Source organism: Kitasatospora sp. NPDC057936 (genome assembly GCF_042887525.1).
Taxonomy (GTDB): Bacteria; Actinomycetota; Actinomycetes; order Streptomycetales; family Streptomycetaceae; genus Kitasatospora.
The window spans coordinates 1-113,206 of the sequence record NZ_JBHVPD010000006.1; the positions used below are offsets into that span (position 1 = coordinate 1).

At 73.3% G+C, this 113,206-nt stretch carries 97 protein-coding genes, 1 pseudogene and 1 riboswitch; of the genes and pseudogenes, 50 read left to right on the forward strand and 48 right to left on the reverse strand.

The genetic code is table 11. The features are described from left to right. Positions 1–368: 368 nt before the first annotated feature. Together ACFVU9_RS04905 and ACFVU9_RS04910 are read right to left on the reverse strand one after the other, a co-directional pair. A complete protein-coding gene (locus ACFVU9_RS04905) occupies positions 369–1,487 on the reverse strand; it encodes a fatty acid desaturase family protein (RefSeq protein WP_380437290.1) in 1,119 nt (372 codons plus the stop codon). 7 nt (positions 1,488–1,494) lie between these two features. Further along, entirely contained in the window at positions 1,495–2,559 is a 1,065-nt protein-coding gene (locus ACFVU9_RS04910; RefSeq protein ID WP_387589971.1) for a ferredoxin reductase, read from the reverse strand. 87 nt (positions 2,560–2,646) lie between these two features. On the opposite strand from ACFVU9_RS04910, the gene ACFVU9_RS04915 reads away from it, so the two are divergent. Further along, a complete protein-coding gene (locus ACFVU9_RS04915; protein ID WP_380437286.1) occupies positions 2,647–3,786 on the forward strand; it encodes a PucR family transcriptional regulator in 1,140 nt (379 codons plus the stop codon). A 294-nt stretch (positions 3,787–4,080) separates the two neighbouring features. Here the strand turns inward: ACFVU9_RS04915 and ACFVU9_RS04920 are convergent. From ACFVU9_RS04920 to ACFVU9_RS04940, 5 genes and pseudogenes are all read right to left on the reverse strand, one after another. After that, a pseudogene (locus ACFVU9_RS04920) lies at positions 4,081–4,410 on the reverse strand (ArsR/SmtB family transcription factor); the annotation flags it as partial. Next, positions 4,407–4,907 carry an SRPBCC family protein gene (locus ACFVU9_RS04925; protein ID WP_387589974.1) on the reverse strand — a complete coding sequence of 167 codons (501 nt, stop codon included), beginning with the start codon at positions 4,905–4,907 and terminating at the stop codon, positions 4,407–4,409. The pseudogene ACFVU9_RS04920 and the gene ACFVU9_RS04925, both read right to left, overlap by 4 nt. 64 nt (positions 4,908–4,971) lie before the next feature. Continuing rightward, entirely contained in the window at positions 4,972–5,721 is a 750-nt protein-coding gene (locus ACFVU9_RS04930) for a hypothetical protein (RefSeq protein WP_387589977.1), read from the reverse strand. After that, positions 5,718–6,530 (reverse strand): hypothetical protein, encoded by an 813-nt coding sequence (locus tag ACFVU9_RS04935; protein ID WP_387589980.1) that lies wholly within the window; start codon positions 6,528–6,530, stop codon positions 5,718–5,720. Before ACFVU9_RS04935 ends, ACFVU9_RS04930 begins: the two co-directional genes overlap by 4 nt. A 23-nt stretch (positions 6,531–6,553) precedes the next feature. After that, positions 6,554–7,528: an ATP-binding cassette domain-containing protein gene (locus tag ACFVU9_RS04940; protein ID WP_387589983.1), complete on the reverse strand. Its 975-nt coding sequence runs from the start codon at positions 7,526–7,528 to the stop codon at positions 6,554–6,556. A gap of 197 nt (positions 7,529–7,725) precedes the next feature. On the opposite strand from ACFVU9_RS04940, the gene ACFVU9_RS04945 reads away from it, so the two are divergent. Next, a complete protein-coding gene (locus ACFVU9_RS04945) occupies positions 7,726–9,024 on the forward strand; it encodes a sensor histidine kinase (protein WP_387589986.1) in 1,299 nt (432 codons plus the stop codon). Then, on the forward strand, positions 9,024–9,737 hold the full coding sequence (locus tag ACFVU9_RS04950; RefSeq protein WP_380490094.1) for a response regulator: 714 nt from the start codon (positions 9,024–9,026) through the stop codon (positions 9,735–9,737). Before ACFVU9_RS04945 ends, ACFVU9_RS04950 begins: the two co-directional genes overlap by 1 nt. 94 nt (positions 9,738–9,831) lie before the next feature. Here the strand turns inward: ACFVU9_RS04950 and ACFVU9_RS04955 are convergent, their stop codons facing one another. The 3 genes from ACFVU9_RS04955 to modA form a co-directional block, all read right to left on the reverse strand. Beyond that, entirely contained in the window at positions 9,832–10,932 is a 1,101-nt protein-coding gene (locus ACFVU9_RS04955; RefSeq protein WP_380499920.1) for an ABC transporter ATP-binding protein, read from the reverse strand. Between the two features lie 126 nt (positions 10,933–11,058). Next, entirely contained in the window at positions 11,059–11,931 is an 873-nt protein-coding gene (locus tag ACFVU9_RS04960) for an ABC transporter permease (protein WP_387590243.1), read from the reverse strand. A gap of 74 nt (positions 11,932–12,005) precedes the next feature. Beyond that, positions 12,006–12,869, reverse strand: coding sequence for a molybdate ABC transporter substrate-binding protein (modA, locus tag ACFVU9_RS04965; protein ID WP_387589989.1), 864 nt, complete (start codon positions 12,867–12,869; stop codon positions 12,006–12,008). A gap of 440 nt (positions 12,870–13,309) precedes the next feature. On the opposite strand from modA, the gene ACFVU9_RS04970 reads away from it, so the two are divergent. The 3 genes from ACFVU9_RS04970 to ACFVU9_RS04980 all read left to right on the forward strand — a co-directional run bounded on the left by ACFVU9_RS04970 (position 13,310) and on the right by ACFVU9_RS04980 (position 17,138). Continuing rightward, a complete protein-coding gene (locus ACFVU9_RS04970) occupies positions 13,310–14,377 on the forward strand; it encodes an RNA ligase (ATP) (protein ID WP_387589992.1) in 1,068 nt (355 codons plus the stop codon). 205 nt (positions 14,378–14,582) lie between these two features. Next, the gene (locus ACFVU9_RS04975; protein ID WP_380437266.1) at positions 14,583–15,968 is read left to right on the forward strand and encodes a cytochrome P450; all 1,386 of its coding nucleotides are present in this window, start codon (positions 14,583–14,585) and stop codon (positions 15,966–15,968) included. Between the two features lie 345 nt (positions 15,969–16,313). Then, positions 16,314–17,138: an MHYT domain-containing protein gene (locus ACFVU9_RS04980; RefSeq protein ID WP_387589995.1), complete on the forward strand. Its 825-nt coding sequence runs from the start codon at positions 16,314–16,316 to the stop codon at positions 17,136–17,138. A gap of 87 nt (positions 17,139–17,225) precedes the next feature. Here ACFVU9_RS04980 and ACFVU9_RS04985 read toward each other — a convergent pair whose 3' ends face one another. Next, on the reverse strand, positions 17,226–17,594 hold the full coding sequence (locus ACFVU9_RS04985; RefSeq protein WP_387589998.1) for a hypothetical protein: 369 nt from the start codon (positions 17,592–17,594) through the stop codon (positions 17,226–17,228). A 256-nt stretch (positions 17,595–17,850) separates the two neighbouring features. Between ACFVU9_RS04985 and ACFVU9_RS04990 the strand changes: the two genes are divergently transcribed. Together ACFVU9_RS04990 and ACFVU9_RS04995 are read left to right on the forward strand one after the other, a co-directional pair. Then, the gene (locus tag ACFVU9_RS04990; RefSeq protein ID WP_387590001.1) at positions 17,851–18,540 is read left to right on the forward strand and encodes an RNA polymerase sigma factor; all 690 of its coding nucleotides are present in this window, start codon (positions 17,851–17,853) and stop codon (positions 18,538–18,540) included. A gap of 5 nt (positions 18,541–18,545) precedes the next feature. Then, positions 18,546–19,502 carry a hypothetical protein gene (locus ACFVU9_RS04995; RefSeq protein ID WP_387590004.1) on the forward strand — a complete coding sequence of 319 codons (957 nt, stop codon included), beginning with the start codon at positions 18,546–18,548 and terminating at the stop codon, positions 19,500–19,502. A gap of 239 nt (positions 19,503–19,741) precedes the next feature. On the opposite strand, the gene ACFVU9_RS05000 is transcribed toward ACFVU9_RS04995, so the two are convergent. Continuing rightward, positions 19,742–21,205: a cation:dicarboxylate symporter family transporter gene (locus ACFVU9_RS05000; RefSeq protein ID WP_387590246.1), complete on the reverse strand. Its 1,464-nt coding sequence runs from the start codon at positions 21,203–21,205 to the stop codon at positions 19,742–19,744. 199 nt (positions 21,206–21,404) lie between these two features. On the opposite strand from ACFVU9_RS05000, the gene ACFVU9_RS05005 reads away from it, so the two are divergent. The 6 genes from ACFVU9_RS05005 to ACFVU9_RS05030 all read left to right on the forward strand — a co-directional run bounded on the left by ACFVU9_RS05005 (position 21,405) and on the right by ACFVU9_RS05030 (position 30,036). Next, on the forward strand, positions 21,405–23,222 hold the full coding sequence (locus ACFVU9_RS05005) for an ATP-binding protein (RefSeq protein WP_387590007.1): 1,818 nt from the start codon (positions 21,405–21,407) through the stop codon (positions 23,220–23,222). 59 nt (positions 23,223–23,281) lie between these two features. Continuing rightward, entirely contained in the window at positions 23,282–23,995 is a 714-nt protein-coding gene (locus tag ACFVU9_RS05010) for a response regulator (RefSeq protein ID WP_380490092.1), read from the forward strand. Between the two features lie 252 nt (positions 23,996–24,247). Continuing rightward, entirely contained in the window at positions 24,248–25,735 is a 1,488-nt protein-coding gene (locus ACFVU9_RS05015) for a diaminobutyrate--2-oxoglutarate transaminase family protein (protein ID WP_387590010.1), read from the forward strand. Positions 25,736–25,881: 146 nt separating this feature from the next. Continuing rightward, entirely contained in the window at positions 25,882–27,345 is a 1,464-nt protein-coding gene (locus ACFVU9_RS05020; RefSeq protein ID WP_380437349.1) for a pyridoxal phosphate-dependent decarboxylase family protein, read from the forward strand. Positions 27,346–27,859: 514 nt separating this feature from the next. Next, a complete protein-coding gene (locus tag ACFVU9_RS05025) occupies positions 27,860–28,738 on the forward strand; it encodes a tRNA-dependent cyclodipeptide synthase (RefSeq protein WP_387590012.1) in 879 nt (292 codons plus the stop codon). 44 nt (positions 28,739–28,782) lie between these two features. After that, complete coding sequence (locus tag ACFVU9_RS05030) at positions 28,783–30,036, forward strand: cytochrome P450 (protein ID WP_387590015.1); 1,254 nt, start codon at positions 28,783–28,785, stop codon at positions 30,034–30,036. Positions 30,037–30,168: 132 nt separating this feature from the next. On the opposite strand, the gene ACFVU9_RS05035 is transcribed toward ACFVU9_RS05030, so the two are convergent. The 10 genes from ACFVU9_RS05035 to ACFVU9_RS05080 form a co-directional block, all read right to left on the reverse strand. After that, a complete protein-coding gene (locus ACFVU9_RS05035) occupies positions 30,169–30,966 on the reverse strand; it encodes an inositol monophosphatase family protein (RefSeq protein ID WP_380437347.1) in 798 nt (265 codons plus the stop codon). A gap of 205 nt (positions 30,967–31,171) precedes the next feature. Beyond that, positions 31,172–32,374 (reverse strand): type III PLP-dependent enzyme, encoded by a 1,203-nt coding sequence (locus ACFVU9_RS05040; RefSeq protein ID WP_387590018.1) that lies wholly within the window; start codon positions 32,372–32,374, stop codon positions 31,172–31,174. Further along, positions 32,371–34,077 carry an IucA/IucC family protein gene (locus tag ACFVU9_RS05045; RefSeq protein ID WP_387590021.1) on the reverse strand — a complete coding sequence of 569 codons (1,707 nt, stop codon included), beginning with the start codon at positions 34,075–34,077 and terminating at the stop codon, positions 32,371–32,373. Before ACFVU9_RS05045 ends, ACFVU9_RS05040 begins: the two co-directional genes overlap by 4 nt. Further along, entirely contained in the window at positions 34,074–35,321 is a 1,248-nt protein-coding gene (locus ACFVU9_RS05050; RefSeq protein ID WP_387590023.1) for an MFS transporter, read from the reverse strand. The genes ACFVU9_RS05045 and ACFVU9_RS05050 overlap by 4 nt, the downstream gene beginning before the upstream one ends. Continuing rightward, positions 35,318–37,033 (reverse strand): IucA/IucC family protein, encoded by a 1,716-nt coding sequence (locus ACFVU9_RS05055; RefSeq protein ID WP_387590026.1) that lies wholly within the window; start codon positions 37,031–37,033, stop codon positions 35,318–35,320. The genes ACFVU9_RS05050 and ACFVU9_RS05055 overlap by 4 nt, the downstream gene beginning before the upstream one ends. Then, the gene (locus ACFVU9_RS05060) at positions 37,030–38,238 is read right to left on the reverse strand and encodes an acetyl-CoA carboxylase biotin carboxylase subunit family protein (protein ID WP_380437241.1); all 1,209 of its coding nucleotides are present in this window, start codon (positions 38,236–38,238) and stop codon (positions 37,030–37,032) included. Before ACFVU9_RS05060 ends, ACFVU9_RS05055 begins: the two co-directional genes overlap by 4 nt. A gap of 273 nt (positions 38,239–38,511) precedes the next feature. Beyond that, on the reverse strand, positions 38,512–39,510 hold the full coding sequence (locus ACFVU9_RS05065) for an ABC transporter substrate-binding protein (protein WP_387590029.1): 999 nt from the start codon (positions 39,508–39,510) through the stop codon (positions 38,512–38,514). An 85-nt stretch (positions 39,511–39,595) separates the two neighbouring features. Then, positions 39,596–40,579, reverse strand: coding sequence for an ABC transporter ATP-binding protein (locus tag ACFVU9_RS05070; protein WP_387590032.1), 984 nt, complete (start codon positions 40,577–40,579; stop codon positions 39,596–39,598). Beyond that, entirely contained in the window at positions 40,579–41,616 is a 1,038-nt protein-coding gene (locus ACFVU9_RS05075; RefSeq protein WP_380489589.1) for a FecCD family ABC transporter permease, read from the reverse strand. Before ACFVU9_RS05075 ends, ACFVU9_RS05070 begins: the two co-directional genes overlap by 1 nt. Next, complete coding sequence (locus tag ACFVU9_RS05080; protein ID WP_380437345.1) at positions 41,613–42,578, reverse strand: FecCD family ABC transporter permease; 966 nt, start codon at positions 42,576–42,578, stop codon at positions 41,613–41,615. Before ACFVU9_RS05080 ends, ACFVU9_RS05075 begins: the two co-directional genes overlap by 4 nt. A 264-nt stretch (positions 42,579–42,842) precedes the next feature. Between ACFVU9_RS05080 and ACFVU9_RS05085 the strand changes: the two genes are divergently transcribed. Next, positions 42,843–43,757, forward strand: coding sequence for an iron-sulfur protein (locus ACFVU9_RS05085; protein ID WP_387590035.1), 915 nt, complete (start codon positions 42,843–42,845; stop codon positions 43,755–43,757). 105 nt (positions 43,758–43,862) lie between these two features. Further along, positions 43,863–44,267, forward strand: a complete 405-nt coding sequence (locus ACFVU9_RS05090; RefSeq protein WP_387590038.1) for a VOC family protein — start codon at positions 43,863–43,865, stop codon at positions 44,265–44,267. Here ACFVU9_RS05090 and ACFVU9_RS05095 read toward each other — a convergent pair. Further along, a complete protein-coding gene (locus ACFVU9_RS05095) occupies positions 44,228–44,617 on the reverse strand; it encodes a DUF6191 domain-containing protein (RefSeq protein WP_387590040.1) in 390 nt (129 codons plus the stop codon). The genes ACFVU9_RS05090 and ACFVU9_RS05095 overlap by 40 nt on opposite strands. A gap of 243 nt (positions 44,618–44,860) precedes the next feature. On the opposite strand from ACFVU9_RS05095, the gene ACFVU9_RS05100 reads away from it, so the two are divergent. After that, complete coding sequence (locus ACFVU9_RS05100; protein WP_380499893.1) at positions 44,861–45,619, forward strand: dienelactone hydrolase family protein; 759 nt, start codon at positions 44,861–44,863, stop codon at positions 45,617–45,619. A 120-nt stretch (positions 45,620–45,739) separates the two neighbouring features. On the opposite strand, the gene ACFVU9_RS05105 is transcribed toward ACFVU9_RS05100, so the two are convergent. Next, complete coding sequence (locus ACFVU9_RS05105) at positions 45,740–46,159, reverse strand: hypothetical protein (RefSeq protein WP_387590043.1); 420 nt, start codon at positions 46,157–46,159, stop codon at positions 45,740–45,742. Between the two features lie 439 nt (positions 46,160–46,598). Between ACFVU9_RS05105 and ACFVU9_RS05110 the strand changes: the two genes are divergently transcribed. The 4 genes from ACFVU9_RS05110 (at position 46,599) to ACFVU9_RS05125 (ending at position 52,720) form a co-directional block, all read left to right on the forward strand. Next, complete coding sequence (locus ACFVU9_RS05110; protein ID WP_380499999.1) at positions 46,599–47,492, forward strand: alpha/beta fold hydrolase; 894 nt, start codon at positions 46,599–46,601, stop codon at positions 47,490–47,492. A gap of 298 nt (positions 47,493–47,790) precedes the next feature. Next, positions 47,791–49,995 (forward strand): serine/threonine protein kinase, encoded by a 2,205-nt coding sequence (locus ACFVU9_RS05115; RefSeq protein WP_387590047.1) that lies wholly within the window; start codon positions 47,791–47,793, stop codon positions 49,993–49,995. Between the two features lie 79 nt (positions 49,996–50,074). Continuing rightward, positions 50,075–50,452 carry a hypothetical protein gene (locus ACFVU9_RS05120; RefSeq protein ID WP_387590049.1) on the forward strand — a complete coding sequence of 126 codons (378 nt, stop codon included), beginning with the start codon at positions 50,075–50,077 and terminating at the stop codon, positions 50,450–50,452. A 627-nt stretch (positions 50,453–51,079) separates the two neighbouring features. Continuing rightward, positions 51,080–52,720, forward strand: a complete 1,641-nt coding sequence (locus ACFVU9_RS05125; RefSeq protein ID WP_380437216.1) for a M4 family metallopeptidase — start codon at positions 51,080–51,082, stop codon at positions 52,718–52,720. 193 nt (positions 52,721–52,913) lie between these two features. On the opposite strand, the gene ACFVU9_RS05130 is transcribed toward ACFVU9_RS05125, so the two are convergent. The 3 genes from ACFVU9_RS05130 to ACFVU9_RS05140 form a co-directional block, all read right to left on the reverse strand. Then, positions 52,914–54,185, reverse strand: a complete 1,272-nt coding sequence (locus ACFVU9_RS05130; protein ID WP_387590052.1) for an MFS transporter — start codon at positions 54,183–54,185, stop codon at positions 52,914–52,916. Between the two features lie 318 nt (positions 54,186–54,503). Beyond that, positions 54,504–55,466 carry an ABC transporter substrate-binding protein gene (locus ACFVU9_RS05135; protein ID WP_387590055.1) on the reverse strand — a complete coding sequence of 321 codons (963 nt, stop codon included), beginning with the start codon at positions 55,464–55,466 and terminating at the stop codon, positions 54,504–54,506. 71 nt (positions 55,467–55,537) lie between these two features. Continuing rightward, on the reverse strand, positions 55,538–56,422 hold the full coding sequence (locus tag ACFVU9_RS05140) for a MerR family transcriptional regulator (protein WP_387590058.1): 885 nt from the start codon (positions 56,420–56,422) through the stop codon (positions 55,538–55,540). Between the two features lie 189 nt (positions 56,423–56,611). On the opposite strand from ACFVU9_RS05140, the gene ACFVU9_RS05145 reads away from it, so the two are divergent. From ACFVU9_RS05145 to ACFVU9_RS05155, 3 genes are read left to right on the forward strand one after another with little or no spacing between them, the layout of a single operon-like run. Continuing rightward, positions 56,612–58,306, forward strand: a complete 1,695-nt coding sequence (locus tag ACFVU9_RS05145; RefSeq protein WP_380499885.1) for a flavin-containing monooxygenase — start codon at positions 56,612–56,614, stop codon at positions 58,304–58,306. Further along, positions 58,303–59,313: an alpha/beta fold hydrolase gene (locus ACFVU9_RS05150; protein WP_387590061.1), complete on the forward strand. Its 1,011-nt coding sequence runs from the start codon at positions 58,303–58,305 to the stop codon at positions 59,311–59,313. Before ACFVU9_RS05145 ends, ACFVU9_RS05150 begins: the two co-directional genes overlap by 4 nt. Next, positions 59,310–60,221, forward strand: a complete 912-nt coding sequence (locus tag ACFVU9_RS05155) for an SDR family oxidoreductase (RefSeq protein ID WP_387590064.1) — start codon at positions 59,310–59,312, stop codon at positions 60,219–60,221. Before ACFVU9_RS05150 ends, ACFVU9_RS05155 begins: the two co-directional genes overlap by 4 nt. Before the next feature lie 127 nt (positions 60,222–60,348). Here ACFVU9_RS05155 and ACFVU9_RS05160 read toward each other — a convergent pair whose 3' ends face one another. Further along, a complete protein-coding gene (locus ACFVU9_RS05160) occupies positions 60,349–61,698 on the reverse strand; it encodes a PLP-dependent aminotransferase family protein (RefSeq protein ID WP_380499882.1) in 1,350 nt (449 codons plus the stop codon). Between the two features lie 103 nt (positions 61,699–61,801). Between ACFVU9_RS05160 and ACFVU9_RS05165 the strand changes: the two genes are divergently transcribed. Beyond that, positions 61,802–62,464 (forward strand): LysE family translocator, encoded by a 663-nt coding sequence (locus ACFVU9_RS05165; RefSeq protein ID WP_387590067.1) that lies wholly within the window; start codon positions 61,802–61,804, stop codon positions 62,462–62,464. Positions 62,465–62,544: 80 nt separating this feature from the next. Here ACFVU9_RS05165 and ACFVU9_RS05170 read toward each other — a convergent pair whose 3' ends face one another. From ACFVU9_RS05170 to ACFVU9_RS05185, 4 genes are all read right to left on the reverse strand, one after another. Beyond that, complete coding sequence (locus tag ACFVU9_RS05170; RefSeq protein WP_387590070.1) at positions 62,545–63,609, reverse strand: serine hydrolase domain-containing protein; 1,065 nt, start codon at positions 63,607–63,609, stop codon at positions 62,545–62,547. Then, the gene (locus ACFVU9_RS05175; protein WP_387590073.1) at positions 63,606–64,541 is read right to left on the reverse strand and encodes a DUF6895 family protein; all 936 of its coding nucleotides are present in this window, start codon (positions 64,539–64,541) and stop codon (positions 63,606–63,608) included. The genes ACFVU9_RS05170 and ACFVU9_RS05175 overlap by 4 nt, the downstream gene beginning before the upstream one ends. Next, positions 64,538–65,482, reverse strand: coding sequence for a hypothetical protein (locus tag ACFVU9_RS05180; protein ID WP_387590075.1), 945 nt, complete (start codon positions 65,480–65,482; stop codon positions 64,538–64,540). The genes ACFVU9_RS05175 and ACFVU9_RS05180 overlap by 4 nt, the downstream gene beginning before the upstream one ends. 193 nt (positions 65,483–65,675) lie before the next feature. Then, complete coding sequence (locus tag ACFVU9_RS05185; protein WP_380437191.1) at positions 65,676–65,885, reverse strand: hypothetical protein; 210 nt, start codon at positions 65,883–65,885, stop codon at positions 65,676–65,678. Positions 65,886–66,040: 155 nt separating this feature from the next. On the opposite strand from ACFVU9_RS05185, the gene ACFVU9_RS05190 reads away from it, so the two are divergent. After that, positions 66,041–66,814, forward strand: a complete 774-nt coding sequence (locus ACFVU9_RS05190) for an SDR family NAD(P)-dependent oxidoreductase (RefSeq protein WP_387590078.1) — start codon at positions 66,041–66,043, stop codon at positions 66,812–66,814. A 263-nt stretch (positions 66,815–67,077) separates the two neighbouring features. After that, positions 67,078–68,916, forward strand: a complete 1,839-nt coding sequence (locus tag ACFVU9_RS05195; RefSeq protein WP_387590081.1) for an ABC transporter ATP-binding protein — start codon at positions 67,078–67,080, stop codon at positions 68,914–68,916. 99 nt (positions 68,917–69,015) lie between these two features. On the opposite strand, the gene ACFVU9_RS05200 is transcribed toward ACFVU9_RS05195, so the two are convergent. Beyond that, the gene (locus ACFVU9_RS05200; RefSeq protein WP_359957613.1) at positions 69,016–69,684 is read right to left on the reverse strand and encodes a lysophospholipid acyltransferase family protein; all 669 of its coding nucleotides are present in this window, start codon (positions 69,682–69,684) and stop codon (positions 69,016–69,018) included. Between the two features lie 188 nt (positions 69,685–69,872). On the opposite strand from ACFVU9_RS05200, the gene ACFVU9_RS05205 reads away from it, so the two are divergent. Further along, positions 69,873–70,085, forward strand: coding sequence for an EF-hand domain-containing protein (locus ACFVU9_RS05205; RefSeq protein ID WP_359957616.1), 213 nt, complete (start codon positions 69,873–69,875; stop codon positions 70,083–70,085). Between the two features lie 131 nt (positions 70,086–70,216). On the opposite strand, the gene ACFVU9_RS05210 is transcribed toward ACFVU9_RS05205, so the two are convergent. Further along, entirely contained in the window at positions 70,217–72,415 is a 2,199-nt protein-coding gene (locus ACFVU9_RS05210) for a CDP-glycerol glycerophosphotransferase family protein (RefSeq protein ID WP_387590085.1), read from the reverse strand. Between the two features lie 905 nt (positions 72,416–73,320). Here ACFVU9_RS05210 and ACFVU9_RS05215 point away from each other — a divergent pair. Both ACFVU9_RS05215 and ACFVU9_RS05220 read left to right on the forward strand, forming a co-directional pair. Next, a complete protein-coding gene (locus tag ACFVU9_RS05215; RefSeq protein WP_359957622.1) occupies positions 73,321–73,587 on the forward strand; it encodes a hypothetical protein in 267 nt (88 codons plus the stop codon). Positions 73,588–73,812: 225 nt separating this feature from the next. Next, the gene (locus ACFVU9_RS05220) at positions 73,813–74,262 is read left to right on the forward strand and encodes a YjbQ family protein (protein WP_387590088.1); all 450 of its coding nucleotides are present in this window, start codon (positions 73,813–73,815) and stop codon (positions 74,260–74,262) included. 7 nt (positions 74,263–74,269) lie between these two features. Here ACFVU9_RS05220 and ACFVU9_RS05225 read toward each other — a convergent pair whose 3' ends face one another. Then, a complete protein-coding gene (locus tag ACFVU9_RS05225; RefSeq protein ID WP_380437181.1) occupies positions 74,270–74,815 on the reverse strand; it encodes a DUF1990 family protein in 546 nt (181 codons plus the stop codon). Positions 74,816–75,034: 219 nt separating this feature from the next. On the opposite strand from ACFVU9_RS05225, the gene ACFVU9_RS05230 reads away from it, so the two are divergent. After that, on the forward strand, positions 75,035–75,253 hold the full coding sequence (locus ACFVU9_RS05230) for a hypothetical protein (RefSeq protein ID WP_387590091.1): 219 nt from the start codon (positions 75,035–75,037) through the stop codon (positions 75,251–75,253). 22 nt (positions 75,254–75,275) lie between these two features. Here ACFVU9_RS05230 and ACFVU9_RS05235 read toward each other — a convergent pair whose 3' ends face one another. Together ACFVU9_RS05235 and ACFVU9_RS05240 are read right to left on the reverse strand one after the other, a co-directional pair. Further along, entirely contained in the window at positions 75,276–78,320 is a 3,045-nt protein-coding gene (locus ACFVU9_RS05235; RefSeq protein WP_387590094.1) for an AAA family ATPase, read from the reverse strand. After that, complete coding sequence (locus tag ACFVU9_RS05240; protein ID WP_387590097.1) at positions 78,317–79,486, reverse strand: exonuclease SbcCD subunit D; 1,170 nt, start codon at positions 79,484–79,486, stop codon at positions 78,317–78,319. Before ACFVU9_RS05240 ends, ACFVU9_RS05235 begins: the two co-directional genes overlap by 4 nt. A gap of 528 nt (positions 79,487–80,014) precedes the next feature. Here ACFVU9_RS05240 and ACFVU9_RS05245 point away from each other — a divergent pair. The 3 genes from ACFVU9_RS05245 to ACFVU9_RS05255 all read left to right on the forward strand — a co-directional run bounded on the left by ACFVU9_RS05245 (position 80,015) and on the right by ACFVU9_RS05255 (position 83,012). Beyond that, a complete protein-coding gene (locus ACFVU9_RS05245) occupies positions 80,015–81,004 on the forward strand; it encodes a hypothetical protein (RefSeq protein WP_380437172.1) in 990 nt (329 codons plus the stop codon). A 208-nt stretch (positions 81,005–81,212) separates the two neighbouring features. Next, a complete protein-coding gene (locus tag ACFVU9_RS05250; RefSeq protein WP_380437170.1) occupies positions 81,213–81,833 on the forward strand; it encodes a hypothetical protein in 621 nt (206 codons plus the stop codon). Between the two features lie 402 nt (positions 81,834–82,235). Then, entirely contained in the window at positions 82,236–83,012 is a 777-nt protein-coding gene (locus tag ACFVU9_RS05255) for an SGNH/GDSL hydrolase family protein (protein WP_387590251.1), read from the forward strand. 160 nt (positions 83,013–83,172) lie between these two features. Here ACFVU9_RS05255 and ACFVU9_RS05260 read toward each other — a convergent pair whose 3' ends face one another. From ACFVU9_RS05260 to ACFVU9_RS05270, 3 genes are all read right to left on the reverse strand, one after another. Next, complete coding sequence (locus ACFVU9_RS05260; protein WP_387590101.1) at positions 83,173–84,033, reverse strand: nitroreductase/quinone reductase family protein; 861 nt, start codon at positions 84,031–84,033, stop codon at positions 83,173–83,175. Positions 84,034–84,369: 336 nt separating this feature from the next. Beyond that, positions 84,370–85,548 carry a polysaccharide deacetylase family protein gene (locus tag ACFVU9_RS05265; protein WP_387590104.1) on the reverse strand — a complete coding sequence of 393 codons (1,179 nt, stop codon included), beginning with the start codon at positions 85,546–85,548 and terminating at the stop codon, positions 84,370–84,372. A gap of 304 nt (positions 85,549–85,852) precedes the next feature. Next, entirely contained in the window at positions 85,853–87,679 is a 1,827-nt protein-coding gene (locus ACFVU9_RS05270; protein ID WP_387590107.1) for an AMP-dependent synthetase/ligase, read from the reverse strand. 430 nt (positions 87,680–88,109) lie between these two features. On the opposite strand from ACFVU9_RS05270, the gene ACFVU9_RS05275 reads away from it, so the two are divergent. The 6 genes from ACFVU9_RS05275 to ACFVU9_RS05300 all read left to right on the forward strand — a co-directional run bounded on the left by ACFVU9_RS05275 (position 88,110) and on the right by ACFVU9_RS05300 (position 94,630). Continuing rightward, positions 88,110–91,226, forward strand: coding sequence for a nitrate- and nitrite sensing domain-containing protein (locus ACFVU9_RS05275; RefSeq protein ID WP_387590110.1), 3,117 nt, complete (start codon positions 88,110–88,112; stop codon positions 91,224–91,226). Further along, positions 91,223–91,645, forward strand: a complete 423-nt coding sequence (locus tag ACFVU9_RS05280; RefSeq protein WP_380437774.1) for a roadblock/LC7 domain-containing protein — start codon at positions 91,223–91,225, stop codon at positions 91,643–91,645. The genes ACFVU9_RS05275 and ACFVU9_RS05280 overlap by 4 nt, the downstream gene beginning before the upstream one ends. Positions 91,646–91,653: 8 nt before the next feature. Further along, a complete protein-coding gene (locus ACFVU9_RS05285) occupies positions 91,654–92,223 on the forward strand; it encodes a DUF742 domain-containing protein (RefSeq protein WP_380499858.1) in 570 nt (189 codons plus the stop codon). Between the two features lie 124 nt (positions 92,224–92,347). Continuing rightward, positions 92,348–92,890, forward strand: coding sequence for an ATP/GTP-binding protein (locus ACFVU9_RS05290; protein WP_380499997.1), 543 nt, complete (start codon positions 92,348–92,350; stop codon positions 92,888–92,890). Between the two features lie 318 nt (positions 92,891–93,208). Next, the gene (locus tag ACFVU9_RS05295; protein WP_387590114.1) at positions 93,209–93,331 is read left to right on the forward strand and encodes a hypothetical protein; all 123 of its coding nucleotides are present in this window, start codon (positions 93,209–93,211) and stop codon (positions 93,329–93,331) included. Between the two features lie 558 nt (positions 93,332–93,889). Beyond that, the gene (locus tag ACFVU9_RS05300; protein WP_387590117.1) at positions 93,890–94,630 is read left to right on the forward strand and encodes a winged helix-turn-helix domain-containing protein; all 741 of its coding nucleotides are present in this window, start codon (positions 93,890–93,892) and stop codon (positions 94,628–94,630) included. A gap of 124 nt (positions 94,631–94,754) precedes the next feature. Here the strand turns inward: ACFVU9_RS05300 and ACFVU9_RS05305 are convergent, their stop codons facing one another. Beyond that, positions 94,755–95,744: an aldo/keto reductase gene (locus ACFVU9_RS05305; RefSeq protein WP_387590120.1), complete on the reverse strand. Its 990-nt coding sequence runs from the start codon at positions 95,742–95,744 to the stop codon at positions 94,755–94,757. A 394-nt stretch (positions 95,745–96,138) separates the two neighbouring features. Between ACFVU9_RS05305 and ACFVU9_RS05310 the strand changes: the two genes are divergently transcribed. From ACFVU9_RS05310 to ACFVU9_RS05330, 5 genes are all read left to right on the forward strand, one after another. Next, positions 96,139–96,714, forward strand: coding sequence for a TetR/AcrR family transcriptional regulator (locus tag ACFVU9_RS05310; RefSeq protein WP_380437780.1), 576 nt, complete (start codon positions 96,139–96,141; stop codon positions 96,712–96,714). Positions 96,715–96,787: 73 nt separating this feature from the next. After that, complete coding sequence (locus tag ACFVU9_RS05315; RefSeq protein ID WP_387590123.1) at positions 96,788–97,387, forward strand: DUF4865 family protein; 600 nt, start codon at positions 96,788–96,790, stop codon at positions 97,385–97,387. 16 nt (positions 97,388–97,403) lie between these two features. Then, on the forward strand, positions 97,404–97,997 hold the full coding sequence (locus ACFVU9_RS05320) for a carboxymuconolactone decarboxylase family protein (RefSeq protein ID WP_387590126.1): 594 nt from the start codon (positions 97,404–97,406) through the stop codon (positions 97,995–97,997). Then, positions 97,994–98,914 (forward strand): phosphotriesterase, encoded by a 921-nt coding sequence (locus tag ACFVU9_RS05325; RefSeq protein ID WP_387590129.1) that lies wholly within the window; start codon positions 97,994–97,996, stop codon positions 98,912–98,914. The genes ACFVU9_RS05320 and ACFVU9_RS05325 overlap by 4 nt, the downstream gene beginning before the upstream one ends. Positions 98,915–99,073: 159 nt before the next feature. Then, the gene (locus tag ACFVU9_RS05330) at positions 99,074–99,733 is read left to right on the forward strand and encodes a Pr6Pr family membrane protein (RefSeq protein WP_387590132.1); all 660 of its coding nucleotides are present in this window, start codon (positions 99,074–99,076) and stop codon (positions 99,731–99,733) included. Between the two features lie 158 nt (positions 99,734–99,891). On the opposite strand, the gene ACFVU9_RS05335 is transcribed toward ACFVU9_RS05330, so the two are convergent. Further along, positions 99,892–100,656, reverse strand: a complete 765-nt coding sequence (locus tag ACFVU9_RS05335) for an SDR family NAD(P)-dependent oxidoreductase (protein WP_387590135.1) — start codon at positions 100,654–100,656, stop codon at positions 99,892–99,894. A 138-nt stretch (positions 100,657–100,794) separates the two neighbouring features. Here ACFVU9_RS05335 and ACFVU9_RS05340 point away from each other — a divergent pair, with 138 nt between their 5' ends. After that, positions 100,795–101,415, forward strand: coding sequence for a TetR family transcriptional regulator (locus tag ACFVU9_RS05340; protein ID WP_380499849.1), 621 nt, complete (start codon positions 100,795–100,797; stop codon positions 101,413–101,415). 12 nt (positions 101,416–101,427) lie between these two features. Here ACFVU9_RS05340 and ACFVU9_RS05345 read toward each other — a convergent pair whose 3' ends face one another. After that, a complete protein-coding gene (locus ACFVU9_RS05345; protein WP_387590138.1) occupies positions 101,428–101,865 on the reverse strand; it encodes a TIGR03618 family F420-dependent PPOX class oxidoreductase in 438 nt (145 codons plus the stop codon). A gap of 230 nt (positions 101,866–102,095) precedes the next feature. Here ACFVU9_RS05345 and ACFVU9_RS05350 point away from each other — a divergent pair, with 230 nt between their 5' ends. Further along, positions 102,096–103,265 (forward strand): alpha/beta hydrolase, encoded by a 1,170-nt coding sequence (locus tag ACFVU9_RS05350; RefSeq protein WP_387590141.1) that lies wholly within the window; start codon positions 102,096–102,098, stop codon positions 103,263–103,265. A gap of 119 nt (positions 103,266–103,384) precedes the next feature. Here ACFVU9_RS05350 and ACFVU9_RS05355 read toward each other — a convergent pair whose 3' ends face one another. Next, positions 103,385–103,714: a MoaF N-terminal domain-containing protein gene (locus tag ACFVU9_RS05355; protein WP_380437798.1), complete on the reverse strand. Its 330-nt coding sequence runs from the start codon at positions 103,712–103,714 to the stop codon at positions 103,385–103,387. 491 nt (positions 103,715–104,205) lie between these two features. Continuing rightward, a riboswitch (cyclic di-AMP (ydaO/yuaA leader) is annotated at positions 104,206–104,378 on the forward strand. 1 nt (position 104,379) lies between these two features. On the opposite strand from ACFVU9_RS05355, the gene ACFVU9_RS05360 reads away from it, so the two are divergent. Further along, positions 104,380–105,675 carry a hypothetical protein gene (locus ACFVU9_RS05360; RefSeq protein WP_380499847.1) on the forward strand — a complete coding sequence of 432 codons (1,296 nt, stop codon included), beginning with the start codon at positions 104,380–104,382 and terminating at the stop codon, positions 105,673–105,675. A 22-nt stretch (positions 105,676–105,697) separates the two neighbouring features. Here the strand turns inward: ACFVU9_RS05360 and ACFVU9_RS05365 are convergent, their stop codons facing one another. Beyond that, a complete protein-coding gene (locus tag ACFVU9_RS05365; RefSeq protein WP_387590146.1) occupies positions 105,698–106,282 on the reverse strand; it encodes a hypothetical protein in 585 nt (194 codons plus the stop codon). A gap of 184 nt (positions 106,283–106,466) precedes the next feature. After that, positions 106,467–107,264, reverse strand: a complete 798-nt coding sequence (locus ACFVU9_RS05370; protein ID WP_380437804.1) for an IclR family transcriptional regulator — start codon at positions 107,262–107,264, stop codon at positions 106,467–106,469. A gap of 203 nt (positions 107,265–107,467) precedes the next feature. Here ACFVU9_RS05370 and aceB point away from each other — a divergent pair, with 203 nt between their 5' ends. Then, a complete protein-coding gene (gene aceB / locus ACFVU9_RS05375) occupies positions 107,468–109,117 on the forward strand; it encodes a malate synthase A (RefSeq protein ID WP_387590149.1) in 1,650 nt (549 codons plus the stop codon). Positions 109,118–109,292: 175 nt separating this feature from the next. Continuing rightward, positions 109,293–109,694, forward strand: a complete 402-nt coding sequence (locus tag ACFVU9_RS05380; protein WP_380437808.1) for a gamma-glutamylcyclotransferase — start codon at positions 109,293–109,295, stop codon at positions 109,692–109,694. Between the two features lie 314 nt (positions 109,695–110,008). On the opposite strand, the gene ACFVU9_RS05385 is transcribed toward ACFVU9_RS05380, so the two are convergent. After that, complete coding sequence (locus ACFVU9_RS05385; protein ID WP_380437810.1) at positions 110,009–111,394, reverse strand: 8-oxoguanine deaminase; 1,386 nt, start codon at positions 111,392–111,394, stop codon at positions 110,009–110,011. A gap of 117 nt (positions 111,395–111,511) precedes the next feature. Then, positions 111,512–112,972: a nucleobase:cation symporter-2 family protein gene (locus tag ACFVU9_RS05390; protein WP_380499844.1), complete on the reverse strand. Its 1,461-nt coding sequence runs from the start codon at positions 112,970–112,972 to the stop codon at positions 111,512–111,514. Between the last annotated feature and the right edge of the window lie 234 nt (positions 112,973–113,206).

Here is a 113,206-nt window from a genome sequence, read left to right on the forward strand (position 1 = left end):
CGGTCCCACTCGTCCTTGCTCAGATCTCCCCGCCCCATGACCAGTACAACGAGCCGATCATGCGACGGTCACAAGATCCGCCGTACAGAACCTAGAGGAGTGCATGACCCCGGCACGGGGAGATCGCCCCCGGCAGCTGCACGGTGATCGCGGAGCACCCGGCGCTGCGCTGAGCCCGAGAACCGGATGCCGCCGGAGCGTCGACGGTGCCCCGGAGCGGAGCCGGCGCCCGGCCTCCTCGGTCCTGCCTGGCCGGGCCGGGTCGACGCCGTGTCGGGCTGCCGTCCCGGCCGCCGTGGTCCGCGGGCCGTCGAGCGCGGCGAGGGCTCCCGCGCGGATGTCGTCACCGGGAGGACCAGTACCGGGCGTCAGGCCGCGATGAGCTCCTTCTCGCGGGCCGGTGTCTCGGCCTTGGGCTTCCTGTTCGGCAGCGAGAGCCGGAAGACCTTGCGCCACGCGGAGAACACCTGCTTGGGCAGCGGCCCGGTGACGTACTCCAGCTCGTACTTCTCGAACAGCGCGCGCACCTTCACCGCGACTTCGGCGTACCGGTTGCTCGGCAGGTCCGGGAACAGGTGATGCTCGATCTGGTGGGACAGGTTGCCCGTCATGAAGTGCATGGCCCTGCTGCCGCTGATGTTCGCCGAGCCCATCATCTGGCGCAGGTACCACTGGCCGCGCGTTTCGCCCTTGACCGACCGGCGCTCGAAGACCTGTACGCCCTCGGGGAAGTGCCCGCACATGATCACCGAGTGGGTCCAGATGTTGCGGACCAGGTTCGCGGTGAACGTGGCGGCGAGCGTGGTGAGGAACGACGGGCCCGACAGCAGCGGGTGGATCACGTAGTCCTTGAGCACCTGCTTGCGGATCTTGCGGCCCACGGCCTTCGCCCGCGCGCGGAACTCCGGGTTCCCGCGGCGGCGCTTGTGCAGGTTCTTGCCGAGTTCGAGGTCGTATGCCGCGATGCCGTACTCGAAGAAGCAGGCGTTGACGAAGTTCCACAGCGGCTGGCCGAGGTGGAGGGGGTGCCACTTCTGGTCCTCGTCGACGCGCATGATGCCGTAGCCGAGGTCGTTGTCCTTGCCGATCACGTTGGTGTACGTGTGGTGCAGCTCGTTGTGCGAGTGCTTCCACTGCTCGGCCGGCGAGACGTGGTCCCACTCCCAGGTGGTGGAGTGGATCTTCGGGTCCCGCATCCAGTCCCACTGGCCGTGCAGGACGTTGTGGCCGATCTCCATGTTGTCCATGATCTTCGCCACGGACAGGCCGGCGGTGCCGAGCAGCCACGCGGGCGGGAAGATCGAGAACAGCAGCACGCCCCTGCTGGCCAGCTCGAGCTTGCGCTGCGCCGAGATGACCTTGCGGATGTAGGCGGCGTCCTTCTCACCGCGGTCGGCGATCACCGCGTCGCGGATCGCGTCCAGCTCGCGGCCGAGCTCCTCGATCTGCTCCGCGGTCAGGTGGGCGGTGGGGTCGATTGCGGTCAAGGTGCCTCTACCGTTCGATGTCGCAGGGGCCCGCCGCGGCGGACACGCAGGTCTGGATGAGGACGCCCGGCTCGGCCTCGGTGATCTCGCCGGTGCGCAGGTCGCGGACGGCGCCCGCCTTGAGCGGCGTGACGCAGCCGAAGCAGATGCCCATGCGGCACCCGGAGGGCATGAGCACGCCGGCTTCCTCGCCGATGTCCAGCAACGGCGTGGCGCCGTCCGCGTCGACGGTCTTGCCCGTGGTGCTGAACGTGACCTCGCCGCCGCCCTCGCCGTCGTCGCCGGCGACGATGCGGGGGCGGAACCGTTCGGTGTGCAGGTGCTCTCGGACGCCGTGTTCGGTCCAGTGCTCCTCTGCGGCGTCGAGCAGGCCCGCGGGCCCACAGGCCCAGGTCTCGCGCTCGGCCCAGTCGGGCACGAGTTCGCCGAGGCGGGCGACGTCGAGCCTGCCGCCCGTGGAGGTGTGCACCTCGGTGAGGCGCAGCTTCTTGTCCGCGACCAGGCCGTGCAGTTCGTCGCGGAAGATCACGTCTTGCGGCCGGGGCGCGCAGTGGACCATGACGACGTCGTCGAACTCGATGTCGCGCAGCATGCCCATCACGGGCGTGATGCCGCTGCCGGCCGTCAGGTAGAGCACCTTGGCGGGCTTGGCGCGCGGCAGCACGAAGTCACCGGTCGGCTGGTCGAGCTGGACCAGCGTGCCCGGTGTCGCCCTGCGGACGAGGTGGTTGCTGACCTTGCCGTCCGGGATCGCCTTCACGGTGATCGTGATGCGGCCGTCCCGGCGGTCCGTCGGTGAGGTGATGGAGTAGGAACGCCACAGGCGCCTCCCGTCGACGTCGACCCCGATCCGTACGTACTGACCGGCAGTGTGCCCGCGCCAGCCCCGTCCCGGCCTGATCACGACGGTCGCAGCGTCACTCGTCTCGGGGTGCACGGCCTCGATGCGCCCACGCAGGTCGGCGCCCGCACGCAGCGGGCTGACCAGGTCGAGGTAGTCCGACGGCAGCAGCGGCGTCGTGACCATCTCCAGCAGTTTCCACGCCCTGCTGCGGAGCGCTGCACTCGTCATGACTCCAGCTTGCTGCGCCTCGAGGCGTAAAGTCCTGACCGTAGGACGTAAATCCGATCGGCTGAGTTGTTCGCAGGGAACAAGAACATGAGCCAAGCAATCCGGAGGGCCGGCGAGCTGGTCCTGGACGAGACGACGGTCACCGCGCTTCGGGCCGCGCTGACGGCCACCGCCGACGAGGTCGTCGAGGCGATCATCGACGAGGTCCCTCCCTACGCCAACGCGCTTTCGGGCCGCATGGGCGGCACCATCCGCCGAGCCGTCCGCACCGCCCTGGGGCACTACCTGGACCTCGCGAGCGGGAACGCCACGGGTGGCGACGCCGGTGACGCGGCCTACGAGCTGGGCCGCGGCGAGGTGCGGGACGGCCGTTCGATGGACGCCCTGCTCAGCGCCTACCGCGTCGGCGCCCGTGTGGCCTGGCGATGCCTGGCAGCGGGTGCCGTGCCCGCGGGTCTGCCCGCCGCCGAGGTCGCCAAGTTCGCCGAACTGACCTTCGCCTACATCGACGAGCTCTCCGCCGCGAGCGCCGCGGGCCATGCCGACGAGCTGGCCGCCCGTGGCAGGGCCCAGGAGCGCCACCTGGAACACCTGGCCCGCGACCTCCTCGCCGGCGCGAGTCCGGACGTGCTGCTGGCCTCCGTTCAACGGGCCGGGTGGCAGCCCCCGGTTACGCTGACCGCGGTCCTGCTGCCCGCCGCCCAGGCCCGGCCCGCCTACCGCGTGCTCGACCCGAGCACCCTCGTCCTCGACGATCTGCCGGACGCCACCGGTGTGCTGCTCGTCCCCGACGCCGACCGGCCACACCTCCTGCGGCAGCTGACCGACCGCACCGCCGTGGTCGGCCCGGCACGGCCATGGATTCGTGCATCCGCCTCGTACGCGCGAGCCGTCCGTGCGCGCTCCCTCTCCTCTGAGATTCGCGACACCGAGGACCACCTGCCCGAGCTGGTGCTGAGCGCGGACGCGGACGCGTTCGCAGACCTGCGTACCCGAGCCCTCGCGCCGTTGCGGACCCTGCCTGTCGCGACCGCACGGCGGCTGGAGGAGACGTTGCGGGCGTGGCTGCTGCACCAGGGCAGGCGGGACGAGGTGGCGGCGGCGTTGTTCGTCCATCCTCAGACGGTCCGGTACCGGATGTCGCAGCTGCGGGAGCTGTTTCCGGATCTCGCCTCGCCCGACCGGGTCCTTGAACTGACCCTGGCGGTCGGTCTTCGGGGCGGCTGACGCGTACTTCGACCGCCCACGACTGTGTCTGGCCGCCTTGCCCGAGCGGCGAACGGTCGTCGGGTGACGGCGAACAGGTAACAGCGAACAGATAACAGATTTCAAAATCTGAAATCTGTTATCTGTTCGCTGTTTGTCGTCACCCGACGGCGGTCACTCCGCCGCCCTCGCCCCCTCCGCCGCCCTCGCCCCGTCCGCCGCCCTCGCCCCCTCCGCCGCCCTCGCCCCCTCCGCCGCCCTCGCCCCCTCCGCCGCCCTCGCCCCGTCCGCCGCCCTCGCCCCCTCCGCCGCCGTCGCTCCCTCCGCGAGGTGCTTGATGGCCAGGAGGCGCCGGTCCCAGGCGTCGGCCAGGTCGGCCATCCAGCGGGCGGTGGCCGTGAGGGTGTCGGGGGCCGGCCGGTAGCGGACTTCGCGTCCGGCGCGATGGGCGGTGACGAGGCCCGCCCGGTCGAGGACGGCGAGGTGCTTGACGATCGCCTGCCGGGTGACGGGGAGTCCGTCGGCGAGCTCGGTGGCGGTCGCCGTGCCCCGGGCGGCCAGGGCGTCGAGGACGTGCCGCCTGGTCGGCTCGGCGAGCGCGGCCAGTACCGCCGCGACCGGATCGCTTCCGTGCTCCGGTGTCACGCGGGCAACTTCGCGACATGGAGGACGAGTTCGGGAAGCTTCCGATCCCATCCGGCGCTGTTCTGCTCGTGACGGGACAGGACGGCTTCGGCGGGCAGGGCGAGGGTGGCGAAGCCGCTCTCGACCATCCGCAGTCGGGTGCCGCCGGGAACGGTTGTGAGGGTGAACCGGACCAGCGTGGAGTTGTCGGCGGCGGGCTCCTCCCCGGCCGCGCCCTGCGACCAGCGGTAGGAGAACACCGCGGGCCGCTCCACCTGTTCGATCCGGGCGGGCAGCGTGCCGTGGACCCCGTGGTCGAAGACCATGCGCCCGCCCGGCCGCAGGTCGATCTCGGCCGGGGCGCCGCTGCCGAACCAGCGGCCCAGGAACTCGGCCCGGGTGAGGATCTGCCAGACCCGCTCGCGGGGTGCCGCGATGACGATCTCGCGTTCGATGCTGTCGGCGGCCGTGCCGTCGGTGACCGTGCTGTCGCTGACCATGCCGTGGATCTCCCCCATCCGGTGCCGTTGTGTGCAAGTCCAGCGTTGCACGTCGATCCGCCGACGTGCAACCCGAAAGTTGCTAGTGGCCCGACGCCTCGTACCGCCGCATCGCCCGCAGTCCGCCGTAGGCCGCGGCGGCCGTCCACGCGGTCATGATCAGCAGGCCCGTCCAGTGGCCGTAGTGGATGCCCGGCTCGGTCCGGGTGCGCATCGCGTACAGGCCCGCGCGGTCGGGGAGGAACTGGCCGGCCTCGCGGACGCCGGGGATGGCCGCCAGCCACGTCGTGCCGAGGAAGACCATCGGCGGGATCAGGCCGAGGGCGGCGCTGAGGTTTCCGAGCATCGCCGTCAGTCCGAGGCAGAAGGTGACCAGCAGCGGGTGGTAGGCCACGCCGGCCAGGAAGCTGCGGGCGAGGCCCGGGGTGGAGAGGTCGAGGCCGGTGGTCGCGGCGGTCGCGGCGAACGAGCCTGCGGTGGAGGCCAGTCCGAGCAACAGGCCGAGCCAGGCGCCCACGGCGAGCTTCGCGCCGTACAGGCGTCCGCGCGACGGGACGGCGGCCAGGGAGGTGCCGATTATGCGGGTGTTGAACTCCTGGCCGATCAGCAGGACGCCGAGGCAGGCCACGCCCACGTGGCCGAACAGCAGCCCGTAGTGGATCGTCGCGGCCGGGTCCTTGCCGGGCGGTGCAGGGTCCCGTCCGGACGCGGCGCCGACGGCGGCGGTGATGCCGACGGTCAGCGCCAGGGTGACCAGCGGTGCCGCCCATTGGGACGGCAGCGTGGTGAACTTGATCCGTTCGGCTCGCAGTGCGTTGTGCATGGTGGTCATGACGGTCCTTGGTTTCCAGAGCAGTTGGCGCGCTCGTGGTCGGCGCTCTGTGGTCCGTGGGCGGTGGCCCGTGGTCGGGCGGCGCGGCGTCGCAGGGCGTGCAGGCCCGCGTACGCGGCGGCGCCCGCCCAGAGCGCCGCGATCAGCAGGCCGGTCCAGTGTCCGTAGGCGACCTGCGGGTCGTCGGTGTAGTGCAGCGCGTACTGGCCGGCGCGATCGGGCAGGAACTGCACCGCCCGGTCTGCTCCCGGGATGCCGCCGAGGAGCGGCGAGAGCAGGAAGACGGTCGGGGCCAGCAGGCCCATGGCGGCGGTGAGGTTGCCGAGCAGGGAGGTCACCCCGAGGCAGAACACTGTCAGGAGTGCGGGGTAGAGCACACCGGCGGTGGCGCTGCGCACCAGAGCCGGCCCGGTCCACTCGCCGGGGACGGTGGTGGCGTACCCGGCGAACGCGCCCGCCGTCCCGACCATGCCGACGACGAGGGCGGCCGCGGCTGCGAGGGTGAGCTTCGCGCCGTACAGGTGTCCGCGTGACGGGATGGCGGTCAGGGAGGTGCCGATCATGCGGGTGTTGAACTCCAGGCCGATCAGCAGGACGCCGAAGCAAACCACCGATAACTGGCCGAAGTTGAGGCCGTAGTAGACGCCGGAGCAGGGGTCGTCGGTGAGGTGGGGCTCCGTGTCGCCGAGCGCGGCGCCGACCGCAGTGGTGATGCCGGGGGTCAGGAGGAGCGCGAGCAGGGGCGGGATCCAGAGCGATGGCAGGGTGGTGAACTTGATGCGTTCGGCGCGAAGGGCGTGTCGAAACACGCTTCCAGCGTTGGTGGTTGAGCTCATGTTGCGGCCGCCGAGCTGGCGCGGTACTCGACGCTCTCTGTCGTCATCCGCATGAACGCCTCTTCCAGGGAGTCCTGTTGGAGGGCGATCTCGTACAGGACCACACCGTGCTCGGCGGCGAGTGCGGCGATCCGTTCCGGTTCCGCCCCGCTCACCTCCCAGGCTCCGTCGTCCACTTGGGTCGCCGCGATGCCGTCCGCGGCCAGCCGGTCCGCGGTCAGTCGGTGCGCGTCGTCGTCGCCGAACAGTGCGGCGAGCTTCGTCGCATCGACGGCGCGGACGCGCACCCGGGGGCGGCCGTGGCGCTCGATGAACTCGGCCGTCGGGGCGTCCCCGAGCAGGCGACCGCGGCCGATCACCACCAAGTGGTCGGCGGTGAGCGCCATTTCGGACATCAGGTGGGAGGACACCAGCACCGCCCGCCCCTCGGCGGCGAGCTCGCGCAGCAGGGTGCGGATCCAGCGGATGCCCTCGGGGTCGAGGCCGTTCACCGGCTCGTCCAGCATCAGGACGGGCGGGTCGCCGAGCAGGGCCGCGGCCACCCCGAGGCGCTGGCGCATGCCGAGTGAGAAGCCGCGGATCCGGCGGGTGGCGGCGTCGGCCAGTCCGGACTGCGCGAGCACCTCGTCCACCCTCTGCTCCGGAAGGCCGTTGCTCGCGGCGAGCCAGCGCAGGTGGCCGCGTGCGGTCCGTCCACCGTGCAGTGCGTGGGCGTCGAGCAGGGCTCCCACCCGCCGCAGGGGGTAAGCCAGTTCGGCGTACGGGCGGCCTCCGGCCGGGCCGCCGCCGCCGATCAGCGCGCGGCCGGCGGTCGGGCGCTCCAGGCCAAGGACCAGGCGCATCGTCGTGCTCTTCCCGGCGCCGTTCGGGCCGAGGAAGCCGGTGACGACGCCGGGCCGGACAATGAAGGACAGGTCGTCGACGACCCGCCTGCCCTCGTACTCCTTCGTGAGGCCCTGGATCTCGATCACGGCCGCGCGCTCCTTCCTGCCGTACCTCTTTGTTCCTCTCGCCGGGCCCGAAGGCGTTCCGGCCGGGCGCCCGTGCCGGTCCTCCGGCGGGTGGCTCCATTGGACCGGGGCGGGCCGGTCCGGCGGATCCCGCCGCGGAGGGGATGCGCCTCCCTCTCGGGAGGGAGCCGGTCGTGCACCGGCGAGGGACGCCAAGGGTGGTGCTGACCTGGCAGGATGACGCAATGCCGAGGTTCATAGCGCCGCTGCTCGCGGGCGCCACGTACGCGCGCTGGCTGCATCTGCTGATCGGGTGGGTCTTCGCGGGCGTCGTCCTGATGATCTATCCCGGGACGTACCGGAAGGGCCTCGCCGAGATCCTGGCGCAGAGTGTCGCAGTGGACGCCGTCCTGCTGGCGCTCGTCGCGCTGGTGCCCGCGATGCGCCGTGCGGAGGGCGTCCAGGCGCGGCTGCTGCTGGTGCCGGACCGCGAGGAGGACATCGCCGCCGAACCGTCCCGCACCTGGGCCGACCGGCGGCGCACGGCCGCCTGGCTGATCGGGCGCGTCGCGCTCGGAACGGTGACGGGGTTCGCGTCGGTGGCCGTGCTCACCGCCGTCTATGCGCTACTGACCGGATCCGACACGGCCTTCGCCGGGCTCCGACTTCCCGACGCACTGGGGTGGTTCTGGCGACCGCTGGCGGCACCGGTGCTGCTCTTCGGCTACGGCTGGCTGGTTGTCTGGGCCGGGCGGCTTCAACTGGCGATGGCCATAGGGCTGCTGAGCCCATCACCGGCGGAGCGCCTTGCGGAGGCCGAACTACGGGCCGAACGCCTATTGGAACGCAACCGGTTGGCCCGCGAGCTGCACGACTCCATCGGCCACGCCCTGACGGTGACGGTGCTTCAGGCCGGTGCCGCGCGCGAGCTCGGAGATCCGGCGTTCGCCGCCAAGGCGCTCGTAGTCATCGAGGAGACCGGCCGCAGGGCCATGGACGACCTCGAACGGACGCTCGTCTTGCTGCGCGAGGCTCCGGACGGAACGGCCGCCGAGAATCCGGGCGTTGAGCACCTTTCTTCCCTCTTCGACACCGCGCGGGCGGCGGGGAACCCGGTCGACGCGTCGATCGACGTGCCCGCCGGCGTCCTGCCCGGGGTGCTGTCCCGCGAGTCCTACCGGATTGTCCAGGAAGGGCTGACCAACGCCCTCAAGTACGCGCCGGGCGAGCCGGTCAGCGTCCGGATCGCCGTCCGGGACGGGCGGTTGGAGCTGCGCTGCGCCAACCTGTTGCGCAACGACTCACGCGCGCGCGGCGGTTCATCGGCTCGGGGTGCCGCGCCGGGCGGCCGCGGTGGGAAGGGGCTGCGCGGGATCCGCGAACGGGCCATCCTGCTCGGGGGCGAGGCCACGGCGGGGACTGCGGGGACAGCGGGGGCAGCGGGGCGGAGCGGGGGCGGCGCCGGCCCTGGTGAATGGGTGCTCGCCGTCCGGCTGCCCCTACGCTTGGGATCGTGATGATCAACAACGGGCGCACCGCCGGGACCGTCGACATCGTGCTCGCCGACGATGAGGAGCTCGTCCGGGCCGGCCTGCGGGCCGTCCTGGAAGCACAGGGCGACCTGCGGGTGGTCGGCGAGGCGGCCGACGGCGCCGAGGCAGTGGCACTCGCCCGCGCGCTGCGCCCGGACGTCGTGCTGATGGACGTCCGGATGCCCGTCCTGGACGGCCTGGCCGCGACCCGCGAACTCGTCCGGCCCCGGGCGGCGGCGCACCCGGATGGTCCGGGGGCCCCGGAGGAGCGGCTGCCGAGGATCCTCGTCGTCACCACCTTCGAGAACGACGACTACGTCTACCAGGCCCTGCGCGCGGGCGCGGACGGCTTCCTGCTGAAGCGCTCCCGCCCGGCCGAGATCGTCCACGCCGTGCGGCTGGTGGTGGCCGGGGAGTCGCTGCTCTTCCCGGCCTCGATCCGCCGCCTCGCCGCCGGCCACGGCAACCCGGCGGCCCGCGCCGCGTTGGCGAGGGCGGCCCTGACCGAGCGCGAGGCGGAGGTGCTGCGGCTGGTCGCCCGGGGGCTCAGCAACGGCGAGATCGCCGACCGGCTCTTCGTCGGCGTGCAGACGGTCAAGACGCACGTCAGCAGCGTCCTCGCGAAGCTCGGCGCGCGCGACCGCACGCAGGCGGTCATCGCGGCGTACGAATCAGGGTTCGTCGAGCCGGCGGAGTAGCAGCCTCGGAGTCCAAATCTCGGAGGACAAGTCTCGGAATAGGCGTCTCGGGGCGGGGGTAGGGGCAGGGGGCGGCGCGGCGCGGGCCCCTGCCTCAGGCCGGGTAGGCGTGCGTCTGGGTGGCCTTGACCGACGCCCACACCGTGGTGCCGGGCGCCAGGTCGAGCTCCGCGACCGCGGCCGGGGTGAGGTCCGCCGCCATCGGCAGCTCGCCGGTCAGGTCCGCGCGGACCTGGTCGCCGTGCAGGTCCAGCCCGACGACCTTGGCCTCCCACACGTTGCGCGCGCTGGAGTCGGGCCGCTCCCGGTGCAGCGTCACCGCGGACGGCGGGAACGCGACGAACGCCGGACCGGACAGCTCCTCGGTGGTGGCCAGCACCGTGCCGTCCGCCAGCTCGACCCGCCGGCCGTCCGCCCGTCCCTGGTACAGGTTGAGGCCGACCAGGCGGGCGATGTAGTCGGTGCGCGGCCGCCGGGCGATCTCCGCCGGGGTACCGGACTGCACCTCCTGGCCCCCCTCGATCACCACCAGCCTGTCCGCCAGCACCATGGCGTCCAGCGGGTCGTGCGTCACCAGCACCGCGACCGCCTCGAACTCGGCCAGGTGGCGCCGGAGTTGGGAGCGGACGTCGAGACGGGTGCGGGCGTCCAGGGCGGCCAGGGGCTCGTCCAGCAGGAGCAGCCGCGGGCGCACCGCAAGCGCCCGGGCGAGGGCCACGCGCTGCGCCTGCCCGCCGGAGAGGCCGCCGGGACGGGAGGCGGACTGGTCCGCCAGGCCCATCCGCTCCAGCCAGACGGCCGCCTCGGCGCGGGCCTCGCGCTTGGGACGGCCCTGGCAGCGCGGGCCGAAGGCGACGTTGTCGAGCGCGCTGAGGTGCGGGAAGAGCAGGTAGTCCTGGAACACCACACCGACCGGGCGCTCCTCGGCGGGGGTGTGGACGTGCCGCGCGGGGTCCGCCAGCAGGGCGCCGTCCAGGCGCAGGTGGCCGCCGGTGAGCGGGAGCAGCCCGGCGAGGGCACGCAGGGCGGTGGACTTGCCGGCGCCGTTCGGGCCGAGCAGGGCGATCACCTCGCCGGGCGCGGCGCTAAGTGCCAGGTCGAGCGTGAACGCGGCCCGTTCGATCCGCAGCCGGGCGTCGAGGGCGGGCGCTGGACGTCCGGGCGCGGGACTCCCGGACGCTGGACTTCCGGGCACGGGGCTTTCGGTGGCCGGGTTTCCTGAGGCCGGGTTCGGCTGAGCGGGGTTCACGGGTCCTGGGTTCATCCGGGCGGCGTCCATGGGGCGGGGGAGCGGGAAGGGGCGGAAGCGGTCATGGGGTGGTCACGGCGTGGTGGACATCCACCGGTCGCGCAGACCGACCAGGACGGCGACGGACACCGCGAGCAGCACCAGGGACAGCGCGATCGCCGCCTCCGGGTCGGACTCCATGGCGAGGTAGACGGCCAGCGGCATGGTCTGGGTCTTCCCGGGGAAGTTGCCCGCGAACGTGATCGTCGCGCCGAACTCGCCGAGCGCCCGGGCCCACGCGAGCACGGCCCCGGCGGCGATGCCGGGCGCGATCAGCGGCAGCGTGACACGGCGGAAGGCCGTCAGCCGGGACGCGCCCAGGGTCGCCGCGGCCTCCTCGTAACGGGGGTCGGCGGCGCGCAGCGCGCCCTCGACGCTGATCACCAGGAACGGCATCGCGACGAACGCCTCGGCGATCACCACACCGGTGGTGGTGAACGGCAGGGTGATGCCGAACGCCGAGTCCAGCCACGAGCCGACGATCCCGCGCCGCCCGAGGACCAGCAGCAGCGCCACGCCGCCGACCACCGGCGGCAGCACCAGCGGCAGCGTGACCAGCGCCCGGATGACCCGTCGGCCGGGCAGCTCCGTGCGGGCGAGCAGCCACGCCAACGGGACGCCGAGGACCAGCGACACCGTGGTGGCGAGCGTCGCGCAGATGAGGGACAGCCGCAGGGCGTCCCAGACGGCGGTGCTGGTCAGCTCCTCGGAGAGGGCGCTCCACGGGGCGCGGACCAGCAGGCCGACGAGCGGGAGGATCAGGAACGCCAGCCCGACCAGCGCCGGGAGCAGCAGCGTGGCCGGGACGCGCGGCGCGTGCCGGCGTCGGCGCGGTGTCTTCCTGGCACGGGACGGCGTAGCGGGTGTACCGGGCGTGCTGCCGGGCGTGCCGGTTGTGCCGGCCAGGCCGGCGGCTGGGCGGGCGCCGGCCGGGGTGTCCCCGTGGCCGGTGCCCGCCCCGGTGCCGTTGTCTCGGCCGCTCACGGTGCCTGGAAGCCCGCCGCGGTCAGGACCTGCTTGGCCTCGGGCGACTGCACGTAGGCGACGAACGCGGCGGCGCCGTCCTTGTTCGGGGCCTTGGCCAGCGTGGCGATCGGGTAGTCGTTCACGGCCTTGGCGGCCTCGGGGAAGTCCACGCCGTCGATCTTGCCGGCGTCGGCCTTCACGTCGGTCTGGTAGACGAGGGAGGCGTCGACCTCGCCGAGCTCGACCTTCGTGAGCGCGCCCTTGACGTCCTGTTCGAGGGTGACGGGGGTCAGGTTGACGCCGGCGGCCTGCAGCGCCGTCAGGGCGGCGGCGCCGCACGGCACCTCCTTGGCGCACAGCGCGACCTTCACGCCGGAGGCGGTGAGGTCCTTCAGCCCGGTGATGTGCTTGGGGTTGCCCTTGGGCACGGCGATGGTGAGCGTGTTCTTGACGAAGGTGGCCGGCGTGCCGCTCGCACCGCCCGCGTCCGTCACGGTCTTCATGGTGGCCGGGCTGGCGGCGGCGAACACGTCGGCCGGGGCACCGGAGTTGATGCTGGCGGCGAGGCTGGAGCTGCCGCCGAAGTTGAACGTGACCTTGGCGCCCGGGTTCGCGGCCTCGAACTTCTTGCCGAGCTCGGTGAAGGTCTCCTTGAGCGAGGCGGCGGCGAAGACGGTGATGTCGCCGGTGGCCTTCGGGACCGAGCCCGCGCTCGCCGTGCCGTCGGCCGCCGCCGAGCCCGCGGAGGCCGCCGGGGTCGTCGCGCCGGCCGAGGACTTGCCGCCGTCGCTGCCACACGCGGTGACCCCGAGGCTGAGGACGAGGGCCGCGGCGGCGGCGACGGCGAGTCTGCGGGTGGTGGTCGTGCGGGAGCCCATCGGTGCTTCCCTTCCTCGGCGCGCGCCGGAAGGGGCGCGGGGATGAGCCGCAGGTGCGGCCGTTACGGTGATCATAGTGCCGCAGATGCGAGCGGAAAATCGTCTGTCGCATTGCACAGGCGGGGCGTGGCGAGGGTGTCTTCCCAACTGTGGGAAGGCTCAAACGTGCACGGACGGTGGTGTCGGGGTGGCCCTGGGGCGGTCCTGGGGCGCCCTGGGGGTGCGGCCGCGGATCGGGCGCTGCCGGAGAGCAGTAGGGGACGGCGCACGGCGGAAGGCATGAGGTGGAAGGCATGCGGCGGAAGGTGCACGGCAGAAGGCCCACGGCAGGGGCGCGCTGAAATTCCGTCGCGCCCGGTGGTCCGAGCCGACAGAGTGGTGGCGGTCCGCGCCCGGCCACCCGGCCGGGTGCACCGAGAACCACGGGGAGGAGCCCGTCCATGTCCACGCTGCGCGTCACCGCCGAGAAGCTGGTCGTCCTGGAACACCCGAATGCCGACGCCCTGGAGCTCGCGCAGGTCGGGCTCTACCGGGCGGTGGTCGCGAAGGGCGTGTACCGGACCGGCGACTACGCCGTCTACATCCCCGAACAGTCCGTGCTCCCCGAGGAACTGATCGCGGAACTAGGCCTGACCGGCAAACTGGCCGGCAGTAAGGCGGACCGCGTGAGGGCCGTCCGGCTGCGCGGCGAACTGTCGCAGGGCATCGTCTGCCGCCCCGCCTCGCTCGCCGGCACCGACCTGGCCGCCGCGGCGGAGCACGGCGAGGACTTCGCCGAGGCCCTCGGGATCGTCAAGTGGCAGCCGCCGATCCCCACGTCGATGAACGGAGACGTCGTCCGCGCGCCCGACCTCCTGCCCTGGGTGGACATCGAGAACCTCAAGCGCTACCCGGACGTCTTCGAGCCCGGCGAGCCCGTCGTGCTCACCGAGAAGCTGCACGGCAGCTGCTGCCTCGTCACCTACACCGCCGCCACCGGCGAGGTGCACGTGTCGTCCAAGGGCATCGGCGCGCAGGGGCTCGCCCTGGCCGAGGACGAGCGCAACCTCTACTGGCGCGCCGTGCGCGCCCACGGCATACCGGACGTGGCCGCCCGACTGGCCGAGCGGCTCGGCGCCGAGCGCGTCGGCATCTTCGGCGAGGTCTTCGGGGTCGGCGTCCAGGACCTGACGTACGGCGCCGCCGGCCGGAGCGAGCTGCCCGGCTACGCCGCGTTCGACGTCTCCGCCGTGGTCGACGGGCAACTGCGCTGGCTGTCCGCGGCCGACCTGCTCGACGGCCGGCTGCCGCTGGTGCCCGAGCTGTGGCGCGGACCGTTCGACCCCGACACGGTGCTGGAGCTCGCGCAGGGCAAGGAGACCGTCTCCGGGCGCGAACTGCACATGCGCGAAGGCGTGGTGATCCGGCCGGTGACCGAGCGCTGGAGCCCGCTGCTCGGGAGCCGGGCGATCGCCAAGGTGGTCGGCGACGCCTACCTGACCCGCAAGGGCGGCACCGAGTACGAGTAGGGGCAGCGGCGGTCTCGGCGGACAGTCTTGCTCGGCGGGTGCGGGTGCGGGTGCGGGTGCGGGTGCCGGTGCGGGGCGAGCGCGGGGGCGAGCGCGTTCGGTACGACCGGGCGCGTTCGATAGGGCGTCCGCCCTCCCCGCGCACCCTTCCGCCGGTGATTACCGGTCAGTTAGGTTGTTGGGGCGCCGTGGAGAAGGAGACCCGATGACGATCGCCGCCGCCCCCGCACCTGCCGTCCCGACCCGCTCGATACCCGGACCGCCCGGCCTGCCCCTCATCGGCTCCGGACTCGACATCGGCCGCCGCCCGCTGCGCACCCTGCGCGACGCCCGGCGCGACTACGGCGACCTGGTCCGCTTCCACGTCGGGCCGATCGGCCTCGGCACGGACCTCTACGCGGTGTTCTCCCCCGAGGGCGCCCAGCAGGTGCTCGGCGGCGAGGCCGCCAACTTCCGCAAGGAGAATGCCTTCTACGACGAGCTGCGGACCAGCGTCGGCAACGGCCTGCTCACCAGCCAGGACGACGACTACCAGCGCCAGCGCCGGCTCATCCAGCCGCTGTTCACCCGTCGCCGGGTGGACGGCTACGCGGACGCGATCGCGCTGGAGTCCCGGGCCCTCACGGCGCGCTGGCACGCGGTGCCGGACGGCGTCGTGGACGCGGCGGACGAGATGTCGCGGTTCGCGCTGCGCACGGTGTCGCGGATCCTGTTCGGCGCGGACGTGGAGGAGGCGGTGGCGGTCGTGCACCGCAGCTTCCCGATCCTCGGCGCCTACGTCCAGGACCGGGGCGTCGCCCCGATCCGCCTGCCGCGCCACTGGCCGACCCCGGGCAACCGGCGGGGCGTCGGGGCGCAGCGGGACCTGTACGCGGTCTGCGACCGGATCATCGCCGACCGGGCGGTGCGCGGTGCCGACCCCGACGCGGACGACCTGCTGACGCTGCTGGAGCAGGCGCGCGGCGAGGACGGCGAGCAGCTGGACCGGGACGAACTCCGGGACCAGGTCCTGGTGTTCCTGCTCGCCGGGCACGAGACGACGGCGACCTCGCTCGCCTTCGCCCTGCACTTGCTCGCCGGGCACCCGGAGCAGCGGCGGCTCGCGCAGGAGGAGGCGGAGAAGGTACTCGGCGGTCGGGCGCCGACTGCCGCGGACCTGGAGGAACTGCCGTACATCACGCGGGTGTTGAAGGAGGCGATGCGCCTCTACCCGGCGGCTTCGCTGATCGGGCGGCGCTCGGTGGAGGAGACGGTCATCGGCGGGCACGTCCTGCCGGGAGGCTCGCAGGTGCTCGTGGTGCCGTGGGTCACCCACCGGCACCCCGACCACTGGGAGGAGCCGGACCGCTTCGACCCGGACCGCTTCCTGCCGGAGCGGGAGAAGGGGCGGCACCGGTACGCGTGGTTCCCGTTCGGGGGCGGTCCGCGGGCGTGCATCGGGCAGCACTTCTCGATGCTGGAGGCGGTGCTGGCGTTGGGCGTGCTGCTGCGGGACTTCGATCTGGAGGTGGTCGACCACCGGGTGGCGCTCGCCCAGGGGATCACGTTGCGGACGGCGAGCCCGATGAGGATCCGGGTGACGCCGCGGTGATCGGGTGAGGGGTGGCAGGGGCCAAGGGGGCGGGGGCCGGCGAACAGATGACAGATAACAGATTTCAACATCTGTCATCTGTTATCTGAAACCTGTTCGCCGTTCGCGGACCGCCATTCTCCGCCCGCTGTTCGCCGCTCGCGCGCCCGCCGGTCCGCCGGGCTGTCCGGGCCCAATCGTCCCGGGGCGCAGAACCGACCCATTCGAGCACACGGTTCCCGCCCCGCGGGCAGCTTTTCGGATCTTCCGCTGGCCAGTGCCGGTCCTCGGTAGCGTCCCACGCATCCCGGACCGGGGTCGCATGAGCGTCCGGCATATGACGGGGACGGGTCGACCGGAGGTCCCATGGGAAGCGTCAACCACCTCGGCTCCGGCTGGCTGACACCCACGCTCTCGTACGTCCTGGCCTGCGCGGGCGCCGCGCTCGGCCTGCGCTGCACCCTGCGCGGCCTCGCCGCGACCGGCGTCGCCCGCAGGAACCGGCTCCTGACGGCCGCCGCCGCGATCGGCTCGGGCATCTGGGCGATGCACTTCGTCGCCATGTCGGGCTTCGCCGTCGTGGGCACCGAGTTGCGCTACGACGTCCCGCTGACCGTCCTGAGTCTGTTGGTCGCGGTGCTGGTCACCGGGCTGGGCCTGGCCGTCGTCGCCTACCGCGGCCCCCGCGGGCCCGCCCTCCTGGTCGGCGGCCTCATCACCGGCCTCGGCGTCGCCGCGATGCACTACCTCGGCATGGCCGCCGTGCGGATGCGCGCCGGCCTGCGCTACGACTCCGGGACGGTCGCGCTGTCGGTCCTGGTCGCGGTCGGCGCCGCCACCGCCGCGCTCTGGGCCGCCGTCACCATCCGCAACGGCTTCGCGGCGGCCGCCGCCTCGCTGGTCATGGGGCTCGCGGTGAGCTGCATGCACTACACGGGCATGGCCGCCGTCCACGTTCACCCCGAGCCCACCCGGACCGGCCCCGGCGGCGCGAGCCCCATGGAGTTCATCTTCCCGCTCGCCGTCGGTCTCGGCTCCTTCCTCTTCCTCGCCGCGGCCTTCGTCGCGCTCTCCCCACCCGCGCAGGACCGGGCCGGCCGTCGCACGGCGGGCGAACTCGCCATCGAGGAGTTCCCGGCGCCTGCCGCGCCCGCGTCCGCGGACCCCGGCCGGCACGACCGGGCGGCCTGAGGGTGCCCGCGTACGGACGCGGCAGGTGTGCGGGCCGGGTGCCGCCCGGTCGGTGCGGCACCCACGGTCGGACCCGCGTTTCGGGGATCAGCCCCGGCTCTGGAACAGCACGCGGGTCCAGGTCGAGTTCGGGCAGTTGCCCCACACGTCCCACGCTTGCGGCCGCGCGCCGATCCACAGGCCGGTGCTGGACGTGCCGTTGGCGCAGTAGGTGATGGTCCGCAGCTCGCCCGAGTAGATGTCGCACTTCCCCTCCCAGCGCCAGCCGTAGTTGGCCGTGATGACGCAGTGGTAGGAGGCGGTGGCGGCGTCGGCGGCGGAGTTCGGGCCGGCGGTGATGGTCTGGTCGGCCGCGGGGTCGGCGGCGGCGGGCAGGGTGGTCGTCCCGAGGATGCCGAGGGCGGCGGTGGCCGCGGCCCCGACCGTGGTGATCTTCCTGGCGATGCGACCCGGCATGGTGGTTCTCCTCGCTCGGTCGTTCGAATCGGGCGGAGTGTCCAGGCCGTCCGGAGCACGGGAGTGTCGGCGGGAGCCGGTTCGAGCCGGTGTTCTGTGGCGAATTCCCGTTCTCCGTACGGACGATGACGCGTTGCACACGATTGAGCGCGTACAGTGAGACGACGAACTATGATGTGAGCTGAGTCACATGTGTGCGCCTGGTTGGGGCGGGCTCCAGCTGGGTGTTCGGGTGCCGATTTCCGGGGAGAGCGGCATGGCGGAATTGACCGATCGATGTGCCGGCGGACGTGATCCGGTCGGCGAACCGACCGATTTCAACCGGGTGTTCACGGAAATGCTGCCGAGGCTCCACCAGGCGGCCGCCTCGCTCACCGGGAGCCCGTTCGCGGCGGGTGACATCGTCCACGACGCGTACCTGCGGATCGCCCGGCGCCCGGAGCGGTTCCTCGGCCATCCGCAGCCGTACGCCTACGTGTTCACGACGATGGCGAACATCCTGCGCGACCAGTGGCGGCGGGAGCGGCGCCGCGTCACGGTGCCCGAACCGGCGGAGCGGGAGCGGGAGCGCGTGGCGGCCGATCCGTCGGGTGGCGGGATGGCCGAGCTCCAGGCGCGGTGGGAGGTGGTCCGGCTGCTGCGCTGCCTGACGGCCAAGCAGGCCAGGGCGGTGGTCCTGGTGGACCTCGACGGCTACAGCGTCGACGAGGCCGCGGAGCTCCTCGGCCTCCACCGCAGCACGCTGGCGGTCACCCGGCGCCGCGCCCACGTGCGCCTGCGCGCCGTCGTCGAGCGCGAGCGGGCGGCGGCGGGCGAGCGCGGCCACAGGGGCGTCGGCCGGGGCGGGGAGGCTGGTGAGGCCGGCTGCGGGGGCGGTGTGCGTGGTGCTCCGACGCACCGAACTGACGGCAAGTCAGCTGATGTGACGTCCCGGCCCGTACGCTGAAAATCGTGATCACGTACGAGGACCGCCGTATGCGCGCCCTGGCCGACGAGGGCCGCTGGCCCGAACTGCTGGCCGCCTACCGGCGGGCCCGAGCGGCTGCGGTGGCACGCTGCGGCGAGCTCTTCGGGGCGGAGGAGGCCGCGCCGCTGGGCCATCTGATCGCGTACGCGGCACCGCCGGAGGTGGCCGTGCGGCTGTTCGACCGGGACGGTGGGCCGGGTGCCGTCGCCGGGCCGGGCGACCACGACGCGGGACCGCTCTGGGAGGTGCTGGCGACCCGGCACTCGTGGCTGAGGCTGGCGCCGCTGCTCGTCCCGGCGCGCGTGCGGCGGCTCGTCGCGCACACGCGGGTGCTGATCGGCGAGGACCTGTCCTACGGCGCCGAGCCCGACCCGGAGGGCGTGCCCATGGTGCTGGAGCCGTGGGAGGCGGCGGGGTGGGGCGAGGGGGTGCGGGTCCGCGACTACCTGCCCCGAGGGGGTGCGCGCAGCGCGGTGCTGACGCTGCCGGCCAGCCGGGAGGGCCTCGGGCCCGTGGCGCTGTCCGACCCGGGGCGGCGACTGCGCGGGCAGCGGGCCACCCGGGTGCTCGCCGAACTGGTGGACTGGGCGGAGGTGGCCTGTGTGCGCGGCCCGGCGCCGCAGGCGGCCGCCCATCTGGCCCGCAGTGGGCTGGTGACCGGCGGGTACCTGCCCTTCGCGCTCGCCGTGCCCGCGCTGGTGCAGGCGGGGGCGGTCGATCCGGCGCGGGGCACGGCGCACGGGCGGCTCGCGCTGTGGCGGGCGCTGGGGGCGATGGCGGGGGCGGACGGCCCGGACCGGGGCGAGGTGAACGCGCTGGTGGCCCGGATGCGGTGCTTCACGTGGTGCGAGCCGGCGGACGGTCTGCGGCACCTGCACCTGGTCCTGGAGGATCCGGCGTGCGGGCTCGCGTGGGCGGTCAGCGGGTCCGAGGAGTTGTGACGGCGGGATTCGCGGTGGGCGTGGCGGGCGCGGTGGCCGGCGGCCGACAGCGGACGGCGAAGGGTGAACGGCGAACATCGGACGGCGAACAGATAACAGCTGACAGATAACAGATGTTGAAATCTGTTATCTGTCAGCTGTCGGTTGCCGCCGTTCAGCCCTCGGCGGCATCCCCGGCCCGGCGCCGTTCCGGGGGTTGATCAAGCGGCGCCGGGCCGGGGGTGTCAGGGGTGAGGCCGTCAGGCGGCCGCCGGGGCGGCGCTCGCCGCCGGCGCGCCCTCGGGCGCCGGAGCGGGGCTCACGGCCGTCGGCGCCGCGTCCTGGCCGCCGTGCGTGTCGATGAGCGTCCGCTCGTCGAACGGCAGCTCGCCCGCGAGCACCCGGCGCGCTCGCTCCGCGTCGAGCTCGCCCGTCCAGCGTCCGATCAGGACGGTGGCGACCGCGTTGCCCGCGAAGTTGGTCAGCGCCCGGGCCTCCGACATGAACCGGTCGATGCCGACGATCAGCCCGACCCCGTCCACCAGCGCGGGCTTGTGCGACTGCAGTCCGCCGGCCAGCGTGGCGAGCCCGGCGCCGGTGACCCCGGCCGCGCCCTTGCTGGCGATCACCATGAAGACCAGCAGCGACAGCTGCTCGCCGATCGACATCGGCTTGTCCATCGCCTCGGAGATGAAGATCGACGCCATGGTGAGGTAGATCGCGGTGCCGTCGAGGTTGAAGCTGTAGCCGGTCGGCACGGTGATGCCGACGACCGGACGGCTGACGCCCAGGTGCTCCATCTTGGCGATGAGGCGCGGCAGCGCGCTCTCGGACGAGGACGTGGAGAGGATCAGCAGGAACTCGCGGCCGAGGTAGCGCAGGAGCGCGAACACGTTGACCCCGGCGACCAGTCGCAGCAGCGCGCCGAGCACCACCACGACGAACAGGGCGCAGGTGACGTAGAAGCCGATCATGATGACGGCGAGGCTCTTGAGCGCCGCCGTGCCGGTCGCCCCGACCACGCCCGCCATGGCGCCGAACGCGCCGATCGGCGCGACCCACATGATCATCGCCATGACCCGGAACACCAGCCGCTGGACGTGCTCGACGCCGCGGAGCACCGGGGCGCCGGCGTGCCCCATCGCCTGAAGGGCGAAGCCGACGAGCAGCGCGACCAGCAGGGTCTGCAGCACCTTGCCCTCGGTGAGGGCCGAGACCAGGGTGTTCGGGATCATGCCGAGCAGGAAGTCGGAGGTGGACTGCGCGCCGCCGGCCGCCGCCTGCGCGTGGCCCGACTTGGCCAGCGCGGCGGTCAGGTGCAGGCCGCTGCCGGGCTCCAGGAGGTTGCCGACCACGAGCCCGATCGCGAGGGCGACCGTCGACATGGCGAGGAAGTAGCCGATGGCCAGTCCGCCGACCTTGCCGACCTTGGCGGCCTTGGTGACCGAGCCGATGCCGAGCACGATCGTGCAGAAGATGACCGGGCTGATCATCATCTTGATCAGGTTGACGAAGCCCGTCCCGATCGGCTTCAGCTCGACCGCGAACCCCGGGGCGGTCAGGCCGACCACCACGCCGGCGATCACGGCGGCGATGACGGCGAGGTAGAGGTAGTGGGTGCGGTCCCGCTTCGCGGCGGGAGGCTGCGCGGCCCCCTCCGGTGCGCGGCGCCCGTCCGGCTCCTCCTCGCGTCTGCCCCCCGAAGGCTTTGCGGCTCCAGCGATCGACATCTGCGGCTCCTTCGCCCTGCAGTCCTGGCGGCCCCGGGTGGTGGGCCGCTCCGACTATCAGGCCCGGGAGTGATGGAGGTCACGTTTGCGTTCATAGAGTTCGCAAAGGCGCATCAGCACCCGCACCCGCACCCGTCCCGTCGCGGAGCGCGCGCCCCCGGGGTCCGCGGAGCCGTGGTGCACACTGGCAGGCATGTCCGTGCGCACCCCCACCGCCACCGCGCCGCGCCGGCTGCTCCGCGACCCGCGCCGCCTGGTCCGCAGCCTGGCCGGACAGCTGTTCGCCGTCCAGGTCGTCATCGTGGCCGCCGTGGTGGCGGGCGGTGCCGTGCTCGCGTACCTGTTCACCGCCGACCGCACCGAGGAGGCGGCCCGCCGCGAGGTGACCGCCGTCGCCCACGCGGTCGCCGACTCGCCGACCGTCCGCGCCGCCGTCGCCGGGCCCGACCCGACCGCCGTCCTCCAGCCGTACGCCGAGCAGGTCCGCGTCGACGCCGGGGTCTCGTTCATCACCGTCATGAACACCGACGGCGTGCGCTGGACCCACCCCCTGCCGGAGCAGATCGGCAAGCGCTTCCTCGGTCACATCGACTGGGCGCTCGCCGGGCAGACCCGCAGCGAGACGTACACCGGCACGCTCGGCCCGTCGGTACGGGTGGTCACGCCGGTCCTGGACGAGCAGCACCGGGTGATCGCGCTCGTGAGCGTGGGCATCACGTTGGAGAGCATCTCCGAGCAGCTGACCGGCCCGCTGCTGGCGCTGGTCGGGGTGGCGGTGGCCGCGCTCGCGGTCGGCGGGGCCGGGACGTACCTCGCCAACTCCCGTCTGCGCAGGCACACCCACGGCATGGGCCCGGCCGAACTCAGCCACCTCTACGAGTACCACCAGGCGACCCTGCACTCGGTGCGCGAGGGCCTGGTCCTGCTCGACCGCGCCCACCGGGTGGTGCTGTGCAACGATGCCGCCCGCGAACTCCTGGGCCTGGAAGGGACGGTGGAGGGGCGGCCGGTCGCCGGGCTCGGCCTGCCGGAGGCGCTCGTCGCGGCCGTGCTGGGCGACGGGCCGGTCCGCGACGAGGTGCACCTGACCGCCGAACGGGTCGTCGTCCTCAACACCTCCACCATCGGCACCGGCCTCGGCCGTGTGGTCACCCTCCGCGACCACACCGAACTTCAGTCGCTCAGCGGCGAGTTGGACTCCGTGCGCGGCTTCACCGAGGCGCTCGGCGCACAGGCCCACGAGGCCGCCAACCGGCTGCACGCCGTCGTCTCGCTGATCGAACTCGGGCGCCACGAACAGGCGGTGGAGTTCGCGACCGCCGAACTCGCCCTCGCCCAGCAGCTCACCGACCGGGTCGTCGCCGCCGTCAGCGAGCCCGTCCTGGCCGCGCTGCTGCTCGGCAAGGCCGCCCAGGCGGCCGAGCGCGGCGTGGAGCTGACCCTCGCCGAGGACAGCCGCATCGACGACGGCGTCCTGCCGCCCGGTCTCTCCGCCCGCGACCTCATCACCGTCCTCGGCAACCTGATCGACAACGCCGTGGACGCCGCGATCGCCGGCGTCGCCGACAGCCCCGTCCCGCCGGAGGTCACCGTGACGGCGCGGATCGACGACGCGGACGACCACCTGGTGCTGCGCGTCGCCGACACCGGGGCGGGCATCGACCCGGCGGCCGTCGAGGACGTGTTCCGGCGCGGCTGGAGCACCAAGCAAGACGGCCGCGGTCACGGCCTCGGACTGGCCCTCGTCGCGCAGGCCGCGCGGCGCAACGGCGGCACCGTCGAGGTCGGCCGCGAGCGCGGTGCGGTGCTCACCGTCCGGCTGCCCCTCGCGGGGAAGGCCGGCGAAGCGGGGTCGGCAGGCGGCGCAGGGTTGGCGAGTGGCGCAGGGGCGGCAGGCGGCGTAGGGGCGGCAGTCGGCGCAGGGATGGTCGGAGGCGCGGGGACGGTCGGAGGCGCGGGGAAGACCACCGTCGCGGGAAAGGCGGAGAGAGCGGCGGAGGTGGTCTCGTGACCGCGGGCTTCGGGCCGCCGGACGCCTCCGGGGCCGCCGCCCCGGCCCGGGCCCCCGGCATCCCGGTGCTGATCGTCGAGGACGACCCCGTCGCCGCCGCCGCGCACACCCTCTACGTCGAGCGCGAGCCCGGCTTCCGCGCCGTCGGCACGGTCCACAGCTGCGCCGACGCGCTGCGCTTCCTGGAGCGCGCCCGCGCCGCCGGGACCCCCGTCGGCCTCACCCTGCTCGACCTCTACCTGCCGGACGGCCACGGCCTCCAGCTCTGCCGCACGCTGCGCGCCGCCGGCCACACCACCGACATCATCGCGGTGACCTCGGCCCGCGACCTCGCCATGGTCCGGCAGGCGGTCTCGGCGGGGGTCGTCCAGTACCTGCTGAAACCGTTCAGCGCCGCCGCCCTGCACGACCGCCTCGAACGCTACGCCCGCTACCGGGACAGCCTCGGCCGCACCGGCGAGGCGACCGGCCAGGACGAGGTCGACCAGGCGCTCGCCCTGCTCCGGACGCCCGAGCGGACCGCCCTGCCCAAGGGCCTCAGCGCGCCGACCCTCGACACCGTCGCGGGCGTGCTGCGCGAGGCCGCGACCGGGCTGTCGGCCGCCGCCGCGGGCGCCGCCGCCGGGGTCTCGCGGATCACCGCGCGCCGGTACCTCGAACACCTCGTCGACATCGGGCTCGCCGTGCGCGAGCCGCAGTACGGGAGCGTCGGGCGGCCGGAGCTCTGCTACCGCTGGAAGGCGGGGGACGGGTCGGCCGGGCGCCGCGCGTGACGCCCCGGAGGACCTGGCGTGCGGGGAGCCCCCGAGAGCCGGCCGGGAGTCGGCGGCGCAACGCCCCGGAAAAGAAAGCGGCGCAACGCCCCGGAAAAAGAAATCCGCCGTGCGGCCGTGACCGCTCGCCCGGGCACTCGTTGGGGAGGGCGGGGAGGTTCACCCGGTTGGGTGGTTCCGGGCACCCCGGGGCGTCCGGCCAGGTCAGGGGCGATAAAGTTAGGCTTACCTAACTTCTCCTGGGGGTATGTCTTGTCGCTCGCCGCCATTCCCGCCCAGGCGCCCGGCGAGGCCGTCCTGCGCCGCCAGCGCGTCCGCGAGTCCTCCGCCCGGACGTACGCCCGCTCGTTCCCGATCGTCCCCGTCCGGGCGAACGGCATGACCGTCGAGGGCGCGGACGGGCGGCGCTACCTCGACTGCCTCTCCGGTGCCGGGACGCTCGCCCTCGGGCACAACCACCCGGTGGTGCTGGAGGCGATCCGCCGCACCCTCGACAGCGGCGCGCCGCTGCACCTGCTCGACCTCGCCACCGCCGAGAAGGACGACTTCACCACGGCCCTGTTCGAGAGCCTGCCCCCGGAGTTCGCCGCCCGCGCCCGGGTGCACTTCTGCGGTCCGGCCGGGACGGACGCCGTCGAGGCCGCGCTCAAGCTGATGCAGACCGCCACCGGCCGCTCCGGCGCCCTCGCCTTCACCGGCGCCTACCACGGCATGACCGCCGGCGCCCTCGCCCTCACCGGCAACACCGCCGTCAAGGAGCCCCTGCCGAGCGGCGGGGACGTCGTCCGGCTGCCCTACCCGTACGGCTACCGCTGCCCGTTCGGTGTCGGCGGCGAGGCGGGCGCCGACCTCTCCGCCACCTACGTCGAACGGCTGCTGGACGACCCGTCCGGCGGCGTCACCACCCCCGCCGCCATGGTCCTGGAAGCCGTCCAGGGCGAGGGCGGCGTCGTGCCCGCCCCCGACGGCTGGCTGCGCGCGATGCGCCGCATCACCGCCGAGCGCGGCATCCCGCTGATCGTCGACGAGGTGCAGACCGGCGTCGGCCGTACCGGGCGGATGTGGGCCGTGGAGCACAGCGGCGTCGTCCCGGACGCCATGGTGCTCTCCAAGGCCATCGGTGGCAGCCTCCCGCTCGCCGTCGTCGTCTACCGCGAGGACTACGACGGCTGGCGGCCCGGCGCCCACACCGGCACCTTCCGCGGCAACACCCTCGCCATGGCCGCCGGTGCCGCCACCCTGCGGTACGTCGCCGCCCACGGCCTCGCCGAGCGCGCCGCCGTCGTCGGCGACCGACTGACGTCGCGGCTGCGCGACCTCGCCACCGAACTGCCCGCCATCGGCGACGTCCGCGGGCGCGGCCTGATGCTCGGCGTCGAACTCGTCGACGCCGCGGCCGAGCCCGACTCGTGCGGCGCGCGCCCGGCCGACCCGGCGTTCGCCGTCCGGGTCCGCGAGGCCTGCCTGGAACGCGGCCTGATCGTCGAACTCGGCGGGCGCCACGACGCCGTCCTGCGGCTGCTCCCGCCGCTCACCATCACGGACGAACAGGCTGCCGCCGTGTTCGACCGGCTCGCCGACGCGATCGCCTCGGTGAGTTCGGTGAGTTCGACGCCCTCGTCCGCTGCGGCGGGATCGGCGGGATCGGCCGGTGTGAGCGGGTCGGCGGGATCGCCGGCGTCGGGCCGGGACGATGCGGTGGCGGCCCGGGGCGCCGAGAGCGTACGGGAGGGCAGGTGACCGGCGCGGGGGCCGGCTCCGGGCCCGCGCACGACCGGGAACCGGGGGACGAGAGCGGGTACGAGCCCGAGCGCGGGCTCGGGTCTCGGCGCGACGACGACTCCGGCCGCGAGCCCGACCACGAACTCCCCGACGCGGCCTCCCCGTTGGACGCCCTCGCGGGCGGCGCCGGCGGACCGGGCGCGCTCGGCCCCCTGCTCGCCACCGTTCTCGACGCCCTCGACGCCGGCACCGGCCTGCGCGCCGGCCCGCTCCCCGCCGGAAGCCCCGCCGAGCTCACCGCCCTCGTCGCCGACGGCCTCTCCGGCGCCCACGGCCGCGGCGCCCTCGCCCGCCTCACCGAACTCCTCGCCTACGGCGCCGCCGACCCGGCCGACCCCGCCTGCGCCGCCCACCTGCACTGCCCGCCACTCGCCGTCGCGGCCGCCGCCGACCTCGCCGTCAGCGCCCTCAACCCCTCCCAGGACTCCTGGGACCAGGCCCCCGCCGCCACCGCCGTCGAAACCGCGATCCTCGCCGAACTCGCCGCCCTCGTCGGCTACGACCCCGCCCGCGCCGCGGGCGTCCTCACCTCCGGCGGCACCGAGTCCAACCTCATGGGCCTCATGCTGGCCCGCGACCAACGCCTCGACGGCATCGTCGAGTTGGACGGCATCCCGGCCGGCGCCAGCCCGCGCATCATCGCCTCCCAGGCCGCCCACTTCTCCGTCCAACGCGCCGCCGCCCTGCTCGGCCTCGGTGAGCGGTCCGTCGTCGCCGTCCCCGTCGACCGCCAACTTCGCATGGAGCCCGAAGCGCTGGAACGCGCCCTGGCCGAGACCGCCTGGGCCGGACACACCCCGATCGCCGTCGTCGCGACCGCCGGCACCACCGACACCGGCGCGATCGACCCGCTGCACGCCGCCGCCGACCTCGCCGCACGCTACGGCTCCTGGCTGCACGTCGACGCCGCGTACGGCGGCGGCGCCCTCCTCTCCGACCGCCTCGCCCCGCTCCTCGACGGCATCGCCCGAGCCGACTCCGTCTCCCTCGACTGGCACAAGCTCGGCTGGCAACCCGCCGCCGCCGGCGTCTTCCTGGTCCGCCGCGCCGAGACCTACGTCTCCCTCGCCCGCCGCGCCGAGTACCTCAACCCCGTCGACGACGAACACGCCGGCTACCCCAGCCTCCTCGGCCGCTCGCTGCGCACCACCCGCCGCGCCGACGCCTTCAAGATCGCCGTCACGCTGCGCACCCTCGGCCGGGACGGGCTCGGCCGGCTCGTCGACGCCTGCCACGACCTCGCCCGCACCGCCGCCGAGGTCGTCCGCGCCGAACCGTCCCTGGAACTCCACGGCGAGCCCGTCCTCACGACCGTCCTGTTCCGCTTCCGCCCGCGCGGCCTCACGGACGGCGAGGCGGTCGACGAACTCAACGGGCAGCTACGCCGGTTGCTGCTGCGCACCGGACGGGCCGTGGTCGGCCGCACCGAATTGCCGGGGGAGGGTCCCGGGAGGGTCCGGCTGAAACTGACGCTTCTCAACCCGCACACCACGCCGGGGGAGGTCGGCGCCCTGTTGCGCGAGGTGGTCAAGGCGGGCCGCAAGGTGGCCGGGGAACGGGCCGGCTAGGGCGCCGGGGAACCGGCCGGCCGGGTCGCCGGGAAACCGGTCGGCTGAGGGCGGGCGCTCCGGGCCGGCCGAGACGGCCGAGTCGGCCGGCGCGGTGGGGCCGAGGGGGCGGCGATTCCAAAACAAATCCCTTTTCCCGTCGCCGCGTTGGAGGAAGGCACACTGGTGTGAGAGGCTGTCCGGGCGATATTCGCCCGCCTCCGCCATATCTTCGTGGACACACTCCGGATGGCTGTACAGGCTGATTTCGGCCGACCGCTGATCACATTTCGCCAACCCCTGTGCAGGGCTTGCGGAGATCCCGAACGGCGGCGGTAACTTCGGGTGGTCGCCGCCCCACCATGCGCACACGGCATCTCGGGTCAGGCCGCCTGACCAGGCGCGCATCCTCCACTGCGACGGGTCCACCCGCACCTAGGGGTGAACTCCGCCTACCCGCCGTGCACTTCTGTGAATCGCGGTAATTCCCCCTGAAGACGGTCCTGTGACGATCGCTGTGAAGCGGAGGCAAGGCATGCGTGAATCCCTCCTGGACGAAGCCCCGATAACCGCCGGAGCCGGTGGGTGCCCGGCCGGATTCCCGGCCCCGTACGAGGCGCTGCCGTACTCATCCCGGTGCCGTGAGATCTGGCGCCGCGGAGAACACCTGCTCATCGGCGTCAGCCCGGGCAACAGCTATTTCAGCCACCGCCGGATCACCGAACTCCTCGGGTGGGGGCGTCAGTTCTTCGAGCGGACCGACATCGTCTACGCCGACCTGCACGTCAGCGCCCAGTTCGAGTCCTTCGGCTACACCCCCGAACACGCCGGCCGCCGCGCCCTGAAAGAGGTCAAGGCGACGGCTCGGCGGATCGAGCGCGGGGTCGAGGAGGCCGGGCGCCGGGACGACGTCCGGGTGCACGCCCTCTCCTCCTTCGCCGGCGACCCCGTGTACCGGCGGCTGCACGGGCAGATCGTCGAGGCCCTCCACGCCGACCGGGTCTTCCGCGACGCCGCCGAGGGCATGGCCCGCGGTTTCCTGGCGGCCCGACTGGACGAGGGCCTCGCGCCCAGCGAGCCCCAACTCGCCGCCGGAATCCAGTACATCGCCGCCGAGCTGCCGTTCTTCCTGGACACCCCGGCCCTGCTGGGGGTGCCCTCGTCCGTCACCTGCTACCACATGCAACTCCCGCTCACCCCCGTCCTGTTCGGCCGGGACGAGGGCCTGCGCGCCGTGCCCGGCCAGGGCTACGCGGTGATCCGCCCGGCCGCGACGCGGACCGGCACCGCGTCCGAGGTCCCGTCCGCGGCCCCGTCCGAGATCGGGTCCGACGTCGGGTCCGACATCGGGTCCGATGTCGTGCCCAGTGCCTCGCTCGACGCCGAGCCCGCGCTGCCCGCGCGCGCCGCCTGACCGATCCCAAGCCGCTCGAACCATCTCTCCGAGGAGCCACACCCATGACCGTCACCGACCCGGTGACCACCGAGCCCGCCACGTCGAACGGCGCACCGCAGGGCGGCACGTGCCCGTACGCCGAGTTCCCGCTCCCGCGCCGGGGGGACGTCCTCCCGGCGGAGGTGGCCGTACTGCGCGAGGAGCGGCCGATCGCCAAGGTCCGTACCCTGACCGGCGATCCCGCCTGGCTGGTCAGCAGCCACGCGCTCGCCAAGCAGGTGCTGGAGGATGAGCGGTTCAGTCTCAAGGACACCGCCAACCCCGGCGTCCCGCGCCAGTACGCGCTGACCATCCCGCCCGAGGTCGTCAACAACATGGGCAACATCAACAGCGCCGGGCTGCGCAACGCCGTCATGAAGACGCTCTCCCCGCGCGCCGACCGCGAACTCGACGGCTGGCTCAGGGCCGAGGCCCACCGGCTGATCGACGGGCTCGTCGCCCAGGGCGCCCCCGGCGAACTCCGGGACGGCTTCACCGAGCCCTACTCCGCGGCCCTGCACTGCCGCCTCCTCGGCATCCCCACCGACGACTGGCGACGGCTGATGGCCGGCATCGACGTCGCCTTCATCACCAGCCCGACGCCGTTCGCGGGCGCGACTCCCAACTGGTACAAGGACCTCGGCTACATGGTCGGGCAGCTCAACGCGGACCCGGAGCCGACGGAGGGCCTGCTCGGACGGTTCGCCGAACTGCGCCGCTCCCCGGACGTGTCGGACCGCGTCAGCGACGAACTGCTCGCCACCGTCGCGCTGTCGCTGTTCGGCGCGGGTGCCGTCTCGACGTCGTCCTTCCTGCTCAACGCGATCGTCTACCTGTGCGAGCAGCCCGAACTCGCCGACCGGCTGCGGGCCGAGCCCGCGCTGGTCGGAGCCGCGGTGGACGAGCTGCTGCGGGTCAACCTGTCGATCGGCGATGCCCTGCCGCGTCTCGCGCTCGAAGACGTTCAGGTGGGCGACGTGATGGTCAGGGCCGGCGAGTTGGTACTCGTCCTGGTCGAGGGTGCCAACTACGACCCGGCGGTCTTCCCCGACCCGGAGCGGATCGACTTCGGCCGGACGAGCAACCCGCACCTCGCGTTCGGGGCGGGGCGCCACTTCTGCCCGGCCTCGGCACTCGGCCGCACGCACGCCGAGATCGCGATCACGGCGCTCGTCGAGCGCCTGCCCGCCCTGCGGCTCGCCCTTCCGGCCGAGCAGTTGGCGTGGCGGCCGGGGTTCATCAAGCGGCTGCCGGAGCGGCTTCCGGTCGTGTGGTGAGCGGTCGTGTCGTGAGCGGTCGTGTCGTGAGCGGTCGTGTCGTGAGCGGTCGTGCGGTGACCGGCCTCCGGCGGCCTGCCGGCCGTCCTCGGCGGCTGTCGGAGGGGGAGGAGGGAGAGGCCGTGGAGGGGCTCAGTCGGCCATGAGGATGCCGCGGGCCAGCTCCCAGGTCTCCGGGTCGGCGGCGACCAGCAGGCCGTCCTCGCAGCCGGGGGCCTCGGGGCGGTAGGTGCTGCCGTCCATGCGGGCGGCGACGCCGCCGGCCTCGGCGAGGAGCAGGCCGCCGGGGGCGTGGTCCCAGGGGAGCGTGCGCCAGTAGAAGACGAAGTCGGTGTGGCCGTCGGCGACGTCGGGGTACTCGATGCCGGCGGCGTTGCGGCCGGGGGAGAGCTCGCCGAAGGCGGCGGCGTTGGCTTCGAGGCGGCGGCGGTGGTCGGGGTCGAGGAAACGGCTCTTCACGATGCCGCGCAGCTTGGCGGGGTCGTGGGGGGCCGGTGCGCGGGTGAGGCGGGCGTCGTCGCGCCAGGCGCCGGCGCCCAGTTCGGCGCGGTAGGCGGTGGCGGTGGACGGCTGCCAGATCCAGGAGGCGACGGTCCGGCCGCTGCGGACGAGGGAGCACATGACGGCGTAGTCGGGGCGGCCCGCGACGAAGTTGGAGGTGCCGTCGACGGGGTCCACCAGCCAGACGGCGGGCTCGGAGTGCAGGGCGTGGGCGAGCGAGGGGTCGGCGGCGACGGCCTCCTCGCCGACCACGGGGACGGGCAGGAGCTCGCGCAGCCGCCGTTCGATGATCGCCTCGGCCTCGCGGTCGGCGACCGTCACGATCTCGCCGGGAGCCTTCTCCATCACCTCGCCGGCCGCAAGCGCGCGGAAACGCGGCTCCACCGCCTCGGCCGAAGCCTCGGCGAGAATCTCCGCCACCTTGTCCATCAGCACGTCCGCGCTCCCTTCGCTGGTTACCACTTTCGCACGACCGTGCGGGGGTGACCTGCGGGGGTGACGACTGACAGCCGACAGATGACAGATTTCAAAATCTGTTATCTGTCGGCTGTCATCTGTTCGCCGTCGGTCGTCATCCGCCGGCGCCCCGGCGCGGCGCGTCGGTCCGGGGCACCGGGAGGCCTCACGGCGTCGGTCAGTCGCCCAGGTAGTGGAAGCCCGGGTGGGGGTGCATCAGGAACTCGTGGTGCGAGATGTTCCACGCGTACGCGCCCGCCATCGCGAACAGCACCCGGTCCGCCGACCGCAGGCCGTCGGCGCCCTCGGCGGCGCGCGCGAGGACGTCCTTCGGGGTGCAGAGCTGGCCGGCCAGCGTGGCCCGGCCGGTCTTCACCGCGGGACGCGGCCACGGGTGCGGCCACGCCTCCACCGCCAGGACCTCGAACGGCTGCGAGTGTCCGCGCGTGGCCGGGGTCCGCAGGTGGTGGGTGCCGCCGCGGACGACCGCGAAGTCCTCGCCGTGGCTGGCCTTCACGTCCAGCACCTCGGTCGCGTACCAGCCGCAGTACGCCGTGAGCGCGCGTCCGGGCTCGATCCGCAGGGTCAGCCCGGGGTGGGCGTCGAGCAGCTTGGCGAGCCCTTCGCCGAAGGCGGTCCAGTCGAAGCGGTGGCCCGGATCGTCGTAGTCGACGGCCATGCCGCCGCCGACGTTGACCTCGTCCAGCGGGAAGCCGTGCCGCTCGGCCAGAGCGGCCGACCATTCCACGATCCCTTCCGCGAGGGCGAGTTGGTCCGCTGCGGCCAGGCCGCTGGCGAGGTGGGCGTGCACCCCGCGCAGCCGCAGCCGCCGTCCGATCGGGCCGTCGCCGGTGAGGAGGCGGACGCATTCCTCGGCGCGGTCCGGGTCGAGTCCGAACGGTGTCGGCCGTCCGCCCATCGCGAGCGCCACGGCGTCCAACGTGGCCGTCCCGACCGGGAGGTTGACGCGTAGCAGCACGTCGACCACCGTGCCGGGCCGGTCCGCGAGGACGGCGGCCAGGCGGTGGAGCTCCTGCTCGCTCTCGACGTGCCAGCGGTGTACGCCCGCGTCGACCGCGGCCACGATTTCGGCGGGGGTCTTTCCGGGCCCGCCGAAGGCGAGGGGAGCGCCGGGTACGGCTGCCCGCACGTGCGCCAACTCACCTCCGCTGGACACCTCGTAGCCGTCGACGGCCTCGCGCAGCGCGACCAGTACCGGAGCCTCCGGGTTGGCCTTGGCGGCGTAGTACAGCTCGACCCGCTCCGGCAGCGCGGCCCGCACGGCAGCGGCGTGGTCGCGCAGTGCGGCCAGGTCGTAGACGTAGGCGGGCAGTTCGTCGGGGCTGAGCTCGGCGACGTGCCGACGGACGGACTCGGTCATCGGGCGCTCCCAACGGGGACGGTGAGGGGCATCCGGGCGGCCTCCGCGAGTACGGACCCGGCGAGCGGCGACGGCAGTCGGACGTATCCGGCCTCGCGGTCGGCCTTGCGCTCCCAGCGGGTCAGCAGGTTGGCCTTTGCGGGGAGCGGGACGCCGGCGAGGAGCGCGCGCAGGCGCGGCGGGCGGCCGTGGGCGGCCGCGTACTCCTCCAGGGTGTCCCGAACCGTCTGCCAGAGGGCGCCCTCAAGCTCCGGGTGGCGGTCGGCGAGCGCGGCGAGCAGTTCGGCGACGTGGTTGACCAGGAGGCAGTAGACGACCCGGTCCCAGCCGCGTTCGGCGTCGTACGTCATCGGTCCGGCGACCTCGGGCGGCAGTGCCGCGAGCAGGGCGGCGTTCTGCTCGGGGACGAGCTTGGTGCCCTCCAGGTCGCGGAAGAGCACCTGGGTCGGGTGACCGGCGGCGTCGAGGCCGATGAGGACGTTCTGCAGGTGCGGTTCGAGGACGACGCCGTGGTCGAAGTAGGCGGCCAGCACCGGCGGGATGAGCAGTCGCAGATAGGCGCGCCACCAGTCGATGGCCTCGCGTCCGTCCGAACTGCCGTCCAGCAGGCGGGAGATGTGTGCGGAGCTCGTCGGGTGTTCGTCGGCGACGGCCGCCGCGAGCAGCGGCGTGACGCCGGGCCGCAGCACGCCGCCGAGGCCCTCGCGGACGATGAGTCCGAAGCCCTCGAACAGCGACTGGTCCGGTCGGCCGTCAGCCCCGGGCAACGCCAGTGTGCGGTAAGCGGGTTCGCGCAGCATCGCGGCGTCGGGGAAGCGCCGGGCGAGGTCGGCGAGCGCGGGGGCGAGCACCTGGGTGAGCGTGACCGCGCCGGTCAGCTCGTACGCGGCGTTCTTGCGCAGGCAGTTGGTGATCCGGACGTTGAGACTGAACTTGAGGAACGCGTCAGCGCCGTAGAGGGTGCGCACCGAGGCGGTGGCGGCGAACTCCTCGCCGCGCGGGCCGAGGTCGAGCACGTCGCCGCTGGCGAGGGCGCCGCGCAACAGCGGGTGATCGCCGATGAGTTGGTACTGCCACGGGTGGGCGGGCAGCAGGCGGTACCCGGCCGGCACCTCGCCGAGCCCGTCGAGCAGGGCGGTCGAGGCGGCGTCGAGCGAGTGTCCGGCCAGCAGTTCCTCGCGGACGGCCAGGTGGCGCAGCCGGAACGCCGCGCGCGACTCCGGGGCGTAGTCGCGCCAGTCGCCCCGGGCGGCCGAGCGGGACTTGGGCGCCGGGTGGAAGCGGTGCCCGAAGAGCAGGGCCTGCTCGGAGTCGAGGTAGCGGTCCCGTCCAGCGGCTGGCCTGTCCGCCAGGCCCGTGCGCACGCCTTCGTGGCTGGAGGCGACCTGGTCGGTGAACTCCTCGTTCACCGTGCCGGTGCGCAGTTCGAGTTCGCCCTGGACGTGTTCGGCGAGCTCGCGCCAGTCCAACTCTTCCCAGCCGCCGGAGCGTTCGATCTCGACGGGGCCGTTGAAGCGGTGCGCGCCGAGCAGGGAGGTGCGGCGCAGGGCGGCCCGCAGGAGGACGCCGCGGCGGGGGAGGCGGATCTGGAGACGGTTGTCGGTGACGGCGGTCTGGTGCTCGGGGGCGGAGACCTCGCGCAGCAGGCAGTTGAGCAGGGTGTGGGCCACCGCGTCGTCGGCGGTGGGCAGTTCGTGGGTCATCGGCGACTCCAGCGCTGGCGGGCGGACGGGACGGTGAGTGCGGTGGCCGCGAGGGCGGCGAGCAGGGCGGCGGCGGTGCCGGCGACCACGGGAGCGGCGGCGCCGAAACGGTCGTTGGCCAGCGCGGCGACGGCGCCGGCGGCGACTGCACCGCCCTTGGAGACGAGTTCGAGGGTGCCGAACATCCGGCCGGGCTGGCGGCCCTTGGCGGCTCCGGCGGCCAGGACGGCGAGGCTGACCAGGCCGAGTGTGAGCCCGGCGCCGAGCAGGAGCCGCACGGCGACGAACACCGGCAGTGAGTAGGCGACGGCGTGTCCGGCGAGGCCGACGGTCACACAGGCGAAGCCGAGCGCGATTCCGGTGTGCGGGCGGGCGTGGAAAAGGGTGTGGGTGTGGGCCGCGAACACCAGGTAGCACAGGTGCGGCAGGGCGAAGAGCACGCCGGTGGTGATGCCCGAGACGCCCGGCAGGCGTTGCTGGGCCAGCGTGATCAGGTAGGGGAAGGAAATGACGGTGGCGAAGACGAAGGTGAACTCGAAGGCGTAGAGCGGCCGGAGGGAGACAGGCGCGCTGTGTCCGGCCGAGGTCTCGCTCGCCGGGGCGTCGGTGGTGACCACCTCGGCCCGGCGGGCGGCCTTGGGCTCGGGCAGCCGCAACAGCAACAGGGCCGCTGCGAGCGGGAGCACGGCCATCACCAGGTACTGGCGGTGCGGGTCGATCCACGGGGACAGTGCGCCGACCAGGATCGGGGCGGCCACGAGTGCCGCTCGCGCGCTGCCCTGCATCAGGGTGAGCGCCCGGGAGAGCCGGGGGCCGTCGAGCGCGGCGGCGAGGTAGCCGTTGGTGGCCGCGAAGGTGCCGCCGAGGAAGCCCTGGAGGACGAGCGCGACGGTGAACGCGGGCAGGCTGTCGGCCGCACCGGCGAGCAGGAACGAGACGGTGAGCCCGAGTTGGGCGCGCAGCAGCAGACGCTTGCGGCCGAACCGGTCGGCCAGTCGGCCCCACAGCGGGGCGCCGAGTGCGCTGAACACGGTCGGCACGATGTAGAGCACGCCCGCCCACCGGGCCTGCGCGTCGCCGAGCATGGGCAGGATCGCGGTCAGGTAGGGCGGCAGGCCGAGCGCGGCGAAGGAGGCGACGAAGTAGCAGGCCGCGACGGCGTGCACCTGACGGCGGCCGAGCCCGTCGGAGCGGTCGGCCTCGACGGGCCTCCGCTGCGGCAGTGCCTCCACGTCCGCGGTCATCGCGGGAGGCCGTTCACCAGGAGGTAGTTGGGGCCGCTCGTGTAGTGCTTGTTGATGTCGGCGGCGCCCGAGCGCTGCTTGGTGAGCAGGGTGCCCGCGGTGACCATGGCCTTGACCGGCAGCCGTTCGGCGTCCAGCAGGCTCGTGCGCAGCGGCGCGCCCACCGGTCCGAGGCGGTCGACGGCTTCCGCGAGGCGCTTGCGCAACAGGGCGAGCGTGTCCCCGAGGTTTGCGCGGCCGTGGTCGGCGAGGCCGAAGGCGAGGGAGGCGGTGCAGAGGTGGCCGGTGATGGTGGTGAACAGGTCGGTCAGCGCCCGGTCGTCCTCGCCGAAGATCCGTGCGTCGTCGAACTCCTCGGCGCCGGGAGCGAGTTCGCCGAGCTTGGCCGTCAGGCGGCCGGTGTGGACACGCGGGCCGTCGTCGTCCTTGTAGAGGAGGCGCAGGCCGCCCTGGTCGAGGATGAGGGAGGTGTTCTGCTGGTGCGACTCCAGCGCGATGCCGTAGCCGAACAGCGTGGTCTGCCAGTCGAACAGCAGCTCCAGCAGGTCGTCGTAGAGGGCGACCGGGTCGCCGCCGTGGAAGCGGTCGGCGAGGTGGTCGATGACGAGCCGGCCGCCGGGCGCGGGTGCCAGCAGCGAGGCGAGCGGGACCGTGACGGCCTGGTCGAGCCCGGCCGGGTAGCGGCGCAGCAGCACGGCGAGCAGTTCGTGCCCGGCGTGGGCGTAGGTCTGCTCGTCGGCGTGCAGGATCCGGCCCGTGAAGCGCGGTTCGCGGGCCAGCACGGCCTCGATCAGGCGCTGTCCGGCGGCGCCGTCGACCAGGGTGCCGGGCTTGATGGTGCGGCGGTTGAGCCGGCCCAGGCTGGCGGTGGCGAGCGGGAGCTTGAGGTGGCAGGCGGGGTCGTCGGCGACGGCGACGGTGCGCATGGAGAGCGTGGGCACGACGGTCAGGTACGGGCGGTCGGCGAGGATCGCGCGGCCGGCCAGGCCGGTGGCCGCGAGCGCCTCGTCGAGCGGGGCGCCGACGGTGAGCGGGTGCACGGGCAGGGTGGTCCAGCCGTCGCCGGGGCAGGCGTCGCCGAGGCCGAGCCAGGCCGGGGTGGGCCACCAGCTGGGGAGTGGCGCGGCGCCGTGGGCGGTGACGGCGTCGGTGGGCACGGCCAGCCAGCGCAGCTCGAAGGCTGGGTGGAACTCCGGTGCGAAGGCGCGCAGTTCGGCCTCGCCGAGACCGGCCCGGCCGCGGGCGGTCGGGTAAACCGGGTGGTCGAGGTAGGCGGCGAGGGTGTCGTGGCCGAGGCTCGCGGCGGCGCCGTTCCAGGCGGCCGGGTCGGCGCCGTAGAGGTCGGTGAGCCGCGCGTGCACCTCGGGTCGGACCTGCTCGTGCAGTTCCATGGTGATGAGGGTCTGGCGGCACTCCTCGGCGAGGGCCGTCCAGCCGGGCCGGTCCTCGGGGTCGGCCAGCTCGGTGAGGTTCGCCACGATGGCGTCCAGGTCGGTGAGTTGGCGACCGGCGAGGTCCACGAGGGGCAGGCGCGCGGCGTACTCGGACTGGAAGCCCTCGGGGGCGACGGGTACGGCGAGCGTGGCGTCGGCGAGGACGAGCCAGGAGCCGTCCGCCCGGTGTTCGACCGTGCTGCGGGCACGCAGGCCGAGGACATCCTCGCGGACGAGGGCGGAGAGCACGCGAAGGGTGAGCTGCTCGGCGGCGGTCACGGGGTGATCTCCCAGCGGTTGGCGGCGAGGAAGCGGGCGACGGCGGCGTCGACGGCGCCCTGGTCCTCGCCGATGGCCCAGATGACGCCCAGGTAGTCGCGGTTGGTGCGGTAGTGCTCGTGCCGCTCCCCGAGCGGGCGCAACGGGCGGTAGGCGAGCCGGACGCCGTCGCGCTCCTCGTCGTACGGGGCGGGGGCGGCGGTGAGGACGCCGGCGCGGTCGGCGCAGACCACCTCGTTGCGGGCGCGGCGCGGGGTCGCGGCGCACAGATCCGCGAGGTCGGAGGGGAGTTCGCGACCGAGGTGGACGCTCAGGATGTGCTCGAAGAGCGGGATCCCGAGGATCTCGGCGAGCATGAGGTCGCACTGGTCGCCGATGGCACGGTAGTTGACCTCGATGATCCGGGCTCGGCCGTCCGGCTGGACGACGAACTCGGTGTGGCAGGCGCCGAGTCCGACGCCGAGTGCGTCGAGCTGGGCGAGGACCTGGGCGACGACGGCCGCGGGGTGGGCGGGGACGAACTCCAGGACCTCCTCGATGAAGTCCGGGGGAGGCGAGAGCCGGGTGCGGAAGCCGCCGAGGGCGTGGCGGGTGCGGCCGTCGCCGAGCGTCTCCAGGGTGCAGAGGCGTCCGTCCAGGAACTCTTCGACGACCAGCGTGGCGCCGGCCCTGCGGTGCTGGATCTCCTTGCAGCGCAGGGCGAGTTCGGCGGCGTCGGCGACGAGCGTGACGTCCTCGCTGGCGACTCCCTCGCGCGGCTTGACGACGCACGGGAACGGCGGGTCCAGCTCGGCCGGGTCCTGGCCGGGGGCCAGCTCGGCGGACCAGACGGTGTCCTGGCCGGTGAGGGCGAGGTGGCGGCGCAGCTGGCCCTTGTCCTTGGCCCGCAGTGCGGCCTTCCAGTCCTTGGCCGGGAGGCCGAAGTACTGGGCGGCGAGGGCCGTTTGGGTCTGGAGATGATCGCTGTTGCTGAACACCGCGTCCGGCGCGTGGTGGCGGGAGACCAGGCTGACCACGGCGCGGAAGTCCCGGACGTCGCACTCCAGCACCTCGGGGGCGGCGAACGGCAGAGAGGAGTAGGCCCGCCGGTGGGGCTCGGCGCAGTCGGTGAGCACGGTCACGTCGAGCCCGAGCCGGGCGGCGGCGGGCAGGAAACCGGCGGTGACCGAGTCGGTGGGATTGAGGGCGAGCAGGTAGAGCCGCATGGCGTGGAGGTCCTCGCTGGGGTGGTCGCGGGCGAGTGGCGGCGGACGGGTGGAGGGGCGCCTGAGGGGCGACGACGGACGGCGAACAGATGACAGATAACAGATTTCGAAATCTGTTATCTGTTCGCTGTCATCTGTCACTCCGCCCCTGTTCGCCGTCCCCCGTCCCCCGCCCGCTGCCGGCAGTCCGGCAGTCCGGCAGTCCGGGAGTCCGGGAGTCCGGGATGTCCCGGCAGTCCGGCCGGCCCCGCTGCCGGGGCTGGCCGCCGTCGGCTACTTCGGGGCCTCGACGCCCGCGGCCTTGGCGATGTCGACGAGCATGGCGTCGGCGGCCTGGACGCCGATGCCGGACATCCAGGTCTCGTCCGGGACGGTGAACACCTTGTTGTTCTTCACCGCGTTGAGGCCCTGCCAGACCGGGGTCTGCTGGACCTCGCTCTCCTTGGTCTTCGACGGGTCGTCGGCCGTCGTGACGAACACCAGGTCCGCGTCGGCCTGGTTGATCTGCTCGGCGCTGACCTCGACGATGTTCTTGTCGACGTCCTGCGAGGCCGGGCGGGCCAGGCCGACGTCCTTGAGCACGACGCCGCTGTAGGAGGCCTTCGCGTACAGGCGGGTCGGTCCGGCCACGAAGCGGACCACGGACGCGGTCGGCATCGTGCCGCCGTTCTTCGCCTTGATCTCCTCGCCGAGCTTGGCGGCCCGCGCCTGGTAGTCGGCGAGCGCCTTCTTCGCCTCGTCCTCCTTGCCGAGGGCCTGGGCGTAGAGGGCGAGGTTCTCCTTCCACGGGAAGCCGGTGGTCTCGGCGAGGACGGTCGGCGCGATCGCGTTCAGCTGGTCGTAGACCTTGGCGTGGCGGACCTTGGAGGACAGGATCAGGTCGGGCTTGAGGGAGGCGATCAGCTCCAGGTTCGGCTCGTTCATCGGGCCGACGTCCTTGGTGTCCTTGATCTTGTCCTTGAGGTAGTTCGGGAAGCCGCCCTCGGTCTTCATGTGCGGGGAGACGGCGCCGACCGGCGTGATGCCGAGCAGGGTGACGTCGTCGAGCTCGCCGCTGTCCAGGACCACGACGCGCTTGGGCCGGCTCTTGATCTCGGCGGTGCCGGCCGCGTGCTTGACGCTGCGCGGGAAGCCCGCGGCGGTGCCGGCGGAGGCGGACGAGGAGGCGGAGTCGCCGCCCGCCTTGGCGCCGTCCCCGCTGCTGCCGCAGGCGGCGAGCAGCGCGGTGGAGAGCGTGGCGGTGAGGATGACGGCGGGCAGTCGGCGGTTCATCGGAATCCTTGGATCGGGTCGAGCGGAGAGCGGGGGACGAAGAGGAAGCGGAAGGGGAGGAGGAAGAGGAAGAGGAAAAGGGAGGTCAGACCGCAGCCGAGGCACGAGCACGAGCACGAGCGCGCTCCCGGGCCCGCGGCACGATGAGCGGCGTGCCCGTCTCCGGGTCGGGCACCACCCGGCACGGCACCTGGAAGACGGCCTCCACCAGCTCGGCCGTCAGCACCTCCGACGGTGCCCCGGCGGCCGCGAGCCGCCCGTCCTTGAGAACGACGAGGTGGTCGGCGTACCGGGCGGCCTGCCCGAGGTCGTGCAGCACCATGACCACGGTCCGCCCGGCCTCCTCGTGCAGGTCGGCGACGAGGTCGAGGACGTCGAGCTGGTGGCGCAGGTCGAGGAAGGTGGTCGGTTCGTCGAGGAGCAGGAGGTCGGTGTCCTGGGCGAGCGCGAGCGCGATCCAGGCGCGCTGGCGCTGCCCGCCGCTGAGCCGGTCGACCTGCTGGTCGCGCAGTTCGGCGGTGCCGGTGCGGGCGAGGGCGTCCTCGACGGCGGCCTGGTCGGCCCTGGACCACGGGCTCAGCATCCGCTGGTGCGGGTAGCGGCCGAGCCGCACCAGCGACTCGACGGTGATCGCCTCGGGCGTGACCGGCTGCTGCGGCAGGAGGCCGAGCCGCTTGGCGAGGGCCCGGGACGGCATCCGGTGGATGTCGGAGCCGTCGAGGGTGACGGTCCCGGCGGCCGGGTCGAGGAGGCGGACGAGTCCGCGCAGCAGCGTGGACTTGCCGCACGCGTTCGGGCCGACGATCGCGGTGACCGCGCCGCCGGGAAGTTCGAGGTCGAGCCCGTCGACGATCACGCGGTCGCCGTAGCGCAGGCCGAGCCCGTGGGTGGCGAGGCGGTTCGTGCCGCCGGCGGTCGCATCCACGCCTGTCTTCTCCGCGCCTGTGCTCTCCACGCCTGTCTTCTCCGCGCCTGTGCTCTCCACGGCCGTCTTCTCCACGTCTGTCTCCACCACGTCTGTCTCCACCACGGCCGTCTTCTCAGCGAGGGGCGTCTCGGGGGCGGTCATCAGCTGCTCCTCTGGGGAAGCCGGCCCTGGCGGATCATCAGCACCAGGAGCCAGGGCGCGCCGAGGGTGGCGGTGACGGCACCGACCGGCAGGCCGTGGACGGGGATCACGTGGAGCACGAGGAGGTCGGCGCCGAGCAGCAGGACGGCGCCGGTGAGGGCGGTGAGTCCGAGCGTGCCGAGGGTGGGCGGCCCGGCGAGCAGCCGGACCAGGTGTGGGACGGCGAGGGCGACGAAGGCGACCGGCCCGGTGAGGGCGGCGGCGAGCGAGGCGAGGGTGATGGTGAGCAGCAGCAGCCACATCCGGTCACGGCCGGGGTTGAGCCCGAGGCCGCCGGCGGAGTCGTCGCCGAGGTCGAGGACGGCCACGCGGCGCTGGCAGAGCACGACGGCGGCGGCGGTGAGTCCGATGGCGGTGCCGCCGATCGAGACCTCGGTCCAGGTGCGGCCGTAGAGGGAGCCGGTGGTCCACTGCATCGCGGAGGAGGCGAGTTCGGCCGGGAACCGTACGATCATCAGGTTCACGGCGGCGGCGAGGCCCTGCTGGACCGCCAGGCCGACCAGGACCAGACGGGTCACGGCCATCTTGGAGCGCCACGCGAAGCCGCCGAGGAGGAGCGCGGCGAGCAGTCCGCCGCCGAGCGCGGCGAGCGGGATCAGCTGCTGCGAGGCGCCGGTGGCGAGCATGAGCACCGCGCCGAAGGAGGCGCCGCCGGTGACGCCGATGGTGTCGGGGGAGGCCAGCGGGTTGCGGAAGAGGCGCTGGAGCATCGAGCCGGCCATGGCCAGCCCGGCGCCCGCGATCAGTGCGGACACGACGCGCGGCGCCCGGAACTCCTGCACGACGAGGACGTCCCCGGGCGTGCCCTGGCCGACGAGGGCGCGCAGCGCGTCCCACGCGGAGATGCCGACCTGCCCGGTGCCGAGGGCGATGCCCGTCAGGAGCACGAGCAGGGCGGCGGCCAGCACCGACCAGGCGGCGGTGCGGACGCGGCGGCGGGTGAGCGCGCCCGTCGGGGCGGCGGCGATCGCGGTCACCGGGCCACCTTCCGCGCCAGCACCGCGAGCAGCGGCGCGCCGAGGAAGGCGGTGACGATGCCGACCTCGATCTCGGACGGGCGGACCACGAGCCGCCCGAGCACGTCGGCGGCGAGCAGCAGCAGCGGACCGGCGATCAGGCAGCCGGGCAGCAGCCAGCGGTGGTCGTTGCCGAGGAGCGGGCGGACGAGGTGCGGGGCGGCCAGTCCGATGAACGCCACCGGTCCGGCGACGGCGACCGCGCCGCCCGCCAACAGGACGACGGCGAGCCCGCCGGCGACCCGGATCCGGGCCACCGGCACGCCGAGCGACTGGGCCGCCTCGTCGCCGAGGGCCAGCGCGTTGAGCGCGGGGGAGATCGCGAACGCGCCGAGCAGGCCGACCGCGAGGAAGGGCAGGACGGGGGTGAGGGTGTCCAGCTGCCGTCCGGCGATCGAGCCGGCGAGCCAGAACCGGGCCTCGTCGAGCGTGCGGTGACTGGCCAGCATCAGCGCCGAGGTCCACGAGGTGAGCACGACGGTGAGCACCGTGCCGCCGAGCGCGAGCCGGACCGGGTCGAGGTCGCCGCCGCGGCGGGACATCGCGTACGCGGCGACGGCGGCGACGGCCGCGCCGGCCAAGGCGAACCAGACGTACTGGGCGGGCCGGGCGAGGTCGAGGGTGTAGATCGCGGCGACGACGGCGAGGCTCGCGCCCGCGTTGATGCCGAGGGTGACCGGCGAGGCCAGCGGGTTGCGGGTGACGCCCTGGGCGACGGCTCCGGCCACGCCGAGCGCCGCCCCGACCGCCAGCCCGATGAGGGTGCGCGGGACCCGAAGGCCCGTCACCACGTCGGCGTCACCGCCGTGGGCCGTGCCGGTCAGGGCGTCGGCCACGGTGGACAGCGGGATGGAGCGCGAGCCGAGCGCGAGGCTCAGCGCGGCGCACAGCACGAGCGCGCACAGGCCCGCGGCCAGCAGCAGGGGCTGCCGGAGCGCAGGGCGCCGGGGCGTCGCGGGGGCCGCGGAAGCCGGCGGATCGGTTCTCAACACGGGTCGACATCTTAGGTTAGCTTTGCCTAAGTTCGTCAACCGTTGACAAATCGGACATGTCGCGCGCCGGGTGCCGTGCGGGTGCGGTGGAGTGAGGCGGGGCGCTGCTCGGGCGGGTGTGTCACGGGCGGTTTGAAAGTCTGTAAGGTGAGCCTCACCTTATCCCATCTCGGGAAGCAGAGCTCGGGAGTTTCGATGATCCCCGGACCACCCATGCCCGCGGCCGCGCCCGCGGAGGCGATGCCGCTCGCGTCGCCCGTGTCGGCGATGCCGCCCGCGTCGCCCGTGTCGCCTGTGCTGCCGACGCCGCCCGTCCCGCCGGCGGCGCCCGCGTCCGCGCTGTTCGCGGACTACCGGCGCCTGCGCGACCTCTGCCCCGCGCTCGTCCTGCGCGTACTCGGTCCGGCCGACCCCGACCCGTCCGCGGCCGACGGCTGGTACTCCGGCGCCCAACTGGCCTGCGACGAGTCGGCCCTGGCCGCTGCGCTGGCCGGCGAGGAGGCCCGCACCGCCGACCGCCACGGCCGCGCCGCCCGGCCGCACGTCACCGCGTCACGTCTGCTGCACCACTACGTGTGGTCCGCCTGCCTGCTCATCGCCGGCCCCTGGCACCTCGCCCGGCGCGTCCCGGCCGTCGACCCCGCTGACCTCTGGTTGCACGCCCCCACCGGGGACCTCGCGCTGCGCCCGCGCGGCCACGTCGGCCGTCCCGACGGTCCGCTCGGCGAGGACGAGCTGCGGGCCGAGCTGCGCGCCGCCGTCGTCGCCCACGCCGAACCGTTGGTCGCCGCCTTCGCCGAGCCCACCCGCCGACGGGACCGCGCGCTGTGGGGGATGGTCACGGACGACCTGGCCTCCGCGATCTGGTACCTCGGCAGGATGCTCGACGAGGAGGACGCGGCGGTCGCCGCCGCCGGGGCCGTCCTGCCCGGCGGCACGCTCCCGCTCCCCGGCGCGGCCGACTTCCGCCGTCTGCGCACCGCCGACGGCCAGTGCCACCCGACCCGGACGCGACTCGGCTGCTGCCTCTACTACGCCGTCGCGCCGGACGCGCTCGCCTGCCTGACCTGTCCGCGCACCTCCGACGAGGAGCGGGTGTCGCGGCTCTGACGGTCCGTGGCTCGGCGCCCGCGGCCGGGGGAGACTTGGTGCTCCGGTTGGTGCCCCGATCGGTGCTCCGACGGGCTGTCAGTGTCGGCTGCTAGGTTCACCCGCATGATCATCGATGCGACGACGCGGGTGCGGATCGCCCGCCCCTCCCGGGACCTCGCGGCGGCTGAGCGCTTCTACGTCGGCGGCCTCGGCCTCGACGTGCTCTGGCGCACCACCGAGCGCGTCCCCGGCGAACACGACCTGCTGATGGTCGGCCCGCCGGGCGGAGGCTGGCACTTCGAGCTCACCCACGACCCGGAACACCCGCTGGAACCGGCCCCGACCGTCGACGACCTGTTCGTCGTCTACCTCGGTGCGCCCGTGGACGACGGACTCGTCGCCCGGCTGGAGGCCGCCGGCGGCACCCGGGTCGCGTCCAACAACCCCTACTGGGACGCGCACGGCGTGACGATATCCGACCCGGACGGCTACCGGCTCGTGCTCTGCTCCCGCACCTGGGGCGCCTGACCGGGCGGCCGGTCCCCGCCCGGGGGCGTCGGCGTGGCCGTGAGTACCGCCACGCCCGCCTCCAGGTCCACGCCGAAGTTCGGCGGCGCTCCGGCGTGCTCGTCGTCGCGCAGCACCAATTGCTCCCGGCGCTGCTCGATCTGCACCTGCTTGCCGGAGCTGAAGAGCGCGTGCAGTTCCTCCATCACGCCGCCGCCCAGGCCGAACCCGCCGCCACTCCCACTCCCGGCAGCGCCCCCGGCACCGGACTTCGAGCCGCGCCGGGGCGACGCCTCGTCCCGGATCTGCAGCGCCGCGAGCAGCAGCAGTCCCACGATCGCGGCCACCACCGCCGCCGTTCCCACGATCATCCCCATGACGGTCTCAACGTGCCCCGGTCGTACGGTCGTTCCCGTCCGCGCTACCCGCCATCCGCGACCTGTGGTGCGCCGCCCGTGACCCGCGGCCCGGACGGCCGAAGCGGAGCCGGTGGCCGGGCAGGCGCATAACTCGCGGGCCAAACCCCGGCCCACGGGCTACCCTGCCGCCCGACGTCGAGAGACGGTACAACCGGTGCGACAACCGGACCGGCAGGCAGAACAGAGAGCGAGCACATGACCGTGCGCGGCACCACCGTGGAGATCCCGACGGCGGACGGCGTCGCCGACGCCTACTTCGTCCACCCCGACGACGCACTGGCCCACCCGGCCGTCATCGTCCACATGGACGCCTTCGGACTCCGGCCCCACCTGATGGCCCTGGCCGACCGGCTCGCCGAGGCCGGGTACGCCGTCCTCGTCCCCAACGCCTACTACCGGCACGGGCGCGCGCCGGTCATCGACTACGCCGAGGTCATCGACCCGGACAACGACCCGGCCCTCTTCGACAAGATCGTCCCGCTGCTCAACACCCTCACCCCCGAGGTGAACCGGCGCGACGCCGACGCCTACCTGGCCTGGCTGGACGAGTCCCCGCTCGTCAAGGACGGCCCCGTCGGGCTGACCGGCTACTGCCGGGGTGCGGTGCACGCGCTGCGCATGGCCGCCACCCACCCGGACCGGGTCGCCGCCGCGGCCGGTTTCCACGGCGGGAACCTCGCCCGCGAGACGCCGGACAGCCCGCACCTCGGCGCCCACCTGATCACCGCCGAGCTGTACTTCGGCCACGCCGACGACGACCCGTCGCTGCCGCCCGAGCAGATCGCCCGCCTCGCCGAGGCGCTCGCCGAGGCCGGCGTCCGCTTCCGCGCCGAGGTGTACCGGGGCGCCCTGCACGGCTACACGCAGGCCGACACCACGCGCTACGACGAGGCCGCCGACGCCCGGCACTGGACGGCGCTGCTCAAGCTGCTGAAGCGCACGCTTCCCGCCTGACGCCGCCTGACGCCGCCTGACGCTGCCTCCTGGCACCGTCTGATCCCGCCTGGCACCGTCCGACGCCATCTGGCAGCGCCTGGTCCCGATAGGACCTTCGCCCGGCTCCCGCCCGGGCCGTCAGCCGAGCTCGTCCGGCGCAGCGGCAGCGGCGGCGGCGGTTCCGGGCTTCGGCGCGTCGGCGCTCTCCTCCAGTGCGTCGGCGCGCCGCCGCAGTTCGGCCGCGATGTCGTCCCAGTCCGGTCCGTGCAGGACCAGGCTCATGGCCGCCTCGCGCATCAGCTCCGGCTCGTCCGGGCGCTGGAGGAGCACCAGGCGGTAGGCGAGGTTGCGGATCCGCACCGGCAGGTAACCGTCGCAGAGGTACGGGCAGAGCTCGCGCAGCATGGCCAGGATCGTGTCGGCGTCCGCGAACGTCAGCGACTCGACGAAGTAGCCCTCGTCGTGGTCCGGTTCGGTGCAGGGGCCGGGTGCGACCGGTTCGGGCCGGTACTCGTCGCCGTAGAGGCACCGCGCGTGGTCGGTCAGGCTGCTGTGCATGCCGGGAGCCTACGGCTGTTTGTCACGGATGTCCGTTCCGGGTCGTTCACATCTTATCTTTGCGTACTACTCACGCGACGGACACGAAGTGTTCGGGTTACGGTGTGCCCGGGCGGTCAAGGTCGGGTCCGGCGGCACATGTCGTCCGGGCCACCGGGGCCGCCGTTCGTACGGGCGGCCGGGGAGGCGCCCGGCGCCGCCGAGCGGTGAGGACCGACCCGCGCATCCGGCACTGCAGGCCGGTCGCCGGCCGGTCCGATCGGGCGGGCGGCGCGTCACGGCGATCCGTGACGGGGGTCCGTTGACCGCTGTCCGTGACGGCCGGCTGTGACGGCGAGCTGTGACGGAGAGCCGTGACGGAGAACTGTGGCGGCGATTCATCACGAATCACGACGAACCATGTTCCAGAGTTCCAGGGGGGAACCGGACTGTGCACGAAATGACTGTGGGGGCGGCTGCGCGCGCCCGGACGGCCTCGCGCCCGCGGCGCGGTGGCGGCGCGGCGGTGCCGCCGGCGATGGCGGCCCTGTCGGAGCGGGTCCCTGGCGGGGTCCGCCGGGGCGAACTGGACCTCGGCGGCCGGGTGCTGCGCTGGGTCGAGGCGGGCCAGGGAGGGCCGACCGTCGTCCTGGTGGCCGACAGCGGCGCGCCGGCGCTCACGTGGGCGCCCGTACTGCCCGAACTCGCCCGGTTCGGGCGGGTCGTGGCGTACGACCGGGCCGGGCTCGGTGCGAGCGACTTCGACGCGGGCCTCACCCTGGAGACCCAACTCGCCGACCTGGTCGCCCTGGTGGAACACCTCGGCGACGGCCCGTGCGTGCTGGCCGGACAGGGCTGGGGCGGCCTGCTCGCCCAACTCGTCGGCTGGCAGCGGCCAGAGCTCGTCGGAGGCCTGGTCCTGGTGGATCCGGTGCACGAGGAGTTCCACGCGCCGGCCGTCCGCGCCGCCGAGGCCGCGATGGTACGGATCGGACTGCTCCGGTCGGCCGTCGCTCCCGGTGCCGGGGCCGTCCGCCCGGGCCGCCACCAGTGGCGCACCGCCGTCGCCGAGAACCGGTTGATGACGCTCGCCGTGTCCGAGATCCGGCGCCGCCGCTCCGCCGCGCGCACGACCGACGTGCCGCTGGCCGTCCTCAGCGCGACCGAGGGCCTGCCGGCGGTCCTGCGCACCCGCTGGACGATCCTGCAGTCGCGCATCGCCGAGCGTGCGACCCGCGGCACCCACATCGTCGTGCGCGGCGCCGGCCACGTCATCCACGCCGACGACCCCGGGGCCGTGACGGCAGCCGTGCTGGAAGTCGCGGAGCACGCCCGGCAGTCGGCGCGCGCCTGAGGCGACGGGTTCCTCAGGTGGCACGCCCGGGGAGGCGCCGGCCGCGTCCGGGGCGGCGGGCACACCCGGCGCACCGAAGGGCCCGGTGCGCCAGGCGTGACCGCTGCGCCGCGTGCGCCCCGGTACGCCCGGTGGCTCCCGGTGCAACCCGTGTGCCCCGGTATGCCGAGCGTGTGCGAAACGCCCTTGTCATCGGAGGGAACCGGCTCGTACGGCGGGTGATGACGCCGCGGCACCCTCTGGCACACTGTGTGCCCGAAGGCCCGCTGGGGAGGGTCATGACATCTGGGGGCAGGGGATGACGGGACGGGGGACCGTGCTCGGCGGGCGCTACACGCTCACCGAGCGGATCGGCGGCGGGGGCATGGGCACCGTCTGGCGGGCCGAGGACGGCGTGCTGGCGCGCCAGGTCGCCGTCAAGATCCTGCACTCGGCGCTGTTCGAGGACGGCACGTTCGTCCGGCGCTTCCGGCGCGAGGCGCAGATGGTGGCCGCGATCGACCATCCCGGGATCGTCGACGTGTACGACTACGGCGAGAGCGGTTCGGGCGGCCGCAGCGCCTCCGGCGGCACCGGCCGTGCGGACGGCCCGGAGGGCGAAGGAGCCGCCACCGGCGGGGCCGCCGCCGGCGACGGGGACGACGGCGAGGGCTGCGCCTACATCGTCATGGAGCTGATCGAGGGCCGCCCGCTCGACCAGGTCCTCGCCGCTGACGGCCCGATGTCCCCCGAGCGCGCCTTCGCCCTGCTCGCGTCCGCGCTGGACGCCCTGCAGGCGGCCCACCGCCAGGGCATCGTCCACCGCGACATCAAGCCGTCGAACCTGATGGTGCGCGCCGACGGCCACGTCACGATCACGGACTTCGGCATCGCCCGCGCGGTCGCCAGTACCAAGATCACCGCCTCGCACGCGATCATCGGCACCGCGCTCTACATGGCGCCCGAGCAGGCCGAGGGCAAGGGCGGGGTCGCGCCGGCCTCCGACCTGTACTCGATCGGCGTGGTCGGCTACGAACTCCTCACCGGGCGGCCGCCGTTCGAGGGCGAGAGCGTGCTGGAGGTGGCGCTCAAGCACGTGCGCGAGCCCGCGCCGGAGCTGCCCGCCGCGTTCCCGCCCGCGGTGCGCCTGCTCGTGACGAGGGCGCTCGCGAAGAAGCCCGAGGACCGCTACGCCGATGCGGCCGCGATGGCCGCCGCGGCCCGGTCGGCGATTGGCGCCCCGGGCGCGGACGTCGTCCCGGAGGAGGTGGTGGCGCGCGCCCGGGCCGCCGCTGCCGCAGCCGCTGCGGCCGCCGCCGCCGATGAGGAGGCCAAGGCGGGCCCGGCGGGTGCCGAAGGCAAGAACGGCCGGCCGGGGAAGGAAAGCGGCGGTACCGGCGGGGGAGCGCCGAACGAGGTGGCGAAGGTGGGCCCGCAGCAAGCCACCGAGCCGGGGCGGCGCCGGTCGCGGCGCGCGATGCTGGTGCCCGTCATCATCCCGGTCGTCATCTCGATGGGCACGGCGACCGTCCTGCTCGTCGACCGCGGCCCCGGCGGCGCGGACGCCCACACGCCGCCCGGCGCGCAGCCGACCGTCGCGACGGCCCCGGCGACGCCGGGCGCCCCCGGCACGACGGGGACGGACACCACGCCGACCCCGTCCGCGGCGGCCACGACGGCCACCCCGCCTCCGGCCGACACCCCGGGTGCGTCCGCCGCCCCCAACCAGCCGCCGAACCCGGCGAATCAGCCACAGGCGCCCGTTCCGGCGCCCGGCAGCGGCGGCAACGGCGCAGGCGCCGGTACGGGCGGCAACGCGGCTGCGTCCGGTGGTGGCCGGGGTACCGGCAGCGCGTCCGGTGGCGGTGCGTCCGGTGGCAGCGCGTCGGGTGGCCAGTCGAATCCGTCGGGCGGCGGCGGTGGCGGTGCGGGCGGCACCGGCAACCAGCCCGCCAACAACGGCAATCCCCAGCCCCAGCCCCAGCCAGGTGGCGCGGCGGGCGGCGCGGCGGCGGGCGGTGGCGGTGGCTCGCCGTCCGGCGGTGGTGCGCCCGCCGGTGGCGGATCGGCCTCGACGCCGACCAATCCCAGGCCGGCCGGGTGCGGCGGGAGCGACTGGGTGACCATCGTCAACGTGCGGTACGGCCTCCCGCTCGGGCTGCAGAACGACAACCTGTCGGCCGGCAACCCGGCGGTCCTGGGCGGAGCTTCGGCGTACGGCTGGATCGCCACGCTCGGAGCGGGCAACTACACCAACTACAACGCCTGCAACAAGAGCGGCCCCCTGCTCGTCCAGAACATGGACGGGATGGGCCCCGGTTCGACCGCCACCGTCGCGCTGAATTCCGGGTGGAACCCCCTGAGCGCCTGGGTCGTCCGGCCCGCGAGCGCGGCGGGCACGTACACGCTCGCCGAGAACGGCGGGGCGCGGTGTCTGACCGGAAACGGTTCGGGCAGCCCCGTCACCATGACGGCCTGCACCGACGGACTGGCAGCGCAGCAGTGGCGGCTCACGAGTGGCTGACGCGGCGGAGGTCGGAGGCAGCTCCGGGGGCTGCTCCGGGGGCTGCGACGAGGAGGAACCGCGGCCGCCCGTCGCCGGGATGACGATCAGCGTCCGGACCCGCCGCGACGTCGTGGTCGTCGATCCGGAGCGCTTCCTGGCCGCGGCCCGGGCGGCGTTCCGCGAGCTGTACCCGGGCGCGACGGAGGAGGACGCCCACCGTCACGTCCTGGACGTGACGGACGCGGTGGACGTGCTGCTGGAGCGCGACGGCGTCCTCGCCCCCGGGCTGCGGGACGCGGGGGCCGGCAGGTGCGGGCCGCTGCCCGGACGCCGCGTCCTCGACCGGCCCGACGGTCTCTCGCCCGCCGGCGAGATCCAGCAGATCGTCCTGGGCGACCCCGAGCCCTTGCAGGACATCGTGCTCCCCCAATTCGCCGAGGGCCGCGACCTGTTCGCGCTGCCGCCGACCGAATGACCGGACGGGGGCGCCCCGCTCGCTGCACCAGGCGGGGCAGCTGCGCCCTCGGGAGTCGTTCCGGCAGCATTGGTACGGACCATCGCGGGAAATCTCGATGATTCCCCAACTCGCCGACTGCGCACCGGAGTCGGGCGAACACGCAAGTCAGCGGGGCTAGCAGACGCCTCGACCGCGAACAAGCGCGACCGGTGGCGGGACCTCGCCAAGCGGATGTCAAGACTCCGTATCGAAAGTTTTACAGGCGTGTAAAACTCGCCCGGCGACCCGTCATCTCCCACCGGTGGACTGGTCGGTGTGACATCGGCCCAGGCCGGCGGACATCGTTCGAGTGGTAACCCACTGCAAGGGCGGGTGGAATTCCCCGGTTTGTCCGTGTCGCTGGATGTCCGTCAGGTTGGCGGGACCTGGCCACTTGATGAAGTAGACCTGTCAAAACGCTTGTCGGGTTGTCATGCTTTTTGACAGCCCCCGCCGGCAGCCCCCACCCCCACCCCTCGGTGGTCTGCCGTTCGATCGCAACGGGGCCCAGTACGCCAGTGCCCGTCCCGCCCCACAGGTGCCGACCCCGGCCCCCGGGACGCGGTGCGACCGCGCACAGACGCGGTTTCCCGGAAGGACTCGTACGTGAAGCGAAAGCTCGCAGCCGTCGCCGTGCTCTCGGCCACGGCCCTGCTGACCGGCGTGATCCAGGTGAGCACCACGGCCGCGCAGGCCGCCCCGACCGCCGCGCTGCAGGCGCAGGCCGCCCACCAGCACGCCACCGTGCTCGCGGTGGCGAACGGCGAGGCCGGCCCGCTGGCCAAGCAGCTCGCCCTCGGCGACCAGGAGAAGCTGGTCGCCAAGGACGCGGTGATCGACGCCGACGGCACCCGCCACCTCCGCTTCGAGCGGACCTACGCCGGCCTGCCCGTCATCGGCGGCGACCTGGTGGTCCACCAGGCCAAGGACGGCGCGGTCAAGTCCGTGAACAAGGCGGTCGCGGCGCAGCTGAGCCTGCCGAGCCTCACCCCGCGGATCCCGGCCGACAAGGCCGCCGACAACGCGGCGGGCGCGGTGCGCGCCACCGTGGGCGTCACGCTGGACGCCGACGAGTCCCCGATGGCCGACGTGCACCAGGCCGGTGCCGCCGAGCTGGTCGTCTGGGCGAGCGACGGCAACCCCCGCCTGGCCTACCGGGTCCAGGTCGAGGGCACCCGCGCCGACGGCACCCCGAGCCGCCAGGTCCTCGTCACCGACGCGGCCACCGGCGCGGTGCTGTCCACCCACGAGAAGATCGAGACCGCGGCCGGCACCGGCAACGGCGTCTTCGTGGGCAACGTCCAGCTCAACACGGCCCAGAGCGGCTCCTCGTACTCGCTCAAGGACGACACCCGCGGCGGCCAGTCCACCAGCGACATGAGCAACGGCACCAGCGGCAACGGCTCGCTCTTCGCCAACAGCACCAACAGCTTCGGCGACGGCACCGCCGGGAACCGCGAATCCGCCGCCGTGGACGCCCAGTTCGGCGCCGCGACCACGTGGGACTTCTACAAGTCCACCTTCAACCGCAACGGCATCCGCAACGACGGCGTCGGCGCGGCGAGCCGCGTGCACTACGGTTCCAACTACGTCAACGCGTTCTGGAGCGACGACTGCTTCTGCATGACCTACGGCGACGGCCAGGGCGACACCCACCCGCTCACCGAGATCGACGTGGCCGGCCACGAGATGACGCACGGCGTCACCGCCGCGACCGCCGCGCTCAACTACTCCGGTGAGTCCGGCGGCCTCAACGAGGCCACCTCCGACATCATGGGCACGATGGTCGAGTGGTACGCCAACCTGCCCTCGAACCCGCCGAACTACTGGATCGGCGAGCTCATCAACCTGAACGGCGACGGCAAGCCGCTGCGCTACATGGACCAGCCGAGCAAGGACGGCTCGTCGGCCGACTACTGGTCCGCCGACGTCGGCAACTCCGACGTGCACTTCTCGTCGGGTGTGGCGAACCACTTCTTCTACCTGCTGTCCGAGGGCAGCGGCGCGAAGTCGATCAACGGGTTCGACTACAACAGCCCGACGTACGACGGCTCGACGCTCGCGGGCATCGGGCGCGACAAGGCGGCCCAGATCTGGTACCGCGCGCTGACCACCTACTTCACCTCCACCACCGACTACGCGGGTGCCCGTGCGGCCACCCTCAGCGCGGCGACCGACCTGTACGGGGCGAACAGCGCCGAGTACAACGCGGTCGCGGCCACGTGGACTGCGGTGAACGTCAACTGACGGTACGTCAGGTAAGTGGCGTGGGCCGCGGTGCGGTGACAGTGGCGCGGCGACCGCGGTGCAGTGACGCGGGACCAGTGAAGCTGGTGCTGTGATGCAGGTGCGTTGATGCGGTTGCGGTGATGCAGGAGGGGACGCGGTGTTCCCCGGCGGGGGCGGCGGTGGGATGACCACCGGCGCCCCCGCTGCCGTTTCACGCGGCGGGCGACGCGGCCTTCGCGGCAACGGGCGCGGGCGGCGTCGAGTGCCGACGCCGGAATCGGTGCTCGGTCGCGGTGCAGGCGGTGAGGACGAGGGCGGTCGCCGCGGCGGCCGCCGTGACCGCGAAGGGAGCGCCCGGCGAGAAGTGGTCGGCCGCCCAGCCGCTGACGAAGGTGCCCGCCGACTGGGCCAGGATGAGCGCGCTGACCAGTGCTGCCATCGCCTCGCCGAGACGGGCGGCCGGCACCGTGCGCTCGACCAGGCCGAACATCGTGATCATCTGCGGCGCGACGGCGACCCCGAGGAACCCGACGGCCGCGGTGAGCGCCACGAGGCTCCCGTCCGCGAAGAACAGGACGCAGGAGGCGGTGAACAGCAGGGCGGTGCCCGCCCGCAGGCGCGGTGGCAGGCCCCAGCGGGCGGGGAGCGACGCGGTGGCGATGCCCGCGATCGAACTGGTGCAGCCCAGGAATCCGTACAACAGCCCTGCGGAACCCGGCCGGCCCAGCGCCTCGGTGGTGGCGGTGATGCCGACCTGGACCGAGCCGAAGCAGGCGCCCAGTAGCGCCATCCCGGCCATGAGGAGGAGGTAGGGAGTGTTGAACAGGCGCTCGGCGGACTGGGATTGGGCGTGGACCGGGGCCGGCACACCGGTTGCGGCGGTTGCGGCGGTCTCGGCGGTCGGGTGCAGGGCGAACAGCGTGGCGCAGACGCCGGACAGCACGGCAGCGGTGAGCATCCCGGCGGACGGGGAGACGGCGGTTGCGAGCATGCCGACGAGTGCCGGGCCGGCCGTGAAGCTCACCTCGTCGACGATCCCGTCCAGCGCCAGCATGGCCGAGGTCAGCTCCGGTTCACCGGCCGACAGCCGGACCCAGCGGCTGCGCGCCAGCGGGCCGACCAGTGGGACGGACAGGCCGGTCAGTGCGGCGGGCGCGATCTGCCAGCCGAGCGCGAGCCCGTGCTCGGAGGCGGCGACCAGGGCGACCAGGGCGGCGGCGTTGACCAGGGCGGCGGCCAGTCCGACCGTGCGCTGTCCGCGCCGGTCCGCCAGCCGTCCGACGATCGGACCGCCGATCGCCTGACCGCCCGCCAGGGCCCCGGCCACCAGCGAGCCGGACCACACGCTGCCGGTGTTCCGGCTGACCAGCAACAGGGTGCCGATCGGGCTCATCGCGTTCGGCAGCCGGCCGAGCAGCGACCACAGCAGCACCCGGCTGCCCGTCAGTTGCGTTGCCATGCGGAAGTTCACGGCCACGGACACGGTGCAGGCCTCCTCTGCGGAACCGGTACGGGCGCCCGCCTCCCGTCTCCGGCCCGACCAGGTGACAGCGACCTGCGGGTGAGCCTAGACGGTAGAGGTGACGGCGGTGTGACGGTAATCGTTTGATCACCCGGTGGAGTCGAGGGGTGGGGGAGGGGTGATTGGAGGAGTGGCCAAGGGGGGTGAGGGAGGTGAGGGGGCGGTGGTGGGGCGGGCGACGGCGAACAAGTAACAGATGACAGATTTCAACATCTGTCATCTGTTACCTGTCATCTGTTCGCCGTCGGCGGTTGGCTGTCGCCCGTCACCTGTCGCCCATCAGCCGCCCACGAGGTCCTTCCGGATCTGGTCGAGGACCAACCCGGCTCCCGTGTACCCGATGCCGAGCATCCACAGCCCGTCGTCCACCTGGAACACCCGGCCGTTGCGGACGGCGTCGAGGTTCCTCCACAGCGCACCGCCCAGGATCTTCGGCTGGTCGGACTTCGCGGCGTCCCCGTACACCGAATAGAAGATGACGTCGGCCGCGGCCTGGTCGACCTGCTCGGGGCTGATCTCCAGCGAGAACCCGGGCTTGTCCTGGTTGGCGGGCCGGCCGACCCCGAGGCCCTTGAACAGCGATCCGACGAAGGTGTCGTTCAGGTAGAGCCTGGTCGGCGCGCCCGCGAGGAAGCGCGCCATCTCGACCCTGGTGGCCGCGGCCTTGGCCGGTCCGCCGAGTGCGGTGATCAGATCCCGCACCTTCGCCTGGTACGCGGCCTCGGCCGCCGCTGCCTCCGCTTGCCGCCCCAGCGCCTCGGCGTGCAGCCGGACGTTCTCCTTCCAGGTCGGTCCGGTGGTCTTGGACAGTACCGTGGGCGCGATCTTGGCCAGCTGGTCGTACCGCTTGTCGTCGCGCACCTGGTTGCTCAGGATGAGGTCCGGCCGCAGCGCGGCGATCGCCTCCAGGTTGGGCTGGCCGATGGCGCCGACGGCCTTCGTGTCCGCGAGCCGGTCGCCCGGCAGGTAGCCGGGGAAGCCCGCGCCGTCGCTGACGGTGGTCGCGCCGACCGGGATGATCCCGAGAGTGACGGCCGAGTCGAGCGCGTCCGTGTCCAGCACGACCACGCGGGAGGCCCGGGCCGGCACGGTGCTCTCACCGCGCGCGTGCCGTACCGTCCGCGTGCCGGCCGAACTCGCCGCCCGTGACGGACTGTCGGCTCCGCAGGCGGCGAGCGCGAGGCCCGGGGCGAGTCCGGCGGCGAGACCGAGGGCGGCGCGGCGGCTCAGGTGTCCGGGCATGGGCGGCTTCCTCCGGCGACGGTCCAACGGGCGGGCAGGGCGCGGGAATTCCTGCCCGTCACGCGTGCGCGCTACGCGTCGGAGCCGCTGCCGTCCTCGCTCCCGTCCTTGCCGCAGCTCTCACTCCCGCTCTCACTCCCGCTCTCGCTCCCGTCCTCGCTCCCGTCCGAGCCCTCCGCGCCGTTCTCCCTTCGGTGGCGCAGCAGTTCGTCGTACTCGGCGTGCACGCGGCGGTCCATCGCGAGCGCGAACTGGGCGTCCGCAACCGTCCGGGCCAGCGGGCGGACCCGCAGGATGCGCTCGGTGAGGCGGGCGGCCTCGCCGGGGGGCAGCGGGGAGTCGGCGGACAGCGCGCCGAGGATGTGGTCGGTGACGACGTTGATGAAGATCTCGGCGATCGCGTCGACGTGCGCCTGGGTGCGCCGGCTGGCGTCCAGGACGGCCGACAGCGGTACGCCCTCCGCGACCAGCGCCGTCGTGGCGTCCATCAGGCGGCGGCTGATGTGGGTGATGCCGTCGTCGGTGACGGTGATGTAGCCCTGGGCGAGGGATTCGGCCGTGTTCTCCTCGGTGAGCTGGTCGCCGAAGCCGTCCTTGAGCTCGTCCCAGGTCAGGAGCACCGGCGTCTCGTCCGACCAGGGCGCGATGATGGCCGCTTCCAGGCCGATCAGTTCCGCGACGTCCCGCCCGCTCTCGCCGGCGCCGATGAGTTCGGTGATGCCGCCGAGGGTGTGTCCGCGTTCGAGCAGCTCGCCGATCATGCGCAGGCGGGCCAGGTGCTCCTCTCCGTACCAGGCGATGCGGCCCTCTTTGCGCGGCGGTTGGAGCAGTTTGCGCTCGCGGTAGAAGCGCAGCGTGCGGGTGGTGATGCCGGCCGCTTCGGCCAGTTCCTCCACCCGGTACTCGCGTTTTCTGTCGTCCGCAGCAGCTCTGGCCTTGTCCACGGCGATCAGCATAGGACGGTCCGCCGCGGTCGCCGCCGGAATCGGGGCGGTCGGCCGTCTTCCCAGCGCTGTCGGCAAGGGCTACCCTGCCAACCATGCCAGTGATTGCTGGCATGGTTATCGGGATTCCGGGCAGAACGTCCGGGAGAGTTCCTCTTGGCGGAGAGCACGCGACCGCCCCCACCCTCAGGAGGACGCCGCATGGCATCCAGCACCAAGCGCCCCCGGCCCGGCGCGTCCGCCGCCCCCGAGGCGTCCGAAGCCGCCGAAGGCGCCGGCGCTGTCGAAGCGGCCGAGGCCGTCGAGCTCGTCGAGGCCGTCGCGTTCGCCGGCGACGTCGAGGTCGTCGAGGTCGTCGACGAAGAGGCGGCCGAGGCCGTCCCGCACGTCCGGGTGGCGGTCGTCGGTGCCGGCTTCGGCGGCCTCGGTGCCGCCGTCCGGCTGCGCCGGGCCGGGATCACGGACTTCGTCGTCCTGGAGCGCGCCGACTCGGTCGGCGGCACGTGGCGCGACAACAGCTACCCCGGGTGCGCCTGCGACGTCCCCTCGCACCTCTACTCCTTCTCCTTCGCGCCCAACCCCGAGTGGCCGCGCAGCTTCTCCGGCCAGCCCGACATTCGCGCCTACCTGGAGAAGGTCGCCACGGTCTTCCGACTCCGCCCCCACCTGCGCTTCAACGCCGAGGTGCTGGAGGCCCGTTGGGAGGGCGAGCACACGCGCTGGCGGATCACCACCACGGCCGGCACGTGGACCGCCGACGCCATCGTCTCGGCCTCCGGCCCGCTCGCGGACCCGCAGATCCCCGACCTGCCCGGCCTGAGCGCATTCACCGGCAAGGTGTTCCACTCCTCCCGCTGGGACCACGACTTCGACCTGACCGGAAAGCGCGTCGCGATGGTCGGCACCGGAGCCTCCGCCGCCCAGATCATCCCGTCGATCCAGCCGAAGGTCGGCAAGCTGACGGTCTTTCAGCGAACGCCCGCCTGGGTCCTGCCCCGTCGTGACCGCGAGATCACCCAGCTGGAGAAGTGGCTGCACGGCCGGTTCCCGGTGACCGGCAAGGTCCGCAGGGGGACGCTCTTCGCGCTCCGCGAGCTCCAGGTCGACGCCTTCGTCCGCCGGCCCGGCCTGCTGCGCGCCGTCCAGCGGCTCGCCGAACACCACATCGCCCAGGGCGTCCCCGACGCCGGGCTGCGCGCCAAGCTCACGCCGGACTACCGGATCGGCTGCAAGCGCATCCTGCTCAGCAACACGTACTACCCGGCGCTCGCCGCCGCCAACACCGAGGTCGTCGCCTCCGGCCTGCGCGAAGTGCGCGGCTCCACACTGGTCGCGGCCGACGGCAGCGAGCACGAAGTGGACGCCATCGTCTTCGGCACCGGCTTCCACGTCACCGACATGCCCATCGGGGCAAGGGTGTTCGGCGCGAACGGCACCAGCCTGGCCGAGGAGTGGAAGGACGGCATGGAGGCGCTGCGCGGCTCGACCGTGCGCGGCTTCCCGAACCTGTTCTTCGTGATCGGCCCCAACACCGGCCTCGGCAACAGCTCGATGATCCTCATGATCGAGTCCCAGCTGAACTACGTCGTCGACGCGCTCACCACGCTCGGCTCGATCGGTGCCGCCGCCATGCAGCCGACCGCCCGCGCCCAGCGCCAGTGGAACCTCGAACTCCAGCACCGGATGGACCGCACCGTCTGGTCCACCGGCGGCTGCCACAGCTGGTACCAGGACCAGAACGGCAAGAACACCGTGCTGTGGCCCGGTTCCACCACCGCGTTCCGCCGGGCCACCCGCAAGGTCGACCTCGGCGAGTACGAGCTCATCATGCGCGCGACGCCGGCCACCGCGTCCGACTCGGCGCAGGCCATGACCGCCCAGGGAGTGTCAGCATGAGTCCGCAGCTTTCCCCCGACTGCGTACCGCCCACGCCTGTCGAGGAGTTGGCCGTCCGCTCCGCCGACGGGCTGCGCCTGCACGTCGAGATCCACGGCCAGCCCGGGGCGCCGACCATCGTGCTCGCCCACGGCTGGACCTGCTCGATCGCCTTCTGGGCGCCGGTGATCCGCCAACTCTCCGACCGCTACCGGCTCGTGGCCTACGACCAGCGCGGTCACGGGCACAGCGAGATCCCGCCGAGCGCGGCCCGCTACTCCACCCGGGCACTCGCCGATGACCTCGCCGCCGTCCTCGCCCGGACGGTCCCGGCCGGGGAGCGGGCCGTCCTCGCCGGCCACAGCATGGGCGGGATGACCATCATGGCGGCCGGCGGACGGCCCGAGGTCGCCGAACGCACCGCCGCCGCCGTCCTCGTCTCCACCGGTCCCGGGCGGCTGCTCGACGAACTCGCCGTCCTGCCCGAGTCGTTCCGCCCGGCCGGGCTTCGCCGCTTCCTGCACGGCCGACTGCTCCACTCCCGGATGCCGCTCGGTCCGGTCTCGGCGGTCAGTCGTGCGGCGCTCAAGTTCGCGACGATGGGGCCGGATTCGGCGGCGGGCCGGGTCGAGGCGACGGCCCGGATCGTGCACGCCTGCCCGACCACCGTCCGCGCGCGCTGGGCGGGTGTCCTCGGACGGCTGGACGTCTTCGCCGGACTCGGCCGCCTCGCCGCGCCGACGTCGGTCATCGCCGGCACGGCGGACCGGCTGACACCACCGGTCCACGCTCACCGCATGGTCGCCGAACTGCGCGACCCGCAGGGGTTGTTGCTGCTTCCCGGGGTTGGTCACATGTCGCCGTTGGAACGGCCGGTCGAGGTCGCGGCGGAGATCCACCGAATGGCCGTGGCCCATCTGACTGCGGACAGCGGTCCCGCCGCCGATTCCGCCCCCGGTTCCGTCTCCGGTTCCGGTTCCGGTTCCGATTCCGATGATTTTGACTCCGAGAGGAGCGTCGTCGCATGAACGCCATACCGCCGTTGTCCGCCCAGGTCGTCGTCGTCACGGGGGCCGCCCGGGGTGTCGGCGCGTCGCTCGCGCGCAAGCTCGCGCGCCGCGGGGCGAAGGTCGCGCTGCTCGGGTTGGAGCCGGCCGAACTCAAGGACGTCGCCGCCCAGTGCGGTCCGACCGCGACCACGTGGGAGGTCGACGTCACCGACCTCGACGCTCTCGATGACGCCGCCCGGCGGATCAAGGAGCATTACGGCCGGATCGACACCGTCGTCGCCAACGCCGGGATCGCCATCGGGGGGCCGTTGGTGGACAGCGACCACCGGGCGTTCAGCCGGGTGATCGAGGTCAACCTGCTGGGCAGTGTGGCCACCGCGCGGGCGTTCCTCCCCGCCCTCATCGAGAGCCGCGGCTACCTGCTCCAGATCGCCTCGCTCGCCGCCCTGACGCCGTCGCCGCTGATGAGCGCGTACTGCGCGAGCAAGTCCGGGGTGGAGGCGTTCGCCCACTCGATCCGCGGCGAGGTCGCCTACCAAGGGGTCAAGGTCGGTGTGGGGTACCTGAGTTGGACCGACACGGACATGGTGCGCGGCGCCGACGAGGACGTCGTTCTCAAGCAGATGCGCAGCCGCCTGCCGTGGCCGGCCAACAAGACCTACCCGCTGGAGCCAGCCGTGGACCGGATCGTGGCCGGCATCGCCCGGCGCTCCGCGCACGTCTACGCCCAGGCCTGGCTGCGCGGCATGCAGCCGGTCCGGTGGCTGCTGCCGAGCCTCATCGCGGTGGTGGGCTCCCGAGACGTGGCCAAGCTGGCCCCGCAACTGGCCGCGACCGCCGCCTCGCGCCTGCGCGCGGTCGGCGCGGGCGGAGCGGCTGACACGGTGGCGCGCAGTTCTGACAGTGGTGCGCGGGCGGACGGTTGACGGTCGGCTCGTGGTGAGGGGGCTCGGGCGCGGGGTAGTGGCGAGCGACGGGTAACAGATGACAGCTGACAGATAACAGATTTCGAAATCTGTTATCTGTCAGCTGTTCGTCGTCGCCCGTCGGCCCTCACTCCAGCAGTTCCTCCGGCGTGCTCCGGGCGATCCTGGCGAGGGTCTCCAGGGCATGTGTCAGGACCGGGACCGGCGGCGACGCGAGGCCGACCCGGACGGCGGACGGAGACACCCTGGGGTCCACGGCGAAGGCTGCGGCCGGGGTGATCGCGATGCTCTCGCGCGCCGCGGCGGCCACGAACGTTTCCGCCCGCCACGCCGCCGGCAGTTCCCACCACACGTAGTACGAGCACGGGTCTGCGCGCAGGTGTTGTCCTGCCAGCACTTCCCGTGCGAGCAGCTGGCGCGCGGTCGCATCCGAGCGCTTCGCCGCTTCGACCGCCGCGACGGCGCCGTCCCCGACCCAGCGGACGACCGCCTCCAGCGCGAACCCGCTGGGCGTCCATCCGCCGGACCGCAGCGCGGCGGCCATCCGGTCGCGGAATGCACTGGGGACGACGGCGAACCCGGTGGTCAGGCCCGGGGCCAGGCGCTTGGAGACGCTGTCCACCAGGATCGTTCGCTCGGGCAGCAGGGCTGCGAGGGGCACGAGGTCGGGTCGCAGGAAGGACCAGATGGCGTCCTCGATGACGGGCAGGTCGAGACGGCGCAGCTCGTCGGCGAGGGTTGCCCGGCGCTCGGGTGGGAGGCTTCCGCCGAGCGGGTTCTGCAGTCGGGGCTGGAGGTAGACGGCGCTGAGCGGCGCGGCCCGGTGCGCGGCGGTGACGGCGCCGGTCCGGAGGCCGTGCTCGTCGACGGCCAGTGGTACGAGAGTGATCCCCAGCCGCTGCGCGACGGCCTTGACCACGGGGTACGTCAACGCCTCGACCCCGAGCCGCCCTCCGGGCGGTACGAGCGCGGAGAGCGCGCCGGCGACCGCCTGCCGGCCGTTGCCCGCGAACAGCACGTCCTCGGGCGATGCCTGCCACGAGGGCGAGCCGTGCGGCCCGGACGCCAGCTGGGCGAACGCGTGGCGGGCGGCGGCCGTCCCGATTGCCCCCACCGGGCGCAGCGCGGCGTCGAGTGCGTCCGCCCGAAGCATCGGTGCGAGGGCGGCGCCGAGCAGCGCCTGCTCGGGCACGACGGGGTAGTTGAGCTCCAGGTCGATGGGTGCCCCGGCCGGTTCGGCGAGCGGGATGTGGGGGCCGGGTGCCCGCTGGTCGGCGCGGACGAAGGTGCCGCGGCCGACCTCGCCGGTGGTGAGTCCCCGGAGGGCCAGTTCCCGGTAGACGCGCCCGGCGGTCGAGGCGGCGATGCCGCGGCGGCGGGCGAAGGCGCGTTGGGTGGGGAGCTGTTGCCCGGGGCGAAGCCGTCCGTCGGTGATGGCGTTGGCGATCTCGTCGGCGATGAGCCGGTAGTCGTCCATCGACGGGCCCTCCGTGTCGGTCGTGCTCGGCGGGATTGCGCTGATTGCACCGAGCGCAAAGTTATCATTGCATCGAGCTCGGAGTGCGGCCTAGCCTCCTCGCATGGACCTGCTGATCCCCGCCGCCGCCCCGCACGCCCTGCTCGGAATCGCCGCCGTGGCGCTGGGCATGGTGCTCACCCCCGGGCCCAACATGATCTACCTGGTCTCGCGCTCGATCGCCCAGGGCCGCCGGGCCGGGCTGGTGTCGCTGGTCGGGGTCGCGGCCGGATTCCTGGTCTACCTCGGGGCCGTGACGGTGGGCGTCGCCGCGGTGTTCACGGTGGTGCCAGCGCTCTATACGGCGATCAAATTCGCCGGGGCCGGGTACCTGCTGTGGCTCGCGTGGAAGGCCGTCAGGCCGGGTGGCGCGCCGGTCTTCGCGCCGCAGCAACTGCCGCACGACTCGCCGCGCAAGCTGTTCGGGATGGGCTTCCTGACCTGCCTGCTCAATCCCAAGATCGCCATCATGTACCTGTCCCTGCTGCCCCAGTTCGTCGACCCGGCGCGTGGTCACGTCGCGGCCCAGAGTCTGGTGCTCGGCCTCACCCAGGTCGTCGTGGCGGTCACCGTCAACGGACTGATAGCGGCGAGTGCGGGCAGCATCGCGTCCTTCCTCAACCGTCGCCCGGCTTGGCTTCGCATCCAGCGCTACGCGATGGGCACGGTCCTCGGCGGACTCGCCCTGCACATCGCGGCGGACCGGGCGAAGGCGGTTGCGGTCTGAGCGGGTGGGGAGCGGCGGATGGCAGCCGACGGATGACAGCTGACAGATAACAGATTTCGAAATCTGTTATCTGTCAGCTGTCATCTGTTCCCCGCCATCTCCGTCAGCACCCCGTACCCGACCCGCAGGAACCGCCCGTCCATCGTCGGCCCGGTGTTGGCGAGAGCGGCGACGGCGCTCTCCGTCTGTGGTGAGAAGCCCACGAACGCGGTGAACCCGCGCGTGGCGCCGGAGTGGAAGAACAGGTCCCGGTCGCCCGCCCGTCGGTGGTTCCACACCAGGCACACCTCGTCGCCGGACCCTGGCGGTCGCAGCCGGGGGAGCTGCACCTCCCGCAGCGCCGCGCCCAGCTCGCCACCCGGCTCGCCGTCCCCCTCGTCGCCCGACTCGCCCGGCCACGTGCCGACATGCGCCTGCAGGAAGCGCAGCAGGTCCGCGCCGCTCGCCCGGACCGCGCCCGCGCCCGGAAGGCCGGGCATCCGCCACGGCGGCAGTGCCCGGCCGCGCCGGTGCCCGATGGCGCGGTCCGGGGTGTCCGGCGCGCAGGCCAGCGTCCGCAGTCCCAGGGGCCGGCCGATCCGTTCGGCGAGGAGTTCGGCGTACGGCGCACCACCCGTCTCGGCGAGGAGGCGGCCGAGCAGTGCGACCCCGTAGTTGGAGTACCCGTACCGGCTGCCGGGCTTGGTGCGGACGGTGGTTCGGGCCACCGCATTCCTCAACTCCTGCTCCCCGTAAGCCCCGTACGGATTGCTGTACCAGGCCCGGACGGCGCCCGCCAGCAGGCCGGGCGGCAGGCGGTGGAGGCCCGCGGTGTGCGTGGCCAGGTGGAGGAGTCGGATCGGCCCGCCCGATCGGACGGTCAACGGCCGCCAGGAGCACGGGAGGTGGAGTTCCAGCGGATCGTTCAGCGTGAGTTCGCCGCTCGCGGCCATCGCCGCGAGCAGCAGCGCGGTGAACGTCTTCGTGACGGAACCGAGTTCGAAGACGGTGTCGGGCGTGCAGTCCGGCGCGCTCGGGGCGCGTCCGAGCCGCCCGTGGCACCGCACCTCCGCCGAACTCCCGCGCGCCATGGCCAGAGTGACGGCCGTCGCGGACGGTCCGGCCGCCTCGACCAGGGCGGACAGACTCCTGTCCGCCCCACTCACGTCGCCACCGGCGTGCCGCCGAGCGCGCGGGACAGGGTGATGGTGGCGGCCACCACCCCCACTACCGCCGTGTGTTGGTGGTCCCGGAAGGCCTGTTCCGGGTCCGCGTCGACCGGTTCGGAGTCGCGTGGCAGCAGCCCGTCCGCGTGCTGCGCGGTGACCAGCGCGTCCCAGCCCTGCCGCCCGGTGACCGGTTCGCCGACGCACGCGTCGACGGCGAGCAGTTCGGCGGCGAGGTCCCACTGTCCGATCTCCAGCCAGACGTCGAGCCAGACGGGCAGCCAGTCGCGCACGTAGGCGCGCACCGGTTCCGGCAGGCCGTCCGGGCGGGCGCCCCAGTCGGTGAGGTGGAAGACGGTGTGGGTGATCCGGTAGGCGGTCATCCAGTCGACGGCCCACGGCTCCGGTGTCGCACCGAGCCAGGTGGCGGCGGCGAGTGCCGCCCAGTCCGGTCGGTCGGCGAGCCCGACGATCCGGCGGGCGTTGGCGACGGCCAGCTTCCGGTTGGGTTCGGCCTCGACGGCGTGGACCGCCCGCAACCGGCCGAGCGAGTCCAGGAGTTCCTCCATCGCGGCGTGCCGGTAGCCGGCGCGGGCGAAGTGGGCGTACGTCTCCAGCGGGTCGGTCATCGCGAGGTGGCGCAACTGTCGTTCGTACAGGAGGTCGCCCGCGCGCACCTGGTCCCAGGCGAAGTCGAGGAGGCCGTGTGCCGTGCGGGTGTCGCCGGGGCCGGTCACGCCGTCGCGCAGGACGAGGGAGGCGGCGAGGGCGAGTTCGCCGAGCGGCTTGTAGGCGTCGTTGGGGTCGGCGAGGTCGACGACGGTGTTGTCGGGGAGCCGGCCGAACCCGTTCCGGCGGCCGGTGTCCAGCCAGTCCAGCGCGTGCGAGCCGAGGCGTTGCGCGGTGGCCAGCACGCGCGTGTCGGCCGTCATCGTGCCGCCCTCGCCCGGACCGGTTCCGGCGGACCGTTCAACAGGCGGTCGGCGATGGCGAGTTCGAGCAACGTGCGGGCGCTTCCGTCGCCGGTCAGGCGGATCCGTTCCAGCACGGGCCCGACCTCCAGCCGTAGCGGACGGCCGTCGGCCCGCGCCCAGGCGAGCCAGCGGGCGAGCCGGGCGGCGGTGCGAAGGTCCCGGCGGAGCATCGAGCGGGCGGTGCCGCGCGCGAGGTCGAGGGTGTGGGTGCGGGCGAGTTCGTGCACGGGGCCGTCGAGACCGGGCAGGGCGAGCACGGACAGCTGCGCCATGCGGACGGACCACGCCTGCCAGTCGCGCGGGCCCGGGGGCGAGCCCGGTCGGGGGCCCGGCCGCGGCACGGCGGCGGGAGGCGGGGCGGCCTCGCCGCCGTACGGTGTGCGCGCGAGCAGTGCGGAGGCCGCCCAGTCCTGCCAGGCGATCACGAGGTTCGCATCGTCGGCGGGCGGAGGTGGGCCGGTCGGGGAACCGTCCCACGAGTCGGCGGCGGGCGGCGGGAAGACCCGTCGGGCTTCGGCCAGTAGCCGGGCTGCGGCGTCGTCCAGCGGCACGAGGGTCGACTCCTTCAGCGGATTCGACGGATTCGACGGATTCGACGGATCTAACGGATTCAACGGAGCCAACGGAGCCAACGGAGCCAACGGATTCAGTGGATCCAACGGTGAACGAGCGTTGAAGAGTTGAGGAGCGAACAGGTCCGGGCCGAGTATGCGCGCCGCTGCGAGCACAGCCCCGGGTACGGAGCCCTCCGGGTCGGTCAGCAAGGAGGCCAGCAGCCCGTCCGGCTCCGTGAGCGAGGCCGTTCCCCCGGCGCCCCGGAGGGCGTCGAGGGTCCGGCGGGCCATCCGCTCGACGGCCGCGGCGTACTCGTCGCGCAGTGGTGTCTCGGCGAACGGCATGGTGCGCTGGTCCTCCTTCCGGAGTCCGGGAGGGTTCACGAGGGAGCCTCGACGGCTCACGAGAGGTCTCGGGGATGGCGGCGGGTCGCAGGTGTCGTGGCCGCAGCCGTCGCCGTGGCCGTAGACCGGGCGGTCAGCAGGCCAGCAGGCCAGCAGGCCACCGACTACGGACTACCGGCCACCGGCTGCCGGGCTACCGGCTCGGCCGCTCCTCGGGCCGCTTCGGGCTCGGCTCCTTGGGCGACAGCAGGAGCAGCAGCGCGACCGCGGCGTCGGGGCGGTACGTGGGCGCGTCGGTCACGACGGCCTCGTCCTCCACCATCAGGCTCGCGAGTGTGACGGCCTCGACCGGCGTCGCGCTGGGTGACACCGGGCCCGCTTCGGTCCGGAACTGAGTAAGCATCAGGCATGCCTCCTCACGCGGATGTCATCACCCGGTTGGGCGATGCCCCTGTCCGACCTTACGAGCCGGGCCGGGGCCGTGCATCCGCAGTCCGCTGAGCAGGGATGTTGCCCTGGGTGTGGGCCCGGTCGCGGCGAGTCGGTACGGTCGGGGGCATGACCACAGCCTTGATCACCGGCGCGACCGCCGGCATCGGAGCCGCGTTCGCCCGCCGGCTCGCCCGCGGCGGCTACCGGCTCGTCCTGGTGGCCCGCGACACCGAGCGCCTGGAGCGCACCGCCGCCGACCTGCAGGGGAAGTACGGCGTCGAGACGGAGGTGCTGACCGCCGACCTCGCGACCGACGAGGGCATCGGCGCCGTCGAGGCGCGGCTGGCCGACGCCGCCCGCCCGGTGGACCTGCTCGTCAACAACGCGGGCTTCGGCAACCGCGGCGCCTTCCTGACCGTCCCGCTCCAGGACGAGCTGGACATGCTGAAGGTGCACGTCGAGGCGGTCCTCCGGCTGACGACGGCGGCGCTGCCCGGGATGCGCGACCGCGGCCGGGGCGCGATCATCAACGTCGCCTCCGTGGCGGCGTTCCTGCCGCGCGGCACGTACGGGGCGAGCAAGGCGTGGGTGGTGAGCTTCACCCAGGGGGTGCTGCGCGACCTCGGCGGCAGCGGGGTGCGGATGATGGCGCTGTGCCCGGGCTTCACGCGGACCGAGTTCCACGAGCGGGCCGGCATGGGCACCGGCAACATCCCGTCCTGGTCCTGGCTCTCGGCCGAGCGGGTCGTGGAGGAGGCGCTGCGCGACCTCGGGCGCCGCCGGTCGGTGTCGGTGCCGGGCAAGCGGTACAAGGCCGCGGTGGCGCTGGCCCGGGTGCTGCCGTCCGGGAAGCTGGGCGGGCTCTCCAACAAGGCGGCGCGCACCTACCGGACGGACTGACCGCGCGGAACGGACCGACCGCGCCAGGCGGGTGGAACGGGCGCGGCGGGCGGGACGGGTGGACGGGGCGGACGGACCGACCGGTCGGCCGCGCCAGGCGGGTGGACGGGCGGCCCCCGTTCACCCGCGGCACACGGCGTGATCGGGCGGGCGGCCACGCGCGCCGCGGGAATAGGGCGACCCTCACTATTAGCTAGTCTAACTATGAGCTACTCTCGCTATGCTGGCGGCCGCCCGGCTGCCCGACCCCCGGAGGTCCGCCCTTGAGGCCCGACAGAATCGACTGGACCCCGTCCCCCCGCGACGAGGGCGAACCACGCCCGCCCGCGCAGTGGCGGCGCATCCTCGCCCTCTTCCGCCCCTACGCGGGCCGCCTCGCCACCGTCGGACTGCTGGTCGGCGCCTCCGCCGTCGTCTCGGTCGTCTCGCCGTTCCTGCTGCGCGCCGTCCTGGACACCGCGATCCCGCACGGCCGCACCGGCCTGCTGAGCGTGCTCGTGCTCGGCATGATCGCCGCCGCCGTCGTGAACAGCGTGTTCAACGTCCTCCAGACGCTGATCTCCACCACCGTCGGCCAGCGCGTCATGCACGACCTGCGCACCGCCGTCTACGGCCACCTCCAGCGCCAGTCCCTCGCGTTCTTCACCCGCACCCGCACCGGCGAGGTGCAGTCGCGGATCGCGAACGACATCGGCGGCATGCAGTCCACGGTGACGTCCACCGCCACCAGCCTGGTCTCCAACTTCACCGCCGTCGTCGCCTCCGTCGTCGCGATGGTCGCGCTCGACTGGCGGCTGACGGTCGTCTCGCTGCTCCTGCTCCCGCTGTTCGTCTGGATCAGCCGCCGGGTCGGCAACGAGCGCAAGAAGATCACCACCGAGCGGCAGAAGCAGCTGGCCGCGATGAGCTCGGCGGTCCAGGAGTCGCTCTCGGTGAGCGGCATCCTGCTCGGGCGCACGATGGGCCGCTCCGGCTCCCTCGCCCGGGAATTCACCGAGCAGTCCGACCGCCTCGCCGACCTGGAGGTGCGGGCCAGCATGGCCGGGCGCTGGCGGATGAACACCATCCAGATCGTGATGGCCGCGATGCCCGCCGTCATCTACTGGGCGGCCGGACTGACCGCCGCCGGCGGCGCGCCGATCGTCTCGGTCGGCACCCTGGTCGCCTTCACCACGCTCCAGCAGGGCCTGTTCCGCCCGACCGTCGGCCTGCTCTCCACCGGCGTCGACGTCCAGACCTCGCTCGCGCTGTTCCAGCGCATCTTCGAGTACCTCGACCTCCCGGTCGAGATCGCCGAACGGCCGCGGCCCGTGACCCTGGACCGGATCCGCGGCGAGGTCCGCTTCGAGGGCGTCGACTTCCGCTACGACGGCGGACAGGAGCGCCCCACGCTCGCCGGGGTCGACCTCACCGTCCCGGCCGGGAGCTCGCTCGCCGTGGTCGGCGAGACCGGCTCCGGCAAGACCACCCTCAGCTACCTCGTCCCCCGGCTGTACGACGTGACCGGAGGCCGCGTCACCATCGACGGCGAGGACGTGCGCGACCTCTCTTTCGACACCCTCGCCCGCGCCGTCGGCGTCGTCTCCCAGGAGACGTACCTCTTCCACGCCTCCGTCGCCGAGAACCTGCGCTTCGCCAAACCGGACGCCACCGACGGCGAACTCGTCGAGGCCGCCCGCGCCGCCCAGGTCCACGACACCATCGCCGGCCTGCCCGAGGGCTACGACACCCTGGTCGGCGAACGCGGCTACCGCTTCTCCGGCGGCGAGAAGCAGCGCCTCGCCCTCGCCCGCACGATCCTGCGCAACCCGCCCGTCCTGATCCTCGACGAAGCCACGAGCGCGCTCGACAACCGCACCGAGCGCGCCGTCCAGGAGGCCGTCGACACCCTCTCCGCGGGCCGCACCACGATCACCATCGCCCACCGGCTCTCCACCGTGCGCGGAGCCGACCAGATCGCCGTCCTCGACCACGGCGCGGTCGTCGAACTCGGCACCCACGACGAACTGGTGGCGCTGGACGGCCGGTACGCGGCCCTGCTGCGCCGCGAGGCACCCCAGGTGCCCGACGCCCCGGAGTCGGCGGTCCTGGGGCACGTCTGACGAGCCGGCCCGAGGCCGGAGGTACGTGTGACGGGCCGGTCCGGAGCCTGGGGTACGTCTGACGAGCCAAAGTGAGGCGAGGGGACCCGACGGCCGCGGCTACGCCGCCTTCGGCGCCTCGTTGTAGCCCTCCGCGACCTCCTGGCCGGACAGCCGCTGGATCGCCGCCATCACCTCGTCGGTGACCTGGCGGCGGGCCCTGGCCGAGCGCGCCTGCCCGTGCAACTCGTCGAAGTGCAGCGGCTCACCGAAGCGGACGGTCACCTTCTTGAGGCGCGGCACCCGCTTGCCCACCGGCAGGATCTGCTCCGGCCCCTCCAGCGCCACCGGCACGACCGGCACGCCCGCCGTCAGCGCGAGCCACGCGACGCCCGTCTTGCCGCGGTAGAGGCGGCCGTCGAGCGAGCGGGTGCCCTCGGGGTAGATGCCGAAGGCCTTGCCGTCCTCCAGGATCTCCAGCGCGGACTCCAGGGAGGCCTGGGCGGAGCGGTAGGTGCCGCGCTCGACCGGCACGGCGCCGATCGCCTCGAAGAAGCCCTTGGAGAGGCGGCCCTTGAACCCCGGGGCGGTGAAGTACTCGGCCTTGGCGAGGAAGTGGACCCGGCGCGGGGCGGTCAGCGGGATCACCACGCTGTCGATGAACGACAGGTGGTTGCTGGCGAGGATGACCCCGCCCTTGCGCGGCACGTTCTCGACACCTTCGATGACCGGCCGCCAGATGCCGCGCGAGACGGGTTTCAGCACCAGCCTGGTGACGAGATCGAGCATGGTCCCTCCCTGGACGAACGAGCGCCCGGGAGGAGCCCGGGCCGGTATCGGTTCCGCAGACTACGCCACCGGCCCCGCCGCCCGTCCACTCCCTCAGGGCGTGGCCCGCGCCACGGACGGTGCACCGGGGCCGGGTAGGGTACGCCCGTCCGAACACCGCACAACCCGCAGTTCCCAGGAGGGCAACCATGCAGAGCACCGAGGAGATCAAGGCGCTCTTCGACCGTTTCGACAAGAACGGCGATGGCAAGATCACTCCGGCCGAGTACGCGCTGGTCGCGAACGAGATGGGCGACCACGACGTGACGCTGTCGATGGCCGAGGCGCTCATCCACGCCATGGACACCCACCACCAGGGCTACCTGACCTTCGACGAGTTCCTGGCCGCCCGCCGGGGCTGAGCCCGCCGTGACGGGGCCGGTCGCCGTACCGGCGGCACCGGCCCCGATCGCCTGACGAATGACAGCTGACAGATAACAGATTTCGAAATCTGTTATCTGTCAGCTGTCATTCGTTTGCCGGTCGTTCTCCGTCAGCCCGCGACCGGGAACACCCGGCGCACCACCCGCTCCGCCGCCCCGCCGTCGTCCCACGGGCAGAACTTCGCCCGGAACCGCGCCCGCGCCGCCGGATCCGCGTCGCCCGCGAGCAGCGCCGTCGCCAGCCCGTCCGCGTCCACCGTGACCGCGCCCGGCGGCTCCGCGAACAGGTCGAAGTACACCCCGCGCACCCGCCGGTAGTCGTCCCAGTCCGGCGCGAACACGACGATCGGCCGGTCCAGCACGGCGTAGTCGAACATCATCGACGAGTAGTCCGTCACCAGCACGTCCGCCGCGAGGTAGAGGTCCTCCACGGACGGGTGCGCCGAGACGTCCACGATCTCCGCCGCGTCCTCGCCCGCGACCAGGTCCCCCGGGCCGGTGGTGTGGAAGTAGTGCGTGCGCACCAGCAGCGTGTACGAGGGGCCGAGCCGCCGGGCCAGGTCCTTCACGTCCAGCAGCGGCACGTAGCCGCCCTGGCCCTCGCGGTGCGTCGGCGCGTACAGCACCGCCGTGCGGCCCGGACGCAGGCCGATCCGCTCGCGCATCGCGCGAACCTCGTCCGGGGTGGCGTTGGCCAGGCGGTCGTTGCGCGGGTAGCCGGTGTCGAGCGTCTCGTAGCGGCCGGGGAAGGCGCGGGCGAAGTGCTCGCTGGTGTGCGGGTTGGAGGAGACGAGGAAGTCCCAGCGGTCGACGGCCTCCTGGAGTCGGTCGAAGTCCATGCCGTCGGCGGCCTCGGGATGGTCCCGCAGGTCCATGCCCATCGCCTTCAGCGGGGTGCCGTGCTGGGTCTGGACGTGCACCGTGCCCGGCCGCTTGGCCATCGTGTGCGGGAAGTTGACGTTGTTGACGAAGTACCGGGCGGTCGCCATCACCTTGAGGTAGGCCGGGGTGTTGACGATCACGTACGGCACCCCGGCCGGCATGGCCGCGGCCTGCGTGCGGTTCTCCACGACCCACACACCCCGGATCTCCGGGACGAGTTCCTTCGCCTTCTCGTAGATCGCGGCCGGGCTGCACGCGTAACCCCGGTGCCAGTACGCCGCGTAGACCGCGAGGGTGTCGTCCAGCGGCAGCCGGCGGAACGCGTTGTACGCGGTGAACCGGGCACCGCTGCGCACCCCCTTGCGCACCGCCGGCGCCACCGCCCGCGCGCCGCGCTTGAGTTCGCGCGGCAGCCGCCCGGTGCGGCGCAGCTCCGCGTAGGCGATCCGCGCGCCGCGTGCCGCCAGCCGGTACTGCACGCCGCGCACGCCGCCGGGGAACTGGTAGTCGTCCGGCCGATGGTGGGCGAAGTGCCGGGAGATGCTGTGGAAGAAGTCCTTGCGCCGCTCGACCGGCACGAGCCCGGGGGTGTCGTAGACGTTGAGCGCCTGGCGGACGGTCCGGTCGAAGACCAGCGTGCGCAGCGACTCCGGGACGGGCCGGCCGGGGCGGTCCGGGCGGTCCAGGAACGCGAAGATCGCGTCGTACTGGGCGAACACGTCGGCGTGCTTGGGGGAGGCGGTCGCGGTGATCGCGCCGTCCCGGTTGCGGCGGTAGACGTAGCAGGGGCGGTCGACGTAGCGCAGCCGCTCGGCGGCGAGCAGCGCGGGGTAGGTGACCGAGATGTCCTCGTAGTAGCCGCGCCCGAACGCGACGCCGAGGCCCTCCAGGTACGCGCGGCGGAAGACCTTGTTCCACACCGACATCACCGTCTGGAACAGCGCCGGGTGCTCGGCGAGCGTGCAGCCCTCGACGAGCGGGGAGCCGAGCAGCACGTGGCGCCAGGGGTTGGGCTCGGTCGCGCCGTCCGGGTAGACGTGGGTGAAGTCGGTGACCAGCACGTCGGCGGGGACGGCCTGGCGGCCCTCGTGGCGCAGCTCGTCCAGGACCACGCTGACGGTCCGCTCCGGCAGCCAGTCGTCGCTGTCGACGAACCAGACGTACTCGCCGCGCACGAGCGGCAGGGCGGCCGCACGGGCGCCGCCGAGGCCCTGGTTCTCGGTGAGGTGCAGGACCCGCAGGCGCGGATCGCGGGCGGCGTACTCGTCCAGGATCGCGCCGCAGCCGTCGGGGGAGAGGTCGTCGACCGCGATCACCTCGAAGCGCGACTCCGCGGCGGGGGTGTCGCCGAGGATCGAGTCGAGGCAGCGCGGCAGGAACCGCTCCACGCCGTGGACCGGGAGCACGATGCTGAGGAGGAGTGACACGCTGGCCGAGTCTACCGACCGCCCGGACGTGACCTCTGAGCTGGGCTTCAGCCGGGGCGAGGGGGCTCCGGAGCGGGGTCGCCGAGAAGGGCTGCGCAGCGGTCGGGGGTGATCCGGGGCTCGCGGCGGACGGTGGTCCTCGTGTCCGGTCCTCGTGTGCGGTCCTGCGCCCGGCCCTGAACCCGGAGCCGCCGGTGCCGGGCCCTGGTGGGGGCGGCACCGGCAGCCTGGTGGCGGCCCGGCCGACCCTCTACGGCCGGCCGCCGGTCCGGGCACCCGTCCGAGCCTGGCCGCCGCAGCGTCGAGGCGGCCGGGCAGTGGCTCGGGGGAGCCGGAGTCCTTCATCATTCGAACACGCAGTTGGGCAACGTGCGAGCCCTGCGCGTAGAAAGAGATATTGCTTGGAGGTTACGCCGGAGTCAATCCCTCGAATGTGTTCACTTCATGAATGATCCAATTCGGTGATCGCTCCGGTGGAGTGATACCCATGGTGCTGGTGGTCCGTCCTCCGGGGCGACCCCTGTCCGGCTCCTGTCCAGCCCCTGCCCAGCCCCTGTCCTGTTCCCCGCCCCGTGCTTCGCCGACCCGTGTGCCGACCCCTCCGTCCTCCCGCGCGCGACCCCTATATACCGGCCGCGCCACCGGGCACTCCCGATGATCCCGTGCGCCGGGCGCGTGCCTCGTGACCGGGCGCCGGGTCCGTACCTCCGAAAACCGCTGACGGAGGGCCGGTCGTGCACCCATCATTGATGCCTAGTCGTGACCGGTCCGGGTGGCCCCTGGTGCATCGTCAGTTGACGCCGCACGATACGGTGGCACAACACCAAGGACGGTTGCGCGAAGGCCGTCCGTCACGGATAGTCTTCGCCTCACGGCCCTGGCGCCTCGTAGGGGTGGGAAAACTGATGGAACACATGCAAGTGCGGACTCGGCCCCGTGTGCCGGCGATCCAGTGCGGTGTCGGCGCGACCGGCCGCCGGATCGAACGACACCTGGCCGTGCTCGGCGCGCCCGCCGTCCCGGCGGTGGACACCGCCGAGGCGCTCGGGCTGATAAGGGAGCTGACGCCGCGCGGCGCCGGCGCCCCGGCGTCGCCGCGCCGCCACGTACGGGTGTCGCTGCTGGCGCCCCTGCGCAGGCTGCGACGGAGCCTGTTCGGCGGTCGCGGCTAGGACCCGAGGCCTCACGGCCTCCGGCCCGACCCGCACCCCGGCACCCGGCCCGGCGGACCACGAGGACCGTCGGGTCTTCGTCGTGCCCGGACGGGTCCGGGTCGGCGGGCCGAGTGCCGCCGGGCGGAGAGCTCCTTGGCCGAGTGGTGCTCGTCCCACTCGAGTGGTGCTCGTTCCAGCGGCGCTTGCGCGAACCGGCGGACGGCTTCCGGCAGGATGGCGCTCATGGCGGACAACATCCACTCCCACCCCACCAGCCCCTTCGAGACCACCACCTTCGAGATCACCACCGGCAGCCGCGAGGTCGCGCTCGACATCACCGACCGCTGCGCCGCGTTCCTCACCGAGCGGGCCGCCGGCCGCGATGGCCTGCTCAACGTCTTCGTCCCGCACGCCACCGCCGGCATCGCCGTCCTCGAGACCGGTTCCGGCAGCGACGACGACCTCCTCGCCACCCTGCGCGACCTGCTCCCCGCCGACGACCGCTGGCGCCACCGCCACGGCAGCGCGGGCCACGGGCGCGACCACGTCGTGCCCGGACTGGTCGCCCCGCACGCGACCCTGCCGGTGATCGGCGGTCAACTCGCGCTCGGCGTCTGGCAGTCCGTCGTCCTGGTCGACACGAACGGGGACAACCCGCGCAGGACCGTCCGGCTGTCCTTCCTGGGCGGCTGAGCGGACGTCAGACGCGGGACGCGACGGCGGCGAGGTAGCGCTCGATGGCCAGGTACTGGCACAGCGCCGCGACCGGACGGCCCAGGCGGGCGTACCAGGCGGCCAGCCGGGAGAAGGCGGCCACCTCGAACCACACCTCGCCGTCGGCGTCCATCGACACCAGGAACGACTCCTCGCCGCACTCGGGGTGGCCGGGCAGCGTGCCGTAGGCGAAGCCGATCCGGTCCGGCTCGTCCACCGTCCACACGACGCGGCAGGGGATCACGAGGCGCGGCCACCGGCTGCCGGGCAGGGCGATCCGCAGCAGGACCGTGGCCCCTTCGGCGGCGGGCGCGTGCGGGTGGACGGCGAAACCGGTGCCCAGCTGGCTGCCCCAGCCGAGGACGTACCGGCCGGCCCGCTCCAGCACGTCGGGGCCGTGGCCCAGGTGCACGCGGCGCCGCAGGTGCGCGTACCCGTGGGGGAGCGGCCCGCCCCGGGTGGCTCCGACCTCGGGATACGTCGGCGCGGCGGCGCGGGCGGCGGTGAGGCGCTGGTGGAGATCTCGGCCCATGGGGGCCACCGTAGCCGGGGGGCCCGGGGCGGATGGCGGCGGGGTTGGGGCCGGGTGGGGCGCGGGTTGGCGCTCGGTAGGCAGGGGGCGGCGGACGGCGAACAGATAACAGATGACAGATGTTGAAATCTGTCATCTGTTATCTGTTCGCCGTCATCTGTCGTCCGTCAGCCGCCCCCCGCCTTGCCGCACACCGGGCGCGATGAGTAGGAAGGCGGCATGAGCGATACGGAGACGAACGAGGACACGGCCGTCTGCGCGCCGGCTCCTGCCGAAGGTGCCGAGGCCGCCCTGGTGCACGACCCGGCGCTGACCGGTCCGCGCGCCGCCTGCGTCCTGTGCGGCGAGCCGACCGAGCTGCCCGCCGACCACCCGGGCACCACGCTCTGCCCGGTCTGCGCCTGGCAGCAGGCTCAGCGGATCGCCTGCTCGGGCTGAGGCCGCCCCTTCCGGGCGCGTCTCAGGCGTCCTCCCGCCCGGCCAGAGCGAGGGTCGATCCGTGCCGCCCCTTGTGGACCAGCAACTGGGCCGGGATGCGGGTGCGCAGGTCGGCGACGTGGCTGACGATGCCGACGGCCCGGTCGCGTTCGCGCAGTCCGTCGAGCACGTCCATGACCTCCTCCAGCGTCTGCTCGTCCAGAGTGCCGAAGCCCTCGTCGATGAAGAGCGTGTCCAGCGGCATGCCGCCCGCCTCGTCGGTGACGACGTCGGCGAGGCCGAGGGCGAGGGCGAGCGAGGCGAAGAAGCTCTCGCCGCCGGAGAGGGTCGCGGTGTCGCGCTCGGTGCCGGTCCAGGCGTCGACGACGCGCAGGGCGAGCCCCGAGCGCTTGTTGCCGGTGCCGCGGTCGTCGCTGTGGACGAGGGTGTAGCGGCCTCCGGACATCCGGACGAGCCGGTCGCTCGCTGCCGCCGCGACCTGCTCCAGCCGCGCCGCCAGGACGTACGACTCCAGGCGCATCCGCAGCCGGTTCTCGGTGGAGGTGCCTGCGGCGAGCGCGGCGAGCCGGTTGATCCACTCGAACCGGACCAGTGCAGGCGCTAGCTCCTCCGCCAGGGCGGCGAGTTGCGCACCGATGGTGGCCAGCGCGGCACGGCGCTCGCCGGCCGCGGCCTGGGCGGCGTGGGCGTGGCGCAGTCGTGTCGTGGCGGTGTCGAGCGCGGCCTGGGCGGCGGGCAGGTCGGCGTCCGGGCGCTCCGCGGCCGCGGCGAGCTCGGGCAGCGCGAGTTCGCGTTCGACGGAGGCGAGTTCGGCGCGGTGCCGGTCCAGCCGGGCCTCCAGCTGCTCGCGCTGTCCGCGGGGGAGCATGACGGCGAGTGCGTCGCCGGCGCTGGGGAATCCGGCCGCGGCGGAGGCCTTGGCGAGTTCGTCCTCGGCGTCGGCCAGCCGGGCCGCCGCCTCCGCGCGGGCGCGGACCGCCGTGACCGCCGCCGCGACGTCGTCGGCGAGCCGGGCGAGGGCTGCGGCCCGTTCGGCGACGGAGGCGGCCTCGCCCCGGGCGGCGGCCACCCGGGCGGCGAGCTCCCGCTGTTCGGTGCCGAGGGCCTGGAGGCGGTCGGTGAGGACGGCGCCGCGCTCGCGGGCCTCGCGCAGTTCGTCGTGGCGGCGGGCGCGGTCGTCGGAGAGCCGGCCGATCTCCCGCTCGACCCGGCCGAGCGCCTCGGCGGCCCGCAGCGCCTCGTGATGCTCGCGGTCCAGCGTGGCGAGGGCGTCGGCGACGGTTCGGGCGTCGTCCGGTCCGGCCGTTCCGGCGGCCGTCGCCTCGCGGACCCGCAGCGCGGTGAGGGCCTGGTCGGCGTCGGTCGCGGCCTGCTCGGCGGCGCTTTGGGCGGCGCGGGCCCGGTCCTCGTCGGCCGCGCTGACGCGCTCGCCGGGAGCGGCCAGGGCGGGTGCCGGGTGCTCGGCCGAGCCGCAGACCCGGCAGGCCTCGCCGGTCCGCAGCTGCTCGGCCAACTCGGCCGCCATGCCCACGAGTCGGCGCTCGCGGAGGTCCTGGCTGTACTCGCGGGCGTCCAGGGCGGCTTCGCGCAGCGCGTGCGCGCGCGGTTCGGCGGCGGAGATCCCGGTCCGCAGGCCGTCGCGTTCCCGGGCCGCCTTCAGCCGGGCGGCCAACTCGACGCGCCTTCCGTCCAGTTGCTCGACGCGGGCGCCGGCCTCGCGGGCCGCCGTCTGCTCCGCCTGGAGGCGGACCAGCCGGCCGTCGAACTCGGCCAGCCAATCCTCGGCCTCCTCGGCGAGGTCCTCGGCGCGGAGCCGCTCCTCGTCGGCGGCCCGCTGCTCGCGGGCGAGTTCGACACAGTGTCGCTCGTCGGCCCTGGCGGCCTCCAGGCGGACCACCTCGGCCCGCAACCGCCTTTCGGTATCGGCCAGTTCGGCGGCGTCGGCCTCGCCGAGCCCCATGGTTGCGGGTTCGCGGACGTCTCCGGTCAGCGCGGCCCGGTGCCGGTGCTCGGCCTCCTGCGCGCGGCCGTGCGCCTCGGCGGCGTGCTCGCGCAGGCGCAGCGCCGACTCCACGCCGACGGCCGCCTGCGCCGCCGCCAGCCGCTGCCGGTCGCGCGCCGCCTCCGGTTCGAACCCGGCGAGCCGCTCCGCCCGTTGGCGGGCCTGCCGGTGGCGCTGCTGGCGCCCGGACAGTTCCTCGGCGGCCTCCCGCTCGTGCTGGGCCTCCACGTGGGCCGCCTCGGCGCCCGCGAGGGCGGCGTCCGCGACGGCCTGCTGCTCGGCTGCCCCGGCGCGCAGGATCGCCGCCCACCCGAGCACGCCCGCCGTGAGGTCGGCGCGGTCGTCGTCGGCGGCCACCCAGCCGTCGGCCGCTTCGGCGCCGGGCCCCGCCGCCTGCTCGGCCTTGCTCGCGAGGTCGCGCAGCCGGCGCCGGCCGGCCTGGACGGCCGCCTCCTGGGAGCGCCGCTGCTCCGCCAGCCACGCCTCGACGTGCTGGAACCGCTCGGTGTCGAACAGCCGGCGCAGCAGCTTGCCGCGTTCCTCCGAATCCGCCCTGAGAAAGCGCGCGAAGTCCCCCTGCGGCAGCAGGACGACCTGGCAGAACTGGTCGCGGTTCATGCCGACGAGCCGGTGGATCTCCTCGCCGGCCTCCTGGTGCGACTTGCTGAGCGCCCGCCAGCCCGGGGTGCCGTCGCCGGTGTCCGCCGCCCATTCGCGCAGCAGGGTCTGCGCCCGCTCGACGGTCGTGCCGGTGCCGACCTTCTTCGGCCGCCGCTGCTCCGGGAGCCGGGTGATCTGCAGGCGCCGCCCGCCGATCGTCAGCTCCAGCCGGACCTCGGTGAGGCGGTGCGGGTCGGCGTGGTCGCTGCGCAGGCGGTTGGCCCGGCGGCTGCCGGGCACGTCGCCGTAGAGGGCGAAGCAGACCGCGTCCAGCACGCTGCTCTTGCCCGCACCGGTCGAGCCGCGCAGGAGGAACAGCCCGCTGGCGGCGAGCGCGTCGAAGTCCACCGTCTCGGCGCCCGCGAAGGGGCCGAAGGCGGTCACGGTGAGCCGGTGCAGCCTCATCGGGGCAGGTCCGCCTTCCGCTCGGCGCTCTCCCGCACGCTCTCGAACCCGGCCTGCAGCCAGTCGAGTTCGTCCTCGTCCGGATCGGAGCCCGGGCGCACGTGCCGCAGGAAGCCCTCCGCGATCTCCAGGTCGGCCCGCCCGCCGACCCGGGCCGCGTACGACTGCGAGGGCTCCGCCGGCGTCTCCTCGGGGTCGAACAGCAGCTGAAGGGTGTGCGGGAAGCGGCGGCGCAGGCGCTCCATCGGCTCGCTCGGGCGGGCCGCGTCGGTCAGGGTGGCCTGCACCCACGACTGCTCGTGCTCCGCGTACCTCTCGTCGGTGAGCAGGGCGTCGAGCGTGTCGCGCAGGGTCGCCAGGGGGCGCGGCCGCGGGCAGTCCACGCGCTCGGCGGTGACGGAACCGTCGGCGCCGAGGTCGACCAGCCACATCGTCTTGCGCTGCCTGGCCTCGGAGAAGGAGTAGGCGAGCGGGGAACCGCTGTAGCGCAGGTGCGGCGCGAGCGTCTGGCAGCCGTGCAGATGGCCGAGCGCGGCGTAGTGCACGCCGTCGAAGACCGAGGCGGGCACGGCCGCGACGCCGCCGACCGCGATGTCGCGCTCGCTGTCGCTCGGCGTGCCGCCGGTGACGAAGGCGTGCGCCAGGACCACCGCGCGCGTGCCCGCCGGCCGGGTGGCGAGGTCCTCCCGGACCCGGTCCATCGCGGCGCCGAGCACGGCCGCGTGCCCGCCGCGCTCCAGCCCGAAGCCCTCGCGCACGAGCGTCGGCTCCAGGTACGGCAGCCCGTAGACGGCCACCGGGCCGTGCTCGTCCGCCAGCAGTACGGGGTCGGCGCACTCGCCCGGATCGGTGCGCAGGTGGATCCCGGCGCGGCCGATCAGCCCCGCGCCGACGCCGAGACGGCGCGCCGAGTCGTGGTTGCCGCTGATGAACACCGTCGGCACGCCGAGCGCGGCCAGCCGGTGCAGCACGTCGTCGAACAGCGCGACCGCCTCCAGACCGGGCAGTGCCCGGTCGTACACGTCCCCGGCGACCAGCACGGCGTCGACGCGTTGCTCCTCGACGACCGCCACCAGGTGGTCGAGGAACGCGCGCTGGGCGTCGTGGAGGCTCTCCCGGTGGAACGAGCGCCCCAGGTGCCAGTCGGAGGTATGCAGCAGTCGCATGGTCCCCGACCCTAACCTCCGGCACCGACAATCCCGGCCGGAACCGTGGACCCGGGCACCCCGGGACGGTGCGACCGGGCGGGCACGTCCGATTGTCAGTGACGGTGTGTATGTTCCTCGTCGCGGACGGTCGCGTCCGTGGCCGGTCGGCGTGGCCGGCCGGAAGCACTTCGGGTGGGTCGGGGAGAGGAGCACGGCATGTCGGTGCGGGTTCTGGTGTCGGGGATGGTCCGCGGGCGGTGCTCGCGGTCGCTCGTGGAGACGCTCGCGGGAGCGTGTGGTGCATGGAGGGCGCGCGGGCAGTCACGAGCGCGCCCGTCGGCGGCGCGGTGGAACCGCCCCGGTGGGGACGGGCCCCGCGCGGGCGGACCTCGCTGGAGTGGGCCCCGGGCGAACGCGCCGGGGCGTGGCGGCGCCGGGCCCGGCGGGGTAGGTGGCGGGCGTCCGCCGGGCGGTGGGGCCGGCGGTGGTGGAGCCGGGGCCCGAGGGAAGCGGCGGCGTGGCCTGGCGCGTGGGGCGCCGCCGCCGGTGCCGGTGGCTTTGGCGGTCCCGGCGCGGGCCGCGGACTTCACCGGGCTGGCCGGGCACGGCCTGTTCGGCGGCCTCACGCACCGGGAGTACCTGCGGCTGACGGAAGACCTGCTGCGCGGGCTGCGCCGGCAGGGGGTGGAGGTGCACCTGCGGGTCATGGAGGCCGAGGACTACGCGGACTACTGCGACGCCTTCGGCCTCGACCCGGCCACGCCCGCCGCCCGGGTCGCGTACGCGGGCGACCCCGAGCTGGCCGGCGAACCCTTCGTCTACGCGGGGGAGCCGCTGGCCGAGCTGGTCCCGCTGCTGCTGGAGGACCACCGGGCCAGGGTGCGGATGTCCTTCGCCTGCGCCGTCCTCCTGGAGGCGGTCGGCGACGACGACGCGGGGCAGCGGCACCTCGTGGCGGTCATGGAGTACGCCACGACGGTGTTCGTGGCGCTGGCCGAGGGCGCGGGGGAGGGGTTCCACCTCCTGACGCTGCGCTTCCACGGCCCGGAGGACGGCGAGCAGCTCACCGCGGCGGCCGAGCTGTGCGTCGAGGCGGGCATGCTCTTCCCGGGCGGCCGGGACACGGAGGCGTTCTGCGTGACGCTGGCGGCGGGCGTGGCCGTCGCGGGCGGCGGCGCGCTGTTGCTGCACGGCGACGCCGGGCCCGAGGGGCCGCCGGTGCGGGGCTGGGCGCTGGTGCGTGGACGGCTGCGGCCGATGAGCGCCCACGAGGTGTTCGACGAGCTGGCCGACACGATCGGGCGGGGCGTGCCGTTCCCGCCCGGGGTGCTCCCGCGGCCCGGTTTCCCCCTGCCGTCCTTCCCGGGGCGCGCGGCGCCGTGGGAAGGGCCCGACGACGGCGGTGCGGGCGGAGCGGAGCCCGCCGGCGGTGGCTCGCCGGGGAACGGTTCGCCCGGCGATCGTTCGGCCGGGGACGGCCGGGCCGGGGAGCGTCCGGACGACGCCTCCGAGGGCGGAGGTGAGCCGCTGTCCTGACCAGGGCTTTTCGTCCTCCGCGTCCACCAAGCGGAGCTGGGGACTGTTCATCGACCGCCTGTTCGGGGAAGATTTCGGGGAAGATCAACAGCTGGAGCGCGCGGCACCCCACGCCGCCGCTTCCGCCGCTCCGCCCCGTACCGCGCTCCGCAGGTCCGCCCAGCGCCCCGTCGGTCCCGGCCGAGCCCGACACCGAAAGGGGGGACGCATGAGCCGGATCGAGTACAGCGCGGAGGTCGCCGAGCTGCTCGGCAAGGTGCGCCGGCGTCCCTCCGCGGGGTGGCCCTGGCGGCCGGGTGAGCAGGTGCCCGAGGGGCTGCCGGTCAAGCAGTCGTGGGGGTGGCTCTTCGCCCCCGACGGCCGGGTGCTGACCCTGGTCAACCCCCGGGACGGCATCTGCTCGCTGCCCGGCGGCTCGCTCGAACCGGAGGACGCGGGCGACCCGGCCTCCGCCCTGGCCCGGGAAGCCGCCGAGGAGGCCCAGGCCGTCATCGGGCAGCCGTACTACCTCGGCTACCTCTACGACCGGGTGGGCTCCGCCAACGGCGGGAACGAGTGCGCCCGGGTGCGGATGGCCGCGGCGCTGCGGGCGGTCGGCCCGAGCACGGCCGACCCGGCGTCCGGCCGGCACTACCGGCGCCTGCTCGTCGCCCCCGGGCTCGCGGTCGAGCTGCTGGGTTGGGGCGAGCCCGGACTGCGCCAGGCGAGGGCGGCCGTCGCGTGCGCCGTTCGGTGGCTCGGCGTGCCCGCGGCCGCGAACGAGACGATCGAGGAACTGCCACTGGAGGGCTGCGAGGTCTTCCCGGGCACCGTCTACTCGAAGCACTGACGTTCGCCGTCCGCCACCTGCCACGCGCGGTGGAAGGGCACGGCTGAGCGAGCCATCGGTGGTATCGCGCAACGCACCTCTCGGAATCCCTCTCTGAGCACCTCTCAACGCTCCGATCGACGCGTCGCTCAAGCCTGCGCTCAAGCCTGTACTCAAGCCCGCGCTCAAGCGTGCGCTTAAGGCCGGCCAAAGCGCGTCCCTCGGCGCCCGCCTGGTGCGTACACGCGCGCACCGGCGCTGAACAGCGCCAATACGCGCTCTGTGAAGAGGCGTTCACTCCAGCGTTGTCAGACTGACCGTCAATATCCTTGGCATGAGCGCTTCCCGAGCTTGCTACCGCCTGGTATCAAATCTGTGACCCACATCACGCCAGGAGGTTTCATGCTGCGCCCCACCCGTGCCATGGCCGCCACCGCGATAGCGGCCCTCCTCACGCTCACCACGTTCTTCGCAGCCACGTCCGCGAGCGCGGACGCCGTCAACTACGTCGCCCTCGGGGACTCGTACTCCGCGGGTGTCGGTTCCGGGAGCTATCTCGGCGACAGCGGCAGCTGCAAGCGGAGCGCCAACGCCTATCCGTACCTGTGGCAGAGTGCCAACTCGCCGTCCTCCTTCAGTTTCGTCGCCTGCTCGGGCGCGAGAACCGGAGACGTCCTCAACAGCCAGGTCTCCGCCCTGAATTCCTCGACCACGCTGGTCAGCATCACCATCGGCGGCAACGACGCCGGCTTCGCCAGCACGATGCAGACCTGTGTGCTCAGCTCCGAGAGCTCCTGCCTCAGCTCGGTCTCGGCCGGTGAGGCCTACGCCCAGAACACCCTGCCCGCCCAGCTCGACCGGGTCTACTCGACGATCCACGCCAAGGCGCCCAACGCGCACGTCGTGGTCCTCGGGTACCCGCACCTGTACGAGATCGGCGGCAGCTGCATCTTCGGCATCGGCGACACCAAGCGGTCCGCCATCAACGAGGCCGCCGACGTGCTCGACGGCGTCATCGCCAAGCGTGCCGCGAACGCCGGCTTCACCTTCGCCGACGTGCGGGACGTCTTCAGCGGGCACGAGATCTGCGGCTCGCTGGACACCTGGCTCCACAGCACCACGTGGCCCATCGACGAGAGCTACCACCCGAACTCCTCGGGCCAGGCCTACGGGTACCTGCCGGTCTTCTCGCAGTCGTGACGGCTGACGGCTGACGGCCGGCAGATGACAGATGACAGATAACAGATTTCGAAATCTGTTATCTGTCATCTGTTCGTCCACTCCTGTCCCCGCCACTCCCAGGTAACGGCCGGCGCTCACCTAACCGCCGGCGCTCACCCAACCGCCGGCGCCCGGCCCCTCAGTGCATCGGTGGGAACGGAATCCCGGCGAGCGCCGGCAGCAGCTCGGCCTCCTCGTACGCGAGGTGGGCCTCCAGCTCGGCGGCCATCCGGTCCACCTCGGCCCGCAGCCGCTCCGGCTCCTCGACCTCGATCCCGGCCAGCAGGGCGACCAGCTCCTCCTTGATCCGCCCGATGGCCCGGTGCTGCTCGCCCAAGAGGTCCAGCGCCCCGGCAAGTTCGGGATGGCTGCGCGCCAGCGCCGGGAGGATCGCGGCGTCCTCGCCGCGGTGGTGGTGCGTCAGCCCCTCGCAGAACGCCAGGCAGTGCTGCCGTAGTTGGATCCCGAGGCTCGCCCTCCGCCCCGCGACGTGCGCCTGCGCCTCCTCGCGGACGTACCGCAGTTGCGCGCGCAGCCAGGTGTGCGCCTCCAGGAGCTTGTCGGCGAGGCTGTGCACCTCCCGTGTGGGCGTTTCGGGCCGTTCCAGGACGACGACCGGCAACTCCCGCCCCGCATGGGCCTGGTAGTCGCCGTATCCCGGCGCGACCCGCACGGCGGCAGCGAACAGCTGCTCCCGCCGCGCCCCTTCCGCCGGCACCGCGATCACGTCGAACGCCTCCGTGCCGAGCTCGACCCGGACGACGGGATGGGCGAGCAGGTTGCGGTACCACTGCGGATCGTCCGGCGCCCCGCCCGCCGACGCGACGACGACGAGTTCCCCATCCTCCCGGACGTACCCCAGCGGAACGGTGTGTGGCCGCCCCGATCGGGCCCCGGTGGTGGTGAGGAGCAGCAGGTCGCCGCCCTCGAACGGCCCGCCGACCTTCCCGCCGTTGGCACGGAACTCGTCAATGACACTCTGGTTGAACGAAATAGGCATACGTGTGTGGTGAAGTCTCCGAACGAGTAAAGGAGTCAAGGCCACACGCGAGTGCCGCGAAGCACACGCGTACGCGGACACCACGGGTGGCCGCGTACGTCAGGTCAGGGGAGCGGAGAAAGTCCTCATCGCGCATCGTCCCTCGGAGTAAGGTACCGGCTCGGCTGTCGGCCGGCCCACTTCTCTGTGGCCGACGCCGCGCTGCACGCCTCCATTAGAGCCATGCCGCGATCGCCCTGTCAACGAGCAAGATCGGCAGGCGAGTCGAGTGACGGCGCCGCCCCTCCTCGGGTGGAGACCGGGTACGAGAGGGGCGGCGGCGCGCTTCCCATGGGGTCAGTGCAGGTAGTCGATCAGCCCGGCGGGCTTGAGGCCGGCGGCCTGGGCGGCGGCGAGTGCGCGCGGGAGGTCGGTGGCGAGGGTGTCGGTCCAGTGCATCAGGACGACGTCGCCGGGCTGCAGGGTGCCGGGGTGCCAGATGTTGGAGGCGCCCCAGCTGAAGTCGGCGTCGGCGGTGAGGACGGTGCGCATGCCGCAGTTGGCCGCCGCCTGCAGGGTGTCGGCGTTCCAGGCGAAGTAGGGCGGGCGGAAGACGGTCGGGGCCGTGCCGAAGGCGCGGGTCATGGCGTCGCGGGCGTCGCAGATCTCGACCTGCTGCTGGGCGAGGGTGAGCGTGGTGGGGTCGGTGTGCGAGACGCTGTGGTCCTGGATGGAGGAGCCGGGCACGGCGGTGACGCGCTGGAAGAAGCCGGGGTCGGTGCCGGCGGGCATCGGCAGCGGGAAGGCCGTGATCGGCAGGTGGTTGTCGGCGATGAACTTCTCCGCCTCGGGGGTGCGCGTCCAACCGTCGTCGACGGTGAAGAAGACCACCTTGTCGGTGGTGGGCACGGACCCGAGGGGCGTGGCCGGGGCGGGTGCGGGGCCGTCGACGTGCACGTCGTCGACCGAGAACGGGCCCTCCTGGTACCAGCCGTGGACGTAGAGCCGGATGCTGCGCGCGTTCGGACCGGTCGTGAACCGGGTGGTGAGCTGCTGCCAGCCGCCGCCGGTGGTCTCGGTCCAGGCGGGGGCGACGTCGTGGCCGGTGCCGGTGGCGCCCAGGTAGACGAAGCTGCCGCGTACCCAGGCGGAGGCCGTGTACGTGGTGTTGGGCTGGACGGAGACGGTCTGGGCGCACTCGCCGGTGGAGTCCGCGTTCGCCGGCGTGACGGTCAGCGCGGAGGTGCCCGTGTGCGGGGCGGTGGTGGTGACGGCCGCCTCGGCCGGACCGCCCGTGCAGGTCCAGCCGGCGATGGCGCCCCAGTCGGACAGGTTGGGCGCGGGCAGCTCGAAGCCGGGGTTGGTGGCCAGGTTGACGATGGGGGCGGCGGCCGCGGAAGGGGAGCCGGTGGCGGAGGGCGCGGCCGTCGCCATGGGAGCGGCGGCGGTCACGAGCGCCACGGACGCCGCCAGTGCGGACAGGCGCGTGGACAGGCGCGTGGACAAGTGCGCGGACAGACGTGTGGACAGGGACACGTGAAGACTCCTGCGTGTGGGGGAAGCACGCCCGTGGGGAGGGCGTGACGGAAGCGGTGGCCGTCGAGACGCCGAAGCGTCGAACCGTGGAAACGTCGAACCGTGGAAACGCTGAACCGTCGAAAGCTGGAACCGTCGTACCGGGGCGCTCCCCGAGGGGCGGGAGCGGGAGGTGGTGCGCCGCACTCTGACCGAGGAGAAACAATGGACTGGACCAATCGGTCCGTCAAGGGAATCCCGTCGAACGGCTCCGCCAACCGTCCCCGAATCAACTACAGGGCTGCAAACCGGACAAGACGGCACGTCAGGGGACGTACAGTTCCTCGATGTCCGCCGCGTAGTGCTCCGCGATCGCCGCCCGTCGCAGCTTCAGCGACGGGGTGAGCAGCCCCTGCTCCAGGCCGAACTCCCGTGGCAGCAGCCGGAACGCGCGGATCGACTCGGCCCGCGACACCGCCGTGTTCGCCGCCGCCACCGCGCGCTGGATCTCGGCGTGCAGCTGCTCGTCCGCGAGCACCGCCCACGGGTCCAGCAGCTCCCGTCCGTTCGTGCGCAGCCAGTGTGCCAGGGCGGCCGGGTCGAGCGTGATCAGCGCGGCGATGTACGGGCGGTCGTCGCCGACCACCAGGCACTGGGAGACGAGCGGGTGCGCCGACACCCGTTCCTCCAGCGCGGCGGGGGCGAGGTTCTTGCCGCTGCTGGTGACGATGAGGTCCTTCTTGCGGCCGGTGATGGTGAGGTACCCGTCCTCGTCGAGGTGGCCGAGGTCCCCGGTGGCGAACCAGCCGTCCTGCAGCGACTCCGCGGTGCAGCGCGGGTGGTTGAGGTACCCGCCGAACACGGACCCGCCACGCACCCACACCTCGCCGTCGTCCGCGATCGCCACCGAGGCGCCGGGGATCGGCCGGCCGACCGTGCCGAGCTTCTGCCGCCCGGTCGGGTTGGCGGTGATCGCGGCGGAGGTCTCGGTCAGCCCGTAGCCCTCGTACAGCTGGAAGCCGGCGCCGGCGAAGAACAGCGCGAGTTCGCGGCGCAGCGACGAGCCGCCGCACACGATGCTGCGCGCCCTGCCGCCGAGGACGGCGCGCAGCCGCGGGTAGAGCGTCTGCTCGTAGGCGAGGTGGCGCAGGCGCAGCCGGGGGTTCGGTCCTGGGCCGCGGCCGAAGAGCTTCTGCTCCCTGGCCGCCGCCCAGTCGACGGCCACCTGCCGTGCCTGCTCGAAGAGTTCGCCGCGTCCGGCGTCCTCGGCGGTGCGCCGGGCCTGCTGGAAGATCTTTTCGAAGACGTACGGGACGGCGTGCAGGAAGGTGGGCCGGAAGGAGGCCAGGGCGGGCAGCAGGGCGTCGGTGGAGACCTCGGGGACGTGGCCGATCCGGAATCCGCCGCGCATCGCCGCGACCTGCACGGCCCGCCCGTAGACGTGCGCGAGCGGCAGGAAGAGCAGGGTGGAGGGCTGGCCGCCGGAGGGGTCCTGGAAGACGTCGCTCCAGCCACCGAGCAGGGCGTCGGCCTCGGCGGCCAGGTTGGCGTGGGTGATCAGGCAGCCCTTGGGGCGTCCGGTGGTGCCGGAGGTGTAGACGACGGTGGCGATGTTCGAGGCGGCGACGCCGAGTCGCTGGCGGTGCACGAGGGCGTCGGGCACGCCGAGCCCGTCCTCGGTGATCGCGCCGACGCAGTCGCGGTCGAGCTGCCAGATGCCGCTGAGGTCGGGCAGGGCGTCGCAGACCGCGCCGACGGTCATCGCGGCGTCCTCGTCCTCGACCAGGCAGGCGACCGACTGGGTCTCGGCGAGGATCCAGCGCACCTGCTCGGGCGCGGCGGTGGGGTAGACGGGGACGGTGATCGCGCCGATCGACCAGAGCGCGTAGTCGAAGAGCGTCCACTCGTAGCGGGTGCGGGACATCAGGGCGACCCGGTCGCCGTAGCGCACGCCCCGGGTGAGCAGGCCCTTGGCGAGGGCGAGGACCGCGTCGCGGAACTCGCGGGCGGTGACGTCCCGCCACGCGCCGTCGGCGGTGCGCAGGGCCAGCTGGGGGAGGGCGGGGGTGCGTTCCGCGGTGTCGTAGAGCGAGTCGGCGAGTCCTCCGGCGGCCTCGGGTGCGGCCAGGGCCGGGGTGGTGAACTCGCGCACGTTCCTCCCCGGTTCGCGTCCTCCGGCGCTCGCCCGCGTCCCGCTCGCGGCTGCCGTGGAGCCGAAACTATCGGATCGTCCCGCGGCTGCCCAGGGTTGTGTCGGTGACGCGACGAGATCGGCACAAGGGCGTACGGAAAGTGCCGTACGTCCGTACGGAGAGCGTCGTACGCGGGTGCGACCGAGGGCCGCGCCCGGACGGTGGGGGCCGCCGCCGTCCTGACGTGTGCGGGGCAAGTGAAGACGAGAAGGATTTCGGCCCTCGAACGAGTGGTCAGGGCGTAGTAGGCTCTCGCAGACCTGTGGCCGGGCCCCCGGCCAGGCCCGATCCGTACCCGACCCCCGAACCGGGCTCCCCACCGCCCGTGTGCTCGCCCCGCTCCGCCCACCCTCCCCCTTCCGCGCCTGGCACTTCCCGACCGAGGACTCCATGCGTCTGCGTAGCAGCTCGATCCGCGCGAAGATCATCGCGCTGCTCCTGGTGCCCATCGTCGCGCTCACCGCCCTGTGGGTGTACGCGACCATCGCCACCACCGGAGACGTCTGGAACCAGCTGGAGCTCAGCCGTACGTACAAGGAGTTCGGCGCCCCCGCCGACCAGTACGCCACCGACCTGCAGAACGAGCGCCGCGCCGCCGTCCAGCGCCTCGCCGACCCGGGCTCGCGCGCCGCCCGCGACGCCTACGACCGGGCCAAGGCCGACACCGACCGCGACCTCGGCGTCCTGCGCGACAAGAAGGAACGCATCGGCGGCAGGCTCTCCACCGCCCAGCGCGGGCGCCTCCTGCAGATCCTCGCCGCCGCCGACCAGATGGTCCCGCTGCGCGCCCAGGTGAGCCGCTCGGCGCTCAACTGGGAGTTCGCGCTCGACCAGTACAGCGACCTGGTCAAGCCGGTGTTCGGCTTCCGCTCCGCGTTCGTCGCCCAGCAGAGCGGCCAACTCCCGCGCCAGGGCACGATCCTGATCGAGCTCGTGCGCGCCCGCGAGTACCTGGCCCAGGAGGACGCCGCGATGGAGGGCCTGCGCACCGGCACCGCCCGGCCCACCGCCGAGCAGTACCAGACCGCGCTGGACGCCCTGCACAACCAGCAGGCGCTGTACACCGTCTACATCGCCGAGCTCGAACCCGCCGACCAGGCCGACTACATCGCCCTGCGCGGCGGCGACACGTGGGCCGCGCTGGTGCGCGCCGAGGCCGACTTCGTCGGCGCCGGCGGCCCCGCCAACGTCGCGCAGGCCATCAACGGCGACTCCTGGCGGGAGACCGCCGACCGCGCCCTCGGCGACCTCGCCGCCGTCAACTCCCGCATCGCCGACGGCATGGCCGAGCGCGAACAGTCGTATGCGACCGGCCTGTTGTGGCGCGGCGGGATCGCCGGCGCGGCCGGCCTGGTCGCCATCGTGCTGACGGTGCTCATCTCCTTCCGGATCGGCCGCGGCCTCGCCCGCGAGCTGATCGGCCTGCGCAACGCCGCCAACGAGCTCGCCACCACCCGCCTGCCCGCCGTCATGCGGAGGCTGCGCCGCGGCGAGGCCGTGGACGTCGCCGCCGAGGCGCCGGAACTGCGGTTCGGGCAGGCCGAGATCGGCCAGGTCGGCCAGGCGTTCAACGCCGTGCAGCGGGCCGCCGTCGAGGCCGCCGTCGAGCAGGCCGACCTGCGCCGCGGCGTCTCGGCCGTCTTCGTCAACCTCGCCCGGCGCAGCCAGGTGCTGCTGCACCGCCAGCTGACCCTGCTGGACACCATGGAGCGCCGCACCGAGGACCCCGCGGAGCTGGAGGACCTCTTCAAGGTCGACCACCTCACCACTCGCATGCGCCGTCACGCCGAGGGCCTGATCATCCTGGCCGGCGGCTCGCCGGGGCGCGCCTGGCGCAAGCCGGTGCGGATGGTGGACGTCGTGCGCGCGGCGGTCGGCGAGGTCGAGGACTACGCCCGCGTGACGGTCCGCCCGTTCCCCGGCACCGGACTGCTCGGCAGCGCCGTCGCCGACGTGACCCACCTGATCGCCGAACTCGTCGAGAACGCCGCGGTGTTCTCCCCGCCGAACACCCAGGTCACCGTCCAGGGCGAGGTCGTGGCGCACGGCTTCGCGCTGGAGATCGACGACCGCGGGCTCGGGCTGAGCGGGCCGGCGCTCGCCGAGATCAACGAACGCCTCGCCGTGGAGCAGGAGTTCGACCTCGCCGACACCGACCGACTGGGCCTGTTCGTGGTCAGCCGGTTGGCCCGGCGGCACGGCATCCGGGTGCACCTTCGGCCCTCGCCGTACGGCGGGACGACGGCCGTCGTGCTCGTGCCGCGCGAGCTGCTCGCGGAGGCACCGGACGGGCCGGCCGAGCCCTCGCAGGCGGGGCGGCGTCCGGTGGCGACGGCCCGGCGCGGCCAGCGGGACCTCGTGGCGGTGCCGGGAGGCGCGGCCACGGCGACGTCCTCCGAGGTGTCCCCGGCGGTGTCCTCCGAGGTGCCCTCGGTGGTGCCCGGTCCGGCTCCGGGTGACGGAGCGCCGGGTGCTGCTGCGAGCGCTGCGAGAGGCTCCACGGGCGGGAAGCACCGCGTCACCGGCGGGCCGCGGCCGTCCGCGGCCGAACCGGCCCGGACGCCGGGCGGGCTGCCGCGGCGGGCGTCGCGGACGAAGGGCGGGCCGGTGCTCGTCCCGCCGCCGGGCTCGGAGGGCCGCGGTTCGACGGGCGGCTCGGCAGGTGGTCCGGCAGGTGGTCCGGACGGCGGCTCGGAGGGCACCGGGCGCCACCGCCGGGCGGAGATCCTGCCCGCCGTGGGTGCGGCGGCTGCCGGGCCTGCGGACGTCGCGGTCGGTGATGTGGTTCCGGAGGCTCGGGCGGTTCCGGTGGACCTGGATGCCCTGGCGGCTCCGGCGGCCCCGACGGTCTTGGGGGAGCAGCCGGCCGCCGGTGCGCGGACCCCGGGCGGACTGCCCCGGCGGGTGCGGCAGGCGAACCTCGCGCCGCAGCTCAAGCAGCAGATGAAGGAACGTCTCCGCGGCGGGCGCGCCGAGGACGCGCGACCGTCCGAGGACCCGGTCGTCCGGGCGGCACAGGAGGCCGAGCGGGCCGCCCGGGAGGCCGAGCGCGCGCGGGAGCGGTCGCCGGAGGAGGCGCGGGCCACGTTCGCGTCGTTCCAGCGCGGGTTCACCCGGGGTCGCGGCGCCACCAGTCCGTCGTCGGCCGCGTCGTCGTCGGGCCCGACGAGCCCGTCGCCGACGCCCGAAGGCCGGCCCGCCGTCACGTCCGTCCCGGTCTGGCAGCCGCCGGGCACCTCCCGGCGGGCGATCAGCCCGGCGCCCGCCCCGGCGGCCCTCCCCGCACCGCCCGACGGCAGCCGGGCGCCGCTTGCCCGTCGCCCACCGGCGGGCCCACCGGTCCGCCTGGTACCGCCGGCCGGTCCCCTGGGGCCCTCCGGCCCCTCCCGTTCCGGTGCACCCGGGACGGACGCGCAGACACCACCAGTACGACCGGAACGACCAGTACGACCGGTTCGACCAGCACCACCCGTAACGCCCGCTCCAGCGGAAGGAACTGATACATGACCATCTCGACCCAGCCGTCCGGGGACCTCAACTGGCTCCTGGACGACCTGGTGGGACGCGTCGCGGCCCTGCGGCACGCGGTGATCCTCTCCAGCGACGGCCTGGCCACCGGCGCCTCCCGCGGTCTCGAACGCGAGGACGCCGAGCACCTCGCCGCCGTCGCGGCCGGCTTCCACAGCCTCGCCAAGGGCGCCGGCGGGCACTTCAAGGTCGGCGGGGTCCGCCAGACCATGGTCGAGCTCGACGAGGCGTTCCTGTTCATCACGGCGGCTGGCGACGGCAGCTGCCTGGCCGTGCTGAGCGAGGCCGAGGCGGACATCGGCCAGATCGCCTACGAGATGGCCCTGCTGGTCAAGCGGGTCGGCGAGCACATGGCCGCCGAGCCGCGCACCGAAGCCGCGCTGCCGCCGGGGAGATGATCGGTTCGATGGCGGATCCGAACGCGGAGGCGGTGGCGGAGCGGGACGAGTCCGTGGCCGCGACGGACGGGGCCGGGCCTGCGGACGCTTCGAGCGCGGACCCTTCGAGTGCGGACGCCGCGGCTGTGGACGTCACGGACGCGGACGAACCCGCGGACGAGCCCGAGGTGGACCTGTTCCGGCCGCGCACCCCGGTCGACGACCGCTGGTTCGACGACGAAGCCGGCCCGGTGGTGCGGCTGTACTCGATGACCCGCGGCCGCACCCGCCCGGTCGAGGACGGCCTGTTCGACCTCATCTCGCTGATCACCGCCGCCGAGCCCGGACCGGACGCGGGGGCCGTGCCCGCGCACGTGCTCGACCCGGAGCACCAGACCATCCTGGCCTGGTGCCGCCGCGAGCCGCTGTCCGTCGCCGAGCTCGGCTCGTACACCGACCTGCCGGTCAGCGTCGTCCGCGTGCTGCTCGGCGACCTCTACGACGCCGAACTGATCAGCGTCACCCGACCCGTTCCGCTCGCCGAGCTGCCGGACGAGCGCCTGCTGCGAGACGTGATCAATGGACTCCGTGCGCTCTGAGTACCACGCCGGGCACGACACCGGAAACGACACCGGAAGCGACGCCGGGCACCGCGACGGGCCGGCCGCCGGGCCCGACGCCACCGACCCACGCTGGCGCGGCGGTCCGGCCGTCGCGGTCAAGATCCTCGTCGCGGGCGGCTTCGGCGCGGGCAAGACGACGCTGGTCGGTGCGGTCAGCGAGATCCGCCCGCTGCGCACCGAGGAGGAGCTGAGCGAACTCGGCCGCCCGGTGGACGACACATCGGGCGTGGAGGCCAAGCGCACCACCACGGTGGCGATGGACTTCGGCCGGATCGACCTGAGGCCCGGGCTCGCGCTCTACCTGTTCGGCACGCCCGGTCAGGACCGCTTCTGGTTCGTGTGGGACGAGTTGGCGCGCGGAGCACTCGGCGCCGTGGTGCTCGCGGACACCCGGCGCCTCGCCGACTGCTTCCCCTCGGTGGACTTCTTCGAGCAGCGCGGCATCCCGTTCGTCGTCGCGGTGAACTGCTTCGACGGGACGGACCGCTTCTCGCCCGAGGAGGTGCGGGACGCGCTCGACCTCGACCCGGGCGTCCCGGTGCTGCTGTGCGACGCGCGGCTGCGCGAGGACGGGAAGGACCTGCTGGTCGCCCTCGTCGAGCACGCCGCCACCCGGCCGCGCCGTGCGGCCGCCCGGGCCTGACCCTTCGTCCGTCCCCCTCGTGCGCCCGTTCGTTCGCTCTTTCATTCGCTCCTTCAATCGCTCCCTTTGCCGTTCCCACCGCCATCCCATCGAGCCAGCGTCTCATTTTCGCGTCCGCATCCCGGACGTCCGGCGCGATGAAGGTTGCCTAGACCGGGCCGGCGTGGAAGGCTCTGTGGACGAAGGCCGCCCGGCCATGCCGTCGGGGAGCCCGGATGTGCGTCGGTGCTGACACGTGTCCGGCAGCAGGCTCTTCGATCACGCACCTTCGGCCCGCAGCCCGCGTCGCCGAGCACGGATCCAGGGGAGGGCAGCAGGATGACCGTCGGTCGGCACACCACCGCGGCCGCGCCCGCCTCCGTCTGCACCCCGGTCCCGTCGGTGCTCACCGCCCGCCGCTACATCGACCACGCGCTGACCTGCAGCGCGTGTTGTCGCTGACCGGCCGGCCCCTCCCCGGTACGCCCGACCCCGCTTGCGGCCCCAGGCCGCTCCGTCCGGCGCACCGTCACCCCGTCGACCAGGCCGGAGCGGCACACCGGAACCCGGCGTGCCCGCGACCGGCGATCCGGCCCCGCCACGCGGAGAGACCACCTGTGAACCTCGCCTTCCCCACCCCCGCCCCCGGAGCCGCCGGGCGCCCACGCGCCGCCGGGACGTTCCCCGTCGAGCGCGGCGGCGCACCGTCCGGGCGGTCGATCGGGCGGACGAGCGGACAACCGAACGGGCGCTCGCGCACGGTCGGTCACGCAGTCGCGGACGGCCGCTCCGGCCGCTCCCGCCGATCCGGTCGCGCTGACCTGGAGCCGTTCTGGCCCTCCAGGCAGCCGCACCTGTTCGATCAGACGTGTCCGGGTTCGCCCAGCGCGTCCCGGTCCTCCGCCCGCTGATTCCGGACTCCGGATCCCGGACCCGCCGTCCGGATCAGCCCAGGCAGTAGCCCGGTCGACGCGCAGACGACTCCACCCCGTCCGTCACGCGCGAAATGAGCGGCACACCATGTCTTCTTCTTCCACGGCCACCCTGCCCCTGCCCACCGCGACCCCGCACCTGCGCGCGGTCCGCTCGGTCCAGCCCGTTCCGTCCGTTCCGTCGGTTCCGTCCGGGCTTGTCAACTCCCAGGTCCGGTCCGCGCGTTCGGTGCCTCCGCACGTGCTCCCGCCCCGGCCCGCCCCGGCGGTCGCTCCGGCCGCGGTGCCTCCGGCGCCGCCGCAGTCGCTGCTGGCGGCGCTGCCGGAAGGCGCCTCCGTGGTCGCGGCGCTGCCCCAGGGCGCGCTGCCGCACACCCTCCTCGCCCAGTACGGTGCGCAGTTCGGCGACCCGGCCGGGCGGCCGATGGTCGGGTACCTGGTGCTCGTGCCCGCGGAGAACCCGGCCGGCGCGGGTTCGACCGCGGTGGGTCCGGCCGGCGGCCCGGCCGGCTCGTCGGCCGCCCGACCGGTCCGCCCGGCGGGCCGGGGCATCACCGTCGACAACGAGCGGCGCAACGCGTACGTGGACGGGCGGCTGCTCGACCTCACGTACCTGGAGTTCGAACTGCTCGCCCACCTCACGGAGCACCCGCAGCGGGTGCACACCCGTGACCACCTGGTCTCCGCCGTGTGGGGCTACGGCCACGTCGGCGACGGTCGGACGGTGGACGTGCACGTGGCCCGTCTGCGGCGCAAGCTCGGATCGGCCTACCGCGACACGATCGTGACGGTCCGCCGGGTCGGCTACAAGTACACGCCGGTGGCATGAGGGGCCGCCCGCTCCGGAGGCCGACGGCGAACAGCTGACAGAGAACAGCTGACAGGGAACAGATAACAGACGACAGATAACAGATTTTGAAATCTGTTATCTGTCGTCTGTCACCCGCCCGCCGTCACTGGCTCAGTCGGTCGATCTCCGCGAGCTCCTCCGCAGTCAGCGGGCCGCCGTTCAGCGCGTCGATGTTCTGGTCCAGTTGTGCGACGCTGCTCGCCCCGATGATCACCGACACCACGCGCGGGTCGCGCAGCACCCAGCAGAGGGCGAGCTGGGCGAGCGTCTGCCCGCGTCCCTCGGCGACCTTGGCGAGCGCCCGGAGCTGCTCCAGGCGCGTCCCGTCGAGGGCCTTCTCGCTCAGGAACTTCCCGACCGACATCCGCGACCCGGCCGGCACGTCGCCGGACAGGTAGCGGTCCGTCAGGAGGCCCTGTGCGAGCGGGGAGTAGGCGATCAGGCTGGTCTGGGTGTCGCCGACGGCGTCCAGGACGCCCTCCTCCACGGACCGGTTGAGGATCGAGTACGCCGACTGGTTCATCAGCACCGGCGTCCCCAGCTCGCGCAGGATCGCCACCGCCTCCCGGTGCTGCTCCGCCGGGTAGTTGGAGATGGCCGCGTACAGCGCCTTCCCCGAGCGGACCGCGCTGTCCAGCGCGCCCATCGTCTCCTCGATCGGGGTCTCCGGGTCGTACCGGTGCGAGTAGAAGACGTCGACGTAGTCGAGCCCCATTCGCCCGAGCGACTGGTCCAGGCTGGCCAGCAGGTACTTGCGGCTGCCGCCGTTGCCGTACGGACCCGGCCACATGTCCCAGCCGGCCTTGGTGGCGATGAACAACTCGTCCCGGTACGGGCGGAGGTCCTGCGCGAACAGGTACCCGAAGTTGCGCTCAGCGCTGCCGTACGGCGGGCCGTAGTTGTTCGCCAGGTCGAAGTGGGTGATCCCGCGGTCGAAGGCGCGGCGCAGCACCGCCCGCTGGACGTCCAGGGGTTGGGCGTCGCCGAAGTTGTGCCAGAGGCCGAGCGAGACGGCGGGCAGCTGTACGCCGCTGCGTCCGGCCTTGCGGTAGGTCATCGAGCCATAGCGGTCATCCGAGGCGAGGTAGCTCATGCCGGACATCTTGCCAGCCGGTGCGCGTGGATCAAGGCCTTGCCCGCCCCCCTGGTCGCTGCCCGCCCCCCTGGTCGCCGCCCGCACCCCGCCCCCTGGCTACCGTCTGCGCCCCCACCCCTGGGGTCGCTTGCGCCCGCCTCGGCAGTGCCCGTGCATGACACGGCGTGACGTGACGCGTGCCACCGGCATGGGCGGAATGCCGGCAGGCGGTGCGGGGGATGACGATCGGGCGAGGGAATGCGGGTGAGGGAATGCGGGCGAGGGGCCGTGGCCGCCGGGGGGCGGCGCACGGCCCTCGGTCGTCTGGGGGACGGGTGTGCCGCCAGGGCGGAGGAAACGCCGAGGGGAAACCACTGGCGCTCTGTACCTACTGGTATGTACAGTGATCCACATGGCAACCCAGGACCGTCTCATCGAGAGCACCCAGGAGCTCCTCTGGGAGCGCGGCTACGTCGGCACCAGCCCCAAGGCCATCCAGCAGCGCGCCGGCGTCGGCCAGGGCAGCATGTACCACCACTTCACCGGCAAGCCCGACCTGGCCGCGGCCGCCCTGCGCCGCAGCGCCGAGGAGATGCGCGCCGTCGCGGAGGCCGACCTCGTCTCCCCGGGCAGCGCCTACGACCGCATCGCCGCCTACCTCCACCGCGACCGCGACGTGCTGCGCGGGTGCCGGATCGGACGGATGGCGCAGGACCCGGACGTCATCGCCGACCCGCAGCTGCGGGCGCCGGTCGAGGAGACGTTCGACTGGCTCCGCGGGCGGATCGCCGAACTCGTCGCAGAGGGCCAGGCGGCGGGCGAGCTCGTCCCCGGCGTCGACCCGGTTGACACCGCGGCCGCGCTGGTCGCGGTCGTCCAGGGCGGCTACGTGCTCGCCCGCGCGGCCGACCGCGCCGAGCCCTTCGAGCAGGCCGTCCGCGGCGCCCTCGCCCTGCTCGCGGCCCAGCGGACGAACCGAACGGCCTGAGACCGGATCCGGACCGCGGGCGGGCCCCGCAAGCGCCCGTCCCGATCAAGCCGCCCACGGAGGAGAACCACCCGTGCACGCCATGCAGTACGAGATCACCCTCCCCGCCGAGTACGACATGGGGATCATCCGCAAGCGCGTCGCCGAGCGGGGCCACCTCCTCGATGCCCACCCCGGCCTGGGCCTCAAGGCGTACCTGGTCCGGGAACGCGGGCGCGACGGCTCGCCGGTCAACCAGTACGCGTCGTTCTACCTGTGGCGGACGGCCGAGGGCATGAACGGCTTCCTCTGGGGCCCCGGCTTCCGTGGCCTCAGCGCCGACTTCGGCCGTCCCGCCGTCAGGCACTGGCTCGGTGCCGGGCTCGCGCGAGGGCCCGTGACCGCCGGGCCTGCCGTGCCCGGTGCGGACGGACCGGCCACCGCCACCCGCCGGACCGTCCGCCTCTCCGAGACCGCCGATCCCGCCGAGGCCGTCGAGCAGGCCCTCGCCGACCTGCCCGACCACCCCGCGCTGCACACCGCAGCCGTCGCGGTCGACCCGAGCCGGTGGGAGCTGCTCCAGATCGCCCTCTGGCGCGGCGAAGTCCCCGACGGCGCGCCCGGCACCCGCTACCGGGTGCTGCACCTGTCCCGGCCCGAACTCGACCGGCTCCCCGCCGGTCGCCACTGGTGAAAGGATTCGCCACCCCATGACCACCGCGCCCGAGTCCCTCGCGTCCCAGTCCTTTGCGCCCGACCCACTCGCCCCCGAGTCCCTGGTGCCCGCCGACCTCGCTCCCGCTCCGCTTGATCGCGAGGCCGGTTACGCCCTGCTCGCCGACCTCGCGGGGCCGGCCGCCGTGTCGACCCTCGCCGGCCTCGACGGTCTGGCCCCGGGTTTCGCCGACTGGATCGTCACCGCCCTGTTCGGCGGCACCTACCAGCGCCCCGGCCTCGCCCTGCGCGACCGTCAGGTCGCGAACCTGGCCGCGCTCACCGCCCTCGGCGGCGTCGAGCCGCAGCTCGCCGACCACGTCCGCAACAGCCTGCGGATCGGGATGACGCGTGAGGAGATCACCGAGGTGATCGTCCACCTGGCACCCTACGTCGGGGTCCCGAAGGCCCTGGCCGGCCTGCGCGTCGCCACCGCGACCTTCGCCGAGGCGCCGCAGGCGCAGCCGACGCAGCGGTCGCAAGCGGTGCAGACGGTGGAGACGCCACAGGCGGCATCGCCCGCCCAGGACCAGGACCAGGGCCAGGACATCGCGCAGGGCCAGGACCTACAGCGGGAGGCCGGCGCGTGACCGCCACCGTCCGCACGGTCCTGGGCGACGTCGACCCCGCCGAGCTCGGCGTCACCGACTCCCACGACCACCTGTTCATCCGAAGCCCGCTGCTTCCCGGCGAGGAACTGGACGACCCGGCCGCCGCGGAGGAGGTCCTGCGCTCCTTCGCCGCCGGCGGCGGCCGGACCTTCGTTCAGTGGACCCCGCACGGAATGGGACGCGGTGCCGACGCGCTCGCCCGCCTCTCGCGCACGACCGGCGTCCACGTCGTCGCCGCCACCGGAATGCACCAGGCGGTTCACTACGGCGAGGACGCCGGCGGTCTCTCCGCCCGGTACGACGGACTCGCCGAACGCTTCGTCACCGAGCTGACCACCGGTCTCCCGGGCGCTCCCGAGGGCGTCCGAGCCGGGCTGATCAAGGTCGCGTGCGACGTGGGCGCCAGCAGCACGCACACCCGTCTGGTCATGGCGGCCGCAGCCGAGGCCCACCACGCCACCGGCGCCCCGATCGCCGTCCACCTCGAACCCGGCGGCGACCCGTACTTCGTGCTGCTCTGGCTCCACGACCGCCACCGGGTCCCGGTCGACCGGATCGTCCTCGGGCACCTCACCCGCCTGCCCGACGTCCGGCTGCACCGCGAACTCGCCGACGAGGGCGTCTACTTGGCCCTGGACAGCCCCTCGCGGGCCGGCCACCCGGAGGACCACCAGGCCTTCGACCTCATCGCGGGCCTCGTCGACGCCGGCCACGCCGACAGGCTGCTCCTCGGCGCCGACACGACCACCCGCACCGCCCGCCGGGCCGGCGGCCCCACCCGGCTGCTCACCGACCTCGCACCGCGCCTCGGCCGCACGTTCGGCCCCGAGCTGCCCGAACTGCTCCTCACGGCCAACCCGGCGGCCGCCTTCGCCACCGACTGGCGCACCCCCTGAGGCCGACGCCCCCGTCCTCCCTGCCGTCCTTCCTGTTGTCCTTCCGACCGGCTCCGCGGCCGGCTCTCCTGCCATCTCTCCTGTGGCCGACTCCGCCCACCCGGGTTTCAATCCGAGTACCCCGACGGACCACGCCACCTCCAGAGAGGCGGACCGACGATGCACCCCTGGCTCGCTCCCGCCCGGCTCGCCGTCGCCGTGCTCGCGGCCGTCGCCCTCGGTTTCTCCGGCTATCACGCGGCGACCGGTTCCACCGGGGTGGTGAACTACTTCGGTTACTTCACCATCCTCAGCAACGCGGCCGCGGTCGTCGTCCTGGCGCTCGGCGGACTGGCGGGCGTGACCGGCCGCCGCCCCGTGCCCGACCCGGTGCGCGGGGCGGTCGTGCTCTACCTGGTGATCACCGGACTGGTGTACGGCACGGTCCTCGCCAAGTACCCGGACCAGCTGACGATCCCGTGGGTCAACGACGTGCTCCACCGCGTCATGCCGCTCGCCGTGCTCGCCGACTGGCTGATCGACCCGCCGGCGCGCCGCCTGCGCCCGAGGGCAGGGTTGTGGTGGCTGGGCTTCCCGCTGCTCTACCTGGGCTACACACTGCTCCGGGGCTGGGCCGTCGACTGGTATCCGTACCCGTTCCTCGACCCCGGCGTGCATGGCGGGTACCGGCGGGTGGCCGGCGCGTGCGCCCTGGTGGCGGCGGCGTTCGTCGTGGTCGGGGCGGCGATCCTGGCGGTCGGCAACGCCCTCGCCGCCCGCCGCGACGCCCGTCACGGCACCGCGCAGCGAGGCCGCCGCGCCCACGCCAGGACGACCTGAACGCATCAGGACGACCCGAACGCACCAGGGCGGCCTGAACGCACCAGGACAACCTGAAACCGACGAACAGCTGACAGATAACAGATTTCGAAATCTGTTATCTGTCAGCTGTTATCTGTCATCCGCCGGCCGTCATTCCCACACCCCGGCCCGCCGGCTCACATGTGGGTGCCGCCGTCGATGCGGATCTCGGTGCCCGTGACGAACGCGCCGTCGTCCGACGCCAGCATCGCGATGACGCCCGCCACGGTCTCCGGCCCCGCGAAACCCTGGCCGATGGCGGGGGCGAGCTTGGTGAACAGGCTGAAGTCGGCGTCGGCCGGCAGGCCCGGGTTGTTGGTCATGCCGCTGTCGATGCTGCCCGGAGCCACGCACACCGCACGCAGCCCCTGCTTCGAGTACTCCGACGCGATGGCGTGCGTGAAGGACTGGATGCCGCCCTTGGTCGCGGCGTAGGCGGCCATGTACGGGTGGGCGAAACTCGCCGACGTGGAACTGAAGTTGACCACCACACCGCCGCCGCTCGCGAGCAGCGCCGGAAGCGTCTCGCGGGTCATCAGGAAGGTGCCGGTCAGGTTCACCGCGAGGAGCTTGTTCCAGAACTCCAGGCTGGTCTCGTGGGTGTGCGAGGAGCGCAGGATCCCGGCCGCGTTGACCAGGACGTCGAGCCCGCCGAGGCACGCGACGGCCTCCGCGACGCCCGCCACGACGGCGCCTTCGTCCGAGATGTCCAGCACCGCGGTGGTGAGCCGGTCGGCGGTGCCGTCGGCGGTCGCGCGGTCCGCGGTGCTCCGCAGGCCGTCCGCGCTGACGTCGACCGCGACGACCTTGCCGCCCTCGGCGAGGATCCGGTGCACGGTGGCCTGGCCGATGCCCGAGCCGCCGCCGGTGATCAGGACGTTCCGTCCGCTGAAGCGCTCCATGGTGGTTCTCCGTTCGTTCCCGTGGTCTCTCGACCTCTAGAGGCACGGTACGCCCGAGTGGCATAACGTGCCAATAAGTCTCGACATGCCGCCACGGCGTGAGCTGCCTCCCTGGCACGAGACGCGTACGCTGAGCCCGTGACCGGACGCCCTTCCCTGACCCAGCGCCGCCGCGAAGCCACCCGGCTGGACATCGCCCGCACCGCCGCCGCGCTCTTCGCCGAACGGGGCGCCGAGGCGACCACCGCCGAGGAGATCGCCAACGCCGCGGGCATCTCGCTGCGCACCTTCTACCGGTACTTCTCGGTCAAGGAGGACGCCGTCGCCCCACTGCTTGCGGCTGGCGGGCGGCGCTGGGTCGAACTGTTCGCGGAAAGCTCCGCCGACCTGCCAGTGCGCGAGGCGCTGGAGCGCTCGGCGGTCGCCTCGCTGACCCCGGCCGACGAGCCTGCCGCCGAGGCCATGCACTGGACCCGCAGCCTGCTGCGCGACCCCCGTCTCGCGAGCACCTGGCAGCGCGTGCACGCCGACTCCGAGGAGCGGCTGCGCGGCGTCCTGGCCGACCGCTGCCCGGAGGGCGCGGACGCGCTGGAGATCCGCCTGGCCGCCGCTGCGGCGACCGCCGCGATCCGGGTCGCCCTGGAGGAGTGGGCCCTCTCCGACGCCCCCGCGACGGGCCCGGGTTCACCTCAGGAGCTTGGCGCCCGCTGCATGCGCGAACTCACCGGGGGGCTGCGACTGTGGAGCCGGGTGCCGTGAGCAGGCTGTGCGTCAGTGGTCCTCGAAGGCCGCGGCCGGCAGGGGTTCGACGCCGACGACGCGGCGGATGCGGGTGGGCTCGATGAGGACGGTGACGCGCCGCTCGCCGGGGATCCGCCACTCGTAGCGCTCCGCGCCGAGGTACTTGCGGGCGAGATCGTCCATCCGGCGGTCGGCGCGCTCGCCGGTCACGAACCCGACGGCGCGGCCGTGGATCTGGACCCGGTCGTACGGATCGGCCAGGTCGGCGTTGGAGAGGCAGACGCGCGGGTCGCGGCGCAGGTTCCGCTCCTTCGTGCGGCCGATGGCCGTGTTGAACAGGACGAGGTCGCCCTCCAGGTCCACCCACATCGGGGTGACGTGCGGGGCGCCCTCGGCGTCCGTGGTCGCCACGTACCAGATCCGCGGCTCGCGAACCCGAGCCCGGATCTCCTCGTTCCAGCCGCCCACCGCGCCACCTCCAGGGATTCCCGATCACCTGACGTTCTATCAGGTTCGGCTCGGCGAGATGACAACTTTCAGATGACAGATTTCAAACTCTGTTATCTGAAAGTTGTCATCCGTCACCCGGAACCCCGGCCCGCTAGGGTGGAAGATCGCGTCCCGACGGGGAACCGGGGAGGTGCCCCGGATGTCCTAGCGGCGGGGGCGTGAGTTCGAGGCGTGGGAGCAAGTAGGACATGGGCCTGACGAGCCACAAGGTGTTGGCGCTGACCGTATTGATCGCCGTCGTGATGATGGCCGCCACGGTCTGGCTGTGGCCCAGACTCGCGAGGAAGACCTGGCAGGCGGTGCTCGGCCGGATCGGCACGCTGCTCGCCACCCAGTTCACCGTGCTCGCCGCGCTCGGCCTCGTCGCCAACAACTACTTCTCCTTCTACAGCAGCTGGGACGACCTGCTCGGCACCGGCGGTGACAACGGCCCGGTGGTGATCCACAACAAGGCGGACGCCTCCGGCCGCCTGCTCGTGGAGACGATCGGCCACGCCTCCGTCCAGGGCGGCGGCGCGATGGGCCGCGAGCCTGCCAAGTCCGGCGAGATCCGCAAGGTCCGGATCGACGGCAAGCTCACCCGGCTGTCCACGGAGGGCTACGTCTACCTGCCGCCGCAGTACTTCCAGCCCGAGTACGCGCAGCGCCAGTTCCCGGCCGTGATCGTCAGCACCGGTTTCCCCGGGCAAGCCGAGAACCTGATCACGCGGTTCAACTACCCGGGCGCGGCGCTCAAGCTGCTCCAGGAGGGGAAGATGCAGCCGACCGTCATGGTCCTCATGCGTCCCTCGCCCGCCCTCCCGCAGGACACCGAGTGCGAGGACATCCCCGGCGGCGCGCAGTCCGACACGTACTTCACCAAGGACGTCCCCTCGGCGATCCAGGCGAGCTTCCGGGTCTCCGCCGACCCGCAGGCGTGGGCCTTCATGGGCAACTCCACCGGCGGCTACTGCGCGGTCAAGCTCGCCATGCGCCACCCGGAGGTCTTCCCGACCGCCGTCTCCCTCTCCGGCTACTACCGTGCCGCCGAGGACCCGACCACCGGCGACCTCTTCGGCGGCAGCCGGCAGCGCCGGGACGAGGCCGACCTGATGTGGCGGCTCAAGAACCTGCCGCAGCCCAAGGCGGCCGTCCTGCTGGCGGGCACGAAGCAGGGCGACGGCGACTACAAGCACGACACCGAGGCGTTCATCGACGCGGTGCAGAGCCCCGGCCCGATGAAGGTCTCGTACAGCATGCTGGAGACCGGCGGCCACAACTTCGAGACGTGGAGCAAGCTGCTGCCGTCCTCGCTGGAGTGGCTGTCCGAGCACCTCAAGGTCCCGAATCAGCCGGGCCAGCCGGCCCCCGTAGCCTGAAGCCGGCCTTCGTAGGCTGACGGCCGGGCCCCGCAGCCGGACGGTCCCCGCGGCCTGACTCGCTGCAGCCGGCCGGCTTCCGCAGCCCGACGGTCGCCGGCCTCGCGGACCGGCCGGCCTCAGGCCACCCGCTCCAGCGTCCCCGTGTGGAGCTCGCCGACCCGGCCGCCCTCGCCCTCGAAAGTCCAGAACGCGCGCACCGTCAGCCGGACCAGGTCCATCACGTGGCTGACGGTGATGCCGCTCTGCTCCGTCCAGCTGACGAAGTACACCTCGGGCGCGACCTCGGCGACGTGGAGCGCCACGTCCTCCCACTGGCCCGCCGACTCGCCGAGGCCCTCCCAGCGCAGCCGCTTGCCGTCGGCCGAGTAGGCGTTGCGGAAGGCCGCGCCGTTGTCGGCCCGGAAGAGGTAGGTGCGGCCGGCGAAGGCGGGCAGGGGCGCGGTCATGGTGCGGCGGTTCCTCGTCTCTGCGGGAGGGGGCGCGGTGCTCTTGTGCACGACGGTGGATGTCGGACCTCCAATTTATCCGATCGGGCGAGCTCGCACGCCACTGCCAGTGAAGACGCACCCCCGTCACCGTCACCACGCAGGGCCCGCCAGGGCACCGCCGACCAACAGGTGACACCGACACCGACACCGACACCGGCACCGCGACGGTCGGCGGCACCCGGCTGCTCGGCGGGCGCGACCGCCTCGAACCCGCCGGGGCGCCGGACGCCGGGGTCCGGATCGGCGCCCGGCCCGCCCGAACATCAACGGCCCGCCGGGACACCGGCCAACTGATCCACTCCGCACCGTAGTTGATCGACACGACTGTGAGCTGCGCGACAACCGGCCGAGACGAGTTGTCCGTTCACGGACCGACTGCCTAGCCTGCAACGGCGTCCGCCCTCGCGGACCCCGCCGCCGGGACGCCGAGTCCCGTCCACCCGACGGCGGGCAACCGAGCACCACAGCGGACGGGAGCGGGGGAACCAAGGTCAGCGCCACGACCCGGCACGCCCTCGCGCGTGCCGGCCGCGGCTTGGGGTGAAGCCGTTCCCACCGGCGGCCGGGCGACCTCTCAGTCCGAACCCGACAGCTCACCTCGCAGGCGTCGCAGAGGACACCCCATGCACAAGCCTGCCCGGCGCCCCGCGCCCCGCCACGCCCGCCCGTCCCACCGCGGCCGCACCGCCGCCCTCGCCGCCACCGGCGCGCTCGCCATCACCGGCGCCGGCCTGTTCGGCCTCCAGTCCGCGCCCGGCGCCCAGGCCGCCACCGGTCCGACCGTCACCCAGGACCGGCTCGCCCCGGCCACGATGGTCGCCGGCCGGGCCGCCACCGCGACCCTCACCGTCCACTCCTCGTCCTGCTTCACCGCCAAGACCGTCGGTGTCGGCGTGCGCGACGCGGCCGGCAACAACCTCGACTTCCCCGGCAACGCCAGCAATGTGCCGATCTGCCCGTGGAGCTACACCTTCACCAGTGGCGCGCGCGCCCTGCCGGCCGGCACCTACACCCAGTTCGGGTTCTGGCAGGACTTCGGCGGCGCCTGGCACAACCTGCCGTCGCAGCAGCTCGTCGTCTCCAGCACCCCAGCCCCGACCACCACCCCGTCGGCCACCCCGTCGGCCACCCCCACCCCCACCCCCACGCCCACCCAGGCACCCACCCAGACGCCCACCCAGACCCCGAGCGCCACCGCCACCCCGAGCACCCCGGCGCCGTCCTCCCCGATCGCCGGCAAGTCGCTGACCTGGTCCGACGAGTTCAACGGCCCGATCAACTGGGGCCAGCGCTGGGTCGGCGACAAGAGCACCGCGTACAAGTACGGCAACCACAACCCGGACGACAACAAGCTCGACTGGCTGGACCCGAACAACGTCAGCGTGGCCAACGGCGTCGCCACCTTCACCGCCACCCCCGGCAGCAACACGCTGGAGAACGGCAAGCAGTCCTGGAACACCGGCTTCCTCACCACCGAGGGCTCCAGCGAGGGCTTCCAGGTCAAGACCGGCGACTACGCCGAGACCCGGGTCAAGCTGCCGGCCGGCTCCGGCGCCTGGCCGGCCCTGTGGACCTGGAAGAATGGCAACGGGGAGGTCGACTCCTTCGAGTACCACCCCGACAACCCGAACCTCCTGGAGCTGACCAACCACGTCAACCCGGGCAACTTCGACTACTACACCAACGCGAGCGCCGTCGCGAAGGACCAGTGGGTGACCATCGGCACGTACTACGGCGCCACCTCGGTGGACTGGTACGTCAACGGCGTGAAGGTGTTCTCGGACGGCAAGGGCGTCGGCGCGAACTTCTCGGCGTACCTGATCCTCAACCTGTCGGTGTGCGCGGGGCAGTACCACCCCGCGCCGCAGGGGACCGCCCCGATCACCTTCGCCGCCGACTACGTCCGCGTCTACCGGTAACCGCACCGGCACACGGTAGCCATCAGCCGGCAGCCGTCTCGACGACCCTGATGTCGAACGGCTGCCGGTTGTTGCGCGGGTGCCGGTCGTCCGGGCTGATCACCGTGACCTTCCCGCCGGTCAGCAGGCCCGTATGCGCCATGGGGGAGATCCGCACCGTGACGAGCGCGGTCGCGCTGCGTCCCTCGGGCAGGCCGGGGCCGAAGGTGCAGCGCACCTCGCGGCCCAGGAACGCCTCGCAGTTCTCGGGGAAGTACGGGCCCACCGCCGTCACCTCCTCCGGCAGGGTGACGATCACGGTGAAGGGCGAGGCGGTGGTGTCCGGGCCGAGGTTGGCGACGAAGGCGTGCACGGTCGTGGTGCCGCCGGGCGGCGCGGGGCTGGGGTCGAGCCGGACGACCTCCAGGTCGGAGTCGGACAGCGCCGCGGCCCGGCTCGCCGGCGCGAGCTGCACTGCCGGACGGGGGTCGGGCCGCTGCCCGGCCCACGACGGGTCGGCGGTCAGCGTCGCCACCGCGCAGCCCGCCGCCACGGCCACCGTCAGCCACGTCCCGCTCCGTGCCGCGTTCCCCGTCCTGCCGCGAAGCCTCTTGCGCCTGCGCTCCATCGCCGTTCACCATGCCCTCGTGCTCGGGCCGCCTGCGCTGTCGCGGGCCGCGTCCGCACCAGGGTGGCCGAGCGGCGGGCGGCCGTCGCCGCGCCCCGCCCTCCGTCCGCTCGAACGGAGGAACGCGTGCGCAGGAAGTCGACCAGTCCGACTTCCTGCGCATGACACCTCAACTGACCACCCATCAGGGTGCGAGGACCTGTCCGAGCCGGGCCGCGATCTTGTGCATCACCGGGACGAGCGAGGCCGCGCCGTCCTGCTGCTCCAGCGCCCGGATGCGGGCCTCGGGGCCGGAGACCGACAGCGCCGTCGGCGTCGGCGCGCCCGGGACGGCGAGCGCGATGCAGCGCACCCCGATCTCCTGCTCCTGGTCGTCGACGACGTACCCGCGCTCGCGCGCCTCGGCGAGCTGGTGCAGCAGCTCCTGCGGGTCGGTGACGGTGTACTCGGTGTGCGCGGGCAGCGTGTTGGGGCCGAGTATGGCGCGGGCCTCCTCCTCGGGGAGCTGGGCGAGCAGCGCCTTGCCGACGCCGGTGCAGTGCGGCTGCACCCGCCGGCCGACCTCGGTGAACATCCGCATCGAGCGGCGCGACTGCACCTGCCCGACGTAGACCACTTCGCCGCCCTCCAGGACCGCGAGGTTCGCGGTCTCGCCGGTGGCCTCCATCAGCTCGGCCAGGTAGGGGCGGGCCCAGCTGCCGAGCAGGCGCCCGGCGGTCTCGCCGAGCCGGATCAGCCGGGGGCCGAGGGTGTAGCGGCGGGCGGTGTCCTGGCGGACGTAACCCTGCTGCACGAGGGTACGTACCAGGCGGTGGATGGTCGGCATCGGCAGGCCGGAGGTGGTGGAGAGCTCGCTGAGCGTCGCCACGCCGCCGGAGTCGGCCAGCGCCTCCAGGAGCTGGAAGGCGCGTTCGACGGACTGCACGCCGCCGCTCGCGCGGTCGGCGCCCGTCGTCGATGCTGTGTCGGGGGTCGCAACCACCGGCGTTCCCTTCGCTGTCGGGGAGGAGTAGAGTCCCGGCGATCACATCAACAAACCGTTGAAATTCTGTATCGCGGAAACTAGTCTCCACCTTACAGAATCGAATGCGCCGACAGGTGGGTTCGGATCAAGGAAGTTCCCCAAAGGAAGCTCCCACCGGAGCTCCCTTCGCCAGGCTCAACCGTCTTAGGAGTGTCCTGCTCATGGCCACAGATCAGGGACCCGGCGTCTCCCCCGCCGCTCCGGTCGTCACTGTCGCCGGTCCGCGCGTCCACCGGGCGGAGGAGGTGCTCACTCCGGAGGCGGTCGCCTTCGTCGTCGGCCTCCACCGCGCGTTCGAGGGCCGCCGGCAGGACCTCCTCGCCCGGCGGAAGACCCGGCGCGCCGAGATCGCGCAGGCGGGCACGCTCGACTTCCTCCCGGAGACCGCCGACGTCCGCGCCGGCGACTGGAAGGTCGCCGAGGCGCCGCGCGCCCTCCAGGACCGCCGCGTCGAGATCACCGGCCCCACGGACCGGAAGATGGTCATCAACGCCCTCAACTCCGGCGCGCGGATCTGGCTCGCCGACTTCGAGGACGCGACCTCCCCGACCTGGGAGAACGTCGTCAGCGGCCAGGTCAACCTGATCGACGCCTACGAGGGCCGGATCGACTTCACCAGCGACGCCGGCAAGGCCTACACCCTCAAGCCCGCCGCCGAACTCGCCACCGTCGTGGTCCGCCCGCGCGGCTGGCACCTCGACGAGAACCACCTGCTCGTCGACGGCGTCCCGGTGGCCGGCGCGTTCTTCGACTTCGGCCTGTACTTCTTCCACAACGCGGCCCGGCTGCTCGCCAAGGGTCCGGAGGACCCCAACTCCGGCCCGTACTTCTACCTCCCGAAGACCGAGAGCCACCTCGAAGCCCGGCTCTGGAACGACGTGTTCACGCACGCCCAGGCGCAGCTCGGCATCCCGCACGGCACCGTCCGCGCCACCGTCCTGATCGAGACCATCACCGCCGCGTTCGAGATGGACGAGATCCTCTACGAGCTGCGCGACCACGCCGCCGGACTCAACGCCGGCCGCTGGGACTACCTGTTCTCGATCGTCAAGAACTTCCGCGACGCCGGCGAGCACTACATCCTGCCGGACCGCAACAGCGTCACCATGGCCTCGCCGTTCATGGCCGCCTACACCCGCCTGCTGGTGCAGACCTGCCACAAGCGCGGCGCCCACGCGATCGGCGGCATGGCCGCGTTCATCCCCAGCCGCAAGGACCCCGAGGTCAACGCGGCCGCCCTGGAGAAGGTCAGGGCCGACAAGGACCGCGAGGCCGGCAACGGCTTCGACGGCTCCTGGGTCGCCCACCCGGACCTCGTCCCGGTCGCCCGCGCCTCCTTCGACGCCGTGCTCGGCGAGCGGCCCAACCAGAAGGACAATCCCGGGCCGTCCGAGCCGGTCACCGCCGCCCAGCTGCTCGACATCGCCGGCGCCGGCGGCACCTGCACCCACGCGGGGCTGCACAACGCCGTCCAGGTCGGCGTCCGCTACATCGAGGCGTGGCTGCGGGGCCTCGGCGCCGTCGGCATCTTCAACATGATGGAGGACGCCGCCACCGCCGAGATCTCCCGCTCGCAGATCTGGCAGTGGATCCACAACGGCGTCGTGCTCTCCGACACCGGCGAGAAGGCCACCGCCGAGCTGGTGCGCGGCCTGGTCGCCACCGAGCTGGCCGAGCTCCGCGCCGAGCTGGGCGAGGCCGGGTACGCCGGCGGGCGCTGGCGCGAGGCCGCCCAGCTCTTCGAACAGGTCGCCCTGGCCGAGGAGTTCGCGGACTTCCTGACCCTCCCCGCGCTGCCCCTGCTGGGCTGACCCCAAGCTATCCGCCGGTGCCACCGCCGCACGCCTGCCGCGGTGGCGCATGCCGGCGGGCCACTACTCCGTTCCGTACGGCGACGAATCCACCTGTCCTCTCGTCGCCGTGCGGAACGGCCTTTTTTGCCACGGCCCCTTTGCCGTGGTCCTTGTTCTCGTGAGGAGTTCACCCATGGCACGCATTTTCTTCAACGGCCAGGCGATGGCCGGCGGACCGTTCCACGCCAAGGTCGCCGACGCGCTGATCGGGCCGGCCCGGACCGCCCCCGGCTACCGCTTCTTTTCCATCGACCACAGCGGCGGGACGGACGTCTGCCCGGGGCTGCTGGCGGACCCGGACGTGGACAGCGCGATCGATGGCGAGCTGTACGACATCAGCCTGGAGCGCCTGCGGGACGTCATCCTGCCCGGGGAGCCGCGTGAACTGGAGCTCGGCGTGATCGAGCTGGAGGACGGCTCCGCGTGCCTGTCGATGCTGCTCGCCCGCGGGGAGCTGGAGCGCGGCGTCCACCGCGAGATCACCCACCACGGCGGGTGGCGCGCCTACCTGGCGACGCTGGGGCGCACGGCCTGACCAAGCCTGACCAAGCCTGACGGCCTGACGGCCTGACCAGCCTGACGGCTGCGGGGGCTGTTCTAGGGGCCGACAGCAGACGGACAACCAAAGACGGATAACAGCGAACAGATAACAGATGACAACTTTCGTCATCTGTTATCTGTTCGCTGTTATCCGTTCGGCGCCCCCCGGGCACGCCGCAGCCCCGGACCCTCGCCGTGGGTCCGGGGCTGCGGTCCGCGCGCCGGGTGTGGCGTGCGGAGTCCGGGTCACGCACCGTCCCTGGGCGGCCCGGAGTACAGGGAACGGAAGAGGAGCGGGCTACCGGTCCGTCAGACCGGGCGGGCCGCGAGCTCCTTCGCGGCGCGGGCGCAGTCGCGCGCGATGCGGTCCTCGTTGACGGTGGTCAGCTGCCCCTTCTCGACGACGGCGTTGCCGTTGACGAAGAGGACGGACAGCGGCGGCAGCGCGCCGAACGTCAGGGCCGCGACCGGGTCGGCGATGGACGAGTGCATGATCCCGTCGATCTTCCACAGCGCCAGGTCGGCGAGCTTGCCGGCCTCGATGGAGCCGATCTCGTTCTGCCGGCCGAGCACCCGCGCGCCGCCCATGGTGCCCAGGCGCAGGGCCTGGCGCCCGGTCAGCGCGGTCGGGTAGCCGTGCAGGCGGTTGATGAGCAGGGCGTTGCGCAGCTCGGTGCCGAGCTCGCCGGACTCGTTGGACGCGGTGCCGTCGACGCCGAGGCCGACCGGTACGCCGGCCTTGATCATGTCGGGCACGCGCGCGATGCCGGCCGCCAGGCGGGCGTTGGAGGAGGGGCAGTGGGCGACGCCGGTGCCGGTCTCGGCGAACTTGGCGATGTCGGAGTCGTTCATGTGGACGCAGTGCGCCATCCACACGTCCTCGCCGAGCCAGCCGACCGACTCGAAGTAGTCGGTCGGGCCCATGCCGAACAGCTCCTTGCAGAACTGCTCCTCCTCGGCGGTCTCCGAGCCGTGGGTGTGCAGCCGTACGCCCTTGCGGCGGGCGAGTTCGGCGGACTGCCGGAGCAGGTCGGTGGAGACGGAGAACGGGGAGCAGGGCGCGATGGCGACGTGCAGCATCGAGCCGAAGGAGGAGTCGTGGTACTTGTCGACGGCGGCCTCGGAGGCGGCGAGGATGTCGTCGAGCTCCTCGACGGCGTGGTCCGGGGGCAGGCCGCCGTCCTTCTTGCTGCGGTCCATGGAGCCGCGCAGCGCGGTGAAGCGCAGGCCGAGTTCCTGGACGGCCTCGACGGAGGCGCCGAGGACGTCGCCGCCGTCCTTGGGGAAGACGTAGTGGTGGTCGGAGGCGGTGGTGCAGCCGGACTTGAGGAGCGCGGCGGCGGACCCCTGGCTGGCGGCGTGGACGAGCTTCTCGTCGATGCGGGCCCAGGTGGGGTAGAGGGCGACGAGCCAGTCGAAGAGGATGTTGTCCTGGGCGAGGCCGCGGGTGATCCACTGGTAGAAGTGGTGGTGGGTGTTGACCAGGCCGGGGGTGACGAGGTGGCCCTCGGCGTTGATCCGGCGCACGACGTTGTCCAGCCAGGCGGGGGCGGGGCCGCTGCCGACCGATTCGATCTTGTTGCCGAGGATGACCACGTGGCCGCGGGCGTGCTCGGTGTCGTTGGCGTCGACCGTCGCGATGGCGGCGTTCTCGATGACGATCCGCTGGTCGGCGGGTGGGGGCTGGACTGCCATGGTGTTGCTCCTATGGGGGAGGGCGAGAGCGGTGCCGCGTGCTGCGCGCCCGTGGAGGGGCGGCGGCGGGTGACGGGTGGGGGCGCGTCGAGCGGGCACGCGCCCCCACCCCGCCGGTCAGGACGGTGTCACCGTCGGCACCGTCGTGCCGGGTGGATCGCCGGCCGCTGCGCGGCGGGCGGCCCCGACGTGGTGGAAGAGGAGGTTGAGCAGGACGGCCGTCACGGTGCCGGCCGAGATCCCGGAGTGCATCAGGGTGCGGACGGCCTCCGGGAAGGCGTCGTAGAACGTGGGTACGGCGATCGGCACGATGCCGACACCGAGCGAGACCGACACGAGGATGGTGTTCGAGCCGGACTCCATGCCGGCCTCCGCGAGGGTGCGGATGCCGCTCGCCGCGACCGTGCCGAAGAGCACGATCCCGGCGCCGCCGAGGACGGGCTGCGGTACGAGGGAGACGAGTGAGCCGAGCACGGGGAAGAGCCCGAGCAGGACCAGGATGCCTCCGCCGGCCGCGACGACGTAGCGGCTGCGGATCTTCGTCAGTGCCACGAGCCCGATGTTCTGGGCGAAGGCGCTGGCGGCGAAGCCGTTGAAGACCGGGCTGAGCGCGGTGGCCAGGCCGTCGGCGCGCAGGCCGGCGGCGAGCGTGGGTTCGTCGGCCTCGCGGTCGACTATTCGGCCGAGCGCGAGCATGTCGGCGGTGGACTCGGTCATCGAGACCACCATGACGATGCACAGCGAGACGATGGCGGCGGCGTCGAACTCGGGGGCGCCGAAGTGGAACGGGGAGGGGAGCGCGAAGACCTTCGCGTCCTTGACCGGGCCGAAGTCGGCGAGGCCCAGCGGGAAGGCGATCAGGGTGCCGAACGCCAGGCCGACGAGCAGGGAGAGCTGCTGCCAGAAGCCGCGCAGCAGCCGGTTGCAGAGCACCACCGCGACGAGGGTGATCGCGGCGAGGCCGATGGCCCGCATGGAGCCGAATCCGGGGGCGCCCGGCGAGCCGCCGCGCGCCCAGTTCACCGCCACCGGCAGCAGGGACACCCCGATGAGGGTGATCACGGTGCCCTGGACGACGGGTGGGAAGAACCGGATGAGCTTGCAGAAGTACGGTGCCGCGAGGAAGCACAGGACCCCCGCGACGATCACCGCGCCGAAGATCACCGGGAGGGCGTGCTTCGGTCCGTGTTCGTTGGCGATGGCGATCATGGGCGCGACGCCCGCGAACGACACGCCGTTCACGAACGGCAGTCGCGCGCCGATCTTCCAGACGCCGAGGGTCTGGAGCAGGGTGGCCAGTCCGGCGGTGAACAGGCTGGCCGAGATGAGCAGGGCGAGTTCGGCGGGGGAGAGCCCCACGCCGGCGCCGACGATGAGCGGGGGTGCGACGACTCCCGCGTACATCGCGGCGACGTGCTGGAGTCCGGTGGAGACGAGCTTCACCGGGGACAGCACCTCGTCCACGGGGTGGGTTCCCGGTCCGGGCGGCGTGCCGGGGAGGCCTGGGACGCCGCCCGGACCGGAAGATCTTGCAGGGGTGGAACCGCCGTCGGTGGTGCTGGTGTTGCTGGGTGCCATGTCGAGCCCCTCTTGTGCCCGCGGCTCCCGGCGCGCCCGTGGCGCTGGAGACTGCCGGATACTTCCCTGACCGAGGGCGGGACGGCGGTGCAAGGGTCCCTCGGCCGGCCTCTCCAGTGCCCCGGGCCGGCCGCCGTGAGGCAGGCACGAACTCCGGTGGGTGGGGGTGGAGAAACACGTGGAACAGGTAGTGACAAGGGTGGTGCTGGAGGTGCTGCAAGGGGTGGTGCCGGA

Excerpts from the sequence above, each read along its gene's own strand:
- ACFVU9_RS05120 (WP_387590049.1), top strand. The coding sequence starts at position 50,075 with ATGACGATCAGCGTCCGGACCCGCCGCGACGTCGTGGTCGTCGATCCG.
- ACFVU9_RS05095 (WP_387590040.1), bottom strand. The coding sequence starts at position 44,617 with ATGATCGTGGGAACGGCGGCGGTGGTGGCCGCGATCGTGGGACTGCTG.
- ACFVU9_RS05320 (WP_387590126.1), top strand. The coding sequence starts at position 97,404 with ATGACCACCGCGCCCGAGTCCCTCGCGTCCCAGTCCTTTGCGCCCGAC.
- ACFVU9_RS05060 (WP_380437241.1), bottom strand. The coding sequence starts at position 38,238 with ATGCGGCTCTACCTGCTCGCCCTCAATCCCACCGACTCGGTCACCGCC.
- ACFVU9_RS05285 (WP_380499858.1), top strand. The coding sequence starts at position 91,654 with ATGGCGGATCCGAACGCGGAGGCGGTGGCGGAGCGGGACGAGTCCGTG.
- ACFVU9_RS05305 (WP_387590120.1), bottom strand. The coding sequence starts at position 95,744 with ATGAGCTACCTCGCCTCGGATGACCGCTATGGCTCGATGACCTACCGC.
- ACFVU9_RS05355 (WP_380437798.1), bottom strand. The coding sequence starts at position 103,714 with ATGACCGCGCCCCTGCCCGCCTTCGCCGGCCGCACCTACCTCTTCCGG.
- ACFVU9_RS05205 (WP_359957616.1), top strand. The coding sequence starts at position 69,873 with ATGCAGAGCACCGAGGAGATCAAGGCGCTCTTCGACCGTTTCGACAAG.
- ACFVU9_RS05030 (WP_387590015.1), top strand. The coding sequence starts at position 28,783 with ATGACCGTCACCGACCCGGTGACCACCGAGCCCGCCACGTCGAACGGC.
- ACFVU9_RS05065 (WP_387590029.1), bottom strand. The coding sequence starts at position 39,510 with ATGAACCGCCGACTGCCCGCCGTCATCCTCACCGCCACGCTCTCCACC.
- ACFVU9_RS05255 (WP_387590251.1), top strand. The coding sequence starts at position 82,236 with ATGGCCGCCACCGCGATAGCGGCCCTCCTCACGCTCACCACGTTCTTC.
- ACFVU9_RS05040 (WP_387590018.1), bottom strand. The coding sequence starts at position 32,374 with ATGACCGAGTCCGTCCGTCGGCACGTCGCCGAGCTCAGCCCCGACGAA.
- ACFVU9_RS05165 (WP_387590067.1), top strand. The coding sequence starts at position 61,802 with ATGGACCTGCTGATCCCCGCCGCCGCCCCGCACGCCCTGCTCGGAATC.
- ACFVU9_RS05185 (WP_380437191.1), bottom strand. The coding sequence starts at position 65,885 with ATGCTTACTCAGTTCCGGACCGAAGCGGGCCCGGTGTCACCCAGCGCG.
- ACFVU9_RS05380 (WP_380437808.1), top strand. The coding sequence starts at position 109,293 with ATGGCACGCATTTTCTTCAACGGCCAGGCGATGGCCGGCGGACCGTTC.
- ACFVU9_RS05365 (WP_387590146.1), bottom strand. The coding sequence starts at position 106,282 with ATGGAGCGCAGGCGCAAGAGGCTTCGCGGCAGGACGGGGAACGCGGCA.
- ACFVU9_RS05050 (WP_387590023.1), bottom strand. The coding sequence starts at position 35,321 with ATGACCGCGGACGTGGAGGCACTGCCGCAGCGGAGGCCCGTCGAGGCC.
- ACFVU9_RS05275 (WP_387590110.1), top strand. The coding sequence starts at position 88,110 with ATGCGTCTGCGTAGCAGCTCGATCCGCGCGAAGATCATCGCGCTGCTC.
- ACFVU9_RS05180 (WP_387590075.1), bottom strand. The coding sequence starts at position 65,482 with ATGCCGTTCGCCGAGACACCACTGCGCGACGAGTACGCCGCGGCCGTC.
- ACFVU9_RS04970 (WP_387589992.1), top strand. The coding sequence starts at position 13,310 with ATGTCCACGCTGCGCGTCACCGCCGAGAAGCTGGTCGTCCTGGAACAC.
- ACFVU9_RS04990 (WP_387590001.1), top strand. The coding sequence starts at position 17,851 with ATGGCGGAATTGACCGATCGATGTGCCGGCGGACGTGATCCGGTCGGC.
- ACFVU9_RS05335 (WP_387590135.1), bottom strand. The coding sequence starts at position 100,656 with ATGGAGCGCTTCAGCGGACGGAACGTCCTGATCACCGGCGGCGGCTCG.
- ACFVU9_RS05175 (WP_387590073.1), bottom strand. The coding sequence starts at position 64,541 with ATGACGGCCGACACGCGCGTGCTGGCCACCGCGCAACGCCTCGGCTCG.
- ACFVU9_RS05215 (WP_359957622.1), top strand. The coding sequence starts at position 73,321 with ATGGAACACATGCAAGTGCGGACTCGGCCCCGTGTGCCGGCGATCCAG.
- modA (WP_387589989.1), bottom strand. The coding sequence starts at position 12,869 with ATGGGCTCCCGCACGACCACCACCCGCAGACTCGCCGTCGCCGCCGCC.
- ACFVU9_RS05025 (WP_387590012.1), top strand. The coding sequence starts at position 27,860 with ATGCGTGAATCCCTCCTGGACGAAGCCCCGATAACCGCCGGAGCCGGT.
- ACFVU9_RS05190 (WP_387590078.1), top strand. The coding sequence starts at position 66,041 with ATGACCACAGCCTTGATCACCGGCGCGACCGCCGGCATCGGAGCCGCG.
- ACFVU9_RS05045 (WP_387590021.1), bottom strand. The coding sequence starts at position 34,077 with ATGACCCACGAACTGCCCACCGCCGACGACGCGGTGGCCCACACCCTG.
- ACFVU9_RS05145 (WP_380499885.1), top strand. The coding sequence starts at position 56,612 with ATGGCATCCAGCACCAAGCGCCCCCGGCCCGGCGCGTCCGCCGCCCCC.
- ACFVU9_RS04910 (WP_387589971.1), bottom strand. The coding sequence starts at position 2,559 with ATGACGAGTGCAGCGCTCCGCAGCAGGGCGTGGAAACTGCTGGAGATG.
- ACFVU9_RS05360 (WP_380499847.1), top strand. The coding sequence starts at position 104,380 with ATGCACAAGCCTGCCCGGCGCCCCGCGCCCCGCCACGCCCGCCCGTCC.
- ACFVU9_RS05235 (WP_387590094.1), bottom strand. The coding sequence starts at position 78,320 with ATGAGGCTGCACCGGCTCACCGTGACCGCCTTCGGCCCCTTCGCGGGC.
- ACFVU9_RS05295 (WP_387590114.1), top strand. The coding sequence starts at position 93,209 with ATGACCGTCGGTCGGCACACCACCGCGGCCGCGCCCGCCTCCGTCTGC.
- ACFVU9_RS05250 (WP_380437170.1), top strand. The coding sequence starts at position 81,213 with ATGAGCCGGATCGAGTACAGCGCGGAGGTCGCCGAGCTGCTCGGCAAG.
- ACFVU9_RS05100 (WP_380499893.1), top strand. The coding sequence starts at position 44,861 with ATGACCGTGCGCGGCACCACCGTGGAGATCCCGACGGCGGACGGCGTC.
- ACFVU9_RS05070 (WP_387590032.1), bottom strand. The coding sequence starts at position 40,579 with ATGACCGCCCCCGAGACGCCCCTCGCTGAGAAGACGGCCGTGGTGGAG.
- ACFVU9_RS05225 (WP_380437181.1), bottom strand. The coding sequence starts at position 74,815 with ATGGGCCGAGATCTCCACCAGCGCCTCACCGCCGCCCGCGCCGCCGCG.
- ACFVU9_RS05390 (WP_380499844.1), bottom strand. The coding sequence starts at position 112,972 with ATGGCACCCAGCAACACCAGCACCACCGACGGCGGTTCCACCCCTGCA.
- ACFVU9_RS04950 (WP_380490094.1), top strand. The coding sequence starts at position 9,024 with ATGATCAACAACGGGCGCACCGCCGGGACCGTCGACATCGTGCTCGCC.
- ACFVU9_RS05085 (WP_387590035.1), top strand. The coding sequence starts at position 42,843 with ATGATCCCCGGACCACCCATGCCCGCGGCCGCGCCCGCGGAGGCGATG.
- ACFVU9_RS05110 (WP_380499999.1), top strand. The coding sequence starts at position 46,599 with ATGACTGTGGGGGCGGCTGCGCGCGCCCGGACGGCCTCGCGCCCGCGG.
- ACFVU9_RS05310 (WP_380437780.1), top strand. The coding sequence starts at position 96,139 with ATGGCAACCCAGGACCGTCTCATCGAGAGCACCCAGGAGCTCCTCTGG.
- ACFVU9_RS05155 (WP_387590064.1), top strand. The coding sequence starts at position 59,310 with ATGAACGCCATACCGCCGTTGTCCGCCCAGGTCGTCGTCGTCACGGGG.
- ACFVU9_RS05260 (WP_387590101.1), bottom strand. The coding sequence starts at position 84,033 with ATGCCTATTTCGTTCAACCAGAGTGTCATTGACGAGTTCCGTGCCAAC.
- ACFVU9_RS05105 (WP_387590043.1), bottom strand. The coding sequence starts at position 46,159 with ATGCACAGCAGCCTGACCGACCACGCGCGGTGCCTCTACGGCGACGAG.
- ACFVU9_RS04975 (WP_380437266.1), top strand. The coding sequence starts at position 14,583 with ATGACGATCGCCGCCGCCCCCGCACCTGCCGTCCCGACCCGCTCGATA.
- ACFVU9_RS05280 (WP_380437774.1), top strand. The coding sequence starts at position 91,223 with ATGACCATCTCGACCCAGCCGTCCGGGGACCTCAACTGGCTCCTGGAC.
- ACFVU9_RS04925 (WP_387589974.1), bottom strand. The coding sequence starts at position 4,907 with ATGGGGGAGATCCACGGCATGGTCAGCGACAGCACGGTCACCGACGGC.
- aceB (WP_387590149.1), top strand. The coding sequence starts at position 107,468 with ATGGCCACAGATCAGGGACCCGGCGTCTCCCCCGCCGCTCCGGTCGTC.
- ACFVU9_RS04985 (WP_387589998.1), bottom strand. The coding sequence starts at position 17,594 with ATGCCGGGTCGCATCGCCAGGAAGATCACCACGGTCGGGGCCGCGGCC.
- ACFVU9_RS05135 (WP_387590055.1), bottom strand. The coding sequence starts at position 55,466 with ATGCCCGGACACCTGAGCCGCCGCGCCGCCCTCGGTCTCGCCGCCGGA.
- ACFVU9_RS05160 (WP_380499882.1), bottom strand. The coding sequence starts at position 61,698 with ATGGACGACTACCGGCTCATCGCCGACGAGATCGCCAACGCCATCACC.
- ACFVU9_RS05115 (WP_387590047.1), top strand. The coding sequence starts at position 47,791 with ATGACGGGACGGGGGACCGTGCTCGGCGGGCGCTACACGCTCACCGAG.
- ACFVU9_RS05035 (WP_380437347.1), bottom strand. The coding sequence starts at position 30,966 with ATGGACAAGGTGGCGGAGATTCTCGCCGAGGCTTCGGCCGAGGCGGTG.
- ACFVU9_RS05385 (WP_380437810.1), bottom strand. The coding sequence starts at position 111,394 with ATGGCAGTCCAGCCCCCACCCGCCGACCAGCGGATCGTCATCGAGAAC.
- ACFVU9_RS04930 (WP_387589977.1), bottom strand. The coding sequence starts at position 5,721 with ATGACCACCATGCACAACGCACTGCGAGCCGAACGGATCAAGTTCACC.
- ACFVU9_RS05150 (WP_387590061.1), top strand. The coding sequence starts at position 58,303 with ATGAGTCCGCAGCTTTCCCCCGACTGCGTACCGCCCACGCCTGTCGAG.
- ACFVU9_RS05230 (WP_387590091.1), top strand. The coding sequence starts at position 75,035 with ATGAGCGATACGGAGACGAACGAGGACACGGCCGTCTGCGCGCCGGCT.
- ACFVU9_RS05300 (WP_387590117.1), top strand. The coding sequence starts at position 93,890 with ATGTCTTCTTCTTCCACGGCCACCCTGCCCCTGCCCACCGCGACCCCG.
- ACFVU9_RS05220 (WP_387590088.1), top strand. The coding sequence starts at position 73,813 with ATGGCGGACAACATCCACTCCCACCCCACCAGCCCCTTCGAGACCACC.
- ACFVU9_RS05005 (WP_387590007.1), top strand. The coding sequence starts at position 21,405 with ATGTCCGTGCGCACCCCCACCGCCACCGCGCCGCGCCGGCTGCTCCGC.
- ACFVU9_RS05140 (WP_387590058.1), bottom strand. The coding sequence starts at position 56,422 with ATGCTGATCGCCGTGGACAAGGCCAGAGCTGCTGCGGACGACAGAAAA.
- ACFVU9_RS04980 (WP_387589995.1), top strand. The coding sequence starts at position 16,314 with ATGGGAAGCGTCAACCACCTCGGCTCCGGCTGGCTGACACCCACGCTC.
- ACFVU9_RS05240 (WP_387590097.1), bottom strand. The coding sequence starts at position 79,486 with ATGCGACTGCTGCATACCTCCGACTGGCACCTGGGGCGCTCGTTCCAC.
- ACFVU9_RS05090 (WP_387590038.1), top strand. The coding sequence starts at position 43,863 with ATGATCATCGATGCGACGACGCGGGTGCGGATCGCCCGCCCCTCCCGG.
- ACFVU9_RS05330 (WP_387590132.1), top strand. The coding sequence starts at position 99,074 with ATGCACCCCTGGCTCGCTCCCGCCCGGCTCGCCGTCGCCGTGCTCGCG.
- ACFVU9_RS04915 (WP_380437286.1), top strand. The coding sequence starts at position 2,647 with ATGAGCCAAGCAATCCGGAGGGCCGGCGAGCTGGTCCTGGACGAGACG.
- ACFVU9_RS05200 (WP_359957613.1), bottom strand. The coding sequence starts at position 69,684 with ATGCTCGATCTCGTCACCAGGCTGGTGCTGAAACCCGTCTCGCGCGGC.
- ACFVU9_RS05350 (WP_387590141.1), top strand. The coding sequence starts at position 102,096 with ATGGGCCTGACGAGCCACAAGGTGTTGGCGCTGACCGTATTGATCGCC.